We start from the raw sequence: 115,343 nt of genomic DNA on the forward strand, positions 1-115,343 counted from the left end.
ATGTAAAGCAGCAATTAGCACAACTTCAGATGGACTTAGAGAATGCCCAAAAAGGACAACCTGTTACAGACGAATCGAAAGAAGAAGAAAAAGCAAAAGAGGAAGCAACACAGAGCGATACTTCTAGCGGTAGTACTCCATATACTTTAATCGTTCAAGCAGGCATGAATAGTAAAGAAATTAGTACTCTATTAGAGGAAGCTGGAATTGTCCAAAATAAACAAGATTTTGAAGATTATTTGGTCTCTCAAGATTTAGCTGGGCGTATTCAAATTGGTGAGTATGAGCTCGACTCCTCTATGACATTGAAACAGATTGCTGAAAAGTTAACTGGAAAATAGAAAATGAAAGAGGTCGTCCAGAAGATTTAATTTCTAGGCGACCTCTTTTGTTAGTTATTTAGTTCATAATGCTTCCCTTTTAATAAAAACAATAATCGTTCTGCCATATTTGTAGCGTGATCAGCAGATCTTTCAAGATAGCGACATACAAATGATAACTGCGTCACTTGACTTAGTTGTGCAGGTTGTTCTACCCCAACTGAAAGAAGTGTTTTAATTGCATGACCATACAATTCATCTACCTCATCATCAAGTTTTGCGATATTCTTAGCTTCTTCAATGTCTTCATTTCTAAAAGCATCTAAAATTGATTTTAACATTGCGATCGTTTTGTCACGCATCTCTTCTAACAAATGAATTGGAGCGATATGTTCATCTTTTCCTATACGAATCGTTTCTTTAGCAATGTTTACTGCATAATCACCTATACGCTCCATATCGGATGCAGCCTTAACAAGCACCATTAATCTACGTAGATCTGTTGCAACAGGCTGTTGCTTAGCGATCAGTAAAATTACACGGTCATTAATTTCTTCTTCCATACGATTAATATGAATATCATTATTAATGATCGTTAGTGCACCTTCAATGTCATTTGCAAACAAATAATCCATTGCTGAATTCAAGGTATTAATCGCCGTATCACATAATTCATACATTAAATTCTGAACTTGCTGTAATTCCGCATCAAATTTCTCTCTTCCTACCATCCCTAACTGCCCCTTTCCTCATCCGAAACGTCCTGAAATATAATCCTCTGTGCGCTTATCTTCTGGAGTTGAAAAAATTACATCTGTATTATCAAACTCTACCACTTCTCCGTTTAAGAAGAAAGCAGTTTTGTCCGAAATACGAGCTGCTTGTTGCATATTATGTGTAACAATGATGATAGAATAATCGTTTTTCAATTCTTGAATAAGTTCCTCCACTTTTAATGTAGAAATTGGATCTAAAGCTGAAGTAGGCTCATCCATTAAAATAACGTCTGGTTCAATTGCAAGACAGCGAGCTATACAAATACGTTGTTGCTGTCCACCAGAGAGGCTATACGCATTCGTAGATAAGCGATCTTTTACCTCATCCCAAATTGCTGCACCACGTAAACTTTTTTCTACGATTTCATCCAGAATTTTTTTGTTTTTAATTCCATGTATTCTCGGACCATATGCAATATTATCATAGATGGATTTTGGAAATGGGTTTGGTTTTTGGAAAACCATTCCAACTTTCGTACGTAATTCTTCTACTCCATAATCTGCATCAAAAATATTGCGGTCACGATACAAAATTTTACCTGATGTTTTTACTGTTGGAACTAATTCTACCATACGGTTTAAAGTTTTAATGTACGTAGATTTACCGCAACCAGAAGGTCCAATAATTGCTGTTACTTCATTTTCTTTAATTTCAAGGTCAATATTTTTTAAAGCATGATGATTACCATACCATAAGTTTAATTGTTGCGTGTTATACACAATATTTGAAGTTGAATTATTTACTGATGTATCGTTATTTAAAGATTGTACCATCATTACTTCCCCCTAATCACAAATTAGCTTAGTACCTTTTTTGAAATTTATTTCGAATAAATATAGCGATGGAATTCATGATCAATAAGAATACCATTAGAACAAGAATCCCTGCTGAAGCGACATATTGAAATTCTGCCTGTGGTCTTTTAGCCCAATCGTAGATTTGCATTGGTAGTGCAGTAAACTGACTAAGTAAATTTTCAGGTAAAAACTGAATAATTACAGGAACACCAATTACTACTAATGGTGCCGTTTCACCGACTGCACGGGAAAGAGCTAAAATTGCACCAGTAAGAATACCTGGAATAGCCGAAGGTAGGACAACTTTAACAATTGTTTGCCACTTTGTCGCGCCCATTCCATATGAAGCTTCTCGAACATCTTGAGGTACAGCACGAATTGCTTCCTGAGAACCAACGATAATAACAGGTAATATTAACAAACTCATCGTAAATCCTGCAGCCAAAATACTATTTCCTAAAGCTAAAGCCCGAACAAAAATTGTTAATCCCAGCAAACCAAATACTACTGAAGGAACACCTGCTAAGTTGGAAATGTTCATTCGAATAAAATCATTTAATTTATTTTTTTTAGCATATTCTTCTAAATAAATTGCTGTACCTACTCCTAAAATTAATGATATAGGTGCAACTACACACATTAACCAAATTGACCCTATTAACGCAGCCTTTATTCCGGCTTTAGCAGGGAAACGAGATCCATAGTTTTGGAAGAATTCTGGTGTAAGATATCCAACACCTTGAGTAATGATTCGATAAAACAAGATTCCAAGAGCAATTAAAGCAAACAATGTAGCAAAAAGGAATATTACTTTAAAAACACGATTTACATTTAATCGACTATTCATTTTTTTTATGACTGATTCTTGATTAACATATTTCATATTAATATTCCTCCCGGAATTTTTTCGAAATCGCGTGAGCAATAAAATTCATCAATAATGTAAATAGGAAAAGAGTAAATCCTACTGCATAGATGGAATAATAAATCGTTGTTCCATATCCCGCATCACCTGATGAAACTTGTACAATATATGCAGTCATAGTTTGAATAGAGTCCGTTACATTTAAATCGAATTTAGGAGTAGATCCTCCTGCTAAAGAAACTATCATCGTTTCTCCAATTGCACGAGACAATGCTAGTACTACGGACGCAATAATTCCTGATAGAGCAGCGGGTAGTACAACCTTGATCGCTACTTCTAATTTTGTTGAACCCATAGCTAAGGCACCTTCACGTATTGAATTAGGTACAGAGCTCATTGCATCTTCTGATAAGGATGCGATCATTGGTAAAATCATAATACCTACAACAATACCCGGGCTCAATGCATTAAAGATTTTCAAGTCAGGAATAAATTGTTGTAAAAGCGGTGTTACAAAAGTCAATGCAAAGAAACCATAAACAATTGTTGGTATACCTGCTAATACTTCTAATATTGGTTTAATAATTCTCCGAGCGTTATCACTTGCATATTCACTTAAAAATATAGCTGAACCAATACCAAATGGAACTGCTACAATAGCAGCTATTAAAGTTACTTTTAATGTACCCGCTATTAATGGAAGAATTCCATATAACTGTTCCGTATTAGCAAATGGAAACCATTCTTTTCCGAATATAAAATCTAATATCGGTACACGAGTGAAAAATATTCCTGTTTCTATAATAAGAGTAAAGACAATACCCAAAGTAGTTAATACTGAAACACATGCAATTAGTAGGAGAATAATTGGAATTATTTTTTCTACTATTTTTTTCTGTTTCTTGCTACTTGATTTTGCAATTAGCTCTTGTACTGATGGATGACCAGTCGCATTCTTTTGAGCCATAGTGAATCCCCCTTTTACCAAACGCAAGAAAAGAGTAGCAAGCCCTGCTACTCGTCTCTTACTTTTTAGATCAACCTATTATTTTAAAGCTTCTAAATCAGCTAAACCTTTGTCGTAATTTTCTTGTGGAAGACTTACATATCCAACTGCTTCAGCCATTTCTCCTGCATTTTCAAGTGTATATTTCATGAAATCATAAAATGCTGGATTTTCTTTAAGCGCACTATTTTTTGCATATACGAACAATGGACGAGAAAGTGGTGAATATTCACCTGATTCAATTGTTTCATTTGTTGGTTCTACACCGTTAACTTTAACAACTTTTAAAGTATCTTGGTTAGCTAAATAGTATGCATAACCGAAGAATGCTATTGCATTTTTATCACCTTGTACACCTTGAACTAATACGTTATCATCTTCAGATAGAGTTGCAGATTTTACTAAGTCAGCTTCATCAAGAATTACTTCATCAAAGTAGTCATATGTTCCAGAATCAGTACCTGGTGAATAGAATACGATTTCTTCAGCTGGCCATTCTGGATTAATGTCAGACCATTTTTTTGTTGTTCCATCTTCAATCCACATTTTCTTTAGATCTTCAACTGTTAAATCTTCAACCCAATCATTGTCTTTGTTAACTACTACTGATAAACCATCATTAGCTACTTGGAATTCAGTAAAGTCAATTCCAGCTTCTTCAAGTTTTGTTTTTTCTTCGTCTTTAATTGGACGAGATGCATTAGCGAAATCTGTTTCACCTGCGATGAATTTTTCGAATCCGCCACCAGTACCGGACACACCAACTGATACTTGTACTTTATTTTGAACGCCTGCATATTCTTCAACAAGTGCTTCCGTAATTGGAGCAACTGTACTAGATCCATCTCCAGCAACCTTACCTTCTAGAACTGCCTCATCTTGTGTATCACCAGCAGTTTCTGTCTCTGTTTCTTCTGTTGGTTCTGAACTTGTATCGTCTCCACAAGCTCCAAGTACTAATGCTGATCCTACCATTGTTGTCATTAATAAGTACTTCCAGTTCTTCATCAGGTAAATCCCCCTAAAGTTTTGTTTTCTATTTTTCTTACAATGTTTACTATAAAGGCTTCATGTTGAGTCGATATGAATGCATTGTAAAGCTTTTGTAAATAAGAAACTAAAGAATTCCAATGTTATTTACATAAAAAAACAGGTCTCCTAAATGGTTTCTTTAGGTTGACCTGTTTTGAATTAGTTGTTCGTTTCTTCTTCATCTATTTTTTCATTTGTAAAGGCTGGTTTTATAGTTGGAATCGGCATTGCCTCTTCACTATCCTTTAATGCACCATTTTTAAGTTGTATTTCAAAATACTTATCTACTAGCTGACGTGCAATACCAGTAGAAACATTCGTTTTGTAACTGGACTCTAAGGATGCATGAGGAATAACAAGAGCATATGCAATCTCTGGATTATCATATGGCGCAAATCCTATATGAGTTAAATTTACTGTTCTAATATTACGTTCTTTAGGATTTTTTATAGTAACATCATAAAAGAATGATTGAGCTGTACCTGTTTTTCCGGCGCCATTAAACGGTGCTGTACCAAAGGCTGAACGAGCTGTTCCTTTCGCTCCGGAATATACTCTTTGCATACCTTGACGCATACGATTGATTTCCTCTTGCGAATTATCAACTGTATTTAAAACATTTGGTTGAAACTCTTTTACTACTTTCCCCATTTTCACACCATCCGCAGATGGTTCTCTAATTTCTTTTACAACACGTGGTTGTATACGTTTGCCCCCGTTTGCAATAGTGGAGACAAATTGTGCAAGTTGTAATGGTGTATACGTATCGTATTGCCCAATACTTAAGTCAAGTAATTTCCCAGCTTCTACTCCACCAATTACACCAGTCACTTCTCCAGGTAAATCTATTCCTGTCGGGACACCCAATCCTAATTGTGCATAACCATTGCGCATTTTTTGAAATGCCTCTGGACCAAAACTAATAGATTGATTTTCCTTATAAGTCCGTCCTGCTAAACCATATGCAGTCTTAAACATATAAACATTGGATGAACGTTCAATCGCTTCTAGATCATTTAATGGGATTCTACCAGAACGGTTGAAGACAGAACTTTTTGGCGCAGAATCTTTTATGCGAATCGGTTCATCTACTAATACATCCCCAGGTGAAATAACATTTTCACGATATCCTGTAAGCAATGTTCCAGGCTTTACTGTAGACCCTACTTCATACGCTGTTGTAAATGATCCGAAAGCATAATCCTTTATTTCGTACTTTCCTGTTTTAGCGTTTTTTTCTACCCTCTTACCAACCATGGATAGAACTTCTCCCGTGTTAGGGTCCATCATGATAAAGAAAGCCCTATCTAAATACTTTGCAGATGCTCCATTTCCTGTTTTTAATTCAAGTAGTTTTTGCCCTAAAATTTCTTCTTGCGCTAATTGAACTTCACTATCCATGGATAAAACTAAATCTTTTCCTGGTTCCCCATCATAGACAGTTTTAATATCAATTACTCGCCCTTTACCATCTGTGATATTCTTTACTACACTTTTTTGACCTTGTAAAACATCCTCATATTGCTGTTCAATATAGCTTTTTCCTACCCGGTCATTTCTAGAGTAGTCTCTTGATAAGTAATAATCTAATCGGTCTTTTGGTATACCTTCTTTCGGCAATGATGCAGTTCCTAGTATAGCAAGAGAAGATGTTTTTACTCTACGCCAATCAGTTGTTGTATTAACGCCGTTTAGATCCCCTAGCCTTTCGGAAACTCTTGCAAATTCCTCATCTGTCACATCTTCCCCTTTAATAATTTGAGGAGACAGTGCGTATCCTGATGCCATTTCACGATAGATGGCAATAATTTCTAATTCTTCTGGAGAGAATGCCTCTAGTTGCTCCTCAGGTATCCGACTTCGAGTTAGTCGATTAATCTCAGCATTTATTTCTTTCTCTTCAAGCTCTTCATTTTTCTCTATTTTGTTTCGTTCTTCTTCGGAGACTAACTTTAAAGCTTCCTTTGGATATTTACGAAGCCAAAAATCTTGTAAATCGCTTTTTGTAATTCCATCTGCTTTCTTTTCAATTAATAAACTAAGCTCTTTCGCAATTTCGAACATTTCTTCTGACTTGGTCGTCTGCATTTTCGTATAGGTAATCGCAAGTTGAGGCTCATTGTCTACCATGATACGACCTTGACTATCAAAAATACGACCACGAGGAACGCTTGTGTTTACAGGAACTTCCTCCGTTCGTTCTATTGCCCTTGTATAATCTTCTCCTTTGACAATTTGCAAATAGCCTAATCGCAAGATTAATAATGTAAATAGCAGGAAAATAGAAAAGAAAAGAATGTTCATGCGAAATGTAATATTGGCCCTTTGTTTAGCCTTTACACTTTGTGCACGTTTATTAGGAATTTTTCGCATGAGTTTCACCTACTTTTTTGAATTCTAATTGGCTTTAGCTGCCAAGATTTGCATTTAAAAAAATTTGTTTTAATGGCCACAGGCACTAACATCATTTAAATACAGTTAATAATTTAATCTACCTATTAGTGTAACATAAAAAGCACACACTTTTAGACGAAAAAGTGTGTGCCAGGTTTCTTTTTTATTAAGATCTCAAAAAGAATTATTTTGCTGCAGCGTAGCGTTTTGAAACTTCATCCCAATTTACTACATTCCAGAAAGAGCCGATGTAGTCTGGACGACGATTTTGGTAGTTCAAGTAGTAAGCATGCTCCCAAACATCTAAACCTAATAATGGAGTTTTACCTTCCATGATTGGAGAGTCTTGGTTAGCTGTAGAGGAAACTTCTAATTCTCCATTAGCAACTGATAACCAAGCCCAGCCAGACCCAAAACGAGTTGTAGCAGCTTTTGCGAATTCTTCTTTGAATGCATCAAAGCTTCCAAATTTAGAATCGATCGCTTCTGCTAATTCACCTGATGGATTTCCTCCACCGTTAGGAGAAAGAAGTTGCCAGAATAATGAATGGTTAGCATGTCCACCACCATTATTACGTACTGCAGTTTTGATATCTTCTGGTAATGCATCTAAGTTAGCAATTAACTCCTCAACCGATTTGTTCTCTAAGTCGGCTTTGCCTGAAACCGCATTGTTTAAATTAGTAACGTACGTGTTGTGATGTTTAGTGTGATGAATATTCATCGTTTCTTTGTCAATGTGTGGTTCTAGTGCGTCATACGCGTAAGGTAGTTCTGGTAATTCGTAAGCCATTTTTTGTTTCCTCCTAAAGAATATTTTAGAAAATTCTTTCCACGTATTAGCGTATCAAATTAATGAAAAACGTTCAATTAAAAACGACTCGATTACTTTTCATACTTTTGACTGAGACTAAACAAAAATAAGAAAAATGACCAACATCACCGCAAGAATGATAATCTTGACTATGGATGAAGTAAGGAAACCGATAAGAGAGCCTACCCCTGATTTTATAGCTTGTTTTATCCCTTCTCTTGTAACAATTAGTTCCGCTAACACCGCTCCAAGGAAAGGTCCAACTAATATTCCTGCTACAGGAATAACAAATGGACCAACAATTAAACCAATAGTACTTCCCCATAAACCTGCTTTTGTTCCACCAAACTTCTTTACTCCAAAAGCGTTCGCAACCATATCTGCACTAAACAATAGGACAACAAACAATAATTGAATGACCCAAAACAGCCACGTTAGTTCTGAAAAAGAGAAGAATAAACCATAAATAATATATCCTAATATCATAAATACAACCGAAGGTATAATAGGATAAAAAGTTCCGATAAAAGCAACAATGAAACTAGCTATTATTAAAATCCATCCAATAATTTCAATCATACTCGTTTCCCCAATATGGCATCTGCAATATTTACTGCATGATCACCAACTCTTTCTAAATTACTTAACATATCAACAAAAATTACACCAGCATGACCAGTGCATAGTCCTTCATTCAATCGTATAAAATGATTTTTTCTAAATTTACGTTCCATCCGGTCTATTACATTCTCTTGTTCTGCAACCTCTCTAGCTAACTGATCACTATTTAAATCTAAAGCTTCTATCGCTTTTTTAACTGTACTTATCGTTAGTTCAAACATCTCAGATATATCCTCCAATGCATCCTCGGTTAGTTGGAAATGATGTTCGTCTTGGTAATCAATCAGCTCGATGATATTCTCAAAGTGATCTCCTATCCTCTCAACATCACGAACAGTTGCCATTAACATTAGATGCCTATTCGAATCCTGACTGGATAGCGGTTGGCTAGAAATTTTTACTAAATAATTAATAATTTTTGTATCTAAATGATTAATTGCGTCTTCTATTTGATTTGCCTCGTCTGCATCATTCTTATTTCTATCTTTGAGATAAGAGAATGTTTTCTCTAAACCTTGTACACTTAAATCACCCATACGTAGAATTTCCTCTTTCGCTTGCCCAATGGCTATGGATGGGGATTCTTCTATAAAATCTTCCTCTAAATGTTTCGGTTTATACTTCGTATTGAAATCTTCCCCTGGAATTAATTTGGTTAATAGAAAAACCCATGCTCCTATAAGAGGAAACTGAAGGATTACATTTACTACATTAAAAGTTCCATGTGCCACAGCAATTTGCATTTTATTTTCAATTGAAAGAGCTTCTGAAATCCATTCAATATATAAAGTAAATGGGGTTAATAAGATAAGAAAGACAAGTGTCCCTACTACATTAAAAAGAACATGTGAGAAAGCTGCTCTTTTTGCACCTGCAGATGCCCCTAAAGAAGCAAGGATCGCGGTAATGGTTGTCCCAATATTATCACCAAACAAGATGGGTAAAGCACCTTTTAAAGAAATTAAATGTTCTGCGTAAAATCCCTGCAATATTGCTACAGAGGCACTAGAACTTTGTAGAAATAAGGTCATTACAGTTCCAGCTATGACTCCTAAAAGAGGATGATTACTTACACTCAATGTGATATCCGTAAACGATGGAAGCTGTTGCAACGGACTCATACCACTCATCATTAAATCTAGACCTAAAAACAGTCCTCCAAATCCAAAAAGGACTTCTCCTACATTTTGCAATATTTTACGTCTGAAAAAAAAGATTAAAAATGCGCCTGTTGCCATAATTGGCAGAGAATAATCACCTATTTCAAATCCAATAATAAATGCTTTAATCGTAGTACCAATATTAGCCCCCATAATTACACCTATTGATTGGCGTAATGTCATAAAACCTGCACTTACTAAGCCAATGACGATAACGATTGTTCCCGCACTAGATTGGATTAAAACAGTAAATAGTATACCAGCTAACACACCCACAAGTGGATTTGTAGTATAACGATCCAGTAAATCTCTTAATCTATCCCCGGCCGTTTTCTGTAGGGCATCCCCCATATATTTAATGGCAAATAGGAAGATTCCTAATCCGCCAAAAAATTCGAACAGCATTTCTTGCCAATTGAGATTCACCTTGATAGTCAACTCCTATTTCGACATATTTCACATATCTATTATGGTTAATATATAAAGGAATTGTAAAGAGAATAAAATCATTCTTTCATTTTTTTTAATTTAAGCCCCGTATTACTTTGTTTTTCTTTCTGAAGAGGTGATAAAATGTAAATGAAAGGGTGAATTTAATGAATTTGTTACAGCTTTTTAAAGCAAGCTTGCATAGTCCTAAAAAAATTGCAGCATTCCGACTTATTCCAATTGGAAAGGTTATGCAATACATATTTATATACATACTAGTCATCACATCTATATCATTTGTTCAGTTTATAAATGGAATATCGATTCAACAAGCTAATATGGAAGGTCTCTTAGAGTATTTTCAAGAGATACAATGGTTGCTTTATCCTTTTTCCTTTATATTTTTATTTGTCTTAAACACTTTACTTATATTTGTGCGTATTAGTATTTTTGCTTATGTGGGAGTGATTATACTCTCACTTTTAAAAAGAAAAGGAGAATATAGGCATTTGTGGAGAAGTACCCTTTTTGCCAGTACTATTCCAATGTTAATTTCAGTTGTGGTTGCTTTTTTCAATATATCAACTGGGTACATACAATTCTTCATCTATTTCGTTACGTTCGTTTATCTGTTTTTAGCATGTAAACATTATCCTATCAAACGGTAATCATAATTCCTCCTTGCTCACATATAGTGGGACAAGGAGGTTTTTATATGAAAATATTCGTAGCAACGATCACCATTCTAATCACACTTTATATTATCAAAGTAGATATGTTCGAAGGAACGATTCCTCTTGCATTTTATCCACCAGAAGAATGTGTGGAAACAATGGATTATGTAGCAGTAAAAAAACACCCAGGAGATACTTTATATACTCTTTTTTCCATGTACCCTGCTGAAAAGGATATTACCTTTTCTGAAAGAGAAATGGACTTTTATGCTTTAAATCCACATCTGATCAATCAAACCATTACAGACGGCGAACTGATTTTTTTACCGATATACACATCATCTGAATCTTGCAAAAATGAAAGATAGAGGTTTCCTCCTTGTCATTTCAATCCTATCACTGATAAAATGAATGATAGTGATGGCATAAAGCCTCAAGAAGGAGAGAATTTCATGAGTGAAATAATTCATCGTTCCAAAACTCGTCCCGTTCGAGTTGGAAACTTAACAATAGGTGGAAGTAACGAGCTATTCATCCAAAGTATGACAACGACCAAAACGCATGATGTAGAGGCAACAGTAGCCGAGATTCTGCGCCTGGAAGAAGCAGGTTGCCAAATCGTACGTGTTGCATGTCCAGATGAACGAGCGGCTTATTCTATTGGTGAAATAAAAAAACGTATTAATATACCACTTGTAGTGGATATCCATTTTGATTATAAGCTTGCTCTTATAGCAATTGAGCAAGGTGCAGATAAAATTCGTATTAACCCAGGGAACATTGGGCGCAAAGAAAAGGTAGAGGCTGTTGTAAATGCTGCAAAAGCAAAGGGTATTCCAATTCGTATTGGTGTAAACGCAGGTTCACTTGAAAAGAAAATCCTAGAAAAATATGGTTATCCAACTGCTGATGGTATGGTTGAAAGTGCATTACACCATATTAAAATTCTCGAAGATTTAGATTTTCACGACATCATTGTATCTATGAAGGCTTCAGATGTAAATTTAGCTATTGAAGCATATACAAAAGCTTCACAAGCATTTGACTATCCCCTTCATTTAGGAATCACAGAATCCGGAACGTTATTTGCTGGATCGATTAAAAGTGCAGCAGGACTCGGAACTTTACTAAGCATGGGTATTGGAAATACATTGCGTGTATCGCTAAGTGCAGATCCTGTTGAGGAAATTAAAGTTGCTCGCGAATTGTTAAAAGTATTTGGACTTTCATCTAACGCTGCAACGTTAATCTCTTGTCCGACATGTGGACGAATTGAAATTGACTTAATCTCAATCGCAAATGAAGTAGAAGAATATATTTCTCATATTAAAGCGCCAATTAAAGTTGCAGTATTAGGATGTGCTGTTAACGGACCTGGTGAGGCCCGTGAAGCGGATATCGGAATTGCCGGAGCACGAGGAGAAGGTCTGCTATTTAGAAAAGGTAAAACTGTACGAAAAGTTCCAGAAGAAACAATGGTAGAAGAACTTAAAATTGAAATTGATAAAATTGCAGCTGAATACTTTGCTCAACAAGAACTAGAGAAGCAAGAAATAGAAAAACAAGAAGTGTAAGGAGTAATGCAAGATGGTAATTGCTAGATTCGGAATTGATATTGACGGGACAGTAACATGTCCTACTTCTTTACTTCCACATATTAATAGTGCCTTTAATTGTAACTTGCAATTGGAGGACATTAAAGAATATGACTTAACAAAAGCTTTTTCTGTAGATGAGAAAGAATTTTATGAGTGGTTTAAAAAAACAGAATCTACCATTTATGCATCATCCCCTATTCAATCTGATGCACATGCTGTATTGTCTGCTTGGAAGGAAAAATATGAGCTATATTTTATTTCTGCCAGAGGAGAAAATGTGCGGGATGTTACGCTTAACTGGTTCAAAGAACAAGAATTACTGTACGATCATATTGAATTGATTGGAACACATAACAAAATTGAAACGGCTCGAAAACATGGTGTGCATGCTTTTTTTGAGGATAAGCACGACAATGCCGTAGAAATTCATGAAGAGCTAGATATCCCAGTAATTCTATTTAACACACCTTATAACCAACAACCTGCTCCAAAAGGAGTTATTCGTGTTAACAATTGGATTGAAGCAAATGAATGGATTGAAAAAGAATTTGCATTGCAACGAACGTGAAGAGTAATCTTCACGTTTTTTTGTGGTAAATGATAGTTAGAAAATCGAGTTTGGGAAAAGCCACTCTCTTTCAGCGGACTAATTAACGGACCTCACCCTTCGCTACGCTGAGGATCTTCGGCAAACGCTATTCCCACAGGAGTGTCGCTATTTTCAACGATTTTCTATAAATACTGAATTTAAGTGATACAAACTTGCTCTATCTTGCTCTATTAATGGCATGATAGTTTACTAATTGGGAAGCGGCTGAAGCCTTGTCGACGGAACGCGTCCGCCTGGAATGGAAAGATGAAGCACTTATTGGAAGTTCGCTCTTTTGTTTATAATATAACTAAAAAAGAAAATCCTGCCAAAGGTTAATTTGGCAGGAAATATTAATGACATTCTGGACATTTACCGTAGATTTCAAATTTATGGCTATCAATTTGATAAGCTGGAATAGCATTTTGAAGTACTTCCATAGGACAATAATTTATTTCTTTTATGTTACCACATGACATACAAATAAAATGATGATGATGGTGATCCATTTCACATTGCATACGAAAATGTTTCTCTCCACTTAACTCTGTCTCTTCTAAAATTCCAAGGTCCACGAAAGTACTCAAGTTACGATAAATAGTATCGTAGCTCATCCCTGGATGTTCCACCATCATAACATTCAAAATATCTCGAGCTGTAATATACTTCTCTGTTTTCGAAAAAATATCTAATATCTGCTCTCGCTTATCTGTTTTTTTATACCCTTCATTTTTGAGAATATCCCATGCTCTTTCAATGTTCATTGTGAAGTTACTCCCTTCATCGATATCTTTTTCAATGTAATAGTAAGCAGTAAGATAACTATTGACGTAACAACAATTGTTCCACCTGGAGCTATATTTAAATAAAATGCACTTACCAATCCAATGATGACGGCAAGCTCTCCAAATAGTACTGAAAGTATTATTGCTTGCTTAAAACCTTTCGCTATTCTCATAGCAGCAGCCACGGGCAAAGTCATTAGGGATGAGACTAAAAGAATACCAACTATACGCATAGAACCTGCAATAACTAAAGCCGTAACAATCATAAACAAAATATGAATCCATTTTGCAGGTAATCCAGAGGCTTTTGCATATTCCTCATCAAAAGATAGAACAAATAATTCCTTGTAAAATAAAGTTAAAAATACAACAACAACAATGGCTATACTGATTACGATATAAAGATCCTGACGACTAACAGCAGAAACAGAACCAAATAAATAACTAAAAAGGTCGGAGCTAAATCCTTCTGCAAGTGACACAAAAATAGCACTAAAACCAAGCCCAGCAGACATGATTATAGGAATCGCAAGCTCTTCATAATGTTTATAAAGTCTTCTTAATCTCTCAATAAATAGTGAACCCGTCACAGAAGCCACTGTTCCTAAATATAGCGGGTTAAGAAGTGCCAAAGCACCAACCGATTGACTTAAGTAAAGACTACCTGCTATTCCAGCTAAGGTTACATGACTAAGAGCATCTGCTATTAAAGAAAGCCGTCTAACAACGATAAATACTCCTAGCAATGGAGCAATAACCCCAATTATTAAACCGGAAGTAAATGCATTTTGTAAAAATTGATATTGTAATATTGATTCAATCATAATTGACCCTCGTTTCGGTGGTTCACTTTACGAACGGAGTGACCATACCAAGCTTCTAATTGCTCATCACTCATCGAATCCATTTCGTTTTTATAACCATGAAAATGAATTGTTTGATTGAGGCATGCAACATGGCTAATGCTCTTCGATACAGCATCTACATCATGTGTAACTAATACAATCGTAATTTGATGTTCCCGATTTAAATGAGATAACATATGATAAAACGAGCGAACATTTTTACTATCCACTCCTACAGTCGGTTCATCTAAAATAAGGATTTTTGGATCGCTAACTAAAGCCCTAGATATAAATACACGTTGTTGCTGTCCACCTGATAAATCTCCAATATTTTTTTTTGCAAACTTTTCCATACCTACAGAAGTAAGTGCTTCCCTCACCTTATTTTGCACATTTTTAGGGTAAGAACGAAAAAGTCCTGCCTTTTTTACTAACCCACTTTGCACAACTTCTTCGACTGTTGCAGGAAAACCAGTATTAAATGCGTTGGATTTTTGAGAAACATAGCCTATTAATTCTTTTTCCTTAAACAAAGGAACCGGTTTGCCAAAAAGTAATACCTTTCCTTTAGTAGGCTTTAAGAGTCCAAGAATTATCTTAAGAAGTGTAGACTTTCCTGATCCATTAGGTCCAATAATTGCTAAAAAGTCCCCTTCTTCAATTTTTATAGAAATATTTTTTAGTGCTTCAGTTTGTTCATATTGATAATAAACATTTTGTAACTGAATTAAGGGTTTACCCATCATTTTTCCTCTATTCTAATTAATAATCATTACGATTTACAAAGTTAAAGTATAGAGGAAAATATAGAAAGTGTAAATAATTTTAACTTGAGAGGATGTTCAGATGGATATCGCACGGTTTATTAATGAATTACAAACTTGTTCGATAAAAGATTTTAAAAAAATACTTAGAGGGTTTGATATTAAGTTATCAGATAAAGAGATTAAAGAAGTATATCCACTTCTACAAGAAATCTCATTAAGTTGGCTATTACTTGGTGTCCCTATGGCAATACAGCAAAAATTAATTAGTATATTAGGTGAGCAAAGAGCAGTAGACTTATTTTATCAATTAAAAGAAAAAGCCCCCTCATTTTTACGTGAAAACTGAGGGAGCTACTTACTTAGTATAATATTTTATCTTAAAGCATCTATTGCTTCTGGTGTAAAAGTATTTGAACGAAGCATTTCAATTTCTATTTTATATGGGGCTTGTTTTGATTTTGCATCTACCCCTACAAATGGAGTTTCCAGTATTTTAGGTAAATGTATTAATTGAGGATGGTGCACAATATACTGCAGTGCCTCGAAGCCAATTTCTCCAAAGCCAATATTTTCGTGTCTGTCTTTTGCAGCTCCACGAACATTTTTACTATCATTGATATGAAGTACTTTTAGACGGTCTAATCCAATAATTTTATCAAATTCATTCAAAACACCATCAAAATCATTCACAATATCATATCCTGCATCATGAATATGGCAAGTGTCCAAACAGATTGAAATACGGTGATTGTTAACCACCCCATCAATTATTTGTGCTAATTCATCAAAAGTTCGACCGCACTCTGACCCTTTTCCAGCCATCGTTTCGAGTGCAATTTGTACCGATTCTTCTTGAGTCAATACCTCGTTTAAACCCTCTACTATTTTAGCAATGCCTGCATCTGCTCCTGCTCCAACATGAGCACCAGGGTGCAATACGATTTGTGTTGCACCTATTGCAGCTGTTCTCGTCACTTCTTTTTGTAGAAAATCTACACCTAAAGCAAATGTCTCAGGTTTTGTCGTATTACCTAAATTAATAATATATGGAGCATGAACAACAATATTGGATATATCATTTTCTTTCATATGTTCTAATCCAGCTTCAATATTCAATTCTTCAATTGGTTTTCTACGTGTATTTTGAGGTGCGCCTGTGTAAATCATAAATGTATTTGCACCGTATGATGCTGCTTCTTTGCTAGAAGCAAGAAGCATTTCTTTCCCACTCATGGAAACATGTGAACCTAAAAGCAACGAAAAAGCCCCCTTATTTTTTACGATTTTTTATACGTCGTTCTCTCTTTTTAATTTTATCCATTTCCCATTTCATATTGCGCTTATAGCCTGGTTTCACTTTTTTAGGCTTGCGAACCATGGACTTCGCTTTTGCATCAATCTCATTTTCATTTTTTGTACGATTTTTACGAGCATGTCTTTCCTTTAAATCTGACCATTCTCCATTTATAACGTCTTTGTGTACTAACGGTATACCCATTTTTTCAATGCGGACTAAAGCATCTTCATCCGAAGGTTCATATAATGTAATTGCAATACCAGTCAATCCAGCACGTGCTGTTCTTCCTACACGATGAACGAAAAACTCTAGATCGTCGGGTATTTCATAGTTAATCACATGACTAACACCAGGAATATCGATTCCACGAGCAGCAAGATCTGTTGCGACGATGTATTGATATTCAAGGTCGTGAATCTGTTTCATTACTCGCTTACGATCACGTGGTGATATATCACCATGAATAACTCCTACCTTTACACCGTTTCCTTGTAAATAGTTTGCAACCTCGTCTGCATTTTGCTTTGTGTTAGCGAATATAATAGCTAAGTATGGATTAATTCCTTCCAAAACATCCAATAATCGTTTCTTTCTAGATTTACTACGGACCGGTGTAACAATAAAATCAATACCCTCTGCTACTGGTCGCTTGTCACCAATTTTTATATGGATCGGTGAATCCATATACTTTTTCAAAAATGGTTGTAATTTTTCAGGTATCGTAGCTGAGAAAACAAACATCTCTAGTTGTTCTGGCATACGTGAAGCAAATTGATCAATTTCATTGATAAAACCTAAATCAAATGCTAAATCTGCTTCATCTACTACTAAAATGTTAGACGTATGCACTAGCAATGCTTGTTCAACTGTTAAATCACGAATACGACCTGGAGTACCTACAACAATATGTGGTTGTGTTTTTAGCTTTTCAATAGAACGAGCTTTATCTGTTCCACCAATGAATAATTTAGTTTGGATTTCTGTACCCTCAACTAGCTTATTTAACTCATTATAAATTTGAGTTGCTAGCTCTCTAGTTGGAGAGGTAATAATTGCTTGTACATCGTGTTTACTAGCATCTATTTTTTCAACAATTGGGATCAAAAAACTATGTGTTTTTCCTGTTCCTGTATGCGCTTGACCAATCGCACTTTTCCCTTTTAAAACTAAAGGAATCATTTCTTTTTGAATTGGCGTTGGTTCTTGAAAGCCTAGTTTTTCAATTGCATTTTGTAAAAAAGGCTGAAAATTATAATCTGTATATTTGGACATTTGAGTCCCTCCCTCACATTTCTTTATTGTACCACGATTGTACATAAAACGTATAATTTGCATAGAATAGAAGGACTCACTTTGATGAAAGGAGATGATTAAATGCGCTATGAGTCTTTTTATCCGTTCTCACAAACAAGATCAAATTTTAATAGTCCACCACCTGTAAATTCTCCTACCCCAACACAAAATCCATTCGGTTTTGGTATGCCTCCAACTCAACAAGGAGCACAACCAAACAATTTCTTACAAGGAGTTCTCGGAAGCTTCCAGCAAAGAGGATCAGGAGGATTTGGAGGACAGGGTAATTTAGGTGGCCAAGGTGGATTTTCACAAGGACCGCCTGGAGGAAATAGGACGATGTCGTACTTGCAAACAGCAGATAAATTTTTATCCACAGCTCAACAGCTTACACCTATGGTAAGACAATATGCACCGATGCTCCAAAATGTGCCTGCTCTTTGGAAGCTTTACCGAGGTTTCCAATCTGCTCCTAACGCAACTTCAGCTGCAACAAATGCAAGTGCTGCTGGTCCCCCTTCTATTTCTGGAGCAGCCCGAGCTGCAGCTTCTGCAACTACAAACGCAAATCCAACTGGAGCTTCCTTACCTAGAATATTCCAGCCACCAATTTAATGTTTTGAATTAGAGTAAGAGCTCCGTTATAATATGAGTATGCTCGTATTGAAGGGAGTTCTTTCAAAAATGATTGTACAAAAAATTTCGCCAAGAGGATATTGTTATGGGGTTGTTGACGCAATGGTTATTGCACGTAATGCAGCTTTAGATACTTCACTTCCTCGGCCAATATATATTTTAGGAATGATTGTTCATAACAAACATGTAACAGACGCATTTGAACAAGATGGTATTATTACGTTAGATGGTGAAAATCGTTTAGATATTCTCTCCAAAGTGGAAAAAGGAACAGTTATATTTACAGCTCATGGTGTATCTCCAGAAGTTAAAGAGCTAGCACGAAAAAAGGGATTGGTTTCGATTGATGCTACTTGTCCAGATGTGACAGTTACCCATGACTTAATAGAAGAAAAAACGGCTGAAGGCTATGATATTATTTATATAGGAAAAAAAGGTCATCCTGAACCAGAAGGAGCTATTGGCGTAGCACCTACAAAAGTACATCTTGTCCAAACATTGGAGGATATTGAGAACTTACAACTAAAAACAGAGAAACTGCTTGTAACCAATCAAACTACGATGTCTCAATGGGATGTTGTACATTTGATGAAAAAATTAGAAGAAAAATTCCCACATATCGAGGTTCATAAAGAAATTTGCCTTGCTACGCAAGTTAGACAAGAAGCTGTCGCGGAACAAGCTGGAGAAGCAGAGTTATTAATAGTTGTTGGTGATCCAATGAGTAACAACTCTAATAGATTGACTCAAGTTTCGGAGGAGATTGCTGGTACTCCTTCTTACCGTATTGGTGATGTATCAGAACTAAAGCTGGAATGGTTAGAGAATATTAATCACGTAGCAGTGACAGCAGGTGCTTCCACTCCTACTCCAATAGTTAAAGAAGTGATTCAGTTTTTAGAAAAATACGATCCAAATGATCCTTCTACTCATGATACAACCAAGAAGGTATTACCTGAAAAAATTCTACCGAAGATTAAAGTTCCTAAACCAGTAGTTCGTATTGAGCCACACCCAATATCTGAGTAAATATGAAGGGGCTGTCCAATAAGTCCCTAAAATAAAGCAGAAGGAGAAAAACGACTCGTTTTTCTCCTTCTGCTTTTGTGGTTCCATCTAATATTGTTGATTGAGTGAATAATTGATTGGAGTGAAAGGCGGCGACTCCTGCGGGAAAGTGAGACAGTCCAAGACCCCGCACGTAGCGCTAAAGAGGGAGGAAGGCTAAGGCCGCCTCTTCCTGAGGCAACGCCTTCATGACCAACATCGTGTTGGCCTGAGGAGGCTCGGCGCTCGCCCGCGGAAAGCGTCCGCTTGGAACGGAAATCTATCTTAATAGAAGCTAAGAAGAAAGAGCATGCCCTTAAGATTTTCAGGACAGCCCCTTCTATTATACAAGTTGAAATGGTTCAGTAGAAAGCTCCGAAGGAATAAATTCAACCAAAAGGTTTTTATTATCACAAACTGTTTTCATATAATCTGAAACACCTGTTTTCATAATTTGCTCTATGTGATGCCCAGGATCAATCACTGCAAGATTGATTGCTTCAGCATCTTGTGCAACATGAAAGTATAAATCACCTGTAATAAATACATCAGCACCAGCTCTTTTGGCAGCGTGAATATATTTATTCCCATCTCCCCCTAGAACAGCAACCTTATGAACATTACTATCTAAATTTCCTACAACACGTACAAATGGAACTTGAAGTTGGTCTTTTACCGTTTTAGCATAATCTGCAAGGCTAACTTGCTGTGGTAATTCACCAATTCTTCCTAGACCTTTTTCATTCACCTCTGACTCTAGTTGGAACAAGTCATACGCAGGTTCTTCATACGGATGTGAGGAAAGTAAAGCTTTTAATACTCGGTTTTTTATAGAAATCGGAAATACAACTTCTATTTTATCTTCTTCTACAATCGATAGCTTATTGACTTGTCCTATATATGAATCTGCATCTTCAGTCGGTTTAAACCTTCCTTCTCCAGCAGATGTAAAACTACAGTTTGTATAATCTCCAATTTCTCCTGCCCCTGCATTTCCTAAGGCAACTCTAACTTGTTCAGTAGATTCTTTAGGGGTAAATACAGCTAACTTCATTAAATGTTCCGAAGTTGTTTTTTCTAAAATTTGTACATTTTTTAATTGTAATCTATCAGCTAAAAGATCATTTACTCCTCCTGAGGCTATATCTAAATTAGTGTGTGCTGCATAAACAGCTATATTATGCTTAATCAGCTTTTCTATTAGACTTCCTTGGGGTAAGTCAGTTCGAACATTTTTTAAACTACGATATATTGGCGGGTGATGGGCAATTATCAATTCACATTGTTTTTCAATTGCTTCATCCACTACTTTTGAGTTTACATCTAATGTAACAAGCACCTTGGAAACAGGTTTATTGAGCGTTCCTATTTGTAGACCGATTGAATCGCCTTCAACTGCAAGAGATTTAGGAGCCCATTGTTCAAATAGAGATATTATTTGTTGACCGTTTGTAGGTTTCACGCTTTCAAAGCCTCCTCTACTAACGCTATTTTATGTTCTAATTCTTCTTTTTTCTGTTTCACTTCTGAAGTTATATTAATTTTATTAAATTGATTTAATATTCGACGCCATTCCGCAATCTCGTTTACCCATTTTTTCGTAAATACAATAGACTTATGATGGATTAAAATAGGACCAATTAATAACTCTTTATCGGTGAGAGTCATCTGTCCTCTTTTCAGTACTAAAATTTCATAAATCTTTCCGTGCTCTTCCAATATTGTTTCGTCAACAATTTTCCAATCATTGTTAATGGCCCATTCACGTATAGCCTTCGCGTGAATATTCGGCTGTAAAATCAATTTTTCTACAGTATGGAGTTTATCTTTACCCGCTTCTAAAATAGATGCAATGAGTGGCCCCCCCATTCCTGCGATCGTAACGGTTTGGACACCATCTGTCGGTTGAATCACTTCTAATCCATCACCAAATCGTACATCTATGTGTTCCTCTAATCCTTCACTTTTCACTTGTTTTAGAGCTGATTCAAACGGCCCTTTTACTACTTCCCCAGCAATTGCTTGTGTAATTATTCCAGAGTGCACTAAATAACATGGTAAATAAGCATGGTCACTTCCAATATCCGCTACTATAGATTTTTCTTCAACAAATGAAGCTACTGTTTTTAATCGTTCAGATAAATTTTTTGCATTCAATATAAACACCTCTGCCAACCATTATATCAAAAATTGAAAAAGACCTCGATTCTTTTAAAGAATCTGAGGTCTTTTTAAAAATATTATTATTCACCTAAAGATTTAACCCATGCCGCCATAGCGTCAAGATTTTCTTCTGGAACTAGTCCACCAGGCATAGCGCCCTTACCATTAGCTAAAACATCTTTAATCTCATCTTCAGATAATTTTGTAGCTACTAGAGAAGGGAAAGCTCCTTGTCCTTCATAACTGTTACCATGACAACCGATACATTTTCCTTGAGCAAGAGCTTCCGGATCAAAGTTACCAGCTGCTGCTTCCTCGCCACCTTCAGCAGCACCTTCTTCACCGCCTTCAGCATGTTCTGAAGCAATTTCTTCTTTGTTATTTACGCCTTCAATAGATAAGAAGAAAATTAGACCAATACCAAATGCCATTATTAAGATAAATGGAATAATTGGATTCTTTTTCATTAGTTAACCCTCCCTCTTGATACATTCATTCTAATATAGAATTAGTCAACACTAATATTGTACTGCATTCTAAGGAAAACGAAAAGTCTAAAAGAGGAAGTTTTCTTTCTTTGTGACAATTTAGACATAAATTCGACTTAGCAACCAATTTGTCTAGCTATAACCATACGCTGAACTTCTGAAGTACCTTCACCGATTTCTAGAAGTTTTGCATCTCTCATATATCGTTCAACTTCATATTCTTTCATATATCCATAACCACCGTGAATTTGTATTGCTTCGTCTGCTACTTCCATTGCAATTTCCGAAGCATATAATTTACACATAGATGCTTCTTTACTGAATGCTCTACCTTGATCTTTTAACCATGCAGCTTTATGAACCATTGTTCTAGCTAATTCTATTTTCATAGCCATATCTGCTAATTTAAACTGAGTTATTTGAAACTCAGATAATGTTTTACCAAATTGCTTACGTTCTTTTGAATAACGAAGCGCACGATCAAAAGCTGCTTGCGCGATACCTACCGCCATAGCTCCAATTCCAATTCTCCCACCATCAAGTGTAACTAAGAACTGTCTGAAACCATTTCCTCGTTTACCAAGTAAATTCTCTTGTGGAACTCGAACGTTTTCTAAAACTAATTCAGTAGTGTTAGAAGCATTTAATCCCATTTTTTCATAATTATCGATAACGGAGAAGCCCTCAGCATCTGTTGGAACAATAATAGCTGAAATTTCCTTTTTACCATCTTTTACATCAGTAATAGCAGTTAATGCTAAATGCTTCGCATAACTTGCATTTGTGATAAAGGCTTTATTTCCATTAATTACGAAGTCATTACCATCTTCTTTTGCTGTAGTTTGAGTTCCACCAGCATCGGAGCCTGCATTAGGCTCTGTTAAACCAAAAGCACCGAATGATTCGCCAGTACATACTGGAACTAAATATTTTTGCTTTTGCTCATCAGTTCCAAATAGATTTAAAGGAGCCCCACCTAATGAAATATGAGCTGAATAAGTAATACCTGTAGAAGCGCATGCACGACTTAATTCTTCTGTTACGATAGCAAAACTAACTGTATCTGCTCCTGCCCCACCATATTCTTCAGGAAACGGTAAGCCCATCATCCCCATGTCGGCTAACTGTTTGAAGATTTCTTTTGGGAACTCTTTTGTTTTGTCTCGCAGGATAGCACCTGGAGCAACAACTTCGTCCGCAAATTCACGTATCGTTTTGCGAATCATTTGTTGTTCTTGTGTTAAATCAAAATTCATTTCTCCATCCCCTTTGTAAATAAAAACGCTTACATTCTTATTATACTAAAAATAAAATAAATTCACACGGAAAATAAAAAATCTACTATTACTATCCTATTAAAAGGACTGTAACAGTAGATTTCTTAAGGTTTTATACTTTTACATAAATAGACTAAGAATCAATACAACTGCAAGACCGACAATAATAGTATGACATATTTAATATTCATAAAAAAAATGCCAGCTGGTTTAACATACCAGCTGACATTGTAAATACTAAAAATAATATCGAAACATATAAAACAATATAAATGCAATTCCTATTACTCCAGATATACTAAAATAAACTAGTTTAAGCAGCAACCCAGAAAAAAGCCAAATCAAACAATTACCAATGATTAAGCCTATTAATACTGAAGGATATTCAACAAAGTAGACATCCCATACTTTAAAAGAGGCACCTAACAATAAAAGAGCAGAGCAAACCATTAATATCGGTGTCATAATAGATTTGTTTTTCGCTAATTTAAAACCTATGTATAAAAAAGAAACTATAACAATGCCTGCAAGAATAATAGGGATAAATACTAATGTCGTAAACAAAGTTAAAGAAACTATTAAAATAAAAGTAATTATAGCTAAAGTGGAATAAGCCAGTCGTCTCTTACCTTTTTCTTTTGCTAGTACTGCCTTAGTTGATTTCTCCTTCACTTCCGATTCTCCATCTTCCCCTTGTGCATATAAAGCAGTTAGGAAGTCGCAATAATGTTCAGGAAGTAGTTTATTTTGTTTCCAAAATGCTATTTCATTCAAAATTATTTGCTTACGTTGAAGTGACATTATTCGGCCTCATTTCACATGCAATTATTTCTATTATAACATTGTCAAAGCCTAGAAAAAAAGACATCCTTTATATAAGGATGTCTTTAAATTATTCTAAGAAATCTTTTAGACGCTTGCTTCTAGATGGATGGCGAAGTTTTCGTAATGCTTTCGCTTCAATTTGACGAATACGCTCTCTCGTAACGCCAAATACTTTCCCAACTTCCTCCAATGTTCTCGTACGGCCATCGTCTAGCCCAAAACGTAAACGTAGAACATTTTCTTCTCTATCTGTCAGCGTATCTAATACGTCTTCTAATTGCTCTTTTAAAAGTTCATAAGCCGCATGATCCGAAGGAGATTGAGCATCTGCATCCTCAATAAAATCACCTAAATGTGAATCATCCTCTTCCCCAATAGGAGTTTCTAAGGAAACCGGTTCTTGTGCAATTTTTAATATTTCTCGAACTTTTTCTGGAGGTAAATCCATTTCTTCTCCTATTTCTTCTGGAGATGGTTCACGTCCCAAATCTTGCAGTAATTGACGTTGTACTCGAATCAACTTATTGATCGTTTCCACCATATGCACTGGAATACGAATTGTTCTTGCTTGGTCTGCTATTGCACGTGTAATTGCTTGTCTAATCCACCAAGTAGCATACGTACTAAATTTGAATCCTTTTCTATGGTCAAATTTTTCTACTGCTTTAATAAGACCCATATTACCTTCTTGGATTAAATCTAAGAATAGCATTCCTCGTCCAACATAACGTTTAGCAATACTAACAACTAGTCGAAGGTTTGCTTCCGCTAGACGCTTTCTAGCTTCTTCATCTCCTTGCTCGATACGTTCAGCAAGTGCTATTTCCTCTGATGCTTTAAGTAGATCCACACGACCAATTTCTTTTAAGTACATACGTACTGGGTCATTGATTTTAACACCAGGCGGAACACTTAAATCGTTTAAGTCGAAAGTTTCTTCCTCTTTCCCCTTCATCAAACGATCTAAATCTTCTTCATCTCCGTCTTTACGACTAAGCTCAATTTCTTTTCCTTCCAAATCATCAATAAATTCCTCAATTTGATCGGATTCTAATTCGAAGTGAGCGAGCTTCTCAGCGATATCATGATAGGTTAATTCACCATTTTTTTTACCTAATTCAATTAGTTGTTTTTTTGCTTCTTCTAATGAGATTTCAATTTCAGTTTCTTTTGTACGTTCAGACTTGTCCGCCATAAGAATTTCCTCCTTTTGCTACCGGTTTATTTCTCAAAAGCCGCTAATGATTTTTTTAACTGGATAGCTTCCTGAGCAAGTTGTAGAGCCTTAACCATATCAGTCATTTTCTCTGCTTCTTTTGCTTCGTGTAGCTTTTGTTCTATTTGCTGCTCTACCCGGTATTTTCTAATATGGCGCAAACAGTCCATGACTTCCTCTTTTTCATGATCTGGATCACGTTCTGAGAGCGCTGCTTCCATAACTATATTTCTAATATCTGCATCATTTATTACTTCTAAAAATCGTTGAAAATCTCCTTCTGGATAATCTTCATAAAATCCTGTTAACCTTACATAAGCAGCCTCATACACATCTCGAATGAAGCATTGCTCACCATTTATACTTCGAGCAATATCAAGTACTTGTGAATTATGAAGCATATGGGAAAGTAAAATTCTTTCCGCTCGTTCATCCGCTGATAAAGTTTTTTTCTTTTTCTTCATCTCTGGATTCACTTGAAGAGATACAGGATGTTGATCTTTCGATTGCTTTGCTTTATTACCTTGTAGTTTTCTAAGATGTTGATAAATTGCTTCCTCAGAAACGTTCGTTTCCTGAGAAAGTTGTCGAATATATAAATCACGTTCTACAGAAGAATTTCTTTCACTCAGTATTTCCAAAATTTCTTGAATATACTGCAAAGTATCATTTTCATTATTAAAGTTCTTGTCTCTTTTGGAGACAATCATCATAAAAGATAAGTAGGAATGCGGTTTTTCTATAATTTTCGTTCTGAATGCTTCTTCCCCATAGTTTTTAATATAATCGTCTGGATCCATAGCATCAGGAATTATTGCGACTTCCGTTTGAATATTTTGAGCTTGTAAAGCAGATGCTGCTCTTTTAGCTGCCTCCATACCAGCTTTGTCGCCGTCATAACAAAGCGTCACATTGGATGTTAATCTATTTAGCTTTAATATATGTTGTGACGTCAAAGCAGTACCCATTGTTGCAACACCATTAGTTATACCCGCTTTTGATGCAGCTATAACATCTAAAAATCCTTCAAAGACAATAACATTGCGCTGCTTTCTTATATCTAGTCTGGCTTTATCTAAATTATAAAGTACTTGGCTTTTTTGAAATATGGGAGACTCAGGACTATTTAAATATTTTGCTTCATTTTCTGATTTATGAAGAACTCTCCCAGAGAAAGCAATAACATTACCACCTTCATCAAACACTGGAAACATAATTCTCCCTCGAAAACGATCAAAATACTTTAGTTCATTTTCTTTTCGGATAATGAGCCCAGTTTTCTCAATTTCTTGTAAATCCATACCTTTACGTTCTAAAAGCGTAGTAAGAGCATCCCAACTTGTAAGGGACCAGCCAATTTTGTACTTTTCAATGATTTCCTTTGAAAACCCTCTTTCCTCTAGGTAATTTAATGCATCTTCCCCTTCCACAGTATGAAGTAATAAATGATGAAAATAATCACTTGCAAACTCATGTGCTTTTTTCATAATTGTTACTTCTTTTGAGACTGGGGCTTTTACTTCTGAACTATCAGAGGAACTTTCTTCTATCGTTAATCCAATTCGACTTCCGAGTTTACTTACTGCATCCTGGAACGATAGATTTTCGATATCCATTACAAAAGTTATAACATTACCACCTGCACCACATCCAAAACAGTGAAATATTTGTTTTTCCTGTGTTACAGAGAAAGATGGTGTTTGTTCGCCATGAAAAGGACATAACCCAAAATAGTTTCTCCCTCTTTTCGTAAGCTGAACATATTCGCTTACTACATCGACAATATCATTGTTATTCCTAACTTGTTCGATAATCTCTTCTTCTATACGATTTGTCATTATTTCACCATCTTTACTTGCTATTTAACTTAATTCGAGAGAATCAATAAAATTCCTGCAAGAATCGACAAAATAATTCATAAAAAAAGTTTCATAGAGAATAAATTCTTTTTTCCACAAATAACAATTATAAAACAATTATTCATATTTATCTATTACTTTATTCGATAGACAATACAAAAAAACCTTTTCACAAAACGTGAATCGGTTTTATTTCTTATAATTTATTTTTGTTGAGTATGATTAATGACTTCATTTGCTGTTTCTTCTACAGCTCTATTCGTAACATCAATCACTCTGCAGCCTATTTTTTTAACAATCTTCTCAAAATGTTTTATTTCATCATTTATACGTTCTATTTTAGCATAACTAGCATCATCATTTAAACCAATTGCGATTAATCTTTCTTTTCGAATGGTATTTAACTTCTCAGGTGTAATTACCAAACCAAAGCATTTATTTGGATCAACTAAAAATAATTCTTCTGGTGGCTCTACTTCAGGAACTAGCGGAACATTTGCCACTTTGTATCTTTTATGTGCTAGATATTGAGATAAAGGTGTTTTAGAAGTTCTTGAAACGCCTATCAAAACTATATCTGCTTGCAATAAGCCTCTCGGGTCTCTTCCATCGTCGTACTTCACTGCAAACTCAATAGCTTCAATTTTTTTAAAGTAATCCTCATCTAGTTTCCTAACTAAGCCTGGCTCTTCAAAAGGTTTTTCGTTCAGGTTTTTTTCCAGTAATTGAATAACTGGGCCAATTAAATCAACTGAGTCGAGTTGATACTCATCACAATATTGTATCAATGCATCACGCATCTCTTTTTGAACAAGCGTATATAAAATTATCGCATCTTGTTCTTTTGCAAGTTCAGTAATTTCTTTAATATGATCCAATGAATCAATATGAGTAAATCTTTTCAACTTTGTATGTTGAAGACCAGGCCTAAATTGGCTAACTGCAGCTTTCGCAACTAATTCACCAGTTTCTCCAATAGAATCTGAGATAATAAATAGGTTAAGCATTTTCATAGTTTTCCCCCTCACAGATCATGGTCATCGGCTAATGATAGGAAAGCACGCGTGATATTCGTCTTCGTAATTCTTCCAACTACCTCTAAACCATCTTTTCTTTCTCTTATTACAGGTAAAGAATCAATTTGTCTGCTCATCAATTTTTTTGCTACATCTATAATCGTATCTTCTTTTAAGCAGTACGTAATATTTGGCATTCTTGTCATAATCATATGTACCGGAATTTTATTTAAATCCTGATTTCCTATACTCGTCCGTAGAAAATCTTTTCTAGAGAGTACCCCAGATAAAAGTGAATTTTTATCCACTACGAATAGGGAACCTACATCTTCTAAAAACATATGACATATCGCATCATATACCGTCATGCTCTCTTCTACTACGACTGGTATGGATTGAAAATCCTTTACAAGCATTTGTGCAATATTATCGGATATAGCTTGACTTGTTTTCTTACCTGAGTAAAAATAACCAACTCGCGGACGAGCATCTAGAAAGCCTGCCATCGTTAAAATTGCAAGGTCCGGTCTTAATGTAGACCGAGTTAAATGAAGTCTTTCTGCAATTTGTTCACCTGTAATGGGGCCGTTTCCTTTTACAATGTCCAAAATCTCGTTTTGCCGTTTGTTGAGTTCGATTGGACTCACCGCCTCAAAGTGTTATACTTAATACTTATTAATTATATACGATAATGTCTTTTATTGCGAAGAAAACTGGCTCATGTTACAATATCAACAAATAATAAAGCGTTGAAGAGCATTATAAGTACTGTAGAGATAGCGAGTGGTGATGGTGAAAGTCCACAATACAGGAAAAGGCAGCTTGGAGCTTATGCTTTTAAAGAGGATTGTAATTACAATCAATCGGGGTGGAACCGCGGGTATAAAACTCGTCCCCGGGCTATAATGGCCCGGAGACGAGTTTTTTTGCATTTACACCAAAAAAGCATTTAGAAAAATGGAGGTAATGAAATGGCATTTTCAATGGAAGAAGTAGTAAGCTTAGCTAAGCAAAGAGGGTTTGTATTTCCCGGATCAGAAATTTACGGTGGACTTGCAAACACTTGGGATTACGGTCCACTCGGTGTTGAGCTTAAAAACAACATCAAAAAAGCTTGGTGGAAGAAATTTGTCCAAGAATCACCTTACAATGTAGGATTAGATGCAGCTATATTAATGAATCCAAAAACTTGGGTAGCTTCAGGTCATATTGGTAACTTTAATGACCCGATGATTGACTGTAAAAAATGTAAATCACGTCATCGCGTAGATAAAATTATTGAAGATGCACTTGATAATAAAGGAATCGAAATGGTTGTAGACGGCCTATCTTTTGAAAAAATGGGAGAAATCATGAAGGAACACGAGATTGTTTGTCCAACATGTGGCGCTTTCGACTATACTGAAATCCGTCAATTCAACTTAATGTTTAAAACGTTCCAAGGTGTGACGGAATCATCTACAAATGAAATCTATTTACGTCCAGAAACAGCACAAGGTATTTTTGTAAATTACAAAAACGTGCAGCGTTCTATGCGTAAAAAAATGCCTTTCGGTATCGCACAAGTAGGTAAAAGTTTCCGTAACGAAATTACACCTGGTAACTTCACTTTCCGTACGAGAGAATTTGAACAAATGGAATTAGAATTCTTCTGTAAACCTGGTGAAGATATGGAATGGTTTGAGTTTTGGCGTAACTACTGCCGTGATTGGTTATTAAATTTAGGTGTGGCTGAAGACAGCATTCGTTTAAGAGACCACTCTGAAGACGAACTTTCTCACTACTCTAATGCTACTACTGATATCGAATATAAATTCCCATTTGGTTGGGGTGAGCTATGGGGAATCGCTGATAGAACAGATTTCGATTTAAAACAGCATATGGAGCATTCTGGAGAAGATTTTAACTATATTGATCCAATCACGAATGAACGATATGTTCCATATTGTATCGAACCATCTTTAGGAGCAGACCGTGTAACACTTGCGTTCTTATGCGAAGCATTTGATGAGGAGCAATTAGAAGGTGATGATACTCGTACTGTTTTACGATTCCATCCTGCTTTAGCTCCAATTAAAGCAGCGGTTTTACCATTATCTAAAAAATTGTCTGAGGGAGCTACTTCCTTATTCTCAGAATTAAGTAAACACTTCATGGTAGATTATGATGAATCTCAATCAATCGGTAAACGTTACCGCCGCCAAGATGAAATCGGAACACCATTCTGTATCACATATGATTTCGATTCTGAAACAGATGGTCAAGTTACTGTTCGTCACCGCGACTCAATGGAACAAACAAGAATGCCTATTGCAGAAGTTCAATCATATATAGAAAAACAACTACAATTCTAAGTATAGAGGACATTTTTGAAAAGTATAAAATTTTCACATGCAAAGAATATAGTTACTAAAAGCCCTACTCTTTAGTAGGGCTTTTTAGGTTTAATACGAAGAACGACGGATCCAGTCGAAAAATCGGGACAGTCATGAGCTTCTACCAGGATCGAAATCAGCAGTACAAGAGAAAAAATATTCTTTTATTGACAAGTTGATTTTTGAAATTCATTCATCGTAAAAATACGGATCAATAGAAAATCCAAGTGAAGAAGATTTATTCTTCCTCACTTGGATCTTTTTTTGGTGTATAAAATTCAGGTGTCTTTTCCATTTGGTCCAAGAAGGACTGTGACTTTAATCGGATGCCTACCTGCTCACTATATATAGTGCGTACAATTTTTTTTATAAATCCCTTGGTCTCTTTTTTAAGCGAAAGTTTCCCGACTTGATCAATTGGTACTGTATAAAAAGTACGGATTAGCTTCACTTGTGATGGCGTCAGTCTGATAATATAAGGATCGATGGAAAAACAACGATGACATAAAAAACCTATTTGTTGAAATGAAAAGGAAAATTCCCCATCCGTTGCGCCACAATTTGCACATTGATGTAAAACGGGATATATACCAGCTATCGGCAACATCTTCCATTCCACAAATAAACTAATTGCTTCTGGATCATACTCGTCAGAAATGGCTTGTAGTGCCTGCTGTAACATGTCAAAAAGTCTTGGCTTTGGTGACTCATCATCGATTAATTTATCCACTAATTCCATTATAAAGCTAGCATAAGCAGTAGTAAAAATGTCTTCTCTTATGGCTCTCATCGAATCGATAATTTCTCCCTGTTGAAGAGTTCCCATTCCCCTACCCTGCTGTACTAGAAAATAAGCATATGTAAAGGGCTGAGAAACGGACGCTAAACGACTAGTAGGCTTTTTAGCTCCACGAGCAAGTGCTGCTCTTTTTCCAAGCTCTCGAGAAAAAATTGTGACGATTTTGTCAGACTCTCCATAAGAAGAAGATCTTAAGACAATCCCTTCAACTTTTTGGAGCAATTGTCTTCCCTTCCTTCTGTGCTTATAAGATTAATTTGATTAAATCAATACTCATCTTCTCTAAAGCCATAATCTCTTAAATGAGTAGATTTATTACGCCAATCTTTTTGTACCTTTACCCATAGTTCTAAGAATACTTTTGTACCTAGTAGCATTTCAATATCGTGACGTGCTCTAGTTCCAACTTCCTTGAGTAAGGCTCCTTTTTTCCCAATGACAATCCCTTTTTGCGAATCTCTTTCCACGATTATCGTTGCCATTACACGAATCATGTCTTTCTCGGTATCTTCTTCTTTTTTTATTTTATCGATAACTACTGCAATAGAATGTGGAATCTCTTCCCTAGTTAAATGCAGGACCTTTTCTCGAATTAATTCTGAAATAATAAACCGTTCTGGATGATCTGTCACTTGGTCCGCCGGATAATATTGAGGACCTTCAGGTAAATATTTTTGAACAGTTTCAAGTAGTCTTTCTACATTATTTCCTTGTAAGGCAGAGATTGGAATAATCTCAGCAAAGTTGTATTTATCTTTATACGATTCAATAATTGAAATTAAATCGTCTGGATGAACTTGGTCAATCTTATTGATAACTAGAAAAACCGGCGTTTCATTATTTTCAAGCATTTCAATAATAAATTCGTCGCCTTTTCCAATTGGTTCCGTTGCATTTACCATAAACATGATCACATCTACTTCACGTAGTGTATTTTTGGCGACTTTCAACATAAAATCTCCAAGTTTGTGTTTTGGCTTATGAATTCCTGGCGTATCAATAAAAATCATCTGACTTTCATCTAACGTCAATACACCCTGTACCTTGTTTCGAGTAGTTTGAGGCTTATCACTCATAATAGCGATCTTTTGGCCGATTACTCTATTTAAAAATGTTGATTTACCTACATTTGGTCTTCCAATAATTGAGATAAACCCTGATTTGTAGCCTTTATTGTTTTGCTCCATATTCCATGTCCTCCGTTGTAAATGCACCCGGTAATAGTTCTGCAACCGTTGTTTCAAGCACATGTCCATTTAAATTTGTTAAATATACAGGCATATCTCTTTCACAGAATTCCACCAGTACTTGTCTGCATGCACCACATGGTGATACAGGGCCTTCGGTATCCGCTACCACTGCAATAGCGGCAAATTTTTTCTTTCCTTCAGAAACAGCTTTGAATACAGCTGTTCTTTCTGCGCAGTTTGTTAGACCGAACGATGCATTTTCAATATTACAGCCATGAATTACTTCCCCATCTACTGTTAAAAGCGCTGCTCCAACCGGAAACTTCGAATATGGTACATACGCTTTTTCTCTTGCAGCTTTAGAAGCTTCCATTAACATTTCTTTATTCATCTTTTCACCTCTAGAATAGTATTCCCCACCACTTAGGGATAAATATCATCAACCCGACAACTGCGCTACAAATAGCGTAAACTAGGCATGCACCTGCGGCTAAGTCTTTCGCTTGTTTAGCAAATTCATGATAGGCTGGTGATGCTAAATCGACAACTCGTTCGATTGAAGCGTTTAATAATTCTACCATGAACATGCCACAAATTAACATAATTATGATTATCCATTCATTTTTAGATAATCCAGTTGTTATACTTACTATAAATACTACGATTGCAGCAAATAAATGAAATCGAAAATTTTGTTCACTTTTTAAAACATGTAAAATTCCATTGGAAGCATATATAAATGATTTTATAAATTTACGACTGTCCATGGCCTTCACGTTTCAATCCAAAAGCCTGTAGTATCGTTTCCTGTATGCCAAACATTTCTTGTTCTTCCTCTCTTGTACCATGATCGTATCCAAGTATATGTAAAAAACCATGGACCGCTAGAAAACAAAGTTCTCTCTCAAATGTATGACCGTAGGAAGCAGCCTGTTCACTTGCACGTTCTACTGAAATTATTATATCACCTAAAAGAGTAGGAATATCAGCATTTTTTATCTCTATCTCTCCTTCACCCATTTCCTCCATCGCAAATGATATAACGTCAGTAGGAACATCTTTATCTCTGTACGTACGATTAATTTCTTGAATAGCATCATTCGTTACAAACGTTACACTTACTTCGCTTCCATTCTTCACAGCCTGCTGATCAGCCGCAAATTGCAATACCTTTTCAACCAATTCGATTGTTTGTTCTGATAATGTATTTGTCTCATCCATTAAATCGAGTTCTAGCATAGTCGTTCCACCTTAGTTTTTATTTTGGATATTCTATTCGTGAATGGAATATCCCATTCAAAGTTGTACAAAAGCTTTCTTCCATTTTCTTAATTTCACGCAAAGATAAATCACATTCATCAAATTGTCCATCTTGTAACTTATCTTTAACAATAGATTGTATTAATGCCTGTATTTTATCTGAGTTGGGCTCTTTCATAGACCTGACTGCCGCTTCTACACTATCAGCAACGGAAATAATAGCATTTTCCTTTGTTTGTGGTTTTGGGCCTGAATACCTGAAATCTTCTTCGCTTACCTTATCATTTTGTTCTTTTGCTTTATAATAAAAGAATTTTAGAAGACTTGTCCCATGGTGTTGCTCTGCAACATCAATAATTTCTTTCGGCATCTTATGCTTTCGTAAAATATATGCCCCATCTATAGCGTGTGCAGTAATAATATCACGACTTGCCTCAGGGGGTAAATTATCATGCGGATTATAGCCGTTGATTTGATTTTCTATAAAAAAACCTGGTCTTTTTGTCTTACCAATATCATGATAATAACAACTTACTCTTGCTAGTAAACCATTTGCCCCTATAGCTTCACATGCCGCATCTGCTAAATTGGCAACCATTACACTATGATGATAGGTTCCTGGTGTTTCGGTTAAAATTTTCTTTAGTAGTGGATGGTTCGGATTAGATAGTTCAATTAACTTCATAGTTGATAGAATACCAAATAAGGATTCAAAAAAAGGTAATATCCCTATTGTTAATGCCCCAGATAGTATACCCGATAATATAGCAGCTCCGAAATAAAAGAGTAAATCTCCTATCCCATACGTCGTTTTAGTCATGAGCAAGTAAAAGAGAATAAAAATTAAGTTAACCGAGGCAACGATTAGACTTGAACGTAAGATTTGTGAATTGTTGCTCATTTTTTGTAACGCAAAAATGCCTGCTATTCCACCAAATAAAATATACAAGGATACTTCCATTTGAAATACATTTGTATACCCCTCTTGAAATATGAATCCAGCATATGCAGCAATTATGATAGTAGATATAAAAGCCATTCGTTCATTTACAAGTAGGTAAACTAACATAGATACAATTGCTGTCGGAAAAATAAATGCAATGACAACATCAAAATTATAGGCAACAAACTGCAACACTTTCATCATTAATATGGAAATAAGTAAACTAAACAAAACAACTAATAACGATTTTGAATTTTCTTTCGTTTTTTCTTTTCTATTTACAGTTTGAACATACAAAACCCACATAGTCAAAATGACAAATAATGCCACACCAATAATTGGTTTGTATGAGGATTTGTTTGTTAACATTCCTAGTAATTTTATTTGCCTATAAACTTCTCTATCTATTATTTCTCCTTTTTGTACAAGAATTTGACCTTGTAAAATTCTAATCGGTTCGACACTAGCTTTTGCCTGCTCTATGCGAATTTCTGTTTGTTCTTCATTTTCAATCTCAGTTTCTACAATACTTGACCGAGCCATCGATGACAAAACATTCATATAGTTATTTGAATATTTTAATGAGGCCCTTACTTGATCTTCTATGTCTTTTTTCTTATCAGAAACGTTTTCTAATCGAACTGGTTGATCCAACATATCCTTCACAAGGGTGCTAATGGTTTCACTTGATTTTTCAAGAACTGCTGGACTTTGGCCCAATAAAGTCGTTAATGCCTCATCATTTAACTGCACCATACTTGCATTATCAACAATTTTATCTATTTCCTTTTTCAATTTTTCTAGCTGGCTTGTTCTATTTTCTACTTCTCCCTCAGGAATCACTTCTTTTTTGATTTCAATGACACTATCAAATATGGAACTGATGATGGCAGCTTGGTTGTCTGCAGTTTCTTCTTGAAATTGATAATATGGTTGAATCTCTGCTGCTACCCTATCACGTTCCTCTTCTGTTTTAACGGTATCTTCTATCGTTTTAACTGCACGAATAGTTTCTGGAGATAACTGAAACTCTTTAATATCATATGTATTTTCCTTCACATTGCCGATCAATAAAAAAAACATAATTATAGCCGTAATAAAAATAATAACTAATGGGAGATGCTTATAATTACTCCATTCCTTCATTTTTAATAAAATTGAATTCATAACATATTCATCACCCTTCTAAATGGTACATTCATTATACCTTATTTATTGTATGTTTTAAAAATAATTCCAAATTTAAGCATTTAGGAAAGTGAAATGTCCTTTTTGTTTTTATCAAAAAATCGGATTCAACAACTTATAGAGTACAGACGGATGTGCGCTTGCCGCACGCTTCGCATGAGCCTCCGTAGGATGAGTCGCTCCTTCGTCGCTCGTCCATCCTTTACGGGGTCTCATTCTTCGCGCTCCTGCGGCGTGTAAGGCGCACATACTAGAAATAAGCCTATGAAATAGATACAATTCAATGAAAAAGAAAGTTTACATCCTTTTTTAAAAATTGTTATTCAGTAATCTAATATTAGAATAAAGAGACTACACTGGCATTCGCGCCTTGCAAGCCTCATGATGTGGAGGGCACTGAAAAAAAGCATATTATCTCTATGGCACAACGATATTGTAAATCCCCTTGTATGGACTACTTAAATCGAAGGTTTTTTGGGTTGAAATCATGGGGAACACCTGCCTATATTTCCTTTAATTTATTTGTAAGCATACAATAGTTGATTGAAGTGGAAGGCGGCGACTCCAGCCGGAATAGCATGAGCTGAAGACCCTGGACTGAGCGTAGCGAGGGAAGCGGCTGAAGCCATGCCGGCGGAAAGCGTCCGCCTAGAACGGAAATCAACGGGGCCTATATAAAAACTAGAATCCGTAAAGTATATATATAACCCAATAAAAAGGGGATACCTTCGTACCTTGCCATCCGCATTAATAAAAAAAAAGCAGCCCATTATGGCTGCTGTTCTTCGTATGCTTGTATTATTTTTGCAACTAATGGATGACGGACGACATCCCCTTGTTCCAAATACTGAAAATGAATACCTGAAACATTACTTAAAATTTTCTCTGCAATGATCAATCCTGATTCTGCCCCTCTAGGTAAATCAATTTGGGTTTTGTCTCCAGTGATAACCATTTTAGAACCAAATCCAAGGCGAGTTAAAAACATTTTCATTTGTGCTTTAGTTGTATTTTGAGCTTCATCTAGAATCACAAATGCATCATCAAGGGTTCTTCCTCTCATATATGCAAGAGGCGCTATTTCAATCGTTCCACGCTCGATTAAACGCTCAGTTTGTTCCATTCCAAGCACATCATGTAACGCATCGTATAACGGTCTTAAATAAGGGTCTACCTTCTCTTTTAAATCTCCGGGTAGAAATCCTAAACTTTCGCCGGCTTCCACTGCAGGACGTGTTAAAATGATTTTTTTGACGTGTGCATTTTTTAAAGCTTGTGTAGCCATTACAACAGCTAAATAAGTTTTACCAGTACCTGCTGGTCCAATTCCAAATGCCAAATCAAATTTTCGAATACCTTGTATATATTCTCGCTGACCAATAGTTTTTGCCCGAATTGCTTTTCCTTTTGTATTTCTAGCGATTTCTTCATCATACAAGCCAGAAAAATATTCAATAGTTCCATTCATACTCATTTCAATCGCAGAAGATACGTCACGCAAGTTAATATTAATACCTTTATGAATGACCGATAAAAGTTGCTCCATTAACTTTTTTGCTTCATCTACATTTTTTTCTTCACCAACAATACGAATTGTTTCCCCTCGAGTAATCAATTGTACTTTCAGTTCTTCTTCAATAAGCTTTACATTTTTATCTGATATACCTAGAAGCATTACAGCCTCAGTTGGGTCTTTTAAAATAAGATCTAATTGTGTAATTTCGCTCATGCTTCGTCTCCTTGGGGTATTACTTGTGGAATCGCAATATTTTCATTTATCAAAAATAATACTTTCCCTTTTACTTTATCATTTTGAATGGTCACCTGTAAAATTTTATCCTCCAGTATTTGAGTATCGGCAGGTAACTCGTTAATTATCTTTTGATAAAGTAGTGGGCGTATTAATTTTTCCATCGATTGTTCATCCAATAAAAACTTATTTTCTTCCGAAAGTTGCACATAACCTACTTCCAAATATTTTTGTAAAGGTTTAGGTAGAACAACCTCTTTCCAAAACGTCGTTTTTTTCTCACTCTTTTTTTGTATTACTAGCTTTCGCTCACTGGGTTTAACGATACTTACTTGTTTTGGTAATTCAAATTCAAGCTCAATCCAATAACTTGCAAATACCTTACCTTCTGCACTAGTAATAATTCTTTTATCTCCCTGCGTTACAAAACCATTAACTAAAATGTCTCCTTTTTTTACACTAACATTTTTTTCTATTGCCCTTACCCCTTTTATTAACTCAAAATCGGTTACGACTCCACTTCTTTTTGCTATTAAATGGATAGAGGGAGCATCTTTAATAACCCGCTCTGTCTGAGTAGGTGCTAACATGGGCGTTACAGTTAATTTTGATCCTGATTTTGTAAAATGCACCCAAGAGTATTCTTTATGTTTTAGTAATAGTTTTTGCCTAATCTCTTGCTCCGATGGTATTTTAGAAGCAAGCATTCTTTCTTTAATGCTTATTTCCTTTAATTCTTCATAAATCAGTACATTGTTTTCTGGAGATTCAGATTCAATTTGTATCGTCCAAATGAATTGCGCAAGTATAACAGGAATCAATAAAAATATAATCACGCCTACTATAGAGATAGCATATGGTTGAATGATTCCTTTTTTTCTTTCATCTACTAAATAAACAGGAAGCTTTAATGACCTCCTTACTTTACGAAATACTGGTAAGTCCTTTCTACGAATAGAAAAATAAAAGTACTTTTCTGTACTGTAGACTTGATACACGACAATATTAACTGAAAATAATCGTTGAAATAATAGATGCTGATCTACTTTAATCGGCATCCTTACTTGAATTAGCTGCTGCATTACATTTTTTCCTTCCTCGTAATTTTGAAATGACTAAGATCTTCTACTTGCAAACATAGTCGCTCCATTGATATTGACTTTATCTTTAAAGTAGTGGCTTGAATTTCTAAAAGGAAATCATCGTATGCACAGACTAAATTATTTTCTTTTAAACGGAGGATGGTAAATTCATTATCTAACGTAATCTCACTGAAATCTTCCATCATAATACTCGCATGGAGTGGAAATAATTTTTTCAAAAAAACACCCCTTTACATGATTTTATGCATGTAAAGGGGTGTTCATGAGTTATCTTCTCGATTTTGGTGGTGCAAGAATTTCAGAGAACACAATTGCTTTAACTAAATCATCTTTGGAATTAGGAATTATATTAATATCCGGTCGTGATACTTTTTGTTCCTTATTTTCCTGATGAACGGAAAGTCTACCCGTAGATCGAGGTTTGCCCTGATTTCTCATAACTTCTCGTTCTACTTTTTCAACAAGGACAGGTGCCTTCTTTACTTCTGGGGACTTTCTATCCAATTGTTTTTTTTGATCATCCATAAAATCCTTTGCAAAATCGCCAAGATCCTTAAACGGATTATCTTTTACTGGTTTCATTGGTTGTTGAGTTTGTTTGACAGGCTTTTGCTCTGGTTTCTTTTTCTTTCCAACCAAACTACTAATGATCGCCATTATAATGATGACAATAATACTTTCCAAGGAGAAAACCTCCTATCCATTGTTTCTTAGTCTTTCAACTCATCCGTAGAAGTTTTTTCTCCTCCGACTTTACTTATGGAATCTCTCATCGTAGTATCTGCTTGAATATTTTTATAGTTCATATAGTCCATCACACCAATATTACCTTCGCGCAAAGCTTCAGCCATTGCAAGTGGTACTTCTGCTTCTGCTTCAACTACTTTCGAGCGCATTTCAACTACTTTCGCTTTCATCTCTTGTTCAGAAGCTACAGCCATTGCACGACGTTCTTCTGCTTTAGCTTGTGCAATTTTCTTATCTGCTTCCGCTTGCTCTGTTTGAAGTTCAGCACCGATGTTTTTGCCTATATCAACGTCCGCGATATCGATCGATAGAATTTCAAATGCAGTTCCTGAATCTAATCCTTTAGCTAACACCGTTTGCGAAATTAAATCTGGGTTTTCTAGAACACGTTCATGACTAGTGCTGGAACCGATCGTACTAATAATACCTTCCCCTACACGTGCTACGATTGTTTCTTCCCCAGCTCCCCCGACTAAACGGTCAATGTTTGCTCGCACAGTAATTCGAGCTTTTGCTTTTACCTCGATACCATTCATAGCAACCCCTGCAATAAATGGAGTTTCAATAACTTTTGGATTTACCGACATTTGTACTGCTTCTAAAACATCACGGCCAGCTAAGTCAATTGCAGCCGCACGTTCAAATGTTAAAGCAATGTTCGCTCGGTGAGCAGCGATTAATGCGTTAACTACACGGTCAACATTACCACCAGCTAAATAGTGACTTTCTAACTGGTTTATCGCAACATTCAAACCTGCTTTATGTGCTTTAATAAGCGGATTTACGATACGAGAAGGTATAACTCGACGTAACCTCATACCTACTAATGTAAATATGCTAATTTTAACTCCAGCAGCAAGTGCTGAAATCCATAATGCGATTGGAAAAAATGTAAAAAATACAGACAGCACTATGAATGCCAGAACGATTACAATTATTAAAGAAATCATACTTCCACTAATCATTCTATTTCCTCCCCTTCAGATATTTCTCGTACAACTATACGAGAACCCTCTACTTTAATAATAACAACTTGTTTGTTTTTTTCTACAAAACTTCCATCAGAAACTGCATCTATTCGCTCATCACCTATACGTATCGTTCCGGCAGGTCTAAGGGGAGTCATTGTTACTGCTACTTTACCAATTAACTCAAGTCTATTTACATTGGAAACATACCCTTGTTCAGTAGTTGTAGCATCCGAGAGAATTACTTTATTTAATACTTTTAATTGTTTACCAAAAAACTTCATTATAATCACCATTCCCACTATAGCTACTGTTAAAGCAATTAAAACAGATATACTCATTTGTACAATATTGCCTCCTGCTAGTATTATACTAGTAATAATAGCAGCTGCCCCTAATATACCACTAATTCCTCCGGGCAAAAAGAATTCAGCAATTAATAAGATTACTCCAATAACAAAAATGATAATCGTTTCGTACCCAGCAAGTCCTGCAACTAAATGTCCAAAAAAGAAAAGTGTTAATGATACAAGTCCCATCGTTCCAGCAACACCGAAACCAGGAGAATACAACTCTACTATTAGTCCTAAGCTTGCAATAGATAAAAGAATAGGTACTATAATCGGGTGAGTAATGAACCTAGCAATTGTTTCAGTAATCGTTTGCTCCGTTTCAATAATCTGTGCATCCGCTAGTTTTGTCACTTCTAGTAATTCTTCCATTGAACTAACTGTTCCATTCGAGTACTTTACTTTTAATGCATCTGCAGAGGTAAGCGTTAACAATTCACCTTTTGGAGCATTAAACTCTGGTAAGTCAACACTTTCATCTGCCATCGCTTGTGCATATATTGGTTTTTTTCCTGTTCGGTTAGCTGCATTGATCATTTTAGCCTTCCATGCACTTCTCGCTTTTACATCTGCAGCATTTCCACTGCCGTCAATTACAGCTGCCGCACCCATCGTCCCATTTGGAGACATGTATATTTCATCTGTATGTAGTGCTAAATATGCTCCTGCTGAAAGTGCTTGTGAATTAATATAAGCTATTTTTCGAATAGAGGTTGAGTCAAGTAAATTCACAATATCTTCCGCAGAATCTACAAATCCTCCAGGAGTATTAATCTCAAAAATAATAGCATCTGCACCTGCTTCTTCCGCATCATTAATGGATCTTTTTAAAAAAGCATATAAACCTTTTTCAACTTCTTTATATACAGGAATTTTATAAACTTTCGGAGCGTCTGCAGTAATAGAAGGAACAATCATGAAAAATGATAAAAGCAATAAGCAAATTGAAGTAATATATCGGAACAATTTCATCCTTAAACCTCCCTTCTTCTATATGTATATAATACTTTACGGAGTAGAATGAAAAAAGTTTCAAAAAAAAATAAACCGAGAAAATAAATTTTCTCGGTTTACATACTTGTAAATTTTAATCATAATGTACGTGTTTTGAACGTAGGGATGGTTGGGATTAATTTACCACTTACGTTTACGTGCAGCTTCTGATTTCTTTTTACGTTTCACGCTTGGCTTCTCATAAAACTCGCGCTTTCTTACCTCTTGAATTGTACCACTTTTAGATACAGTACGTTTGAAGCGGCGAAGAGCATCTTCAAGCGATTCGTTTTTGCGAACGACAGTTTTTGACATCTCTCTTTCCCTCCCTCCGAACACACGTCAAGTACATAACCAGTTGTTATGTACTAAAAAATTATATCGTATTGTTTACAAATGGTCAATACATACAACTAAATTAATAATCAGAATTACTTGTTAGACCTTGCATAATTTCTACTCCTGAACTTGCTCCAATTCTAGAAGCACCTGCATCCACCATAGCTTGTAAATCTTCTAGGCTACGAACACCGCCAGAAGCCTTGACACCAAGGTCTTGACCAACAGTATCTCTCATAAGTTTAACAGCTTCAACTGTTGCTCCACCAGTTGAAAATCCGGTAGAAGTTTTTACAAAGTCTGCTCCAGCTGCTTTAGATATTTCACTTGCTTTTACAATTTCTTCATTTGTTAATAAGCAAGTTTCTAAAATAACTTTCACAATTGCTTTTCCTTTAGCCGCTTCTACCACTGCAGCGATATCTTTTTGGATAAAGTCATAGTCTGCATCTTTTAATGCACCTACATTTATAACCATATCTATTTCTTCTGCACCATTCTCAATTGCATTTTTTGTTTCAAATGCTTTTACTTCAGTAGTGCTTGCGCCTAATGGAAACCCAATCACTGTACATACTTTAACTGGACTATCCTGTAAAAGTTTTGCGCTTAGCTCAACCCAAGTAGGATTTACACATACTGATGCAAATGTATATGTTTTAGCTTCCTCACATAATTTTTCAATTTGATCTTTTGTAGCATTTTGTTTTAATAATGTATGATCAATTAATGCTGCAATATTTTGTGTCATTTGTATTCCCCTCTCGGCAGTTGTCCGTACCTCTCAATCATAATAGAGATTATGAAAAAAAGCCAGTGAGATAAAATTCACTGACTTTTTTTATTATACTAACTCTTCTATTTGGTCTAGCACACGTACAAATTGTCCTTCGTTATAAGGATAGCCAGCCTTTGTAATTTTTACACGAACTAATTTTCCAATCAAATCTTCAGATCCAGGAATGACAACTTTTAAATAATTATCTGTATAGCCTTCATACAAATTTGAATCTGAATCCAATTTATATTTTTCTTCTGGGATAATCTCTAATACTTCACCTTCAAATCGAGAAGCATATTCTACTGCAAGTTGATCATTTAATGTAATTAAACGATGCACACGCTCATTCTTCACTTCTTCTTCTACTTGATCTTCCATTCTTGCAGCAGGTGTACCTGTCCGCTTAGAATACGGGAAAACATGAAGTTCAGAGAATTTTTGGTCACGAATAAAATTATATGTTTCCATAAATTCTTCTTCTGTTTCACCTGGAAAACCTACAATTACATCAGAAGTAATAGCTAAATCAGGTAAAGCCTCTCTTAATCGGTCTAAACGATTTGCGAAAAACTCCATTGTATATTTTCTACGCATTCTTTTTAAAACAGTATCTGAACCGGATTGTATAGGGATATGCAAATGTCTCACAACAATTTTTGAATCTCTCAACACATCAATTACTTCATCCGATAATTGGCTTGCTTCGATTGAACTAATACGAAGACGTTTTAATCCTTTTACATTATTTTCAATGTCTCTTAAAAGCTGTGCCAAATTATAATCTTTTAAATCTTCTCCATATCCACCTGTATGAATGCCTGTTAATACAATTTCTAAATAACCTGCATCCACTAGCTGTTGAGCTTGGTGAACTACTTCTTCTGGGTTACGTGATCTCATGAGGCCACGAGCCCATGGGATAATGCAAAAAGTACAAAAATTATTACAGCCTTCCTGTATTTTAAGGGAAGCACGTGTGCGATCTGTGAATGAAGGGACGTCCAACTCTTCATATACTCGATTCTTCATTATGTTTCCTACTGCATTAATAGGAGTTCGTTCAGACTTATATTGTTCAATATAATCTAGCATTTTTGTTCGTTCTTGTGTTCCCACTACAATATCTACACCAGGAATTGCCATTATCTCTGCTGGTGAAGTTTGTGCATAACAACCAGTAACACAGATTACAGCATCAGGATTTTGACGAATTGCTCGACGTATTACTTGACGACTTTTTTTATCGCCTGTATTAGTTACTGTACAAGTATTGATGACATATACATCTGATTGTTTTTCAAAATCAGTGCGTTCATAACCATTTTCTTTAAATAATTGCCATATAGCCTCTGTTTCATAATGATTAACTTTACAGCCTAATGTATGGAATGCTACGGATGACATATCCTTACACCTCTTTCATTCATATTCATAGGAAATTGCAGCAAGCGCATATAACGGGGCAGTTTCAGTTCTTAAAATTCTTGGTCCAAGTGAAATTGGTTGAAAATCATTTTCTAGTAAGACTTTTACTTCAGAGCGATCTAATCCACCTTCGGGACCAAATACAATAAGTATCGATTTTTTATCATACACCTTTTTTAATTGCTCAGCAAACTTTTGACGTTGCTCGTGTTTTGCATCTTCTTCATCTGCAACAAACTTCACATCGTATTTTTGGGCAATTTCTAAAAGTTCATTTAAGTTAATAGGGCTATGTATAGTTGGTATTCTAGAACGATGCGATTGTTCAGCTGCTTCTTTCGCAATCTTTTGCAAACGAACGAGCTTCTTTTCGTTTTTTTGTTTGTCCCATTTCACAATTGACCTTTTCGCTTCATATGGATAGAGTGTATGCATTCCAAGTTCTGTTGCTTTTTGAGTAATCAATTCTAACTTATCACCTTTAGGTAAGCCACATACTATGGAAACTTTAATAGGCATTTCGTTTGAACTAGTTAGCTTATCGACTATTTGCAATACGACTGCCTTTGAAGTCCCCTCCATGATTTTCATCGTATAAGTAAAGTTTTCCGCGACTACATATACTTGATCTCCGGGTGACATGCGCATCACTTGTATCATATGATGCGCATCCTCGCCGGTTATTGTAATCAAATTATTATCATTTATTGGTTCATCCGTAAAATAACGTTGCATAACAATCTCCTTATAGAAGCGGTTTTTTTGAAATGATTGTTACCCAATCTTCCATCATCATCACTTCTTCAATTTCAAAGCCAGATTTTTGCAAAGCATTTTTCACATCTTCTTTTTTGGCAGAGATTATACCTGAGGTAATATACAAGCCTCCATCTTTGACAATAGAAAAGGCGTCATCTGTAAACGTCATAATAATTTCAGCTAAAATATTTGCAACTACAATATCTGCCTGCTCATTTACACTATCAAGTAAATTACCATGCGTTACCTTTACCACATGGTCTACATTATTAATTGTGATATTTTCTTTTGCAGAAGCTACAGCCACTTCGTCCAAATCAAGTGCATGTATAGATGTTGCGCCAAGTTTAGCTGCTCCAATTGAGAGTACCCCAGACCCAGTTCCTACATCTATCACTTTTGAATTCGGTTGGACAGTTTTTTCTAAAGCTTGAAGGCACATAACTGTTGTAGGGTGAGTACCTGTTCCAAAAGCCATTCCTGGATCTAATTCAATTATTAACTCATCTGTACTAACTCGTTCATAATCTTCCCAAGTCGGTACGATTGTAAATCGATTGGATATTTTTACAGGATGATAGTATTTTTTCCAAGCATTTGCCCAATCTTCCTCATCCACTTCTTGCACAGTCACAATATTGTGTCCAATATCGATATTGAAATTTTGTAAGTTAATAATCGCAAGCTTGATCTCTTCTACCGTTTCTAATAGAAAGCTAGTCTCTGCTAAATAAGCTTTTACACGAACCCCGTCAACAGGGAAATCTTCTGGATTTAAATTATAGATTTCACCGAATCGATCTTCTCTTTCTCTAACTAATTCCTCTGAGTCTTCAATGACTACCCCACTCGCACCAGCTTCATGCAAAATATTACTCACAGCGTCTACTGCTTCAATTGTCGTATGAATAGATAGTTCAGACCATTTCACCCTGCGCACAACTCCTTTATTCACCTTTTATCGTTCTTTTTATTTTATCAAATAACGAACTACCTTGCTCTTCTGGAATGTCCCCACTAATTTCAGCAAATTCACGAAGTAGTTGTTTTTGTTTTTCTGTCAATTTTTTAGGAGTGATTACTTTAACGATAACGTGTTGATCTCCGACTCCGTAACCATGAACATTTTTCACGCCTTTTCCTTTTAAACGGAATTTCGTTTGTGATTGAGTTCCTGCCGGAATCTTTAATTTCACTTTCCCTTGTACAGTAGGCACTTCAATTTCATCACCTAAAGCTGCTTGGGCATAAGTTAATGGTAATTCATAATAAATATCATCGCCATCTCGTTCGAAACGAGGATCAGCTTTAACACGGAATACAATATATAAGTCTCCAGCAGGACCACCATTTACACCTGGTTCCCCTTGACCACTTACGCGAAGTTGTTGACCATCATCAACTCCGGCTGGAATTGTGACTTTAATTTTTTTGCGTTTATTGACAGTACCTTTTCCATGACATGTTGAACATTTATCTTTAATCATCTTACCAGTTCCATGACAGTGATTACATGTACGTTTAGTTTGTATACGGCCAAATGGTGTATCTTGGGTCACATTCACTTGACCTGCACCATTACAATGCGTACATGTTTCAGGATGTGTTCCTGGTTTTGCCCCAGTACCTGAGCAAGTATCACAATTTTCTTCTTTTGAAATTTCTATTTCTGTTTCTTTACCAAAAACTGCTTCTTCAAACTCGATGGTCATAGAATATTGAAGGTCATTTCCTTTTCTTGGAGCGTTTGGATCACGTCGGCGAGAGCCACCCCCTCCAAAAAATGAACTGAAAATATCTTCAAAGCCAAAACCGTCTGCTCCGCCACCAAAACCACCAAAGCCTTGGTTTGGACCAGCATGACCAAATTGATCATATTGCGCACGTTTTTGATCATCACTTAACACTTCATAAGCTTCCGAAATCTCTTTAAACTTTTCCTCTGCGTTTGCTTCTTTATTAATATCAGGGTGATATTGTTTGGAAAGCTTACGATATGCTTTTTTAATCTCATCTTGTGAAGCACTTTTTGATAAACCAAGTACTTCATAATAATCACGTTTATTCATAGTTCACTCTCCTGCTCTGTTAACCTACACATAAAGATTATTGTAACACGGACAAAATCCGAATAGCAAAAAACTTATTTGTCGTTTCTAAGCTAAACAGTAAGAAAAGCCAAAGCCGAATTCGGTCTTTGACTTTTCCCACCACTCACATTACTTGTCTATCTAGTCTTACTTATCTTTATCGTCTTTTACTTCTTCAAATTCAGCATCTACTACACCATCGTCAGCTTGACCGCTATCTGCTTGACCTGCACTAGCAGCTTCTGCTTGTGCTTGTTCGTAAAGTTTCATTGTAAGTTGTTGAACGATTTCGTTTAATTTATCTTTTTTAGTTTTAATGTCTTCTAAGTTACCAGCTTCTAATGCTGCTTTTAACTCTTCTTTTGCATCTTCGGCAGATTTTTTCTCTTCTTCAGATACTTTATCTTCTAGATCTTTTAATGTTTTTTCTGTCATGAATACTAGTTGATCTGCTTCATTTTTAACTTCTGCTTCTTCTTTACGAGCTTTATCTGCTTCTGCATTTGCTTCTGCTTCTTTTACCATACGTTCAATCTCTTCATCGGAAAGTGAAGAATTAGATTGAATTGTAATGTTTTGTTCTTTTTGTGTTCCTAAATCTTTTGCTTTAACATTTACGATACCGTTTTTATCGATATCAAATGTTACTTCAATTTGTGGAACTCCACGTGGTGCTGGTGGAATATCCGCAAGTTGGAAGCGACCAAGTGTTTTGTTATCTGTTGCCATTGGACGTTCACCTTGTAAAACATGAATATCAACAGCAGGTTGGTTATCAGCAGCTGTAGAGAAAACTTGAGATTTTGATGTTGGGATTGTTGTATTACGTTCAATTAGTTTTGTGAAAACTCCACCCATTGTTTCAATACCTAATGAAAGAGGTGTAACGTCAAGAAGAACAACGTCTTTCACATCTCCAGTTAATACTCCACCTTGAACAGCAGCACCCATTGCTACTACTTCATCTGGGTTAACACCTTTATGTGGTTCTTTACCAGTTTCTTTTTTAATTGCATCTTGTACAGCAGGAATACGAGTAGAACCACCTACAAGAATAACTTTATCAATTTGAGATGAATTTAGACCAGCATCTTTTAGCGCTTGGCGAGTAGGTACCATTGTACGCTCTACTAAATGAGCTGTTAAATCATCAAATTTTGCACGTGTCATTGTTACTTCTAAGTGAAGTGGTCCAGCTTCCCCTGCAGTAATGAAAGGAAGAGAGATTTGTGTAGATGTTACACCAGACAAGTCTTTTTTCGCTTTTTCTGCAGCGTCTTTTAGACGTTGAACAGCCATTTTATCTTGAGATAAGTCAACACCATTATCTTTTTTGAATTCTTGAACTAAATAATCCATTATTACTTGGTCAAAGTCATCCCCACCAAGACGATTATCACCAGCTGTAGCTAATACTTCAAATACTCCATCACCAAGTTCTAGGATAGATACGTCAAATGTACCTCCACCTAAATCGTACACAAGTATTTTTTCATCATGATCCATTTTATCTAGCCCATAAGCTAGCGCTGCAGCAGTTGGTTCGTTAATAATACGTTCAACTTCAAGACCTGCGATACGACCAGCATCTTTTGTAGCTTGACGTTCAGCATCATTAAAATATGCAGGAACTGTAATAACAGCTTTCGTTACTTTTTCACCTAAGTAATCTTCAGCAAAACCTTTTAAGTATTGAAGAATCATTGCAGATACTTCTTGTGGAGTATATTCTTTATCTTCGGCAGTTACTTTTTCATTTGTACCCATTAAACGTTTAACAGATGAAATTGTATTTGGATTTGTAATAGATTGACGTTTAGCTACTTCCCCAACTTGTTTTTCACCATTTTTAAATGCTACAACAGATGGAGTTGTACGATTACCTTCTGGATTCGGAATTACTTTTGGTTCTCCGCCTTCTAGTACAGATACACATGAGTTTGTTGTTCCTAAGTCAATACCAATAATTTTAGACATATATTTTTCCTCCTAATTTATAACTGATATAAGTAAGTATCGATTATTATTCGTTTACCTTAACCATAGTAGGTCGCAGTATTCTATCTTTTAACTTATACCCTTTTTGTAATTCTTGAAGCACGATTCCTGACTCTTTTGAATCGTCCTTTTCTTGCATTACCGCCTGATGGAAGTTTGGATCGAATGGAACACCTTCTGCCTCAATTACTTCAAGGCCTTCTTTCCCAACTGCATCAAGTAAAGTGCGATATACCATTTCTACACCTTTTACTAAAGACACAGCCTCTTCCGATGTTACGTTAACTGCAAGTGCACGTTCAAAATTATCAAGTACCGGTAAAATATCTGTTAGAACAGATTGAGCGCGGTATTTATAATCTGATTCTTTGTCTAATTGAACTCTTCGTTTATAATTTTCGAAGTCTGCTCTTAAACGGATCGCTTTATCTTGTTCTTCCTCTAATTGTTGTTTAACAAGTGTGAGTTCGTCTACTTCAACTACTTCTTCCACACTTTCTTCGTTAGCTACTTCTTCGTTATTTTCATTTGATTCTACTTCTAGACTTTCTTCTACGATTTCATCTTTTTGTTTTGACATGTCCACAACTCTCCTTATCCATGATGACCACGTAATATTCTAGATAGTTCTCTTGATAAATCAGTACTCATTACATCCAGTAAAGAAACTACACGCTTATAATCCATACGTGTAGGACCAATAATTGCGATTGATCCCATCTGTTCATCTCCTATTCCATAGGAAGCTGTTATAACGCTACAGTCCTCCATTGCGAGGTGATTATTTTCAGATCCTATTCTTATCTGAATTCCTTTTTTATCAACAGGAAAAATACTAGGTATTTGGTTTACATGATCCATCAAGTACATTATACTACGAGCTTTTTCTAAATCATTAAATTCTGGTTGATTTAACAGTTGCATTTTTCCACCGTAGTATACTTTATCCTTCTGCTCTATCGTCATCGCTTTGTTCAATGAACTAAGGAGATTGTTAAAATGCCCGACTCTTTGTTTTAATAACGTGCTTGTAACAGCCTCTAATTTCATAGGAACTTCATGTACATGTACTCCTATTAAGCTGTCATTTAACAAATTAACCATTCGTTCAATGTCCGATGTATTATAGCTTTCAGGAATAGAAAATACTCGATTTTCAACGTGTCCGCTATCTGTGACGATAATGGCAACAGCCGAATCTTCTGAAAGTGGCACAATTGAAAAGCGTTTTACTCGATGCTTTCGAACATCCAACCCTAATAATATGGAGGTGTAATTCGTCAGTTCAGACAAGATATTTGCTGACTTCCGAATGATTTGCTCCGTCTCCACCATTCTTTCTTCAAAGACCGAACGAATTTGCTTAATCTCATCTTTCGATATTCGTTGTGGAGTTAACATATTGTCTACATAGTAACGGTACCCTTTTTCTGACGGTACACGACCAGACGAAGTATGTGTTTTTTCTAAATATCCCATATCTTCAAGATCTGCCATATCATTTCGAATAGTAGCAGGACTATATGGAACTTCCTCCTTTTTCGAAATCTGACGAGATCCAACTGGTTGAGCGGTTTCAATAAAATCATCTACCGTTACTTGCAATATTAATAATTGCCGATTAGTTAGCATGATTATCACCTCTGTTAGCACTCGTTCTATGAGAGTGCTAATACTCATATAAAAGGTATCAAATCTAAAGAAAACTGTCAATGAATATGATTTGGTTTATTGAAGAAAATACTGAAATACTTCATTTCCAACAAATCGTCCACGTCGTGTTAATTTCACATGACCATTTTCAATAATGATGAATCCTTTTTGTTTTAGTTCCTCTATTTCTTTTCCATATACCTTTTGAATTGATTGACTATATCGATGATTAAATCTATCTATCGAAACTCCAGCATTTTTTCGTAAACCTAAAAACATTTCCTCTTCCATCTTTTCGATAGAAGTTACTTCTTTTTGCAACATGATAGGTTTTTCATTTTGTTCGATCATATTCATATATTTTTTTAGTGGACCGTGGTTAGAGTACCGAATGCCATTTGCATAACCATGTGCTCCTGCTCCAAGACCAATGTATTCATCATTATCCCAGTAAATCAAATTATGATTAGATTCTTTTCCTTCCTTCGCAAAATTACTAATCTCATATTGGTTATACCCTTGTTTCGTCATTTCATCCAACAAATACCCATACATTTTTGCTTCCAGGTCTTCTCCTGGTAATGAAAGTTTGCCTTTTGACATCAAGTTATAAAAAATCGTTTTAGGCTCTATCAATAAAGAATAGGCCGAAATATGTGGAATGTTAAGGCTGTTTGCCAGTTGCAATGAATTTTGCCATTGCTCCATTGTTTGATTTGGCAATCCATACATCAAATCAATACTAATAGACGGAAAATCAATTTTCTTTGCATTTTCTATTACTTCATAGACATGTTCGTTAGAATGAGTTCTTCCAAGGACCTTCAATAATTCTTGATCAAACGTTTGGACACCCATACTTAATCTATTTACTCCAAACTGTCGCATGAGTTGCATTTTCTCAAAAGTTAATTCATCAGGATTAGCTTCTGAAGTAAATTCAATTACTCCATCCATTGGAATGTATTGATGGATGAAAGTAAATAATCGCTCTAATTGAGATTCAGATAAAGAGGTCGGAGTTCCTCCCCCAATAAAAATAGTTTCAATTTGGGATCCATTTAATTGTTCTTCCCATAAGTGCATTTCTTTACCTATGGATTCGATGTATTCATCTACTGGTTGGTTATGAAAGAAAAATTTATTAAAATCGCAATAATTGCATATCTGATGACAGAAAGGAATGTGGAGATAAACGCCACGTACCATAGGATACACCACTTTCTATAAAAGGAAAAAGGAGGCAAAAGCCTCCTTACCTTTGGTATTTTTATTTGGCTAGTCCATTTAAAAAAGCCATAAATGCTTCATAGACGAGCACTTTCATATTGTATTGTATCGTATTTTATTAAATCTAACAAACCGTAAGAACTAGCGACACGTCATGTTCGTTTAGCGCATGGAATGGTTCATGAACACATATTGAATGAATGTCATCTTAAATAAGATTACTTGGTCGACACTAGGACGATCGTATTTGGAACTAGTTGGTTAATCGTTAGCAATTCTAACTGTTAACGTCATAATCCATCACTACTCAAGTATTGTGTGTTTTTAATTAGATCCTTAGCGGAGGCGGCGACTCCAGCGGGAAAAGCGGGACAGTCGAGACCCTGGACTGAGCTTTGCGAAATTAATTTTGCGACGAGCTTGCGCAGGAGCAAAGGAAGCGGCTCGGCCCCGCCCGCGGAAAGCGTCCGCCCGGAGCGGAAATCCTATTACTATTTATGACATTTTTTATTTTAAAAGAAAAAAGACTATAGATATACTCAAAAACCTTAGAGTTTGTCTACAGTCTGAATGAACCTTATTAAGTCCTTTTTTCAATGCATATGTTTATTTATTCTAAAATGAAAAAAACTTACCACCGAAAAATACAAACGGTGGCAAGTTCATTGAAAAATATTAATTTCAAAAGAATTTTATTCTTATCCCTTTAATCAATTACTTATTAGGTTCATCCATCTTCAGAACAGCCATAAATGCTTCCTGTGGTACTTCTACTGAACCTACTTGTTTCATACGTTTTTTACCTTCTTTTTGTTTCTCAAGAAGTTTTCGTTTACGTGAGATATCTCCACCATAACATTTTGCTAAAACGTTTTTGCCGATTGATTTGATCGTTGAACGTGCAACAATCTTTTGACCAATCGCTGCCTGAACTGGAACCTCAAACTGTTGTCTAGGAATAAGCGCTTTTAACTTTTCAACAATTACTTTTCCACGTTCATAAGCAAAATCTTTATGAACGATAAAACTTAATGCGTCGACTTTCTCGCTATTTAAAAGAATGTCCATTTTAACTAGTTTAGATTCTTTGTATCCAATCAGTTCATAATCAAAAGATGCATAACCCTTTGTACTTGATTTTAAAGCATCAAAGAAATCGTATACAATCTCAGATAGAGGAATTTCATAAATAATATTAACCCGAGCTTTAGATAAGAAATCCATCGTGATAAAATTCCCACGTTTTCGTTGACATAACTCCATTACAGATCCCACATAATCTTCAGGTACCATAATAGAAGCTTTAACGTATGGTTCTTCAATTGTATCTACTTTTTGGACATCTGGCATCATAGATGGGTTGTCTACTTTAATCGTTTCTCCATTGGTCAACTTAACATCGTAAATAACACTAGGTGCTGTCGTGATTAAATCTATTTTAAATTCACGCTCAATACGTTCTTGAATAATTTCCATATGAAGCAGTCCTAAGAATCCACAACGATATCCAAATCCAAGTGCTTGTGAAGTTTCTGGTTCAAACTCTAAAGCTGAGTCATTAAGTTGTAATTTTTCTAAGGCATCCCGTAAATCAACATATTTTGCGTTATCAATTGGGTATAAACCACAGAAAACCATAGGATTCATTTTTCGATATCCAGCAAGTGGTTCAGAAGCAGGGTTCGAAGCTAAAGTGATTGTATCCCCTACACTTGAATCGCCAACATGTTTCATGGACGCTGTTAAGAAACCTACGTCCCCAACAGTCAACTCTGAACGCATAGTAGATTTTGGTGTAAAAACCCCTGTTTCAACTACTTCGAATTCTTTACCAGAAGACATCATTTTTATCGTATCTCCTGGTTTTACAGTACCTTCCATAATACGAATATAAACAATTACACCGCGATAAGGGTCGAATAACGAGTCAAAAATAAGCGCTTTTAATGGGGCTGCAGGATCTCCAGATGGTGCTGGCACTTTTTCTACTATTTGCTCCAGAATATCTTCTATACCTATCCCTGCTTTAGCAGAAGCTAGAACAGCTTCGGATGCATCTAATCCTATAACTTCTTCAACTTCATTTCTAACACGCTCAGGATCAGCAGCAGGTAAATCGATTTTATTGATAACCGGTAGAATCTCTAAATCATTGTCTAATGCTAGATACACATTCGCAAGAGTTTGTGCTTCGATACCTTGAGCTGCGTCCACAACTAAGATGGCTCCTTCACAAGCAGCTAAGCTTCTAGAAACCTCGTATGTGAAATCGACATGTCCTGGTGTATCAATTAGATGAAATATATATTCTTCTCCATCTTTTGCATTGTATGTCAGTTGCACCGCATTCAATTTAATCGTTATACCTCTTTCACGCTCCAAATCCATGGAATCGAGTAACTGGTCTTTCATCTCGCGTGAAGTTAATGTTTGCGTCTTTTCTAAAATACGATCTGCCAAAGTTGATTTTCCGTGGTCAATATGGGCTATAATCGAAAAGTTACGAATCTTTTTTTGTCGATCCATTCTCTGTTCATGATTCATCTTGTTCACTCCTAATTAAACTACTAAGAATTATAACAGACAAAACCTTTTTCGTAACGAATTACAAATATGTCTGTTAAATAATTATGTATTTCTTGTATGTAAACTTTCCAAAGTATAAATTCAATGGATATGTTACCTTTAAAATTATTTTTGCCAGAATATAATCTTATCAAAAAGCTGTTAGTAAAACAATCAAGTAAAAAAGAGATTAAGCTATAAGCTCAATCTCTTGGTACTTTAAGATGCTATCGGTTCGTAAAACATATTAGAAATAGCTTTCGCTAATATAGCGATAGAACGATTAATTTCTTGTTCATTATTATCGACGCCTCCAAGTTCGACTACAAGAAGATTTTTGGCAAGGTCTTGGTTGTAAACGCCATCTACACCCTTCCCTGATTTAACCAAAACCCCTCGTGATATTCCAGGAACTAATTTATTTAATTGATCTGAGAGATTATTAGCTAACTGCTCATTCCATCGGTAGTTGTCATGCTCCGCTCCAATTACAAAAATAAATTTAGCATAGCTTTCTTCGCCGACCTTAAGAGTCGTTACATTCGCTTTCATTGAGTCTCTGTGAATATCAAGAATAATATCATACTTATTATGAGCTAAGGCATTTTGAACAAATGGGCGAATCGTATGATAGTCTTTTATTTCTTGCTTATTATAGTCATCCAAAAACTCTGATTCTACTTGGTGGAATGCAAATTGAGCTGTGAGTTGTTCTTGAAAGGTAGTTATATTACTTTCAGGATGATAAACTGAAACCTTCTCTCCTTTTGCCGCAAGTATAGGCTGGTATGCTTCTTGGTAATGAGTAAAATACACAAATGCTTTTTTAGGATCAGTAATTTCTGAAACAATTGGTGGTGATTCCAGCTGTGCCGCATAGACAATTGGTGTTTCCTCTTTTTTCTTTTCTTCGGGTTGTTGCGTAACAAGAGGTGTTTGGATTGTAGCGATCACAATGGGAGCTAAAAATAATAGTATTAAAATGCTTGTTAAATTCTTAAGGGAATTAGCCATAATTTCCACTCTCCTCAAACAATCGTATGTTGAGGAGAGTATTTTTAGAACTACTATACAACTGTAATTAAGAAGATTCCTTAAGAATAAAAGTCGCGCTAATTATCTGCTTGAAATCCAATTTTCAATTCCATTAGATAATAAATAAGCGTACTGCTCAACCCATGCGTCCGTCTCTTTCGGAGTCACAAATAAAGAAGAATTTTTTCCTACGAACACTTCTTCAAACAATTTTCTTTTTTCATCCGTTGACCATGTCACCCATTCTCCAAATATCGGTTGTAAAACAGTTTTATCAAGAGTCGATTTTTTGCTAGACACCATAGGGGTAACAGCAAGTGCTGAGGAAGGTCTACTTTTTTCCTCTACTTTAGATGCAATATAATGTATAACATTTTCCATCGCATCTGCATATAAGACTGGACCATCGACCACCATTGGTATCCCAATTGCAGTTACAGGAACACCATAAACCTCTTCTGATACTTCTTTTCGTTGATTACCGACTCCCGATCCAGGATGAATACCTGTATTCGTCAGCTGAATCGTTTTGCAAAGTCGTTCGCTATTTCTTGCTGCAAGTGCATCTATCACAATTATCAAATCCGGCTGAAATGCTTTGCTAATAGCTTCTATAAAGTCACTTGTCTCAAAACCTGTCTGACCAGTTACTCCTGGAGCATACATTACTACCTTTACGTTTTCTGATTTTTGGGATAGAGAGGAACCTTGTAAGTATTCAATTGCCTTTGGTCCAATAGCATCTGGAGTTATCGTAGAATTTCCTAGTCCAATTATTAACACTTTAGAAGAATTTGATAAATTTAATCCTTGATGCATCTCGTCAAGCTTCTCTAAAAACATTTTTTCCAAGGCTTCAAAACTTTCCTCAACTTCTGGATTCACCGTCAGATCTGTAAGCGTAATATATTTTCCTTTTTTCTTGCCTATTTTTTTCTCACCTTGTTCATTTACTTCTATTGAAGTTATTAAGACTGCGCCGCTTCGACTTTCGTCAAACTTTATTCCTTCTGAATTACTTAATGTCTCTTTTTGAGTTTTCGTTTTGTGTTGTACCATTTCTTCCGTTTCATCTAAAAGATCTGTTCTTCCCCACATATAAATCACCTCCTAAATAGTTTGTACGATGTGTCAAGTAAATATTCTTTGCATTTATATATTGCAATTTGTTTTTTCGTTTGTTAAAATAATGCTTGTTGTATTAGACAGTTTTCAACACATAAAAGTATCATCTCAGACCTTATTAGGAGGTGAAAGGTATGCCAAATATTAAATCTGCTATTAAACGTGTTAAGAAAAACGAGACGTTAAACGCTCAAAATGCAAAAGCAAAATCAGCTATGCGTACTGCTGTAAAAAAAGCTGACACTGCTGCACTTAATAACGACGAAAACGCAAAAGAACTTATTAAAACTGCAATTCAACAAGTTGAAAAAGCAGCTTCTAAAGGTTTAATTCATAAAAACGCAGCTACTCGCAAGAAAGCTCAATTAATGAAAAAAGCGTAAGTAAAAAGACTGGATCCGATTCATCGGCCAGTCTTTCTTTTTTATTTCATCAAAAACATTTCTAAAATTCTATCTCGATTAATATTTAATGTTTTTAGTTGCAAGTCTACTGTTGCAAGATCATTTAAAGTTGAAAGCAATTTTTTTTCATTTTGGAGATTAGGATTATCAAATAATAACTTCACTCGATAAGGGTGTACTTTTAGTTGATTTGCAATTTGTTGTGCGTGATATCCTCTTTTCTTTAAGTGCCCTACCTGTATCATTAAACGTACCTGAGTCGCTATTAGAGCATTTAGCTTAAGTGGGTCTTCTTTTCGTTTTAATAAGTCATGATATATTTCGATTGCTTCCCCTTTGTTTCCTGTTAAATAGGCATTTCCTAAAGAAAAAACATCTTGTTCTAATGTTCTAACGAGAAGCAACTTCACCGTATTAATATCAATTTCTTCCTGTTCCCCTAAGTAAGTCGTAATTTTCATTAATTCTGTTTGTAAATGAACTAAATTTGTTCCTCCGATTTCTATTAAACCTTCTACTGCCTCATCGGAGATTGTTTTCCCAAGATTAGAAACCTCATGCAAAATCCAACCTTTTAAGTCATGAGCTTGTAAACTAGAAGCTTCAATTACTTCAGCATGTTGTTTCATCGCTTTTGTTATTTTTTTTCTTTCATCAAGTTTTTCATAAGGCGCAATAAAAACCGTAACTGAAGTTGGAGATGGACTTTGAACCCATTTTTCTAATACTACTGTATCATGGACAATTTTCTCTTTCCCTTTTTCAGCAGCTTTCAAAAAGAAGGCATTTTTTGCAATTACTAATTTACGATCAGAGAAAAAAGGAATAGTATCTGCTTCATAAATAACTTCTTCTATATTGTTTTCTTCCAGATCAAAATTTATAACTTCTACTTCTCCACTTTCACTTAATTGTCTCTTAAGTTTTTTTAAAGTTTCTTCGATAAAATAGGCTTCCGTTCCATATAATAAATAAACATCTGCTATTTTATTATTTGCTATTTGCATCCATTTTTCTGAAATCATTTATAAATCCCCTTGTTTAACTTTAATAATCTTATTATACAGTAGAATAAATGAATAATTTGTGACATTATAGTAGTGAATAGAAAATTGACCGTTTCCATGTAGATTTTTTATATATAATACTTTATAATTAGGTGGAAATAGGAGGGGTATCAATGAATCAGTTTGAACAAAATGTACAGTCGAAACGTAACGACGCTATCGACTCAGGCGTAGGTTTCGTAGTCTCCTTTGGATTTTTTACAATAATGTTCGCTATCGCAGTAATTATTGAGTTTATCGCTCGATAAAGCAGAGAAGGGGCTGTCCTGCAAGTCATAAAAAATGACTTCTAAGGGCAGCCTCTTTCTTCGTACTTCTATTAAAAAGTGCGATAGATTTTCTTTCCAGGCGGACGCTTTCCGCCGGCATGGCTTCAGCCGCTTCCCTCGCTACGCTCAGTCCAGGGTCTTCAGTTCATGCACCTGCCGCTTCGCTTTCGGTGCAGAAAACATTTGCTTTTCCGGCTGGAGTCGCCGCCTTCCACTCTAATCAACTATTATCCGCTTTTCAATTAGAAAAACGTCATACCATTAATAGAGCATGTTTTCATCACTTAAATTTTATAAATTAGTATTTATAGAAAATTGTTGAAAAAGGCGACACTCCTGCGGGAATAGCGATAGCCGTAGACCCCGCAGTTGTGGGGAAGGCAATCTAAGTTCGCCGCATCCTGCGGCAACGATTGCATGACCAACATCGTGTTGGCCTAGGAGGCTAAGGCAACGCCCGCGGAAAGGGAGCCGTTTCAACGATTTTCTTATTTATTGGAAGAGCTTATTTAAAAAGTCAAATTCTATAGACTTTTTCAGTGTCCTTGCTAAGCTACGTGCGGGGCTGTGACTGTCTCGTTTTCCTTCAGGAGAGTCGCCGTCTTTCATTTAGGGACTTATTCGACAAAACTCTTTGTCTTTTATGGTGTAGAAATCATTATTTTTCCATTCTTTTTTATTTCTACTTGAATCGTCCCATCATTTCCAGTTTGTATATAAGGTAGATTTAACCTGTTTAATCTCTCTACTACTTCTAGATGGGGATGTCCATAACGATTATTATATCCAGCTGAGATTATGGAGATGTCAGGCTCAGTCAGCTCTAAGAAAGATTCAATGCTAGATGTTTTGCTTCCATGATGTCCTAATTTTAATAAAGTAAGCTGTTTAATTGCGCTTGCATAGCTTGAAATAAGCTCCTCTTCCCCCTCCTTCTCTAAATCACCCATAAACAATCCATGAAAATAGGCATTTTTCATAGACAATACGAGTGAGTCATTATTTCCCTCATACATATTATCAAACGGATAAATATATTGAAGTTGAAAATATTTAGACTCTATGTGATCACCTGCAATCTTTTCAAGCACAGGTATATTTTGTTTCCTTATTTCCTTTATTAAATCATTCATCACTTCTTTTTGAGTGGAATCAGGGGTAATATGAACTTGTTCTATTTTTATTTCTTCTAAGACTTCCTCAGCACCTTCCATGTGATCTGCATCTGCATGCGTTATAACGAGAGTGTCAATCTTTGTTATTCCTCTCCCTTTTAAAAAAGGTACAACAATTTGTCTTCCAACCTCATATTTTTCATTAGTCTCTTTCCAAGAATCCTGTTCGAACCTTAACAGTCCTCCTGTGTCAATCATGATCACTTCTTTTCTGTAGGGCATTTCAATGATAATACAATCCCCTTGTCCAACATTAAGAAAGCTAATCCATGTGGACGAATTCAAATATGGTTTGATATGCATAAAAACTATCGGAATAAGTAGTGTAATTGTTCCAATAATTATTCTCTTTCTCTTTTCCAAGCAAACAAAAAAGAAAAACACAGTTAAATAAGCAAAAAACACGATTGATAGTGAAGGCCTCATTGGATTCCATAATTGAAATGGTAGATGACCAATATATAAGATGAATGTTTCCAACTTAACACGAATAGGCTCGTACATTGAAAACATAAACCCACTAATAGAAGTTGAGAGATAGGTTAAAAATAAGAGGAAGATATTTATTGGTAGAATGAGAAAAGAAAATAAAGGTACAAAAAGTAGATTTGCTAAAAAGGAGGATATCGATACCTCGTAAAAATGATAAAGTAGAATAGGATAAACGATTAATTGACATACAGCTGTAATCATGAATGATTGCGTTAAATAAGAGGAGCTACTATTTAAAAGTACAGATGAATAGATTAGTGAAAAAGCAGCTAAGTATGATAATTGGAAACCAATTTGATATACAATCCAAGGGCTAATGAATACAAATCCGATAATACTTAGCGAAAAAGCATCATCCATAGCAATTTTTTTCCTATATGCCATACTTATTAATACTATCTCAGTAACGGAAACAGATCTCCATACGGATGGTGCTCCTCCAGCTAACAATGCATAAATAGGAAGCACTAAAATTAACAGCCAACTTGCGGATTCTTTTCTAACTCCAATGCGAATGAGTAGTTCGTACAAAATGAGGGTTATTAGTGCAACATGAAGTCCTGAGATAGCAAAAAGATGTGTTATACCCAAGGTTTGATAGGCCACTTGTAAATCTGTTGGCATTTGTTCACGACTTCCGATTAGCAATGCTTCCGCTTCAGATTGTAATGAGTGTGGAAATGTCGACTGAATATGTTGTTTCATATCAAATCTTTTTTCCGCCATAAAACTGACAAAGCTTTTCTCATTTCCTACAAACTGATATTTCTGTACCTCTATTTGTCCGACAGCTCCATTACTTTTTATATATGCTTCCATATCAAAAGCATACATATGAGATAAAGGGGCTTTTAAAATTTCTTGCGACTCAATTAGAAAACTTTTACCAGCAATCGACTCGTTTAAGAAGTCGTTTTTTTGTTGTTCTGATTTAATTTTAAATTGAACATACCACTTTTGTTGATCATCTCCAAAGGCAAATCCTCGTAAATAGCTACCGTTGATCCTGTAGCTATCTGTCCAGGTAATTTTATTCACAGCAACATTTTCAGAAGGTGCTGGAATGCTGTAAGTAAAGTACATGTAGGAAGAACTACCAAAAATGACAACCAGCACAATTAACAATAATTGTTTTCCTTTATATAGTAGCCAAAATACGATCAGTACTAATAAAAACAAAAGCCTTATCGATTCATAAGTTGCTATGGAAGCAACAACTACTGATAAGGCCATATAAATAATATTTCCTTTTATATTTAAAGACCGAATAACTCTGCCACCTTCGTTTCATAAGGTACCAATTCTTCTTTACTCGCTCCTTTCTCACGAAGTTTTGTAAGAAGTTCCATATATAATTCAACTTTTTCGTCACTTAAGAAGTCGATTTTTCGATCATCAAATGGCACATGGATGATTTGTACACCGGATTGCTCTAGAAGCTCTACTGCATATTGGTTATTTTTATAATCCTGTGCATAGTAAAGACGAGAAACTCCAGCCTGAATGATAGATTTCGTACAAGGTAAGCAAGGAAAATGAGTAACATATAAATCTGCCCCATTCACCGAAATACCATACTTAGAACATTGCAAAAGAGCATTCATCTCAGCATGAATAGTCCGAACACAATGATTGTCGACTACATAACAACCGTGATCGATACAATGGTCTCCTCCGGAGATTGACCCATTATAGCCTCCAGCCATAATTCGACGATCTCGAACAATTGTTGCTCCTACTCCTAACCGTGTACATGTACTTCTTAAAGCAAGTAAATGGCTTTGTGCCATGAAAAATTGGTCCCATGTTATACGCTCCATATAACTACCTCCTAAATAATAATACTTCCTTTAGTTTAGTAGTTTGTCCAATCACACGTCAACAACACAAATTTTTACTTTATAGTTATTAAAGACTCTAACTTTTCAAACGTTTTAGTACCAATACCTGTTACTTTCATTAAATCTGCGGTTTCTTTAAAGATTCCTTGTTCATTTCGATAAGCTATAATCGATTCTGCTTTTGCTGGTCCTATACCTGGTAACGTAGTGAGTAAAGCTATATCTGCTGTATTAATGTTTACAAGGTTAGAGGATTCACCAGAAGAACTCAAGAGAGATTCTACTTCTTCGCCTTCTACCGGAACATAGATAACCATCTCGTCTTCTACTTTTTGCGCATGATTAATACCTTTGCTATCACTTGTTGGCAAATAACCTCCTGCAAGCTCAATTGCATTTAATACGCGATCCTCAGGTGCTAGTTCATATACACCAGGCATATTGACTGCTCCTTTTACTTCGACAAATATTCGATTGTCCTCTAAGAATTCAATGGGTGATTCTTGTGGTTGAATTGCTTCATTTATAGGGATAGGTTGAATTGAATCCGCTGTGGAATTAGCGGAGTTAAAGTGGGATTGAATGATAAAAAAAAGGAATGCTAATGCAACTGAAGTTGGGAGCAACAGTTTTTTCTTGTTTTTCTGAAAAATAGAAAGTACCAGAAATATCATCCTCTCATAGGAAGAGGTAAATTATATGGAGTTACCCAAACTATACTAAATTTACCTCTTAAATGAAAGACTTATTTTACAGCGTGGATAAAGAATCTTTCAATCTCATCTTGAGATTGTTCTCCAAATATAGAAGTGGAGTTAGAAATGGAAGAAAAACCAATTTCTTTTAATAGATTTATATATGTTTCAACTGGAAATGTTCGTTGGTAATGTGACTCTTCAAATCGTTCGTAATAACCAGCCTCGTCACGAACAAAAAATGTAATATCATGATAAATAGAATGGCTCTCTTCGCCTATTTCAGTATTCCAAATATATGCCACTTGCTCATCCTCATATGTAAATGGGCCATTCGGATATATTTCATCCATTTTGAATAGTGAATGAACATCGAAAAATAGTTGTCCACCCTCTACCAAGGAGTGGTAAATATGTTGAAAAGTTTGTTTCACTTCATCCAGTTTCTCTAAATAATTTATAGAATCAATAGCGATCACTGCAACATCTATACCTTCGAAACCATCCATTTCAGACATAGACTGACAAATAAACGAGACTTGGACATTATTATCCAAACTACGATTTTGAGCAACTGTAAGCATCGATTCTGACAAATCTACACCTATTACATCATATCCTGCTTTTGCAAATTGGACGCTTAATACTCCTGTACCACATCCAATATCAACCAGTTTTTTCCCTGCAGAATGGGGTGCTTTTGTTTGCACCCATTCCGCATACTTTGCATAAGGTATATCTGACATCAAACGATCATATATAAATGCAAACTGATCGTACATAGCCATTATGCATCAAGCCCTACTTCAATCAATGGTGCATCTCCCCAAAGACGCTCTAAATTGTAATAAGTACGCTCATCTTTATGGAACACATGGGCAACAACGTCTCCCATATCAACTAAAATCCAACGTGCTTCATCAAAACCTTCTAAACGTTTTACATTAAACCCAGCTACAGCTGCTTGTTCTGAAAGTTCTTTTGCAATTGCTTGGACTTGACGATCAGAACTTGCGTGGCAAATCAAAAAATAATCTGCAAGCAAAGATATTCCTTGCATATTCAGTACGACAATATCATCTGCACGTTTGTCGTCTGCTGCTTTATAAGCTATTTCTAGTAATTTTGAAGAATTCATTCCTTCACTTTTCCTTTCTATTTAACAAATCATTGTAACAATGAAATGAATCCGGATAAACCGGTTGTTTTTTTTCAATTAAAAATTTTATACTATGTGTCACACAACTGATCATGGCATGATCTAATTCAATTTCTGCCTTATCACGTAAGACTTCAATGCCTGGGAAACTTCGACTTGGTTCAATCATATCTGCAATATAAATAATTTTTTCCAAATTGGACATACCTGCTCTACCCGTAGTATGAAAGCGTATAGCATGAAGTATGTCTTCGTCTTCAATAAAAAATTCTTTTTTTGCTACGATACTTCCAACAGGACCATGCCATAGTTCATGATGAAAAGTTAGTAGCATCGGGTCCAGATGTTCAGATAAGATATTCTGTTTCAACCAATCTTTATCCGCAAATTTTACTACGTCGTGTAAGATCCCAGCTATTTCTGCTTTTTCTTTATCTTCCCCGTATTTCTCTGCTAAATGTATTGCCGTTTTAGCTACACCTTTTGTATGTTCAAAACGTTTAGGAGGCATACGATCTCTAATCTTTTCTAGTAGATCAACGTGCTTCATATAACTTCTCCTTTTGAATGAAATCTTTAACAGATTCTGGAAGGAGAAACTTCGTTGTTTTTCTATTCTGTAGACGATTCCGTACAATCGTGGAAGATAATTCGATTTGTGGGATATCCAATTTAATAATAGGATATGCAGTTTCAAATGTAGTATTTGGTCTAGGTACTCCTACAATTTGCACTTTTTTTACTAACTCTTCTACACGGTGCCATTTCGGTAAATATTCAACTTGATCTCCACCAATAATGAAAAAGAATGTAGTCGATGGCTCCCTTTCTTGCAAAAGCTCCATTGTATCAAACGTATAGGAAGTACCACCACGTTCTAATTCAATTGTTTCTACATTCATTTTTGGCATATCCTTTATTGCTAGTTTTACCATCTTCAGTCGATTAGCTTCTGAAACGTGTTCATCTTTCTTTTTATGTGGTGGGGTAGCATTTGGCATGAAACGTATTTCATCTAAGTTCAACGCATGTAACACTTCGTTCGCAATGATTAAATGACCCATATGTGGAGGATTAAAGGTACCACCTAAAATTCCTACTTTTTTACTCATGCACGACTCGCTTTTGGAAGCTCGATTCGCTTATTGTTCTTAGAAGGTTTGTATAATACAACTGTTAAGCCGATTAATTGCACTAATTCTGCTTTTGCACCTTTTGCTAGTGCTTCTGCTACTTCATGCTTTTCGTCTTCACAGTTTTGTAAAATACTAATTTTAATCAATTCGCGAACTTCTAGTGCTTCCCCGATTTGTTTTATCATTGCATCATTTACTCCGCCTTTTCCCACTTGGAAAATAGGTGATAAATGGTGTGCTTCACTTCGTAAAAATCTTTTTTGTTTACCTGTTAACATAATTTCCTCCTAAATTTTCTGTTAAACGATCTATCATATCTTCTGACTTTGGATATACACCATTCCAATAAGAGAACGCGATTGCTCCCTGATGTACGAGCATTCCTAACCCATTAATAGTTCTAGCGTTATATTTTGTTGCTTCCTCTAAAAAAGGAGTAACTAAAGGATTATATACAATATCCGCAACAATTGCATGCTGTTTTAATTTATTTAGTTGTATTGGTAATGTATTTGCTTGATTTTTCATCCCTTGCGGAGTTGTTTGTACAACTATATCAAATGAATTCAATTGTGCTTCCGCTTCGTTTAAGGTGATGAAATGACCAATTTGTAAGTCATGGATCATTTTTTCTGCATTCTTAGCTGTTCTGTTCGCTATTGTAATATTAGTAAATCCACCTTGTTTAAATGCATTTACAATACCTCTAGCAGCCCCTCCAGCACCAATAATTAAAATGTTGTCCTCCAAATTAATGGGACCAAGTGATTTAATAAATCCAAAACCATCTGTATTATAACCAATAAATCGATTATCTTTTGTTTTCACTACAGTGTTAACCGCTCCTATACCCTTTGCAGATTCATCAATATCATCTAGAAATGGAATAATCGCTTCCTTATAAGGAACTGTCACATTCCATCCACTACAACCAAGAAGCTTTAGCCCCATTATTGCTTCTTCTAAGTTGTCTTCTTCGACATGAATAGGTATATAAGAAGCGTCTATCTCCAGCTCACTAAGCCATTTTTCATGCATAAATGGGGATAGAGAGTGAGAAATAGGATTCCCTATAACTGCAAACCATTTTTTCATTGTGTTTACACTCCTAAATAAGCGATGGACGGATTGAAACTTCTACACCAGCTGGAGCATGGGCAGCTACAATAGCGTCGCCATGTTGTACCGTTATCCATCCTAAACCAGAAAAAACAATATCTGTTTTCGCATCCTTAATTTTAAATTCATGTCTTACCAATGGAGGTAGCTTGTCCGCAAATTGCTCGGATGGAGGAGACAATAACTTTCCTTTATGCTCTTTATATAAATTATCTGCATTTTCCAATTTTGTGCGATGTATCGGAATATCATTCGCAATATGACATGTAAAAGCAGATCTATCACCCTTAATAAAATCAAAGCGAGATAAGCCACCTAAAAATAATGTTTGTTCACTATTCAGTTGGAATACTTTCGGTTTTATTTCTTTCTTAGGAGTAATAAATTTGAGTTCAGTCGGATCTAAATAATGCGCCATCTGGTGGTGATTAATAATCCCCGGCGTATCAAATAAAGCTTTTGAATCGTCTAAAGGAATCTCAATCATATCCAGTGTAGTCCCAGGAAAATGAGAAGTTGTAATAACTGCATCTTCTCCTGTTGCATGTTTAATGATTCTGTTTATAAAGGTTGACTTCCCAACATTTGTACAACCGACAACATACACATTTTCCCCTTTACGGTAATGTTCAATTGCTTCGATTGCTTCGGTCATTCCAGTCCCTTTATGCGCACTAACAAAAAGAACATCGATTGGAGAAAGTCCCAACTTCTTCGATTCTTGCTTCATCCAATTTATCACTTTATTTTTCTTTACTGATTTAGGTAGCAAATCAGCTTTGTTTGCTATTAATAGAATTGGATTATTTCCTACAAAGCGATGTAATCCTGGAAGCCAGCTACCATTAAAATCAAATATGTCTACTATTTTAACGATTAATCCTTTTTGTTTACCTAGACCATTTAATATTCTTAAAAAATCATCATCCGTCAAAGAAACTGGCTGTAATTCATTGTAGTTTTTTAGACGAAAACAACGCTGACAAATGATAAAATCTTTTTCTAACGAAGATGCAGGTGCATAACCAGGATCCCCAATGTTTTCTGTTTGAATAGTTGTACCACAACCGATACATTTTGGTGTTTCTGTCACTCTTCTTCCTCCCATGTAACTTGTCCTTTTTTATCCAAATAACGAAAAATTCTTCGTTCCACTAAACGGTTAAATTTCGTAAAGAAACCATCCGATTTTGCTACAGGAATAACTAATATAGTATGTAGCTTTTGTTTGTTTCCACCAAACACGTCCGTTAATAGTTGATCGCCTATAACTACTACTTCTTCTTTTTTTACAGACATTATTTTCAATGCTTGCTGAAAAGCTTTCCCAAATGGTTTTCTTGCTTTATATATAAAGGGAATTCCAAGTGGATCCGCGAAAGATTGAACTCGCATCTCATTATTATTAGATACAATTGTCACTTGAATACCAGCAGCCTTCATGCTTGCAAACCATTCAATTAGTTTAGGTGTAGCATCTGGACGATCCCATTCTACTAATGTGTTATCTAAATCTGTAATTATGCCTCTAATACCCTTTTCCTTTAGCAACTCAGGCTTAATATGGAAGACGCTTCTTACAAATTCACTCGGTATAAAATTTTGATACAACTAAGAACACTCCAATTCGATGCATTTTCTTTATCGATTATAGCATATTTGCTACTAACTCACCCATTCGTATAAAATGACCTTCACGAATCGTCGTTGCAAATTCAATACTTTCTTCTGAAAAGAACATTACAACCGTAGAACCAAAAGAAAAATATCCCACTTCTTCTCCCTTTGACCATTCTTTAGTTTTATTTGTCAATTCAATTGAATTCACAAACATAGCCCCTACTTTAATAAAAAAACATTTTTTATTATTTGGCATTTCTAACTCAGTTAGTAAACGATAGTTTCCGCTAATTGTATTTTTGCCATACATAAGTCCCCACTTGTTTACTGGGTATGATTTTTTTCCAAGAACATACTGGCGAAGTACTTTCCCATTTACAGGCGCATGGATACGATGATATTCAGCCGGACTCAAATATAATACAATATATTTTCCATTCACATACTCTTCTGCTATTTTCTCTGTTCCTAACATATTGTGAAGAGAATAAGTTTTTCCTTTAACATGGAATACTCCATCAGCTGTTATATCTCCAATTTTTTCTACTGTAGCGTCAACAGGGCTTATAATCGCATTTTCAGAGCTCATGATAGGTCTAGATTCATCCTTCACATGACGAATAAAAAAATCATGTAATGAAGAAAAATCATCCATCTTACTAGTTATTTCTTGAATTGATATATCAAAATATTTAATATAAGATGGTATGAGCCTTTTACTAAGTTTGGATTGGGCAAACCCTTTAAGGATGACCGAAGACCATTTTCCATTTGTTAACTCAATCAACGATTGGTATATTTTCTCTTTCATTTTTGTCTCCCTTTGAAAAACTCTTACAATTTTTTCTTATCCGAAGTATAATGAACAAATATATTATTTGTAAAGGAGTGATTTGCAATGTATTTACAAGACGTTATGACAAATACAGTAAAAAAATTGAAATCACATGCAGCAAACATGATTACCATTGGTAATCTTGCTTTTGGTGGAGCAGCAATTATGGCAACAATGAATGAACTATACACATATAGTGTTTTATTTATATTTGTAGCCGGTTTATTGGATCGGTTTGATGGTATGGTAGCAAGAAAACTTCAACTTGAATCTGAATTAGGCAGGCAGTTGGATTCAATGAGTGATATTATATCTTTTGGAGTCGCTCCAGCACTTCTCATTTATTCATTGGTTTTACAGGAATTTAGTGTTGTTGGAATGGTTATTACAGTTATTTATATAGCATGTGGTGCTTTTAGATTAGCACGCTTTAATATTTCAGAATCCAACGGATATTTTACAGGGCTTCCAATAACAGTAGCAGGAGTAATTCTAACTTTGTCCTATTTTGCTATTAATTATATCCCTTCCGTCTCTTATATGTTTTTATTTATCATTCTAGCATTATTAATGATTAGCACTTTTACTTTAAGAAAAGTATGAAATTAAGCGCCTGCATTTGCAGTCGTTTTTTTTTATGTTCATACAATGAGCACCTATTGTGTGATAGAGACATGCTATGGCATATCTTTTCATATTTTGGCTTAATTCGACATATACTAAACTTATCAACAGATGGAGGTGAACACTATCTCTGGTCTTTTCACTGCTTTTATAAGCATGGTCGTTGAACTTCCTCTAGTTCTCGGTTATCTAAAAGGTCAGGCATTCCATCAACCATTCACACCTGAAGAAGAAAAAGTGATGATAGAACGATTTTTAGCAGGAGATCTATCTGCTAGAGATGAACTAATAGAACGAAACATGCGATTAGTCGCACACGTCGTAAAAAAATTCCACCCAAAACATGAGCTTTTAGATGATTATATTTCAATTGGAACTATTGGGTTGATGAAGGCAGTAAATAGCTATACACCAACAAAAAAAACAAAGCTAGCCACTTATGCGGCTAGATGCATTGAAAATGAAATTCTTATGTATTTACGTTCCTTAAAAAAAGTTCAGAAAGATGTGTCCTTACATGAACCGATTGGTATGGATAAAGACGGACATTCTCTTGAAATTACCGATTTACTACAAGGAATAGAAAAAAGCACAGATGAACAACTTGTTGATCAGGAAGACATGAGTCGACTTTACAAGCATCTAGGCAATTTGGAGAAAAGAGAGTTAGAAATAATTGTTCGACGTTACGGATTATTAGGTCATCTTCCAATGACACAAAAAGAAATTTCAAAACAATTAAAAATTTCTAGGAGTTACGTTTCTCGAATAGAAAAACGTGCACTAGTCAAACTATATCAGTCCTATATCCATGAAAAAAACTCTCTTGATGCTACTAACACCAAAAGAGCTTAGAGGATTAATCTTCGCTAGTCTCCGAAATCATAATAAAACTTAAAACTGCAGTAATCAAAATAGACATGGCCATCAGAAAAATCATATTATCTCCTCCTAATGCATAATGAAATCGTTTATTATGCTTTCATCATACCATAAGAATAAGTAAATATAACCAATTTTTTCATTTATAAGTTGTCAATTTCATGAAGTTTTAAAGTTTTTCAATAACATTCAAAACTATTTCTGTCGAATGTTTTGCTGCTACCGGTAAAAATTCGTCAAAACTAATAGAAGACTCTTTTCCTGCAATATCAGATAAAGCACGGATAACCACGAATGGAACATTGAATTGGTGACATACTTGAGCAACAGCCGCTGCTTCCATTTCACAGGCCTTCATTTGAGGGAAATTCTGACGAACAATCTCAACCTTTTCAGGGTTGTGCATAAAAATATCACCAGTTGCTATTAATCCAGTCGCTGCTTGATGTTCACCAATCTCTTTTACAGCTTCTTCTGCTAGTTGCATTAGGTGAGTATCAGCCTTAAATGCCGGTGGAAGCTGAGGAACCTGACCAATTTCATAACCAAAAGCAGTAACATCTACATCATGATGACGTACTTCATTAGAAATCACAATAGCTCCAACTTCTAAATCGGGATCATACCCTCCTGCAGAACCAGTATTAATCACATAATCCGGTTTAAATTGGTTTAATAAGATCGTAGTGGTCATTGCTGCATTCACTTTTCCAATTCCACTTTTCAATAAAATTACTTCTCGATCTTTATACGTACCAACCGTAAACTCACTATTTGCAATAATCTCCGTTTGAGCATTTTCTATTTCATTTCTTAATAATTCTACTTCCTGTTCCATTGCACCTATTATAGCTATTTTCATTTTATTTTCCACCTCTCTAAAAAAGCACTTATTTAAAAATAAGTTAAGACGCCTCTTACGTCAAGAGGCGTCTTAAGTCTGTTAACGAACCCTCTACTCAAATGTCAAGCGTTTTCATGTCGGTCTGAAGTGTTTCCTTAGAGTATGTGAACGACAAGTTGTTCACATACTTGACTATTATTTTAGACCCGCTAATTTCCGGTTCAAGCGGACGCGTTCCGCCGGCATGGCTTCAGCCGCTTCCCTTGCTCCTGCGCAAAGCTCGTCGCAAAAAACAATGCTCCTGCGCAAAGCTCGTCGCAAAAAACAATGCTCCTGCGCAAGCTCGTCGCAAAAATATAATTTCGCTACGCTCAGTCCAGGGTCTTCACCTCATGCACCTGACGCTTCGCTTTCGGTGCAGAAAACATTTGCTATTCCGGCTGGAGTCGCCGCCTGAAACGAAAATCAACTATTATACGCTTTTCAATTAGAAAACCATCTTGCCATTAATAGTACAAGTTTTATTGTTTTATCACTTAAATTTTTTCAATTAGTAAGTTAGAAAATCGTTGAAATAGGCGACACTCCTGCGGGAATAGCGTTTGCCGAAGACCCCGCAGTTGAGGGGAAGGCAATCTAAGTTCGCCGCATCCAGCGGCAACGATTGCATGACCAACATCGTGTTGGCCTAGGAGGCTAAGGCAACGCCCGCGGAAAGGAAGCCGTTTCAAACGATTTTCTAATTTATCGGACGACATAAATAGTAAAGTGAAATTCTATAGACTTTCTTAGCGTAGCGACGAAGCGGGCGGTCAGCTTCAGAAAACCTGAATAATCCTATATAAAAACATATTTAAGTTTTTCTACAGTCTCAACGCCTCTTAAGAGGCGTTTTCTAGTGACTTAAGAATTTCTTTTTTAGTTGGTTTCCAGCCTTCCCCATCGATCCATTCCAATGAAATTCGATAGATTTCGTTACCATCCTTTGAAGTTACAGTACCGATAGATTTTTGAGGACTACCGCCATTACCTAAAAACTTCACATACATATTAGAAGGGTCCAAACCCGCTCCATACGATAAAGCTTGAACTTTCTCTGCCCAATCTACTGACTTGGTATCATAGCTTGACGTGTGTGCACCTGTTTGTGAAGTACCAATAGGTTTCCAGCTTGGATCAATTATTACACTTTCGACATTCGGATCGTTAGAAGCCTCTGTTATGACTTCTGTATTTTCTTCTGTATTGGTTTCTTCATTCTCTTCTGATTGTGTCTCTTCATTTGATTTGGATTTATCTTCCGTTTCTTCGGTCTCTGTTGTATTATTTTGGTCAGTTTCTGTTTCGTTCTCGTCTTCTACCGTTGACCCGGTTTCTTCATCATTCATCGTTTCTTCAGATACTTCAGTATTTTTTTCTTCCTTCGTTGTATCCGTGTCATCACTTACTATGTTTACAACGACTACGATGATTAAAAGCAAGACAATACCTATTAATATATTTAAAATTCTATTAGCTTTTTTCTTTCTATTTAATCTAGAGTTCGCTCTTCTATTGTTCTCTGACATCTTATCTCACCTCTATAGATTATTATAGTTGTATTAGACGCTAAAAAACTCGATTAGTTTCGATTAAATTAAATAAGAGGTAAACAAATTTGTTTACCTCCTCTAATCTCAACCAAATGTAAGCGTTTTATAACCTCTTTAGATTGAATAAACTATTTCATATTAAGAAATTGAGATAATTTCTACGTCCATTTCTCCACCTGGAGTTACAATTTTAACTTTATCTCCAGTTGATTTACCAAGTAGTCCTTTTGCAATTGGAGAATCATTTGAAATAAGTCCTTCTAGAGGATCTGCTTCAGCTGAACCTACGATTGTATAAGTTTCCTCATCGCCATCAGGAATTTCAATAAATGTTACTGTTTTCCCTAGCGTTACAACGTCATTATTTTGTTCTTCTTCAATAATTACTGCATTTCTGATCATTGATTCGATTGTTGAAATTCTTCCTTCCACAAACGCTTGATCTTCTTTTGCAGAATCATACTCAGAGTTCTCCGATAAATCACCAAAACTTCTGGCAATTTTAATACGTTCTACTACTTCTTTACGTTTAACCGTTTTTAATAGTTCTAGTTCTTCTTCTAATTTCTTTTTACCAGCAACGGTCATTGGATATTGTTTCTCTGTTGACACTCCCATACACTCCTTTAAATACACACTTAAAACATTTTCATGTACCATTCATATGTTGAGATTTATAATGATATGAATTTCATGAAATAATTGTCAATCCACAATCATCATATTATACAATAACATCTGTTTCAAGAATAGTTTTTATTTTTGTAACCATTAAATCAATTGCAACTTCATTTTGTCCGCCTTCAGGAATAATTACATCCGCGTATCTTTTTGTCGGTTCGATAAACTGATTATGCATAGGACGGACAACGTTAATATATTGCTCTACTACAGAATCAACCGTACGACCTCTTTCGTTTATATCCCGAAGTATTCGACGGATTATTCGTAAATCCGAGTCAGTATCAACGAACAATTTAATATCCATTAAATCTCGAAGACGCTCATCTTCTAATACTAATATTCCTTCTAGAATTATTACATCTTTAGGCTCGATTGTAATTGTTTTTGTAGATCGAGTATGTTGTGCATAATCATACACTGGCTTTTCTATTGCTTTATTATTCAATAAATTACTCACATGTTCAATAAGTAAATCATTATCAAATGCTAAAGGATGATCATAATTGGTGTTCAATCGCTCTTCAAACTTTAAATGACTTTGATCTTTATAATAATAATCTTGCTCGATTACTACTACTGAATGATCTTTAAATACTTCACTAATCGCGTTAGTAACACTTGTTTTACCAGAACCTGATCCACCAGCAATCCCAATAATAAGAGGGGTTCTATTAGACATTATTTCATCCCTTTTCTCATCATATTATTTGGATATAATTTTATAGGACATGTAAATTGAACAACTTCTAAAGGATGTCGTGCAGCATCCAATACTTGTCCTTTACTATTTTTTATCTCACCTATAACAATACGAACATTTTCAATTTCTGGTCCGAAAAACTCTACTTCCTCGCCAGACTTGAAATAATTACGCTGTTGTAGTGTTACCATTTGCGTTTCATCGTTATAATCTAAAACTAGTCCTACAAAATCAAATCCTAATTTTTTATCGTGTACCCCATACATCTGTTGTTTAAAACCAGGCTCTCCTTCAAAGAATGCTGTATCCGTTTCTCGATTAGCACACTTTTCAAGTTCTTCTAACCATTCTTGCTTCATTTGGAAGTTTTCAGGATCAGCACAATAAGCATCAATCACTTTTCTGTACACACTAACGACTGTTGCTATATAGTGTATGGATTTCATGCGTCCTTCAATTTTTAATGAATCAATCCCCATCTCAATCATTCTAGGAATAGATTCAACAAGCTTTAAATCCTTCGGACTCATAGCAAAAGGAACGTCATTATCGTTAAACAAAGCCTGTTCTTCACCATTTTCCTGTGCATATAAATCATAATCCCAACGACAGGATTGACAACAACCCCCTCGGTTAGAATCTCGAGCAGTCATATGATTAGAAAGGGTACATCTTCCGCTATAGGCAATACACATGGCTCCGTGGATAAATGTTTCAATTTCAATATCCACCTTTTCTTTCATCAACTGAATTTCATCACCACTTGTTTCACGGGCAAGCACAACGCGATTTAATCCTTCTTCCTTCCAATATTGGACTGCTTTCCAGTTAGATAAAGATTGTTGAGTACTTAAATGTAGTTCTAATTTTGGAGCATTCTTTCTACAGGTTTCAATTATGAGCGGATCCGCCACAATGATACCAGTTACACCTGCTGCTTCCACTGCTTGTAAATATTCTACTAAGCCATCCATGTTTTCATTATGAGCAAAAATATTGGTTGTCACATAGATTTTAGCCCCATATCGATTAGCAAACTCTACGCCTTCACGCATTTCCTCAATGGAAAAGTTCCCAGCATTGGAACGAAGACCAAACTCTTGACCACCTATGAATACAGCGTCTGCTCCATAATGAACAGCGATTTTCAGTTTTTCTAAGCTACCAGCAGGAGCTAATAATTCAGGTTTTTTTGTAATTACCCGTTTACCATCTATTCGGTCACTAATTTTATCTATTTTCGTAATAGTCATTTGAAACCTTCCCTTTCTTAATAAACTGTTTCCTTAAAGAAAAATCCAGTATCTAATGGTCTTAGTGCAGGTTGTATTTCCTTGATATTGTTAAACAGATCTTTTTTAATATCCTTATAGCTCGATTTTGAATTATAGTAAGCATCAATTGCTTGACGGTAGAAACTCGTAACAAGCGTTACATAAGAGGGATCATGTAATACCCCATCAATTTTTAAGCTATCAATTTCAGCATCCAAAAGTTCGTCTAATTCATCAATCATACACATATCGTTTGGACTGAAAATATGAGTTCCATTTTGATCTTCAAAAATTGGATATTTGTTCGAACGTTCCTTGTCATGTAAAAACATGTTTTTGTTCTTCGAGCGATTTTCTATTTCCATTGCTTTGTCTTGAAACAAGAAATAATTACCAAGTAGCGGCCTTTTGGATTGGAAAATGCAGGTCATACCATGTACTTGCACTTCAACTTGGACGTCAGCATTTTCTCTAATCTCAATGACTTCATCCAAACTAAGTTCTCTAGCAAGTACTGCTCTTGAAGCGCCTCGTTTTCCCCAGTAATTTGCTGTAAAGTAATTAGTTGCTGTTTGCTCTGTATTCCAATGGAGAGGTATAGTTACACCCGCTTCTCTTCTAGCAATAATAACAGCTGGATCACCAAAAACAATTGCATCTACCCCAATTTGTTGGAGTTTTTGCATGTATGGTGCAAGTAGTTCTACTTTATCATTATGAAAAAGTCCATTCATCGCTACATATATTTTTTTATTATGCGCTTTTGCCAGTTTAGTTGCAACTTCAAGATTCTTCAAATTAAATTCTCCTGCTAAACGCAAACCAAATAATTGCTCACCTACTAAAAATGCATCTGCCCCGGCCTCGATAAGATGTTTCATATGTTCGATACTTTCTGGAGTTACTAATAGCTCTGTCTTACTCATAATCTCACCTCTTAATACTTACTAGCATTCCATCTCCAACTGGAAGAAAAGCCGTGTCATAGTCTGGATGATTCAATAACCATTGTGTGAAATGGTGTTGATTGCGTACCATCGTTCTTTTTCTTCGTGGTACTTCACTCATCGGTAATTCGGACAGACCATTTAACAATAAATTATCACAATAAATAACCCCACGATCATTTAACAATGGAGCGTACTTTTCAAAAAATTTCTTATATTGACCTTTAGCTGCATCAATAAAAATAGCATCAAATTTCTGTTCTTTGAAAATTTCATTTGAAATCTCTAATGCATCCCCGATAATTACTTCGATACGATCCTGAAGCTTTCCTCGTTCAATATAATTTTTAGCTAAGTTTGCTTTATCAACGTCTCTTTCGATCGTAACAATATTTGCGGAAGTTAATTTTGTTGCAATACGCATCGAGGAATAGCCTATAGCAGTACCGAGTTCTAATAGAGTTTTTGGTTTTTGTAAAGAAAGCAAATGAATTAATGATTCCATACCTGCTAATTGCATAATAGGAACGTGATTTTCTTTTGCATATTTCTCCATCTCTAAAAAAATTTCTGCACGAGGTTTTATTAGCTCTTTCAAAAATTCTTCACTTACGTCCATAAAGTGCTACCCCTTTAGATTAAAAATTAGTTAATGATTAATTATGTAAAAAACAAAACTAATAATAACATAGCAGGAGAAGGAATGCGATATCGTTCCTTCTCCTGCCTATTATTTATTTTAAATATTTGTCTACATTTTGAAGATGTTCTTCATATGACTTCGAAAAATGATTTTGGCCCGTTTTATCAGCTAAGAAGTATAAGTAATCCGTTTTAGCAGGATCTAATACAGCATCAATCGAGGATTTCCCTGCATTTGCAATAGGTCCCGGTGGCAAGCCTTGATTTTGATATGTATTGTAAGGATTATCCACTTCTAAATCTTCAAATAGGACACGCTCTTTATGACTGCCAAGTGCATATAGAACAGTTGGGTCTGTTTGCAAAGGCATCTCTGCCTCCAAACGATTGTAGAATACACTTGCAATTGTTTCACGATCTGTTTTAGCAGTTGCTTCTTCTTCTAACAAAGAAGCGAATGTTAATAACCAGTGTACTGATTTCCCTTCAACTTCTAGAAGTTCATAGTAGTTTGCTATCGTACTATCCGTTGCAGTAATCATTGTTTCTACAATTTCTTCTAGAGTAGGTTTTTCAACATAAAAAGGGTATGTAGCAGGGAATAAATAACCTTCAAGAGCATATCGAACATTTTCACCCTTAATTTCTTCAGTTAAAAGATTTGGATACTTAACAATCATTCTATCAACAAATTCTTCACTTGTTACTAATTTAACAAAGTCATCTGCAGGTTGTCCTGTTTTCTTTTCTACAACAGCACCTATTTGGTCTAATGTTAATCCTTCAGGAACTGTCAGAGTAAATACTGGTTCACGATAAACTTTACCAGTTTTTAAACTTTGTATTATCTCATCTAATGTCATAGCCTTTGTTAAACTATAATCACCTGCTTGAAAATTAGATTCATTATTAAACTTCGCATAGTATTTAAATATTTTAGCATCCTTAATTATACCGCTCTTCTCTAATATAGAAGAAATTGAATCTAGTCCCGAGCCAATTGGTATTTGAACACTAATGGTCTCTTCTGAATTTGGATCTAAAGGTTCCAACGCATTTTTTACATATTTATACGTTATAAACCCTCCAATCCCACCAATTAATAGAATGATTAGTGCAATTATGAATACAATTTTTCTAACAACTTTTACTTCTTTTTTCTTGTTTTTCATTCTTTCTAACATTACCTCTTTTTTTGATTCATTATCCACGGGTTCCCCCCCTTTATTTCCATTTTATTATACAAGATAACAAGAAAAGCGCAAGGAATACTAAAGGGATTCCTTCTTTCTTTAGGGAATTGTGCTTGTGGTTAGCCCACAGACCGAAAGACATTACTTCTCTTTTTATCTAATATATTGGAAGGGTGGACAGATGGAAAACGAGATTTTAAACGACAAAAAGAAAAAGGTAGAATGAGTAATCTCCTTCCACCTTTTTCTATTAATTATTCCTCTTCTTCTTCTTCTTCTTCGTTATCAAGGAAAGTATTTAACATTTCCTCAATCATATCCCATTCAGCTTCTGATTCAATTGGAAGTAGATCTCCATCTTCTCCATTTTCATTTGGAGTAAAAGATGATGCATGAATTTCAATTTCTTCATTTTCATCTTCTTCTGCACCTATTGGATAATATAGAACATAAGATTTGCCAAACTCTTCTGATTCAAAAGTAAATAATACGTTACAAAGCTGCTCATTTCCATTTTCATCTACAATTGTGATATTTTCTTGACCGTGGTCCATTTGCAGTCACCTCATCTATTTTTTCTATCAAGATAGCCTTGTAAAATCATTACAGCAGCCATCTTGTCAATCACTTGTTTACGTTTTTTACGGCTAACATCTGCATCTATTAACATACGTTCCGCAGCCATTGTTGTCAATCTTTCATCCCACATGGTGACAGGGAGATTGTATTTATCAGTCAATAACTTCGCATAATGTTCCGATGCTTCTGCACGTGGACCAATAGTGTTGTTCATGTTTTTTGGGAAACCTACAACAAATTCTGTTACAGTATGCTCCTTGACTAATTCATCTATCCGTTCTAAACCGAACTCTAGATTTTCTTCGTTAATTTTTATTGTTTCAATACCTTGGGCAGTCCAACCAAGTGCATCACTTATTGCTACTCCTACTGTTCTTGAACCAACGTCTAAACCCATTATCCGCATACTTAAGCCTCATTATTTTTTTTAATATAGAACTTTACTAATTCCTCTAGAATTTCGTCTCGTTCCAATTTACGTATCATATTTCGCGCATCTTGATGGCGAGGAATATAAGCTGGATCACCAGATAGAAGATAACCTACAATTTGATTGATTGAATTATACCCTTTTTCTTCTAATGCTGAGTGTACTTGTAGCATCACATGTTTTACTTCCTGTTCCATAGATTCTTCAGGAAAGTTAAATTTCATCGTTTTGTCAAATGAACTCATGATCAGCACCTCGCTTTCAATTTTAATAGGCAATCTTACATATCTATCCATAGTATAACCGAATTTGGAAATAGTATCAAATACACATGTTGCATGAATACTGTTTTTGTTTCTTTCATGTGATAAATTTTACCCAAAAATATGCATGTTGGGATGTCCAACGAAATGAGAATTAAACCGATTTGATATACTCATATACCGAATTTAAAGCAGTTTCAAGCTTGCTACCATCTTTTGCACCAGCCATTGCAAAGTCAGGTCTTCCTCCTCCTTTACCTCCACACTGTTCCGCTACTAATTTGACAATATTTCCTGCGTGATAGTTTCCGCCAACCAAATCCTTTGTAACGCCAGCAGAGATCATTACTTTATCACCGTCAATTGCACCTAGTACAATAACTGCCTTTTCAAGTTTTTGTTTTAAATCGTCCATCATTTGACGCAATTGATTATTATCTTTTGCATCTACTTTAACCGAAAGAACCGTTATGTCATTTATAGTCTGAGCAGCCGATAATACGGAAGAAGCTTGGCTATTTGCAATTTTTGCAGATAGTGATTCATTTTCTTTTTGTACGTTTTTCAAGTCATTTAATGTTTGGGTTACTTTTGTTACTAAGTCTTTTGGTTGAGCTTTTAACAGATTCGCTGCTTCAACTAATGTTTTTTCCTCTTCTTTTACAACTTCAAAAGCACCTTTTCCTGTCACAGCCTCAATACGTCTAGTACCTGCTCCAATACCGCTTTCGGAAAGGATTTTGAAGAACCCTATTTCGGAAGTTGCATGCACATGAATCCCACCACATAATTCTAATGAGAATTCTCCCATTTGAACTACGCGTACAATCTCACCGTATTTTTCTCCGAATAATGCCATAGCTCCCATATTCTTCGCTTCATCAATATTATGGTAACCTGTAACAACTTGAATATTTTCCCAAATTTTTTCATTTACAATATGTTCTACTTGTTCAAGCTCTTCTTTTGTTACTTGTCCAAAGTGAGAAAAGTCAAATCGAAGTCGATCTGGCCCAACATATGAACCAGCTTGGTTTACATGTGTTCCTAACACATCTTTTAATGCTTGATGAAGTAAATGTGTAGCAGAATGGTTTTTCACCGTATGACCACGTAATGAGCGGTCTACTTTAGCTATAACCTCAGCACCGGTTGTTACCTCTCCTGATTCTACAATGACAGTGTGTAGATTTTGACCATTTGGTGCTTTTTGAACGTCTTTTACAAAGCCTCTAAAAGTATCATTTTCAATAATCCCGTGGTCAGCTATTTGTCCGCCACTCTCTGCATAGAAAGGAGTTTGAGATAGTACTACTTGAATTTCATCCCCTTCACTTGCTGATTTAGCAAGTGCTTCTCCGTGGACGATTGTTGTTATATTTGTTGTAACGGATAACGTATCATAACCAACAAATTCACTATCATCGTGAATATTTCCATAAACTTCAGATTGTACTTGCATAGAATCTACATTTTGTCGTGCTGCACGTGCGCGATTACGCTGTGCTTCCATTTCTTCTTTGAATCCTTCATGGTCAACTGTCATATTAGCTTCTTCTGCATATTCTTCCGTTAACTCGATTGGGAATCCATAAGTATCATATAGTGTGAACGTTGTAGTTCCAGGAATGAAAGATTCTCCTTTTTCTCGTTGCTCCACAATTACCTTCTCTAAAATAGCAAGCCCATCATGAAGGGTCTCATGGAAACGTACTTCTTCGTTTTTAATTACGCGCATAATAAAATCTTGTTTATTTGTTACCTCTGGGTAGAAGTCTTTCATTATTTCACCAACTACTGGCACTAACTCAAATAAAAATGGCTTGTCTATACCTAATTGTTTCGCAAATCGAACAGCTCGACGAAGTAATCTACGTAACACGTATCCTCTGCCCTCATTAGAAGGAAGAGCCCCGTCTCCGATTGCGAATGCTACGGTACGGATATGGTCTGCAATTACCTTGAAAGCTGTATCATATTCGTTATTCGTACGATAAGATTTTCCTGAAATTTCTTCCGTTTGTCGGATGATTGGGATGAATAAATCTGTATCAAAGTTTGTTGGTACATTTTGTACAACACTTGCCATACGTTCTAGTCCCATTCCCGTATCAATATTTTGTTTTGGAAGTGGTGTATACGTATGATCTGGATTATGATTAAATTGTGAAAATACCAAGTTCCAGATTTCTAAGTATCGTTCATTTTCTCCACCTGGATATAATTCAGGATCGTTTAGATCATTACCGTAAGATTCACCGCGATCATAGAAAATTTCAGAGTTTGGACCACTCGGACCTTCTCCTATATCCCAGAAATTCCCTTCCAATCGTATAATACGTTCTTCAGGAATACCTATTTCTTCCTTCCAAATAGTATATGCTTCTTCATCTTCAGGATGAATTGTTATAGATAATTTCTCTGGGTCAAATCCTATCCATTTTTCACCCGTTAAAAACTCCCAAGCAAAATGGATTGCTTCCTTCTTAAAGTAATCGCCGATAGAGAAGTTTCCAAGCATTTCAAAAAATGTATGGTGCCTTGCTGTCTTCCCTACGTTTTCAATATCATTTGTACGTATAGATTTTTGTGCATTCGTAATTCGAGGATTTTCAGGTACTACGCGTCCATCAAAATATTTTTTCAATGTTGCAACACCACTGTTGATCCATAGTAGAGAAGGATCATTGTTCGGTACTAAGGGAGCTGAAGGCTCTTGTGCATGCCCTTTTTCCATAAAAAAATCTAAATACATTTGTCTAATCTGTGCACCAGTTAATTGTTTCATACGTATTTTCCTCCTAAAATAGAAAATTAAAATCGCATTGCCGTATTACAAGCTTTCTCGACAATATAAATCTGGTCAATCGCCGAAGGCTTTCATTTTATTCAACATAATGGATTATCACTATATTTTCCATTTCATACAACTAAAGAAAATGTAAATAATCTACTGAATAAAATAAAAAAAGCCTTCATCCCTAAAAAAGGGACGAAAGCTATAATTTCGCGGTACCACCCTAGTTACACAATACAAAATTATTGTGTCTCTCAGTAACCTTAACGCGGCTATACGGCAGGTTTTGACTGCACTCAAGAGTAGCTTTCCTACTTGTTAGGATCTGAAGATTCTTTCAGCCAAGGAATCTTTCTCTTTACAGTAAACAAGAGTACTTTCTCTATCATCGATTTGCTTATGCATTTGATTATAAAAAACTATCCTACCAATGTCAATTATCGCCTTCCATAAATTGATAAGGAGTAATACCATTCATTCCGATTAATGGATCGATTTGGTGATAATTGTCCGCTGACAAGTAAGTAGAGTCCGTTTGAATTTCCGCAATTGTCTCTTCTATATTTTCTTCACTTATATTATTTTTTTCCTCACTTAAAGTTAAACGGTTCTTTAAAGTTGTCAATCGTTGAAGGTCATCTTTTCGTTGTACACCAAACTTAAAAACTTCTGGGTCTCCACATAATATTAAGAAGTTTTTTGCTCTTGTTATACCTGTGTATAATAGATTTCTTCTTAGCATTTTCATATAACTTCTCGTTATTGGCATAATAACTGTTTGGAATTCACTACCTTGTGATTTATGAACGGAGCAACAGTAAGCTAATGTAATTTGACTTAAATCATTTTTTTCATATGTTACTTCGTTTCCATCAAATGAAATAACAAGCATTTCTTTCTTTTCAACCGTCTCTGCAGCTTTAAAAATACTTACTACCTCACCCATATCACCATTAAATACATTACTTTCCGGTTGGTTAACTAGTTGAAGTACCTTGTCTCCTATACGGTATATCGTTTCCCCAAATACCATTTCTTTTCGCTTGCCATCCGTATTAGGATTCACCATTTCTTGAATCATTTTATTTAAGGCATCTATTCCAGCTGGGCCTCTATACATAGGGGCCAATACTTGAATATCACGTATAGAAAAACCCTTTGTGAGTGCACTTTTTAATACTTGTTCAACTACTTTTGGGATTTGTTCCGTAGATGCTTTAATAAAAGAACGGTCCTTCGTCTTTTCCAATAAAGTTTGAGGGACTTGCCCATTTTTCATTTCATGTGCCAACTCTATAATAGAGGATCCTTCCGATTGGCGATAAATATCTTTTAACTCCACGGTTGGAATTCGTTCAGAAGCCAATAAATCTTTTAAGACTTGCCCTGGGCCAACAGGTGGTAATTGGTCTTGGTCACCTACAAAGATAACCTGGGCATCCTTTGGGATAGCTTTTAATAACTGGTGACCAAGCCAAGTGTCAAGCATCGAAGTTTCATCAATAATAATTAATTTCCCTTCGATTTCTTTCCCTTCTGCTTCCGAATCTTCTTGACCATTAAAGCCTAATAATCGATGAATAGTCATAGCAGGTAATTCTGTAGATTCACTTAAACGCTTTGCAGCTCTACCGGTAGGGGCAGCTAGAACGACAGGAAAAGGCTTTTTGTCTTTTGCCCACTCTTTTGGATCTAGGGAAAGTCCATGAAGCTCACCATACAACTCAACAATTCCTCTTACTACTGTCGTTTTCCCAGTTCCAGGACCACCAGTGAGAAGTGTCATACTTGAATTGAGCGCCGTTTCAATCGCTTGTACTTGCGTCTTAGCATATTGAACCCCAAGTCTTTCTTCTATACCACCGAGATGCTTTTTCATTTCAGATAGCGGAAACTTATGATGTGAATCATTTTCGTTAAGTAATGATTCAATTTTAGAGCTAATTCCTACTTCTGAAAAATAAAGGGAAGGGATGTAGAATCGATTGATTTCTCCTACAATTCGTTTTTCCTCGGAGAGCTCAATACAACACTTTGTGATTGCTTCATAAGAGATTTCCTCTCTTTGTGCACTTTCCAATAAACTTTTGACAGATTCCAATAATTGTTCCGCATATAAAAAAACGTGACCCTCACTAAGAGAAGCAGTCTGTAATAAATGGAAAATGGCCGCTTTTATACGATCCGGATGATTACCTTGAATACCAAGTTTATATCCTAGTTCATCCGCTCGAACAAATCCTACTCCCTCAACTTCTTCAATTAGACGATATGGATTTTTGGTTAATACATCTATTGTTTCTTCTCTGTATGCCTGATATATTTTCATCGCAACCTGAGGACCAAAACCCCATTCATTGAGCTGAATCATTACTTTTTCTAGACCTAAGTTTTGTTCCAAAACAGCTCTTAATGTTTGCTTTTTATCTTCAGCCAGTTTCGGAATTACATCTAGTGCAGTTGGATCATCTAATATTCTATTAATAGCATTTTGACCAAGCATCTTCACTATTTGTTCTGCCGTTTTCCTTCCAATCCCAGGAAACATATCACTAGATAAATAATGAACAATCCCTTGTTCTGTTGCAGGAACTTCCTTCTGAAAAGTTTCTGTTTGAAATTGAACGCCATATTTGGGGTGATTTTTTATAACCCCAGTAAATTTATAGGCTTCTTCCAAAACTAAAGGTGGAAAGTAGCCAGTCACAATTATTTCTTTTTCTTTGTATGTAGTGTTAGTAGATTTAATCTTTAATTTAATGATAGAAAATAGGTTTTGGGGATTATGAAAAATAGAAACGATAGGACGACCAGTAATAAATTGTTTTTCATTATTTATTTCCATGGTCATACTACCGCCTCCGATTGTAGTTAATTGCGTAGAGAAATCATATCGTACACATAACGTGCTTGATCATAACTTGGTTGAATGGTATAAGCTTCTTTTAAATGGTGTAGTGCCGCCTCAGTATTTGTAGTGGACACTGCATAAAGCACACCTAGATTATAGTGGGCATCCGCATTTTCTGTATCTGCTAGTAAAATTTCTTTTAAAATTGGTTCCGCCTCTACAAACATTTCAAAACTTGCTAGAGCGATAGCATAAGATAGCTTTATTTGTAAATCGTGTGAGTCCATCTCATATGCCCTTTGAAAGTATGGAAGCGACAACTTTGTTTGACCTAGTTTTTCAAAGCTTTTTCCTAACATAAAATAAGCATCCGGCCCTTCAATTCCATTAGCTATTGCTTTTTCGTATAACTTCGCCGCTTCCTCAAATCGGTCAGCTTCAAAATATAAATTAGCTAAACTATAATAAGCTGTCGCAGCATGTTCATCTAATACGATCGCCTTTTGAAAGAATCTTTCTGCCCGTTCATTTTCATTCATAGATGCTAGCAAATTTCCAAAATTGATATATCCAATTACTTCATTTGGATTTTCTTCAATCGCCTTCGTGAATAACTCTGCTGCTTTTTCATAGTTTTCTTCTTGAATGGCTTGTATACCCAATTCATTAAAATTCATTGTATATTCCTCCCAATTAGCCGACGTAATCCAATTGCATACCATCTTTGAACACTTTATCAATCGTTGCTCCACCTAAACACTCGTCTCCTTGATAGAAAACAACTGCTTGTCCTGGTGTAATGGCACGTACCGGCATATCAAAAGTAACTAAAACCTCATCATTCGGAAGTAATTCCACGTGAACTCCGACATCCTCTTGACGATATCTAAATTTAGCTGTGCAATCAAAACTTTTTGGTTTTTCTATAGTAGTAGTGAAAGAAAGACCTGTAGCTTTTAGGCTTGTAGAAAATAGTGCATCATTATTAATATTTTGACCAACTAACAATACATTTCTTTCTAAATCCTTACCAATAACAAACCATGGATCACCTGATCCACCGATACCTAAACCATGACGTTGACCAATTGTATAGTACATTAACCCATCATGTTTACCCATTGGTTTACCATCCATCGTTTCCATCACACCTTGTTGAGCAGGCAAATACTGACCTAAAAACTCTTTAAAGTTTCGTTCTCCAATAAAACAAATTCCAGTAGAATCTTTTTTAGTTGCAGTTGCAAGACCTTGTTCAAGAGCAATTTCACGCACTTTTTTCTTTTCTAAGTGACCAATGGGAAACATTACTTTTTCTAATTGGTCTTGGTTTAATTGATTTAGGAAATACGTTTGATCTTTGTTAGCATCTTTTCCGCGGAGCATACGAGTTTGTCCATCTCTTACTTCCACTTGGGCATAATGACCAGTTGCTAAATAATCCGCTCCAAGTGCAAGAGCATGCTCCAAAAATGCTTTGAATTTAATTTCTTTGTTACACATAACATCTGGATTTGGTGTTCTACCTGCTTTATATTCCTCTAGGAAATACGTAAAAACTTTATCCCAATATTGCTTCTCAAAATTTACAGCATAATACGGAATACCGATTTGGTTACATACTTTAATAACATCATCATAGTCCTCCGTTGCTGTACATACTCCAAATTCATCGGTGTCATCCCAATTTTTCATAAATATACCGATTACATCATATCCCTGTTCTTTTAACAAATATGCTGCAACGGATGAATCGACTCCACCGGACATTCCAACTACTACTCGTGTATCCTCTATTTTTTTCACTTTTTAAACACTCATTTCTAATTATTCGTTAAAATCCTAGAATAATTTTACTAATTCTATTTGCTGCTTCAATTACTTGAGATTCCGAATTATTGATTCCAAAGCTAAAGCGTACAGAATTCCTTAGCTCTGGGGATTTCTCACCAAACATTGCTACTAAAACATGTGATGGATCTATAGAACCTGCAGTACAAGCTGAACCGCTAGAGGCATCAATACCTGCTAAATCAAGTTGAACTAAAAACGTTTCTACATCTGTTTTTGGAAAACTAATATTTAATACATGTGGAAGAACATTTACTTTAGATCCATTAATAGAAAAATCAACACCATTGTTTATTAATTGTTGGACAAAAGCATTTTTTAGACTGTTTAATGCCCTACTATTTTCCTCTAAGTGTTGTTGCTTTAACTCCACAGCTTTTGCAAAACTAACTACTGCAGGAACATTTTCTGTTCCTGCACGTTTCTTTCTTTCTTGTTGACCACCATAAAATAATGGTTTTAAGTATATTCCATTTCGTTGATATAAAAAACCAATACCTTTTGGACCATTAATTTTATGACTAGAAACGCTAAGTAAATCAATATGAAGTTCTTGCACATTAATCGAGATACTACCGTATGCTTGAACTGCATCTGTATGAAAGTAAGCAGGATGATCTTTTAAAAGCTGTCCAATTTCACGAATTGGCTGAACAGAGCCCACCTCATTGTTTCCAAACATGATAGAAACTAATATAGTATCGTCTCGAAGTGAATTTTTCAAGTCATCGACCTTAATGATTCCTTCTTCATTTACAGGTAAATAAGTTACTTCAAAACCTTCACGTTCTAATTGTTCACATGCATGTAAAACAGCATGATGTTCGACTTGGGTTGTAATAATATGTTTTCCTTCTTGCACTCGTGCAAAAGCAGTCCCAAAAATAGCATAATTATCTGCTTCCGTCCCACCACTAGTAATGGTTACTTCGTTTACATTTGCCCCTATACTTGAAGCTAGAATGGTTCTTGATTCATCTAGTTTCTTCCGTGCTCTTCGGCCTGTTTGATGAATACTCGAAGCATTGCCATATTCATCGTTCATTTCAGCTGTAAAGGTTCTGATCACTTCTTCTGCCATTGGTGTTGTTGCGGCGTGATCTAAATAAATTCTAGTCATTTCAAACTACTCCTTAAATGTAAAACATATATCCATCATTATTCTTTGGATCATCTTCTGTATGTTTTGCTAAATCTTCGATTGTAGTCGTCTCTAACACATTTTTCACTGCGTCACGAATACGCATCCAAAGCTCTCGTTGTGGTGGCTCTTCCTCTTCAATACCTTCAACTATTTGAATAGGTCCTTCTAATACACGAATAACATCACCTGCAGTAATTTCGTTAGGGACTTTCGATAGCATATATCCACCGTAAGCGCCTCTGACACTTTTAACTAGTCCTGCATTTCGAAGAGGAGATACAATTTGTTCAAGATAAGCCTCCGATAAATTATGATCCGATGCAATTTGACGAAGTGCCAATGGACCCTCTCCGTACTGTTTACCTAGCGCTATCATAATGGTTAATCCATAACGTCCTTTTGTTGAAAACTTCAATATATTCCACCCCATTAAATATCTAATTAGCCTGTGCATACTCGTAGCCCAGGAATTGAAAAATTCTTTCCCTAGTATAGCATAAATACATTATATAACGACTTCAAAATGACTTTTCAGCTCTACTTCGTTATAATTAAAGAACAGATGTTTGAATAAGGAGAGATCATTTTGAATAATGAACCTTTAGCATATAGAATGAGACCCCAAACAATAGATGAAATAGCTGGACAACAACATGTTATCGGAAAAGATACAGCATTATATAAAATGATAAAAAATGGACATGTCCCTTCTATGCTTTTATATGGGGACCCAGGAGTTGGCAAGACTTCTCTTGCATTTGCAATTGCAGGTACAACTAAACTACCTTTTGTAGCATTAAATGCAACAAAGGCTGGCAAAAAAGATGTAGAAGATGTCGTAGCTGATGCGAGATTAACGGGAAAGGTCATTTTATTTTTAGATGAGATCCATCGTTTTAATAAACTTCAACAGGATACATTATTACCTCACGTAGAAAATGGCTCTATTATATTGATAGGTGCAACAACCGAAAATCCATTTCACGATGTAAACCCTGCAATACGATCCCGTTGTGGAGAAATTAAACAACTAAAACGGCTTACATCAGAGGACGTAGATCTTCTGCTAAAAAGAGCACTTGAAGACTCTGAGAAAGGGCTCGGAAACGTAGCTATTGAAATAAGTAATGAACAAAGAAAAAAAATAGCGGATGCGGCAAACGGAGATGCAAGAAAAGCATTAACCTTATTAGAATCAACCATATTTGCTAGCTTTGAAGAAAACGGCGTTACGAAAGTGGAAGATTCTATATTGAACAGTCTTGTGGATAGAGTGGGTGTTTTTGGAGATAAAAAGGGCTCTCACTTTTATAACCTCTTATCAGCTTTACAAAAGTCCGTACGTGGAAGTGACACAGATGCCGCACTTTACTATTTGGCGCATTTACTTGAAAACGGAGACTTAGTTGCTGTTTCAAGAAGATTGCTTGTTATGAGTTATGAGGATATCGGCCTTGCAAATCCTTCTATTGGTCCACAAGTGCTTGCAGCGATTCAGTCTGCGGAAAGACTAGGACTCCCAGAAGCCCGTATCCCTTTAGCGAACGCTGTAGTATTAATGTGTCTTTCTGAGAAATCCAATTCAGCATATTCAGCTTTAGATGCTGCAATAGCAAGTATACATCAAGGCAAAACAGGAGACATTCCTAGCCATTTAAAAGATACACATTACGCGGGAGCTAAGGACCTTGGTCATGGAGGGTATATTTATCCTCATGATCATAAAATCGGTACATTCGGAGGATGGGTCAATCAAACCTACTTACCAGATAATCTTATCGGAAGTAAATTCTATACTCCAATTGAAGCTGGAGAAGAAAAACGACTTTCCGCCATATATAATAGGTTAGAAAAGTTTAAAATAGAAAAATAAAAAGCAAAAATCCAGTCATTCCAAACGTGACTGGATTTTTACTTTTTAGTAGTGCTCCTGCGCAAAGCTCGTCGCAGACCATTTAGTTAACGATTCTATATTGTAATACCTTTAAACACCCATCTTGCGTCTAGTATTACTCACTTTCTTCGTCTGTTGGCTCTTCATTTTTTGGTTGGTTGCTGTACCGTTTCCTACTGATTTTCCACCAGAAGCTTGGTTTTTCTTTTCTTCAAGCTTTTGTTTCACTGCTTCTTGTAATGTCATTTTCTTTTTTGGAGCATCTTGATTATTTAGCTCTGTCATATATGACTTCCTCCTCTTTTGTACACTTTTCTTTTTCTTTAATACTAGTATAGGCTAAAAGGAAAAATTTTCAACAAATTATTGTACTCGATTTATATGAATATCCTTCGTGATATTATTAATGACCCAACTAGCACAAATTAAACCAACAGAAGATGGAACAAAAGCATTGGAAGATGGCGGCATTTTCGCTTTACGAATTGCTGCGTCTGGTTTTCCAACAGTTCCAACTACATCTTCACGAACAATTATTGGGCTTTCATCTGAAAACACGACAGGAATTCCTTTTGTAATATGGTCCTCTTTACGTAATTTAGTTCGAATTATTTTAGCAATAGGATCCGTATGAGTTTTAGAGATATCCGCAATTTTAAAACGAGTTGGATCTGTTTTGTTTGCGGCACCCATACTTGAAATTATTTTAATACCACGTTTTAAGCATTCTTTCATTAGATGGATTTTATAAATAATCGTATCTGATGCATCGATTACATAATCTATTCCCAATTCGAAAAACTGTTCATATGTTTCTTCTGTATAAAACATATGCATGTCAATTACTTCACATTCTGGATTAATATCCGCAATTCTTTCTTTCATCACTTCGGATTTAGAGCGTCCAATCGTAGACATATAAGCTACTAATTGTCGATTGATATTAGTAATATCTACATTGTCTTTATCTACTAATATGATTCGGCCGATACCGCTTCTAGCACATGCTTCAGCTGCAAATGACCCTACTCCACCAACACCTAATATGGCAACAGTTGTATTTTTTAATAATTCGATACCTTCTTGCCCTATTGCTAGTTCATTTCTAGAAAATTGATGTAACATACTAAAACACTCCATTTATAACATATTAGTTGAATATTAAATTCGTCTTATCTCACTTGAGTTCAGCTTATGTACCTCACTTGAAGGTGAAAACTCTAAAATGGAATTCCCAAATTCAAGTTGGGTGAACCATCATTCTAGTTATAGCCATGAAAAACCCCCCAGCAATTCTTGCTAGAGGGGATATAAGTAATTTAGGACGAATCCCAATAGTGCCGACAAATAAAGCGTATCGTTTTGAACCCGCATTTAGCAGGTGGGTGTCCTCTTTATTAATCCTGGCGTCCCTATTAAGGGCATGTCATTTATAATAAAAGTTAGACTCCCGACGATATAGTTGTTCGGTCAAAACTGATTAGCACGTTGCGAACACATCAGGATTCGTATTACTTGTATGATAGCACAACATTTTTTAAACTTCAATTATTTTATCGTGATATTTTCTCACTATTCTGAACAATCACATTTAGGCTTAATTCCTCAAGTTGGGCTGAAGCTACAGAACTAGGAGCCTGAGTTAACAAGCAACTAGCGCTTGCTGTTTTCGGAAATGCGATAGTGTCACGAAGATTTGTTCTCCCTGAAAGCAACATAACTAAACGATCTAAACCGAAAGCTACCCCGCCATGTGGAGGCGTTCCGTATTCAAATGCTTCCATTAAGAAACCAAATTGCTCTTTCGCTTCTTCTTCTGAGAAACCAAGAATTTCAAACATTTTCTCTTGAACGTCTCTAGAATAAATACGTAATGACCCTCCACCAAGCTCATATCCGTTTAACACTAAGTCATAAGCTTGTGCTCGCACTTTACTCGGTTCTGAATCCATTAAAGCAAGATCCTCGTCGAAAGGTCTTGTGAAAGGATGATGCGCAGCATAATAACGCCCTTCTTTTTCATCGTATTCAAATAACGGCCAATCAACTACCCATAAGAATTCAAATCTACTTTCATCGATCAGTTGAAGGTCTTTCCCTAACTTCATACGAAGTGCTCCAAGTGCATCAGCTACAACTGATTTTTTATCCGCAACAAATAATAGTAAGTCTCCTGCAGTAGCTTCTAATGTTTCAATTAAGCTTGTTGCAGCATCTCCTTCAAAGAACTTAGCGATAGGTCCTTTCAAACCTTCTTGGTCCACTTTTAACCAAGCAAGACCTTTTGCACCATAAACAGCCGCAAACTCACCAAGAGCGTCAATATCTTTTCTTGAATAGTTATCTGCTGCACCCTTAACGTTAATTGCTTTAACTTGCCCACCATTCTCAACTGCGGAAGCAAATACTTTAAATGCACTATCTTTCACAATTTCGGATAGGTCTACTAATTCTAAACCAAAACGTACATCTGGTTTATCAGATCCAAAACGATTCATCGCTTCATCATAGTTCATACGATTAAAAGGAATGGTTACGTCGATGCCCTTTACATCTTTCATAATTTTTTTCATCATTCGTTCATTCATTTCCAAAATTTCATCCATCGATAAGAAGCTCATTTCCATGTCGATTTGTGTGAATTCTGGTTGACGGTCCGCACGTAAATCTTCATCACGGAAACATCTAGCTATTTGGTAGTACTTTTCAAAACCGGATACCATTAACATTTGTTTAAATAATTGTGGTGATTGTGGTAATGCATAAAATTCTCCTGGGTGTACACGACTAGGAACTAAATAGTCACGAGCACCTTCAGGTGTTGATTTTGTAAGAATCGGTGTTTCTACTTCTAAAAATCCTTCGTCATCTAAAAAACGTCTTACTGTTTTTGTAATATCAGAACGCATTTTAAATGTGTCATACATTACTGGTCTTCTTAAATCTAAATAGCGGTATTTCAAACGAATATCTTCCCCAGCATCCGTTTGATTTTCTATAGGAAATGGTGGAGTTTTAGCTTCGTTTATTATTGTTACTTCCGTTGCATGAACCTCTATTGAGCCAGAAGGAATATTAGGGTTAATTTGATTTTCAGCACGAGCAATCACTGTACCATGAACTTCAATAATGTATTCATTACGAAGTTTGTCCGCTACATCGATTGCAGATTGTGAAAGTTCAGGATTGAATACTACTTGAACTAACCCGGAGCGATCTCTAACATCAACAAAAATCAATCCACCCAAGTCTCTTCTTTTTTGTACCCATCCGATTAGTTGGACAGATTTGCCAATATGTTGTTCATTTAATTCACCACTAGTATGTGTTCTTTTCATTTTTCTTCCTCCACTCAAGCTAAAATACTATTTTTCAATTGCTCTACTAATTGAACCCAAGGAACAAGTTGTTGCTCTCCGTTTGATAAATTTTTTAGCATAGCACTTTCTTTTTCCATTTCATCGTCACCGATTACAAGCACAAATTTTGCTTTGAGACGATCTGCTGATTTCATTTGTGTTTTCATTTTTCGATCTAAGTAATCCATTTCAGAAGTGATATTATTTTGACGGAGTTCATACGTAAGTTCTACTGCTTTTTTCTTAGCAGTCTCTCCTATACCAATAACATATACATCTAACGAGGAAGGATCAGCCCATTCCTTATTCTCTGCTTCAATAGCAAGTAATAATCTTTCTATACTCATTGCAAATCCAATTCCTGGAGATGCTGGCCCACCTAGTTCTTCTACTAATCCGTTATATCTTCCACCACCAGCAAGTGTCGTAATTGCCCCGAATCCTTCCGCAGCACTCATAATTTCAAATGCCGTGTGATTGTAATAATCTAGACCACGTACTAAATTTGGATCTACTTCAAATTCGATTCTAAGTGCCGTTAAATAATCTTTAACTTTTTCAAAATAAGCTGCTGATTCTTCATTTAAAAAATCTGCTAAAGATGGAGCAGTAGCCATTAATGGGTTGTTACGGTCAACTTTACAATCTAAAATACGAAGTGGATTTTTTTGAAGTCTATTTTGGCAATCTGAACAAAACGCTTCGATATGTGGTTCAAAATGATTTACTAACGCTTCTTTATGAGCTACTCGACTTTCCGTATCTCCTAGTGAATTGATAACGAGCTTTAATTTTTTTAATCCCGCTTTTTGATAGACTGACATCGCTAATGAAATTACCTCTGCGTCTATTGCAGGATCCGCACTTCCAATTGCTTCAATTCCAAATTGAACAAACTGACGATACCTTCCTGCTTGTTGTCTTTCATATCGGAACATCGGACCCATATAATACAACTTTACAGGTTGATCAGGGTATCCAAACATTTTATGCTCAACAAATGCTCTTACTGCCGAAGCAGTTCCCTCAGGTCTTAATGTCAATGAACGGTTCCCTCTATCTTGAAATGTATACATTTCTTTTTGGACAATATCCGTTGTATCACCCACACTTCTAGTGAACAATTCAGTATGTTCAAATACAGGAGTTCTAATTTCTTTATATTGATATAGTCGACATGTCTCTCTGATTAAATCCTCTACTATTTGCCATTTGCCTGTTTCACTTGGCAAAATGTCCTGTGTTCCTCTTGGCACCTTAATATCCATGGCTATTGCCCCTTTCTATGACAAATAAAAAAAGCCCCCATCCCTTGCTTAATAGCAAGGGACGAGAGCTAATATTAGCTTCCGCGGTTCCACCCTAGTTGGTCAAACAATTGACCCTCTCATTTCTGGATAACGACCAGCCCCGTTTTTGCCTACTAAAGAATTCTTTTTCGACAAAAAACCTCTCGAATGTTGTTCACTGTTTTCGTCTGTAGGAAAGATTTCAGCCGCGTCTCTCCCTCTCTAGTCATCCGTTTATCACAGCTACTTTTTCGGTCACAGGTTTGTTAATTGAATATAATTATACTTTATCTTAATAACAGGAATGAAATAAGTCAACCTTTTTAAACAAAAGGTAGAAATTTCATGACAGAATATTTACAATAAGGATAGGGGGGATACAATGATCGACAAACTAATGCAGAAAATGACATTTATCATTATTTCTATTATTTTAGTTATACCTGTTTTTCATGTTTATGCACAAGAAAATGATGTGACAGTAAATGTGGAATCACTTAAAGTTCGTTCTGGTCCTGGTCTTACATATAACGTAATAGGTACAGTGGAGCAAGATGATAAGCTCACAGTTATTGGTAAAGAAAATGATTGGCTACAAATCAATTATGGAGAAACAAATGGTTGGGTCGCTAGTTGGTATACAAAAAGCGAAGCAATTGAAATAACAAATAAACAAATTGTTTCAAAAGTAAATAAACTAAATGTCCGAAAAGAACCTTCATTATCGTCTGCAGTAATTGGCCAACTACAAGAAGGAAATCAATTTATTGCCTTAAAATCAGAAGGTGAATGGATTGAGATAGCTTTCAACGATCAAAAGGGTTGGGTACATAGTGAATACGTTTCAATAGTAGACCAAACAAAAGAAGAACAGCCGAAAACAGAAGTCACCTCCAGCGGAGATATGTTTGTGGTTTCAGTAGATATTCTTAATGTTCGTGCGAAGCCAGATCTATCTTCAAGGAAAATCGGACAAGTCGAAAAAAACCAAGCCTTTGAAATTCTTGAAAAAGATCATAATTGGGTTCAAATAAAATTAAAGAACGGTAAAAAGGGATGGGTTTATAGCTTTTATGGTAATTTCGCAGAGCAACCAAAATCATCCGTTCAATCAGCCACGTCCAATGAATCAATTAAAATTCTATACAATGGAACAAATTTACGTTCCGATAGTGCAACTAGTAGTGAAGTGGTTGCCCGGGTGGATGCTGGTGAAACTTTTACTGTAATTGAAAAAATAAATGATTGGTATAAAATTGAGCTAGCAGATAAAACGACTGCTTTCGTAGCAAGTTGGGTCGTTTCAACAAATGATTCTGCACCAATAACTTCTGAAAAACCAAAAGAAAGTCGTAAAAAAGGAACTTTAAATGGTTTAACTCTAGTAATTGATGCTGGACATGGCGGAAATGACCGTGGAACTACCGGAGCATTAGGAACGGATGAAAAAGATATTACGCTATTAACTGCAGAGTTATTATCTACTAAATTGAAATCTGCAGGGGCAAATGTCATCATGACAAGAGAATCTGATGTTTACGTTGATTTACGTAAACGAGTATCTATAAGTCATCAAAACGCTGCAGATGCTTTTATCAGTCTGCATTACGATGCAATAGAAAATAACTCCGTTCGAGGATTAACTACATACTATATGTATGATTACCAAAAAGAATTAGCTTCCTATGTTCATAAAGAACTGAGCGATATGGTTTCTCTGAAAGACAGAGGAACACAACCTGGAAATTATTTAATTCTTCGAGAAAATAAACAGAAAGCTATTTTAATAGAGTTAGGTTATTTGAGTAACGCAAACGAAGAACGTCAAGTAACAACAGAAAAATATAGAGAACAAGCAACACACGGAATATATAATGGAATCATTAACTATTTTGATGATCAGCTAGAGAAATAGTGAAACCAATCATACAATTATTTATAAGGTGAAATATTGAAGAGCGGTAAGTGACTATGAAACTTATCGCTCCCATTTTTTATTTTCTTATTACATAGTCTTGTGGAAACAACAAAAATACTTAAAAACTCAAAAAATAAAAAGACAGTAATCAACTCATATTTTTGAGTTTGTTTACTGTCTGAATTATATTGACTTTTTTCTACTATCACTTTTTATGCTTCTAACATTATCGTCACAGGTCCATCATTTGTAAAAGTAACGTCCATCATAGCACCAAAAATCCCGGTTTCTACAACAAACCCCTTCTCACGAAGCTTATCATTAAATAATTCCCATAAAGACTTTGCAATTTCTGGACGTGCTGCATCAATAAAACTCGGTCTTCTTCCCTTTCGAGTATCTGCGTATAACGTAAATTGAGAGACAGAAAGGATAGATCCACCAGTTTCTACAATAGAGTGATTCATCTTTCCTTCTGCATCTTCAAATAAACGTAGTCCAGCAATTTTGTCGGTTAAATAGTTTATTTCTTTTTCACTATCTGTTGAAGTAATGCCGACTAATAATAGATATCCATGACCAATGGAGCCAGTAATTTCCCCATCAACTGTTACAGATGCATTTTTGCAACGCTGTAATAATACTTTCATGAGAAAAAAACCCCTTTAATTTATAATTCGTTGAACCGAATATACATCCGGCAATTGCTTAATACGATCAGCCACTTTATGTAAATGGGCAATATCTGTGATTTTTATTGTCATATTAATCGTTGCAATATCATTTTCTATTTTTCCACTTACAGCAGCGATGTTCGTTTTTGACTCATTTACTACTTGCAGTACTTCGTTTAATAGACCAGCTCGATCAAAAGCAGATACTTCTATATCTACTTGATAGTCTTTTTTCATTGGAGTATCCGATTGCTCCCATTCCACTTCGATTATTCTAGAGTGGGATTCATCACTTTGAACGTTAGGGCAATCTGCTCGGTGAACCGAGACTCCTCTTCCTTTAGTTATAAAACCTACTATTTCATCTCCAGGTACAGGGCTACAACATCTAGAAAGTCGTATTAACAAATTTTCTATGCCTTTTACAACAACACCAGATTCAGTAGACTTTTTAGGTGCAGGAGCTTTCATTTCAGTTGTAATTTTTTCGAGTGCTTCTTCTTGGTCGCGAATTTTCCGCATTTTCTCAGCTAATCGATTTACAACTTGCTGTGCTGTAATTCCATTGAAGCCAACAGCAGCATACAAATCCTCTTCCCCGGCAAATGCATATTTCTCGCATACTCGTTTAATGTTATCAGGAGTTAATACTTCTTTTACATCAAATTCCTGTGCTTTAATTTCTTTTTCAATTTGTTCTTTACCTTTAATAACGTTCTCATCACGAAGCTGCTTTTTAAAAAATTGCTTAATCTTATTTTTTGCTTGTGAGGATTGGGCAATTTTTACCCAATCGCGACTTGGCCCAAAGGATTGCTTAGATGTTAAGACCTCGATGATATCCCCTGTTTTTAACTTCGTATCTAACGGAACCATTTTGCCGTTCACTTTCGCACCAATGGTTTTATTACCAACTTCAGAATGGACTCGATATGCAAAATCTATTGGAACTGAGCCTGCAGGAAGTTCAATTACATCACCTTTAGGGGTAAATACGTAAACCATATCAGAGAACAAATCGAATTTTAAAGATTCCATAAACTCTTCCGCATTTGAAGATTCTTGTTGAAACTCTAAAATCTCTCTAAACCATGTTAATTTCGAGTCAATATTTTGTTTATTATTTTCAACCTTTTTACCTTCTTTATATGCCCAGTGAGCTGCAACCCCATATTCCGCAATATTATGCATTTCTTCTGTGCGGATTTGCACCTCTAACGGATCACCATTAGGACCAATTACAGTCGTATGGAGTGATTGATATAAGTTTTGTTTCGGCATCGCTATATAGTCTTTAAATCGACCAGGCATTGGTTTCCACAGTGTATGGATAACCCCTAAAACGGCATAACAATCTTTTATGCTGTTGACGATAATTCGCATAGCTAGCAAATCATAAATCTCATTAAATTGTTTGTTCTGAACAACCATTTTACGATAAATACTGTATATATGTTTTGGTCTACCCGAAATATCCGCATCTACTTCCATATCATCTAACTGTTTACGAATATCATTCATTACATTTTTTAAGTACGCTTCTCGTTCCGTACGCTTCTTTTTCATAAAATTAACAATGCGATAGTATTGTTGGGGATTTAAATAGCGAAGTGCTGTATCCTCAAGTTCCCATTTCACTGCTGATATTCCAAGACGATGGGCAAGTGGAGCAAATATTTCTAATGTTTCGTTCGAAATACGTCGCTGTTTTTCTTCCGGTAAATGTTTTAACGTACGCATATTATGTAAACGGTCTGCAAGCTTTATTAAAATAATACGTATATCTTGTGCCATAGCAATAAACATTTTTCGGTGATTTTCCGCTTGCTGCTCTTCTTTTGACATATATTTTATTTTACCTAGTTTTGTAACACCTTCGACTAGTAGTGCAACTTCTTCATTAAATTCACGAACGATATCTTCTCTCGTATATTCAGTATCCTCTACAACATCATGTAAAAAGCCAGCAGCAACGGTTTCGGGATCCATTTGAAGATCAGCAAGAATTCCGGCTACTTGAATAGGATGTAATATGTATGGTTCACCAGAATTTCGGAATTGTTCTCGATGCGCATGCTCTGCTAAATTATATGCTTTTTTGACAAAGGAAACATGCTCTTCATTCATATAAGTAGAGAGTGTTTGGAAAACATCTTCTGCTGTCTTCACTTGATCTTTTGCCATGCTAAGTCACCTGATTTCGTTATATTTCTAGAATAGTATATAAGTTATATTGTATAAAAAAAAAGATGGACTTGTAAAGTCCACCCCTTTGACTGTTGAGAAAAGCAAAGCTTAAGAAAATAAAAGCACTCAACGCTTTCAAAGAAAGTTTGTTAATGAAGTAATTAGTATTGCATCAATGTGCAAATATCATAGTTATCCAGCTTATTTCTTCCTTCTAAATACGTTAGCTCTATTAAGAAAGCACAACCAACTACAACTCCACCTAGCTCTTCTACTAATTTAATGGTTGCATCAATTGTACCACCAGTAGCAAGTAAATCATCTACGATAAGAACCTTTTGACCAGGTTTCACGGCATCTTTATGCATCGTTAAAACATCTTTTCCATATTCCAAACCATATTCTGCACGAATTACTTCACGAGGAAGCTTGCCCTCTTTACGAACAGGAGCAAATCCAACACCAAGTGCATAAGCAACAGGACAACCTATTATAAATCCACGTGCTTCAGGTCCTACAATAATATCTGCTTGTACTTTTTTAGCATATTCGACAATTTGGTCAGTTGCATATTTATATGCTTCTCCATTATCCATAATTGTTGTAATATCTTTAAAACTAATACCTGGTTTTGGCCAGTCTTCTACTGTCGTCACATATTGCTTTAAATCCATAAATGCTCCTCCTCAGGAACGGTTTGTACTGCTTTCCGCTCTTCAAACCATTGTTTCAGCTCCATATACGGGGCGTATAATAGCTTTTGTTCAAGTTTTATTTGTTTCTCACGTTGTTTATACGCTGGTGCTTCCGATAAATCTGACTTAGTCAGTTGTTCATTTAACACTAACATCCCATTGTCTATTCTAACAAAATTAAGTTCAAAAAACACCTGTGACATAAAATTAATTGTATTTTGACTCCAGCCTGTATGTTTGGATAGTTCATGAATATTCTTTTTCAATGCAAATGTTTTTCTTTTAGACAAAAATGAAAAATACCATTTGAACTGTTCCCGAGAAGGAAGTCCTTCAAAATAAATAGAATCATTGCCATAAAAGTGTGCATAGACTCTTGACCAATTGTGGTATTCTAACAATTTATTAATAGAAGATTCATCATTTGGCAAATCCAATATAGTGACATAATCTGCTTTGATCTGATGATTTATTAGATCAGCAAAAATCCAAATTTTTTCTTTTATAAGAGAGTTAAAATGGGAAACAGTATCTTCGTTAAAAGCAATAAATACATTTTTTTCTACAGGTATCGTCGGCAACCAACGATTTACTTGACGAATACCACGTATATCAAACAGCTGCCAATCGTTTGACTTGGCATCTTCAATCATTAGCTGAGGTTTTTTCCGACCATTCCATTCATTAATTTGTAAATCTCCAATGAATGAGAGTTTAGCTGTTGGTGAAATCTCATCCGCTAATTCTCCTTTACCAAAGCCAATGGCATCCAAAGCTATACCACCATATTTGAGCTCCATTTTCACATGGTTTTGTGCAGAACCAATTTTTCGTACTGTTGCAACCTCCACATTTTCTATACAGTACACAGGCTTAGCAAAATCCATCCCAAAAGGAGAAAGTTTTTGTAAGGATTCTATTGCTTCCGTTGTAATTTCATTCATTTCCAGTGGTACATCAATGGAAACAACTGGTATTAAATGCTCATCCGTCAAACAAGCTTTCGCTTGGTCTATTAATCTATCTCTTAATTCTCCAACATTATCAAGCGGCAAAGTCATACCTGCTGCCATAGGATGTCCACCAAAGTGAGGTATAATATCACTATTTTTAGCGAGCTCCTTGAACATATGGAAGCCTTCTATACTTCTAGCAGAACCTTTAGCAATTTGTTTTTCTTCATCAAACCCCAATACGATTGCGGGGCGGTAATACTTTTCTACGAGTTTGGAAGCGACAATTCCTAAGACGCCAGGATTCCAATCTTTTTTGCCAACAACAATTACACTAGGTCCTTCTATGTTGCCAGCCTGTTCAATTAACTGAATAGCTTCGTCGGATATCTGTTTCACAATGGCTTGTCTTTCTTTGTTTTTCTCATGTAACATGTTTGCGATTGCGTGTGCATCAGCTGTGTCTTCTGTTAAAAATAATTCAACACCTGGAGCTGCTTCACCTAATCTACCTACTGCGTTTATTCGGGGTCCAAACATAAACCCTACTGTTTCCTCGTTAATGGTAGGCACTTCAATTCCGCTAACTTTTGCCAATGCTTCGATAGCTATCAGATTTGACCCATTCATTTGCTTTATTCCTTGCTGCACAAAGTAGCGGTTCTCTCCTGTTAAGGAAACTAAATCCGCAATTGTTCCAATTGCAACTAAGTAATATAACTCCTTAGGAACCTCACCTAATAAGGCATGTGCTACTTTAAATGCGACACCGACTCCAGCTAAATGTGGAAACGGATAAGATGTATTCTTTAAACCGGGATGTATAATGATATCTGCTACTGGAAGTTCCTCACCTGGTTCATGGTGATCCGTTACAATTACATCCATACCAAGATCTTTTGCAAATTGAATTGGTTTAAGTCCAGAAATTCCATTATCTACGGTAATTATTAATCTAACACCTTCATCGTAAGCTTCTTGGAATAAACGCTCGCTAGGGCCATAGCCATCAATAAATCGATTCGGAATTTTAAAAATCACATCTGCACCCATAGAAAGTAAGGTTTTCATCATTACTGTAGTACTAGTAATTCCATCAGCATCATAATCTCCATATACCATAATCCTTTCTTGTTGATCAATTGCTTTGAAAATACGTGCAACTAGCTCGTCCATCCCATTCAGTAAAAAAGGATTATGTATATGGTCTTTCGTCAAATGTAAAAAGTTATAAGCTTCTTCTACCGTTTGAAAACCTCTTGATACCATTACTTTTGCACAAACACTAGGTATAGAAAGTTCCTTCTCAAAAGTAGATACTAATTGTTCATCTGGTCTTGAAATTTTCCATCTTTTTTGCGACTGAATCATATTTTCACTTCCTTAACCTCTATTATACTACAAGATTATATGGAGCTAATAAAAAAACCTTTAACTTTCGTCAAAGGCTTTTGTTTGATTATTCAGCTGTTTCTCTTGTTGTACATGTTGAAAATCGTTTAAAGAAGCATTTTTCTTTTCAAGTTCTTTTTCTAAATTTCTTACTTTACGGGTAAGAACAAATGAGCGATATATTGCAATAGAACCACTTAGGAGAGCACCAAGAAGTGCAGAACCTAAAATAACTAAAATGAGCGGCCACTGCGCTGTACCAATAACGTAATTTACAGGTACTTTTTCTACATTATTAACAGCAAAAAGAGCAATAATAACGGCAAATATTAATCCAAATAAAAGTGACCATTGTAATTTCATCTATATTCCTCTTTTCAATAAAAAAATAGAACAGAATATATAAAATATACCCTGTTCTATCTTTTATTAACCATTATACGACAGGCTCATCTGAACCCCATTTTTTCTCTTCTTTTTGTACATCGATCCCACCAGTTTTCCGCAGCTCTTTCACTTTTAAATCAAACCAAACTTGAACTGCGATAAAAATGGATGAATATGTTCCTGCAAGTAATCCAATTAGCAATGCGATAGAGAAGTTTCGAATTCCTTCTGCACCAAAGATTAATAATGCAACAACTACTAATACAACAGTCAGTACTGTATTAACGGAACGACCAAGTGTTTGTCTTAATGACTTATTAACAATTATCGCAAGTTCCTCTTCTGTCGTAATCTTTTTACTTCGATGCAAGTTCTCTCGAATACGGTCAAATGTAACGATTGTGTCATTAATTGAATAACCTACAATCGTTAACACTGCTGCTATAAACGTTATATCGACTTCTAAACGTAATATACTAAAAACAGTTACCATTAAGAATGCATCATGTACTAAGGATACGATGGAACCTACACCCATTCTCCATTCAAAACGGAATGCAACGTAAATTAAAATACCAAGTGCTGCAATAGAAAGGGCTTTTATTGCATTTTTTGCAAGCTCTTTTCCTACTGTCGGAGATACACTACTTACAGTTGGGTCAATACCAAACTCTTGAGTCATTTCCGTTTTAAGTGTTTTAACTTCTTCTTGCGTAAAGTCTTCTTTGTAACGAACGACTGCGAGATCATTATTTTCACCTGAAATTACTATATCTTCTGATGAAAGACCAATGTGATCCAGTTTTTCTGCTACAACTTCCTGCGTTAACGGTTGAGATGATTTTATATCTACTCGTGTACCACTTGAGAAGTCTATTCCAAGATTTAGTTTTAATGTACTTAACACAATAATCCCTGCAACGGTCAATACAATAGAAATAGTATAGAATATTTTACGGCTGTGAACAAAATCGTAACGATCAAATTTGGTCGTCAAATCAAGTGTTTCCACATTTTCTTCAGGTGCGTGAATTCGTTTCTTAGGAATACCAAACCAACCTGGTTTATTATCCCAATACCCACTATTTACAAGTAAGCCTAATAATAATCTTGAAGCCCAAACTGCAGTTAGGAATACTACTAAAATACTGATGATCAACAATGTAGCGAACCCTTTTACAGAACTTGTACCAAAGTAGAATAAAACGATAGCTGCCAAAAGCGTCGTAAGGTTAGCATCTAGTATTGCTGTAAATGCCTCTTTTGCTCCTGTATTAAACGCTTTTTTAACAGACTTACCAACACGTAATTCTTCCCTTATACGTTCATAGGTCAAGATGTTCGCGTCTACTGCCATACCTACACCAAGAACAATCGCAGCGATACCAGGAAGTGTTAATACACCATTAATCCAATCAAATATTACAAGGATCAAGAAAATGTAAACGACTAAAGAAATAACTGCTATGAAACCTGGAAGACGATAGTAGAAAATCATAAAAATAAATATTAAGGCAACTCCAATAATACTAGCTAATATTGTACTATTTAATGCTGATTCTCCAAATTGAGCACCAACAGAAGTGGAGAAAATTTCCTCTAAGTGAACAGGTAATGCTCCAGCATTTAAAATACCTGACAAGCTTTTAGTTTCCTCAACAGTAAATGTACCGGAAATTTCAACACTATCTGAACTAATTCTTTGTGACACTCGAGGGGCTGATGTGAATTTAGGATCAGGTTTTAAAACCTCTTCTTTATAGGAATCTACGCCCTCTTCAAAATCCAGCCAAATAACTAATACATTATCTGGTGCTGGTTTAGCAGCGATTTCTTCCGTCACTTGCGCAAACTTATTTGCATCTTTTAACTCAAGCGTAACGATTGGTTGTCCATTTTGGTCAAAGGCTGCTTTTGCTCCGCCTTGTTTTAAATCAGTTCCATCCAGCTTGATATTATCATCTGAATCACGGAAAGTTAAATTTGCTTGTGTAGAAAGCAGCTCTCTAGCAGAGTTTTGGTCTTCTACTCCTGCAAGTTGCACACGGATGCGGTTGCCACCTTCGATTTGAATACTAGGTTCACTAACTCCTAATACATCAATACGGCTAGTTAAAGCGGAAGCGGTATCCGCTACTACATCCTCTGTAATTTTTTGTCCCTCTTTTAATTCTTCTACTTGATAAAGAACTTCAAATCCACCTTGTAAATCTAAGCCTAGTTTAATATTGTTTAGTACTCCACTAACTGTAGGACTTATTGTCCCTGCAAAGATTACAAGAAGTAATAAAAACGCAACTATGCGTCCTCTAGTTTTCATATGTATATTTCCTCCTAAAAAGCTACCAACGTTGTCAGCTACGACAAGCAACAGGCGTCTGATGCTAAACAATTACTATAAGATATATGTTCTACTTCAAGAAACGCAACATATTTATTATGAAACACGATAGGCTCTCTGTCAAATAACGGAATGATTATTCATCATCCTTTTTATGATTTAACAGCAGTTGAAGTTCTTCTTGATTGACTTCAGAAAACCAATTGGATGTTTTAAAATTCTCGATCTGTTCAAAGGTCATAAATTCTGCTGGGGATATCGAGAGAATATCATTAATAATTTGATAAAGCGGAATTTCGGGTACTACTTTTTTACGCCATTTCTTCGTGATACAAAAATTCCAAATATCAATTTCTGTTACAGTCTTATATTGATAAACTTCGAACTCTGTTTTCTTACTTTCTAACGCAGGTAGTACATGTGAATATATTTCTTCGTATGTGATTTTCAAAATACCGCACCCCGTTTAAAGAATAATGTACCTACTAGTTTGCATATTGTAATTGTAAACGATGTTCCTGTATTTGAGAAGGAAGTGTTTATGTGTCTACATTTTTAAGAGGATCTCTTTTGTTAATGCTCGCCATCTTTTTATCAAAGTTTTTAGGTTTTATTTACCGCATGCAATTTGTTCGTTTAACCGGAGAAGAAGCATACGGCATATATATGACCGCTTATCCAGCTTTCATTTTTTTTCTATCTCTTATTCAGCTTGGGATCCCTATTGCAATGTCAAAGATTATTGCAGAATTAAGAACGAGAAATGCAGTTTCTAGTTATTTCTCCGTCATGCGTACATCCGTTTTTGTTACTGTTATATCTATTCTAGCATTTACTCCTATTTTCCTTTATGTCACACCATTTATTTCTGAAAATTTATTAAAAAATGATGCTATAACAATGACACTTTATGTTTCTATTGCTATTGTACCTATAGCGGCAGCAGGCGGAATCTTAAAAGGATTCTTTCAAGGAATAGCAAGAATAGAAGAGACAGCCGTTTCCCAGTTGATGGAACAAATAATACGAATTTTACTTATTAGTTTTTTACTCCCTCTTCTACTTACATCAGCTTCCCCTAAAGAAGCAGCAGCTTATGCGATGGGAATGTCCTTACTAGGAGAAGTTGCGGCCTTACTTTACCTAAGATGGAAATATGTAAAATGGAAAGCGAAGCAAACAATAAAAAAAGCTTCCAATGCCTATCCACTTTCACCACTCTTTTCAATAGCTTTGCCATCTTCAGGTAGTAAACTATTTGGTTCTTTCACATGGTTTTTAGAACCCATAATCTTTATCAAAGCTCTCGCAATAACAGGTATTACAAGTGTTGCCGCTACGACACTATACGGTGTTATCTCCGGAGTTTTAGTACCATTGTTACTCTTTCCATCCTTTATTCCTTACGCATTGTCTGTCGTGCTCATTCCAGCCGTAAGTGATGCATTTGCAAGACGTAACAATTCACTTTTAAAAGAAAGAATTCATTTATCTTTAAAATTCTCTACCTTAACAGGATGTTACGCTGCTACACTATTTTATTTACACGGTGGAGAACTCGTTTCTGTACTATTTCATGTAGAAAATGCAACTGTTTATATGAAAATTTTGTCACCTATATTTTTCTTTTATTATATTCAAAGTCCATTGTTTTCAATTTTACAAGCTTTAAACAACTCTAAGGCAGCTTTTTTAAACTCGTTATATGGCGGAGTTGGTAAATTACTTTTACTATTTTTTCTTGCTTCTCAAGCAGCCATCCAAGAAAAAGGAGCAGTCGTTGCGATTGGTTTTGGTGTTTTGATTACTTCCTTTTTACATATTGCTTCTATAAGAGAAAAAAAAGAAGCACAGATCGGCTTCTCGTTTTTCGCACTTCCATATGTCATTTTCTTACTCACAATTGTTTCACGTCCGTTACTTTTTACTATTGGCGAAAGGTCGTTATTAATTGATTGTTTTGTAACTCTTCTATATCTAACGATTGGATTAGTTCTTTTTAGACAAATAAAAAGAAAAGAAGTCAGTGTTATTCTACAAATACTTCGAACTTCTAAAAAGAAGTTTTGAGTTGAATATACAAAGAATCATCTTCATAACTACAATAAAAAATCTTATTTACGTCTATTATTAACTTTTTTTCTAGTTCTTCTCTAAGCCATTTCTCGTCTTTCCCAATTCTATGTAAATGGTCTACTTGAATCTCACCATCTATTATGAGGGGAAAGACATATTGTTGACTTTCTTTCTTAAAGACAGATAAATTACCAGATGGTTCTAAAAAAGCGTAGGAAACGGATTGAATAGAACCTATTTGTTGTTCTCTTAATTGTTGTAATAAATCATCTAGGTTGTAACGTTGTTTTCTCATTTCTTTCTCATTGATGATACCATCTTTCATTATAATGGATGGCTTGCCTTCCATTGCGTCTCGAAAATTCTTACTTTTTAATGAAAAATAAGATACCCCAACTTGAATGATTAATAATATAACCATAGGCACTATAGCATGAATAAACTTACTCTTAGGATCATCTAAGGCTAGAGCTCCTATTTCTGCAATTAGTAAAAAAACTACTAAATCGAAAATGCTTAGCTCACCGACTTCTCGTTTTCCCATTAATCGAAGAATACCTAGAATAATCCAATACAATAAAAAAGTACGTAAAATAATGATGAGAATATCGTTCATCCTATCACCTCATTACTACTCTGCCCCAAAAAAAAGAACTTACTCATAAATAGAGTAAGTTCTTTTTTTTATTGATCTGAAACAACTCGTCCTACTGCAACACGTTCAAATTGCAAACGTGTTCCATCTGCTACGACTACAAAAATAGTTGTATCATCTACTGCATCTATCTTCCCGTGTAAACCACCAACTGTAATAATTTGATCTCCACGTTTTAGATTATTTTGCATTTGTGCTGTACTTTTTTGACGTTTTTGTGCTGGTCGAATGATAAAAAACCACATCACTGCGAACATAGCAATTATCGGCAATAAGCCTGCTAATGAATCCATATTATATATCCCCTCCTTTTTTCTCTCTATCTAGTATACAAGAATCAGAAATTTTTTGCATTTGGTTTGTTATACCCATATTCTTCAAAAAACTCTTCTTTGAAATCTAACAAGCGATCTTCACGAATTGCTTGTCGTACATCTTTCATTAGATTCATTAAAAAATGAAGATTATGATATGACGCTAACCTTAACCCAAATGTTTCATCTGCTTTGAAGAGATGGCGAATGTAAGCGCGTGAGTAGTTCTGACAAGTGTAGCAATCACATTTCTCATCAATTGGTCCAAAATCACGTGCAAATGCAGCTCCTTTGATAACTAATCGACCTTTTGATGTGAAAAATGTCCCGTTACGGGCTATACGAGTTGGAAGTACACAATCAAACATGTCAACACCACGAATAGAGCCATCGATTAATGAGTCTGGAGAGCCCACTCCCATTAAATAACGTGGTTTGTTTTCTGGCATCATTGGTGTAGTGAAGTCTAGTACTCGATTCATAACATCCTTTGGTTCCCCAACTGATAATCCACCAATTGCGTACCCCGGAAAATCGAGCGATACTAGATCTTTTGCTGATTGACGACGTAATTCTTCATATTCTCCACCTTGTATAATACCAAATAATCCTTGCTTATTTGTATTTGTATGTGCAGTCAAGCAACGTTCAGCCCAACGAGATGTACGCTCCACTGACGCTTTCATATACTCAAATGTTGCTGGATATGGCGGACACTCATCAAATGCCATCATAATATCGGAGCCTAATGCATTTTGAATCTCCATTGATTTTTCGGGACTCAAAAATAGTTTGTCTCCATTCAAATGATTGCGGAAATGAACTCCTTCTTCTTCGATTTTACGCATATCGCTTAAACTAAATACTTGGAAACCACCAGAATCCGTCAAAATTGCACGGTCCCAGTTCATAAATTTATGTAGACCTCCTGCTTCACGAATAATATCATGTCCAGGTCGTAGCCATAAGTGGTACGTATTACTTAAAATAATGCCAGCTTCCATCTCTTTAAGCTCTTCTGGTGCCATCGTTTTAACAGTAGCTTGTGTACCTACAGGCATAAATGTTGGTGTTTCAAACGATCCATGGGGTGTGTGAACAATTCCTAGACGAGCACCAGTTTGTTTATCTTTTTTTATTAACTCATATGTTATTGCAGACATTTAATAATTCCTTCCTTTTATAAACATTGCATCACCAAAGCTGAAAAAGCGGTATTGCCGTTCGATCGCTTCTTTATAGCCGCTTAATATAAATTCTCTAGATGTTAGAGCACTAACTAACATCACAAGTGTTGATTTCGGTAAGTGAAAATTGGTAATCATTCCATCAATACATTTAAATGAATACCCAGGGTAAATGAAAATGGATGTCCAACCACTATCTTCTTGTATTGTGCCATCAAACTTTGTAGCAACAGTTTCCAACGTTCTTGTAGAAGTAGTTCCTACAGCAATAATTTTACCTCCAGCTTTTTTTACCTCATTAATGGTTTTAGCAGTATCCTTTGAAACACGGTAAAATTCTGAATGCATTTCATGATCATCAATCGAATCCACACTTACTGGACGGAAAGTTCCAAGTCCAACATGTAGTGTTACAAATGCTATTTTAACACCTTTTGAGCGTATTTCATCTAATAACGTTTCGGTAAAATGGAGACCTGCTGTTGGTGCGGCTGCTGACCCTTGTTCTTTAGCGTACACAGTTTGATAACGATCTTTATCATCTAATTTTTCATGAATATACGGAGGAAGTGGCATTTCCCCAAGCTGATCGAGTACTTCAAAAAACACACCTTCATATTCAAAGTTGAACACTCTGCCACCGTGTTCTTTTAATTCAGTACATACTGCTGTTAACAAGCCATCGCCAAATGATATTTTCGTTCCTACTTTTACTCGCTTGGCAGGTTTTACAAGCGTTTCCCAATGATTACCTTGTATTTGTGTTAATAACAACACTTCAACATGTGCACCTGTTTCTTCTTTTATTCCCATTAAACGAGCAGGCATAACCTTTGTGTCGTTCAGTACGAGACAATCTCCTTCGTTTAATTCTTCCACGATAGAAGAAAAGGTTTCATGTTTAAATGAATTATTAGGATAATCTGCTATCAGAAGCTTGCTACTTGTTCGTTCTAAAAGTGGCGTTTGTGCAATTAATTCCTCTGGTAATTCAAAATCAAAATCTTCTACTCTCATATTCCTTACTTCCTTTATTAGTTATCTCTTTCAATTGGTAATGGTATACCTAGATGTTCATATGCTAGTGGAGTAACAATTCTACCTCTTGGTGAACGTTGTATAAATCCTATTTGCAATAAGTAGGGCTCATATACATCTTCAATAGTAGTCGATTCTTCCCCAATACTTGCAGCTATAGTGTCCAGACCAACAGGACCTCCTCTAAATCGCTCAATCATCGCTGTAATCAGTTTATGATCAATATGATCCAAACCTCTAGGGTCGATTTGTAGTAGTTCTAATGCTTCGCGGGCAAGTTCAATGGAAATGTGACCATTTCCCCTTACTTGAGCATAATCTCGTACTCGTTTTAACAAGCGATTTGCAATACGTGGGGTTCCTCTTGAACGTCTAGCGATTTCTCCAGCAGACTCATGATCAATTGACGCATTAAATAACTCCGCACTTCTGACAACAATAGACGTTAAAGCCTCTTCATCATAAAATTCGAGTCTTAGCAACACACCAAAGCGGTCTCGTAGTGGGGCTGATAATGCCCCTGCCCGTGTGGTAGCACCAATTAAAGTAAATGGCGGTAAATCCAAACGAACACTCCTAGCGGAAGGTCCTTTACCAACCACGATGTCTAAACTGAAGTCTTCCATTGCAGGATATAATACTTCTTCAATCGATCGATTTAAACGGTGGATTTCATCAATAAATAAGACATCTCCCGGTTCTAACGAGCTAACAATAGCAGCTAAATCACCTGGTCGTTCGATTGCTGGACCGCTTGTCATGCGTATTTGTACATCCATTTCATTTGCTATAACTGCCGCAAGAGTAGTCTTCCCAAGACCTGGAGGTCCATACAGAAGACAATGATCTAAACTTTCACTTCTCATCCTAGCTGCTTCAATAAAGATTTCTAAATTATGCTTTATTTTATCTTGTCCAATATATTGTGATAATAATTGTGGGCGAAGGGATTGCTCAAACGGCTCATCATAATTAGAAATCTCACTCGAAATAACACGCTCCGTCATAGCTTGAACCTCCTTTCCCTATTTGCCTGAAAATAATAATTGTAAAGCTTTTTTCATAAAATCATCTGTTTTTTGTAAAGATTCATTTCCTTTTAGAATTGGACGAATTTTTGATAGTTCCCGCTCAGAATAACCTAACGCAGCTAATGCTAGCATCGCTTCTTCTAATTCATGAGTCGCTTGTCCATCCTCAAACAGAGTTGGTTCCTCTTGTGTAAAATCAAAATGCTCTATGTCAATTAAGTCATTTAATTTACCCTTTAAGTCAAGAATCATTTGACGAGCAGTTTTCTTCCCTACTCCAGGAAATTTCACTAAATAGGATTCATCTTCACGTTCTATCGCTTGAATAACATGAGTTGGTTCTCCGCTAGCTAATATAGCAAGTGCTCCTTTTGGACCGATACCAGAAACGAGTATTAGTTTTCTAAATAACTCTCTTTGGGATAAATCTAAAAACCCCATCAAATTCTGAGAGTCTTCCCTTACGTGTAAATACGTGTACACTTGAATAATTTCTTCACTTTTACGAAAAGAAAAAGGATTCGGGGTTAATAATTGATACCCAATCCCTTGTTGTTCTATTACTACATACTCAGGTGTAACTCGTGTTACTTGACCTTTTATATAATCATACATATTTTATCCCTCACTATCGACAAACCTATTATAACATAACTAGAAATGTGCACGTATAAGACAGTACACTTTTAGATGTAGAATACAAGAAAAGGTCGCTCTCTATAAAGAGCAACCTTCTCCAAGTCTATTATAATCTGCCTAAATTATAGCATAGCTTTGGCCATTCTGTTAGTGCTTTGTTGGTATACGGTATCAATTGGTCTATAAATTTTTGTTTTCTCTCTAAAGGCAAAGCATACGCATAGAGCCATTCTCTATATAATTCGTTCGGATACATCAAAGCTTCCTTATGCTTTGTTGCGATCTTTTCCAATAGCGGAAACTCACTTAACAATATAAAAATGTCATAGTTAATCGCAGGCAGAACGCGGTGCATCCATAATATTTCTTCCATTTCTTTTGGACCAATGACAGCAAGATCAAAATCGATAATTTTATAAGCTTTTTCATTGGATAAAAAATTATGATGTACTACATCGCCATGCAGTATAGTAGTATCTTTATTATTAAATAATTGCATATTTTTTAGAGCTATATCACCTAAGTGCAGGAGCATCTTTGTTTTTTTTTCACCTAAATAAAATTCCACAAAATAAGAGATTTCTTTCATTTTTAAGGAACGATTCTGCCATTTTGCAAACAAATCAAACGGCTGAAGCAGTTTCTGATTATCCCATTTAATATATTTGTTCGTATCATGTAACTGTTCTAACAGTGAATAAACTTCCAAGCGATCTGTTTTGCTTCCATAATCAACTGGATGTGTACCTTTGAACCAAGGCTGGATGATAAAGTCTTCCTGAGCTGATTCTAATACTGGCAGTATAAAAGATTTATCGAGCTGATGTAATTTATGGTGAATAATTCGAATCTTTTCTGCATGTTCAACAGTTGGATATTTTTTTACAGAAAATAGCCCATTTTCATTTTCCCATTTCCATACATTCTTTTTTATTTGCCGAATGTAATTACTCACTTTTTAAAAGTGATGATACGGATAAGGTGGACAAGCAAAAACGGGTACATAGCAAATATGAACGTATGGATGACCACCCCATGGTTGCATCTGTTGATGATGCATTTCTGGTTGCATTTGTGGATACATTTGCTGGTCCATACAACCGCAAGGATTCATTGGCTGATAGTGTTCAAATTGTTGCATTTGTGGGTACTCTTCAAATGGTTCCATCTCCTCAAATTCTGAAGAAACTTCTTCCATGATTGGGCTCACATATTGTGGTTCCATTTTTTGGGGTTGTTCAACATGATATACTGGACTTTCTTCTTTTTCATGGTCATCATTATGAATATTTATATGAATCGATGTAGATTCAATTAGTCTCCACCCTTGAGGTGATGGAGTCATATCTAAATCAGGAACTGGCATTATATGAAACGGCATTGCATATGGCTGTGGTTGTTGGACTTGTTGAATTTGTTGGATATTTTGAATAGGCTGCATAGGTTGAGGTGGTGGGGCTGCTGGAACTTGTTGAATAGGTTGCACTGGTGGTGCCATAGGTACCATTGGAATAGGTTGAAACGGCATAGGCATTGGAACAGGTTGTATCTGTTGTGCCTTACTAATTGGTTGCATCTGTTGTGCCTTACTAATTGGTTGGACTTGCTGTGCCTTACTAACAGGTTGGACTTGTTGCATTTTCATGTTGTTACCGGTTTGCGGCTGGATAATGACTTCCTCCTTATTTACCATTTCTTTTTTTACAGGACGATCATCGCTATATGGATGTCTCATAGACTCCATTTTGCTCTTTTCAGGAATAAAAATCTTCATTCCTGGCACAATGTATTCTGGATTTGCAAGATGTGCATTTAATTTCTTTAATTCATCAAATGATACACCGTAGTTTCTTGATATTTTCCAAAGAGTATCCCCTTTTTGGACAATATGAGTTTGCAAAGACTTCCTCCTTCCTTCCCTTTAAAATATGTACATCAATTTCAAATGGTCACATCTTTTTAAAACATTCTAGCTACCCTTCATGTTAAACTTATGAAAAGACAGTAGGTAGTTATGCAAGTTTGGAGGGTTTATAAATGAAAAAGTTAAAAGGATCAGAGAGAAGAAATTGGATTTTTTCTTATTTAAAAGAGCAAAATCATCCTGTAACAGGAGGGGACTTGGCAAAGCTAGCAAATGTGAGTCGGCAAGTAATTGTAAATGATGTCACTTTGTTAAAAGCTACCAATATTCCGATTGTTTCAACTAGCCAAGGATATCTTTTGCTTCCAGATAAAGAATTGAATGCGTGTGTTTCTAAACGAGTTGCATGTAATCACCAATCTAAAGATTCTGAAGATGAATTACTAACATTAGTAGATGCAGGTGTAACAGTTGAAAATGTGACTGTAGAACATCCCGTTTATGGCGAAATCACTTCTCCCATTATGGTTTCCAATCGTCATGATGTCGAAATGTTTTTAAAGAAGGTAAGAGAAACAGATGCCCCTTTCTTGTTGGAACTAACATCGGGAGTTCATTTACATCTTATATCTGCCCCAACGGAAGAAATATTGAATAGAGGAATTGATGGAATTCGAAAAAAAGGCTACCTGATAGAGGAATAAGCCTTCTCACATAAAAAAAGAAGCCCTTCTCATTCGGAAGGAGCTTCTTTTTCTGTTTCATATGTATTGTAGGACCCAAGTGATTTTACATCACAACCTAAAGCTTTTAATTCTTCTATAGCGCCAATCATCATTGGCATTTTTTCATCTTCTAAAACATCTATTACGAAAAAATATTGTCCCAAGCCGGTTTTAAGAGGTCGGGATTCGATTTTACTTAAATTGAGCTGTCTCCATGCAAAAACGGATAATACTTGGTGCAATGCCCCTGAACGATCATCCTTAGGCAAAGTAATCATGACAGTCGTTTTCATTTGTCCAATATGTCCTGACTCTTGAATACAAAGATTTTTTTTGGAAAGTACGAAGAAGCGTGTATGG

General features: G+C 35.7%; 116 protein-coding genes, 1 other RNA gene and 2 other annotated features (2 of these 119 cut by a window edge). Of the genes, 17 read left to right on the forward strand and 100 right to left on the reverse strand.

The features are described 5' to 3' along the window. Window positions 1-341, forward strand: the 3' portion of a protein-coding gene (locus PGC35_RS11805) for a hypothetical protein (RefSeq protein WP_375219317.1). The gene continues 151 nt to the left of window position 1, outside the view; the window shows 341 of its 492 coding nt (coding positions 152-492); its start codon lies beyond the left edge, outside the window; its stop codon occupies window positions 339-341. 50 nt (window positions 342-391) lie between these two features. Here PGC35_RS11805 and phoU read toward each other — a convergent pair whose 3' ends face one another. The 9 genes from phoU to PGC35_RS11850 all read right to left on the reverse strand — a co-directional run bounded on the left by phoU (window position 392) and on the right by PGC35_RS11850 (window position 10,212). Beyond that, the gene (gene phoU, locus PGC35_RS11810; protein ID WP_275785540.1) at window positions 392-1,051 is read right to left on the reverse strand and encodes a phosphate signaling complex protein PhoU; all 660 of its coding nucleotides are present in this window, start codon (window positions 1,049-1,051) and stop codon (window positions 392-394) included. Between the two features lie 18 nt (window positions 1,052-1,069). Continuing rightward, on the reverse strand, window positions 1,070-1,870 hold the full coding sequence (pstB, locus tag PGC35_RS11815) for a phosphate ABC transporter ATP-binding protein PstB (protein ID WP_053588878.1): 801 nt from the start codon (window positions 1,868-1,870) through the stop codon (window positions 1,070-1,072). A 28-nt stretch (window positions 1,871-1,898) separates the two neighbouring features. After that, window positions 1,899-2,777, reverse strand: coding sequence for a phosphate ABC transporter permease PstA (gene pstA / locus PGC35_RS11820; protein ID WP_375219318.1), 879 nt, complete (start codon window positions 2,775-2,777; stop codon window positions 1,899-1,901). Window position 2,778: 1 nt separating this feature from the next. Next, window positions 2,779-3,726 carry a phosphate ABC transporter permease subunit PstC gene (gene pstC, locus PGC35_RS11825; protein WP_375219319.1) on the reverse strand — a complete coding sequence of 316 codons (948 nt, stop codon included), beginning with the start codon at window positions 3,724-3,726 and terminating at the stop codon, window positions 2,779-2,781. 78 nt (window positions 3,727-3,804) lie between these two features. After that, window positions 3,805-4,773, reverse strand: a complete 969-nt coding sequence (locus PGC35_RS11830; RefSeq protein WP_056831690.1) for a PstS family phosphate ABC transporter substrate-binding protein — start codon at window positions 4,771-4,773, stop codon at window positions 3,805-3,807. Window positions 4,774-4,956: 183 nt separating this feature from the next. Continuing rightward, window positions 4,957-7,170 carry a peptidoglycan D,D-transpeptidase FtsI family protein gene (locus PGC35_RS11835; RefSeq protein WP_375219320.1) on the reverse strand — a complete coding sequence of 738 codons (2,214 nt, stop codon included), beginning with the start codon at window positions 7,168-7,170 and terminating at the stop codon, window positions 4,957-4,959. 205 nt (window positions 7,171-7,375) lie between these two features. Then, complete coding sequence (locus tag PGC35_RS11840) at window positions 7,376-7,984, reverse strand: superoxide dismutase (RefSeq protein WP_056831685.1); 609 nt, start codon at window positions 7,982-7,984, stop codon at window positions 7,376-7,378. Window positions 7,985-8,101: 117 nt separating this feature from the next. Further along, a complete protein-coding gene (locus PGC35_RS11845) occupies window positions 8,102-8,581 on the reverse strand; it encodes a DUF456 domain-containing protein (RefSeq protein WP_375219393.1) in 480 nt (159 codons plus the stop codon). Beyond that, window positions 8,581-10,212, reverse strand: a complete 1,632-nt coding sequence (locus PGC35_RS11850; RefSeq protein WP_375219321.1) for a Na/Pi cotransporter family protein — start codon at window positions 10,210-10,212, stop codon at window positions 8,581-8,583. Before PGC35_RS11850 ends, PGC35_RS11845 begins: the two co-directional genes overlap by 1 nt. A gap of 170 nt (window positions 10,213-10,382) precedes the next feature. Here PGC35_RS11850 and PGC35_RS11855 point away from each other — a divergent pair, with 170 nt between their 5' ends. From PGC35_RS11855 to PGC35_RS11870, 4 genes are all read left to right on the forward strand, one after another. Next, window positions 10,383-10,883: a DUF1189 family protein gene (locus PGC35_RS11855; RefSeq protein ID WP_375219322.1), complete on the forward strand. Its 501-nt coding sequence runs from the start codon at window positions 10,383-10,385 to the stop codon at window positions 10,881-10,883. A gap of 47 nt (window positions 10,884-10,930) precedes the next feature. Next, window positions 10,931-11,257, forward strand: coding sequence for a hypothetical protein (locus PGC35_RS11860; RefSeq protein WP_375219323.1), 327 nt, complete (start codon window positions 10,931-10,933; stop codon window positions 11,255-11,257). Between the two features lie 93 nt (window positions 11,258-11,350). Further along, window positions 11,351-12,463: a flavodoxin-dependent (E)-4-hydroxy-3-methylbut-2-enyl-diphosphate synthase gene (gene ispG, locus PGC35_RS11865; RefSeq protein ID WP_172794391.1), complete on the forward strand. Its 1,113-nt coding sequence runs from the start codon at window positions 11,351-11,353 to the stop codon at window positions 12,461-12,463. Window positions 12,464-12,476: 13 nt separating this feature from the next. Then, entirely contained in the window at window positions 12,477-13,055 is a 579-nt protein-coding gene (locus tag PGC35_RS11870) for a hypothetical protein (RefSeq protein ID WP_275785524.1), read from the forward strand. 374 nt (window positions 13,056-13,429) lie between these two features. Here PGC35_RS11870 and PGC35_RS11875 read toward each other — a convergent pair whose 3' ends face one another. From PGC35_RS11875 to PGC35_RS11885, 3 genes are read right to left on the reverse strand one after another with little or no spacing between them, the layout of a single operon-like run. Further along, entirely contained in the window at window positions 13,430-13,840 is a 411-nt protein-coding gene (locus PGC35_RS11875) for a Fur family transcriptional regulator (RefSeq protein WP_053588867.1), read from the reverse strand. After that, on the reverse strand, window positions 13,837-14,685 hold the full coding sequence (locus PGC35_RS11880; protein WP_375219324.1) for a metal ABC transporter permease: 849 nt from the start codon (window positions 14,683-14,685) through the stop codon (window positions 13,837-13,839). The genes PGC35_RS11875 and PGC35_RS11880 overlap by 4 nt, the downstream gene beginning before the upstream one ends. Next, entirely contained in the window at window positions 14,682-15,449 is a 768-nt protein-coding gene (locus PGC35_RS11885) for a metal ABC transporter ATP-binding protein (protein WP_375219325.1), read from the reverse strand. The genes PGC35_RS11880 and PGC35_RS11885 overlap by 4 nt, the downstream gene beginning before the upstream one ends. Before the next feature lie 103 nt (window positions 15,450-15,552). On the opposite strand from PGC35_RS11885, the gene PGC35_RS11890 reads away from it, so the two are divergent. Continuing rightward, entirely contained in the window at window positions 15,553-15,819 is a 267-nt protein-coding gene (locus PGC35_RS11890) for a hypothetical protein (RefSeq protein ID WP_053588864.1), read from the forward strand. 26 nt (window positions 15,820-15,845) lie between these two features. On the opposite strand, the gene PGC35_RS11895 is transcribed toward PGC35_RS11890, so the two are convergent. Together PGC35_RS11895 and PGC35_RS11900 are read right to left on the reverse strand one after the other, a co-directional pair. After that, window positions 15,846-16,730 (reverse strand): deoxyribonuclease IV, encoded by an 885-nt coding sequence (locus PGC35_RS11895; RefSeq protein ID WP_375219326.1) that lies wholly within the window; start codon window positions 16,728-16,730, stop codon window positions 15,846-15,848. A gap of 13 nt (window positions 16,731-16,743) precedes the next feature. Then, window positions 16,744-18,042 (reverse strand): DEAD/DEAH box helicase, encoded by a 1,299-nt coding sequence (locus PGC35_RS11900; RefSeq protein WP_053588862.1) that lies wholly within the window; start codon window positions 18,040-18,042, stop codon window positions 16,744-16,746. A 102-nt stretch (window positions 18,043-18,144) separates the two neighbouring features. Between PGC35_RS11900 and vrrA the strand changes: the two genes are divergently transcribed. Further along, the gene (gene vrrA, locus PGC35_RS11905; RefSeq protein ID WP_375219327.1) at window positions 18,145-18,678 is read left to right on the forward strand and encodes a VrrA/YqfQ family protein; all 534 of its coding nucleotides are present in this window, start codon (window positions 18,145-18,147) and stop codon (window positions 18,676-18,678) included. A 69-nt stretch (window positions 18,679-18,747) separates the two neighbouring features. After that, entirely contained in the window at window positions 18,748-19,728 is a 981-nt protein-coding gene (locus PGC35_RS11910; protein ID WP_053588860.1) for a 4-hydroxy-3-methylbut-2-enyl diphosphate reductase, read from the forward strand. A gap of 361 nt (window positions 19,729-20,089) precedes the next feature. Here the strand turns inward: PGC35_RS11910 and PGC35_RS11915 are convergent, their stop codons facing one another. The 9 genes from PGC35_RS11915 to ccpN all read right to left on the reverse strand — a co-directional run bounded on the left by PGC35_RS11915 (window position 20,090) and on the right by ccpN (window position 29,237). After that, window positions 20,090-21,208 (reverse strand): Nif3-like dinuclear metal center hexameric protein, encoded by a 1,119-nt coding sequence (locus tag PGC35_RS11915; protein WP_375219328.1) that lies wholly within the window; start codon window positions 21,206-21,208, stop codon window positions 20,090-20,092. Then, a complete protein-coding gene (locus tag PGC35_RS11920) occupies window positions 21,205-21,903 on the reverse strand; it encodes a tRNA (adenine(22)-N(1))-methyltransferase (protein WP_375219329.1) in 699 nt (232 codons plus the stop codon). The genes PGC35_RS11915 and PGC35_RS11920 overlap by 4 nt, the downstream gene beginning before the upstream one ends. Before the next feature lie 86 nt (window positions 21,904-21,989). Beyond that, window positions 21,990-22,376: a cytochrome c550 gene (cccA, locus tag PGC35_RS11925; protein WP_053588857.1), complete on the reverse strand. Its 387-nt coding sequence runs from the start codon at window positions 22,374-22,376 to the stop codon at window positions 21,990-21,992. Between the two features lie 137 nt (window positions 22,377-22,513). Further along, complete coding sequence (locus tag PGC35_RS11930; RefSeq protein WP_375219330.1) at window positions 22,514-23,653, reverse strand: acyl-CoA dehydrogenase family protein; 1,140 nt, start codon at window positions 23,651-23,653, stop codon at window positions 22,514-22,516. 258 nt (window positions 23,654-23,911) lie between these two features. After that, window positions 23,912-24,475, reverse strand: a complete 564-nt coding sequence (locus PGC35_RS11935) for a hypothetical protein (RefSeq protein ID WP_375219331.1) — start codon at window positions 24,473-24,475, stop codon at window positions 23,912-23,914. 91 nt (window positions 24,476-24,566) lie between these two features. Further along, window positions 24,567-25,694, reverse strand: coding sequence for an RNA polymerase sigma factor RpoD (gene rpoD / locus PGC35_RS11940; RefSeq protein WP_053588854.1), 1,128 nt, complete (start codon window positions 25,692-25,694; stop codon window positions 24,567-24,569). A gap of 26 nt (window positions 25,695-25,720) precedes the next feature. Continuing rightward, a complete protein-coding gene (gene dnaG / locus PGC35_RS11945) occupies window positions 25,721-27,553 on the reverse strand; it encodes a DNA primase (protein ID WP_053588853.1) in 1,833 nt (610 codons plus the stop codon). A gap of 224 nt (window positions 27,554-27,777) precedes the next feature. Then, a complete protein-coding gene (locus PGC35_RS11950; protein WP_056831660.1) occupies window positions 27,778-28,587 on the reverse strand; it encodes a pyruvate, water dikinase regulatory protein in 810 nt (269 codons plus the stop codon). Between the two features lie 11 nt (window positions 28,588-28,598). Continuing rightward, window positions 28,599-29,237: a transcriptional regulator CcpN gene (gene ccpN / locus PGC35_RS11955; protein ID WP_053588851.1), complete on the reverse strand. Its 639-nt coding sequence runs from the start codon at window positions 29,235-29,237 to the stop codon at window positions 28,599-28,601. A 324-nt stretch (window positions 29,238-29,561) separates the two neighbouring features. Here ccpN and PGC35_RS11960 point away from each other — a divergent pair, with 324 nt between their 5' ends. Next, window positions 29,562-30,944, forward strand: coding sequence for a glycine--tRNA ligase (locus PGC35_RS11960; RefSeq protein ID WP_375219332.1), 1,383 nt, complete (start codon window positions 29,562-29,564; stop codon window positions 30,942-30,944). Window positions 30,945-31,203: 259 nt separating this feature from the next. Here PGC35_RS11960 and recO read toward each other — a convergent pair whose 3' ends face one another. The 26 genes from recO to gpr form a co-directional block, all read right to left on the reverse strand. Beyond that, window positions 31,204-31,986, reverse strand: coding sequence for a DNA repair protein RecO (gene recO, locus PGC35_RS11965; RefSeq protein ID WP_375219333.1), 783 nt, complete (start codon window positions 31,984-31,986; stop codon window positions 31,204-31,206). 44 nt (window positions 31,987-32,030) lie between these two features. After that, the gene (era, locus tag PGC35_RS11970; RefSeq protein WP_056831653.1) at window positions 32,031-32,951 is read right to left on the reverse strand and encodes a GTPase Era; all 921 of its coding nucleotides are present in this window, start codon (window positions 32,949-32,951) and stop codon (window positions 32,031-32,033) included. Then, a complete protein-coding gene (locus PGC35_RS11975) occupies window positions 32,935-33,345 on the reverse strand; it encodes a cytidine deaminase (RefSeq protein WP_053588847.1) in 411 nt (136 codons plus the stop codon). The genes era and PGC35_RS11975 overlap by 17 nt, the downstream gene beginning before the upstream one ends. Window positions 33,346-33,355: 10 nt before the next feature. Further along, on the reverse strand, window positions 33,356-33,721 hold the full coding sequence (locus PGC35_RS11980; RefSeq protein ID WP_375219334.1) for a diacylglycerol kinase family protein: 366 nt from the start codon (window positions 33,719-33,721) through the stop codon (window positions 33,356-33,358). Further along, the gene (ybeY, locus tag PGC35_RS11985) at window positions 33,708-34,193 is read right to left on the reverse strand and encodes an rRNA maturation RNase YbeY (protein ID WP_275785483.1); all 486 of its coding nucleotides are present in this window, start codon (window positions 34,191-34,193) and stop codon (window positions 33,708-33,710) included. Before ybeY ends, PGC35_RS11980 begins: the two co-directional genes overlap by 14 nt. Window positions 34,194-34,212: 19 nt before the next feature. Further along, window positions 34,213-36,324: an HD family phosphohydrolase gene (locus PGC35_RS11990; RefSeq protein ID WP_375219335.1), complete on the reverse strand. Its 2,112-nt coding sequence runs from the start codon at window positions 36,322-36,324 to the stop codon at window positions 34,213-34,215. A 114-nt stretch (window positions 36,325-36,438) separates the two neighbouring features. After that, window positions 36,439-36,561, reverse strand: coding sequence for a hypothetical protein (locus PGC35_RS11995; RefSeq protein ID WP_375219336.1), 123 nt, complete (start codon window positions 36,559-36,561; stop codon window positions 36,439-36,441). Between the two features lie 553 nt (window positions 36,562-37,114). After that, entirely contained in the window at window positions 37,115-38,074 is a 960-nt protein-coding gene (locus PGC35_RS12000) for a PhoH family protein (RefSeq protein ID WP_053588843.1), read from the reverse strand. Continuing rightward, window positions 38,071-39,177 carry a sporulation protein YqfD gene (locus PGC35_RS12005; RefSeq protein ID WP_053588842.1) on the reverse strand — a complete coding sequence of 369 codons (1,107 nt, stop codon included), beginning with the start codon at window positions 39,175-39,177 and terminating at the stop codon, window positions 38,071-38,073. Before PGC35_RS12005 ends, PGC35_RS12000 begins: the two co-directional genes overlap by 4 nt. Further along, entirely contained in the window at window positions 39,177-39,416 is a 240-nt protein-coding gene (locus PGC35_RS12010; RefSeq protein ID WP_053588841.1) for a hypothetical protein, read from the reverse strand. Before PGC35_RS12010 ends, PGC35_RS12005 begins: the two co-directional genes overlap by 1 nt. A gap of 49 nt (window positions 39,417-39,465) precedes the next feature. Then, entirely contained in the window at window positions 39,466-39,882 is a 417-nt protein-coding gene (locus PGC35_RS12015) for a hypothetical protein (RefSeq protein WP_375219337.1), read from the reverse strand. A gap of 26 nt (window positions 39,883-39,908) precedes the next feature. Next, the gene (gene floA, locus PGC35_RS12020) at window positions 39,909-40,895 is read right to left on the reverse strand and encodes a flotillin-like protein FloA (protein ID WP_156316844.1); all 987 of its coding nucleotides are present in this window, start codon (window positions 40,893-40,895) and stop codon (window positions 39,909-39,911) included. Between the two features lie 11 nt (window positions 40,896-40,906). Then, entirely contained in the window at window positions 40,907-42,235 is a 1,329-nt protein-coding gene (locus PGC35_RS12025; protein WP_375219338.1) for an NfeD family protein, read from the reverse strand. Between the two features lie 162 nt (window positions 42,236-42,397). Next, entirely contained in the window at window positions 42,398-42,571 is a 174-nt protein-coding gene (gene rpsU, locus PGC35_RS12030) for a 30S ribosomal protein S21 (RefSeq protein WP_004227078.1), read from the reverse strand. 103 nt (window positions 42,572-42,674) lie between these two features. After that, window positions 42,675-43,346, reverse strand: coding sequence for a deoxyribose-phosphate aldolase (gene deoC, locus PGC35_RS12035; protein WP_375219339.1), 672 nt, complete (start codon window positions 43,344-43,346; stop codon window positions 42,675-42,677). A gap of 93 nt (window positions 43,347-43,439) precedes the next feature. Further along, on the reverse strand, window positions 43,440-44,780 hold the full coding sequence (gene mtaB, locus PGC35_RS12040) for a tRNA (N(6)-L-threonylcarbamoyladenosine(37)-C(2))-methylthiotransferase MtaB (RefSeq protein WP_375219340.1): 1,341 nt from the start codon (window positions 44,778-44,780) through the stop codon (window positions 43,440-43,442). Between the two features lie 15 nt (window positions 44,781-44,795). Then, window positions 44,796-45,536, reverse strand: coding sequence for a 16S rRNA (uracil(1498)-N(3))-methyltransferase (locus PGC35_RS12045; RefSeq protein WP_375219341.1), 741 nt, complete (start codon window positions 45,534-45,536; stop codon window positions 44,796-44,798). 10 nt (window positions 45,537-45,546) lie between these two features. Further along, the gene (gene prmA / locus PGC35_RS12050) at window positions 45,547-46,491 is read right to left on the reverse strand and encodes a 50S ribosomal protein L11 methyltransferase (RefSeq protein WP_375219342.1); all 945 of its coding nucleotides are present in this window, start codon (window positions 46,489-46,491) and stop codon (window positions 45,547-45,549) included. A 16-nt stretch (window positions 46,492-46,507) separates the two neighbouring features. After that, window positions 46,508-47,629: a molecular chaperone DnaJ gene (dnaJ, locus tag PGC35_RS12055; RefSeq protein ID WP_056831637.1), complete on the reverse strand. Its 1,122-nt coding sequence runs from the start codon at window positions 47,627-47,629 to the stop codon at window positions 46,508-46,510. A 168-nt stretch (window positions 47,630-47,797) separates the two neighbouring features. Further along, window positions 47,798-49,627: a molecular chaperone DnaK gene (dnaK, locus tag PGC35_RS12060; RefSeq protein WP_375219343.1), complete on the reverse strand. Its 1,830-nt coding sequence runs from the start codon at window positions 49,625-49,627 to the stop codon at window positions 47,798-47,800. Between the two features lie 46 nt (window positions 49,628-49,673). Then, window positions 49,674-50,228 (reverse strand): nucleotide exchange factor GrpE, encoded by a 555-nt coding sequence (grpE, locus tag PGC35_RS12065; protein ID WP_056831635.1) that lies wholly within the window; start codon window positions 50,226-50,228, stop codon window positions 49,674-49,676. Window positions 50,229-50,242: 14 nt separating this feature from the next. Beyond that, a complete protein-coding gene (gene hrcA, locus PGC35_RS12070; RefSeq protein WP_056831633.1) occupies window positions 50,243-51,280 on the reverse strand; it encodes a heat-inducible transcriptional repressor HrcA in 1,038 nt (345 codons plus the stop codon). Window positions 51,281-51,376: 96 nt separating this feature from the next. After that, on the reverse strand, window positions 51,377-52,510 hold the full coding sequence (gene hemW, locus PGC35_RS12075; protein ID WP_375219344.1) for a radical SAM family heme chaperone HemW: 1,134 nt from the start codon (window positions 52,508-52,510) through the stop codon (window positions 51,377-51,379). 735 nt (window positions 52,511-53,245) lie between these two features. Further along, complete coding sequence (gene lepA, locus PGC35_RS12080) at window positions 53,246-55,075, reverse strand: translation elongation factor 4 (protein WP_053588829.1); 1,830 nt, start codon at window positions 55,073-55,075, stop codon at window positions 53,246-53,248. Window positions 55,076-55,315: 240 nt separating this feature from the next. After that, the gene (gene spoIIP, locus PGC35_RS12085; protein ID WP_053588828.1) at window positions 55,316-56,110 is read right to left on the reverse strand and encodes a stage II sporulation protein P; all 795 of its coding nucleotides are present in this window, start codon (window positions 56,108-56,110) and stop codon (window positions 55,316-55,318) included. Between the two features lie 102 nt (window positions 56,111-56,212). Further along, the gene (gene gpr / locus PGC35_RS12090) at window positions 56,213-57,229 is read right to left on the reverse strand and encodes a GPR endopeptidase (RefSeq protein WP_053588827.1); all 1,017 of its coding nucleotides are present in this window, start codon (window positions 57,227-57,229) and stop codon (window positions 56,213-56,215) included. A gap of 161 nt (window positions 57,230-57,390) precedes the next feature. Here gpr and rpsT point away from each other — a divergent pair, with 161 nt between their 5' ends. Next, window positions 57,391-57,639, forward strand: a complete 249-nt coding sequence (rpsT, locus tag PGC35_RS12095; RefSeq protein ID WP_053588826.1) for a 30S ribosomal protein S20 — start codon at window positions 57,391-57,393, stop codon at window positions 57,637-57,639. Between the two features lie 41 nt (window positions 57,640-57,680). Here rpsT and holA read toward each other — a convergent pair whose 3' ends face one another. Further along, a complete protein-coding gene (holA, locus tag PGC35_RS12100) occupies window positions 57,681-58,685 on the reverse strand; it encodes a DNA polymerase III subunit delta (RefSeq protein WP_056831629.1) in 1,005 nt (334 codons plus the stop codon). A 155-nt stretch (window positions 58,686-58,840) separates the two neighbouring features. Here holA and PGC35_RS12105 point away from each other — a divergent pair, with 155 nt between their 5' ends. After that, a complete protein-coding gene (locus PGC35_RS12105; protein WP_082355158.1) occupies window positions 58,841-58,975 on the forward strand; it encodes a YqzM family protein in 135 nt (44 codons plus the stop codon). Between the two features lie 662 nt (window positions 58,976-59,637). Here the strand turns inward: PGC35_RS12105 and PGC35_RS12110 are convergent. The 12 genes from PGC35_RS12110 to PGC35_RS12165 form a co-directional block, all read right to left on the reverse strand. After that, window positions 59,638-61,896, reverse strand: a complete 2,259-nt coding sequence (locus tag PGC35_RS12110; protein ID WP_375219345.1) for a DNA internalization-related competence protein ComEC/Rec2 — start codon at window positions 61,894-61,896, stop codon at window positions 59,638-59,640. 23 nt (window positions 61,897-61,919) lie between these two features. Further along, window positions 61,920-62,483 carry a ComE operon protein 2 gene (locus PGC35_RS12115; protein ID WP_053588824.1) on the reverse strand — a complete coding sequence of 188 codons (564 nt, stop codon included), beginning with the start codon at window positions 62,481-62,483 and terminating at the stop codon, window positions 61,920-61,922. Between the two features lie 74 nt (window positions 62,484-62,557). Further along, complete coding sequence (locus tag PGC35_RS12120; protein ID WP_375219346.1) at window positions 62,558-63,178, reverse strand: helix-hairpin-helix domain-containing protein; 621 nt, start codon at window positions 63,176-63,178, stop codon at window positions 62,558-62,560. A gap of 71 nt (window positions 63,179-63,249) precedes the next feature. Further along, window positions 63,250-63,987 (reverse strand): class I SAM-dependent DNA methyltransferase, encoded by a 738-nt coding sequence (locus PGC35_RS12125; protein ID WP_375219347.1) that lies wholly within the window; start codon window positions 63,985-63,987, stop codon window positions 63,250-63,252. Next, on the reverse strand, window positions 63,987-64,337 hold the full coding sequence (gene rsfS / locus PGC35_RS12130; RefSeq protein WP_053588821.1) for a ribosome silencing factor: 351 nt from the start codon (window positions 64,335-64,337) through the stop codon (window positions 63,987-63,989). The genes PGC35_RS12125 and rsfS overlap by 1 nt, the downstream gene beginning before the upstream one ends. A 4-nt stretch (window positions 64,338-64,341) precedes the next feature. After that, window positions 64,342-64,908 (reverse strand): bis(5'-nucleosyl)-tetraphosphatase (symmetrical) YqeK, encoded by a 567-nt coding sequence (gene yqeK, locus PGC35_RS12135; RefSeq protein WP_375219348.1) that lies wholly within the window; start codon window positions 64,906-64,908, stop codon window positions 64,342-64,344. Then, window positions 64,895-65,470 (reverse strand): nicotinate-nucleotide adenylyltransferase, encoded by a 576-nt coding sequence (locus tag PGC35_RS12140; RefSeq protein ID WP_375219349.1) that lies wholly within the window; start codon window positions 65,468-65,470, stop codon window positions 64,895-64,897. Before PGC35_RS12140 ends, yqeK begins: the two co-directional genes overlap by 14 nt. Continuing rightward, on the reverse strand, window positions 65,467-65,772 hold the full coding sequence (gene yhbY, locus PGC35_RS12145) for a ribosome assembly RNA-binding protein YhbY (RefSeq protein ID WP_375219350.1): 306 nt from the start codon (window positions 65,770-65,772) through the stop codon (window positions 65,467-65,469). Before yhbY ends, PGC35_RS12140 begins: the two co-directional genes overlap by 4 nt. Continuing rightward, window positions 65,759-66,589: a shikimate dehydrogenase gene (gene aroE, locus PGC35_RS12150; RefSeq protein ID WP_375219351.1), complete on the reverse strand. Its 831-nt coding sequence runs from the start codon at window positions 66,587-66,589 to the stop codon at window positions 65,759-65,761. Before aroE ends, yhbY begins: the two co-directional genes overlap by 14 nt. A gap of 13 nt (window positions 66,590-66,602) precedes the next feature. Continuing rightward, complete coding sequence (gene yqeH, locus PGC35_RS12155) at window positions 66,603-67,706, reverse strand: ribosome biogenesis GTPase YqeH (RefSeq protein WP_053588816.1); 1,104 nt, start codon at window positions 67,704-67,706, stop codon at window positions 66,603-66,605. Further along, the gene (locus PGC35_RS12160) at window positions 67,703-68,224 is read right to left on the reverse strand and encodes a YqeG family HAD IIIA-type phosphatase (RefSeq protein WP_375219352.1); all 522 of its coding nucleotides are present in this window, start codon (window positions 68,222-68,224) and stop codon (window positions 67,703-67,705) included. The genes yqeH and PGC35_RS12160 overlap by 4 nt, the downstream gene beginning before the upstream one ends. Before the next feature lie 37 nt (window positions 68,225-68,261). After that, window positions 68,262-69,044, reverse strand: coding sequence for a phosphatidylserine decarboxylase (locus tag PGC35_RS12165; RefSeq protein ID WP_375219353.1), 783 nt, complete (start codon window positions 69,042-69,044; stop codon window positions 68,262-68,264). A gap of 87 nt (window positions 69,045-69,131) precedes the next feature. Here PGC35_RS12165 and pssA point away from each other — a divergent pair, with 87 nt between their 5' ends. Beyond that, the gene (pssA, locus tag PGC35_RS12170) at window positions 69,132-69,671 is read left to right on the forward strand and encodes a CDP-diacylglycerol--serine O-phosphatidyltransferase (protein ID WP_053588813.1); all 540 of its coding nucleotides are present in this window, start codon (window positions 69,132-69,134) and stop codon (window positions 69,669-69,671) included. A gap of 147 nt (window positions 69,672-69,818) precedes the next feature. Then, entirely contained in the window at window positions 69,819-70,547 is a 729-nt protein-coding gene (gene sigK / locus PGC35_RS12175) for an RNA polymerase sporulation sigma factor SigK (RefSeq protein WP_053592077.1), read from the forward strand. Between the two features lie 196 nt (window positions 70,548-70,743). On the opposite strand, the gene mtnN is transcribed toward sigK, so the two are convergent. From mtnN to cymR, 17 genes are all read right to left on the reverse strand, one after another. Then, complete coding sequence (gene mtnN, locus PGC35_RS12180) at window positions 70,744-71,436, reverse strand: 5'-methylthioadenosine/S-adenosylhomocysteine nucleosidase (RefSeq protein WP_375219354.1); 693 nt, start codon at window positions 71,434-71,436, stop codon at window positions 70,744-70,746. Between the two features lie 863 nt (window positions 71,437-72,299). After that, the gene (locus tag PGC35_RS12185; protein ID WP_375219355.1) at window positions 72,300-72,986 is read right to left on the reverse strand and encodes a YrrS family protein; all 687 of its coding nucleotides are present in this window, start codon (window positions 72,984-72,986) and stop codon (window positions 72,300-72,302) included. Between the two features lie 162 nt (window positions 72,987-73,148). Next, on the reverse strand, window positions 73,149-73,622 hold the full coding sequence (gene greA / locus PGC35_RS12190; RefSeq protein WP_053588810.1) for a transcription elongation factor GreA: 474 nt from the start codon (window positions 73,620-73,622) through the stop codon (window positions 73,149-73,151). Window positions 73,623-73,734: 112 nt separating this feature from the next. Next, on the reverse strand, window positions 73,735-74,373 hold the full coding sequence (gene udk, locus PGC35_RS12195) for a uridine kinase (protein ID WP_053588809.1): 639 nt from the start codon (window positions 74,371-74,373) through the stop codon (window positions 73,735-73,737). Further along, the gene (locus PGC35_RS12200; protein WP_375219356.1) at window positions 74,373-75,647 is read right to left on the reverse strand and encodes a peptidase U32 family protein; all 1,275 of its coding nucleotides are present in this window, start codon (window positions 75,645-75,647) and stop codon (window positions 74,373-74,375) included. The genes udk and PGC35_RS12200 overlap by 1 nt, the downstream gene beginning before the upstream one ends. A 17-nt stretch (window positions 75,648-75,664) precedes the next feature. Then, window positions 75,665-76,594: a peptidase U32 family protein gene (locus tag PGC35_RS12205; protein WP_375219357.1), complete on the reverse strand. Its 930-nt coding sequence runs from the start codon at window positions 76,592-76,594 to the stop codon at window positions 75,665-75,667. Between the two features lie 4 nt (window positions 76,595-76,598). Further along, on the reverse strand, window positions 76,599-77,234 hold the full coding sequence (locus PGC35_RS12210) for an O-methyltransferase (RefSeq protein WP_375219358.1): 636 nt from the start codon (window positions 77,232-77,234) through the stop codon (window positions 76,599-76,601). Window positions 77,235-77,349: 115 nt separating this feature from the next. Next, window positions 77,350-78,468 (reverse strand): endolytic transglycosylase MltG, encoded by a 1,119-nt coding sequence (gene mltG / locus PGC35_RS12215; protein ID WP_375219359.1) that lies wholly within the window; start codon window positions 78,466-78,468, stop codon window positions 77,350-77,352. A gap of 236 nt (window positions 78,469-78,704) precedes the next feature. Beyond that, window positions 78,705-79,004, reverse strand: coding sequence for a DUF1292 domain-containing protein (locus PGC35_RS12220; RefSeq protein WP_056831602.1), 300 nt, complete (start codon window positions 79,002-79,004; stop codon window positions 78,705-78,707). 11 nt (window positions 79,005-79,015) lie between these two features. Then, complete coding sequence (gene ruvX / locus PGC35_RS12225; protein WP_053588803.1) at window positions 79,016-79,435, reverse strand: Holliday junction resolvase RuvX; 420 nt, start codon at window positions 79,433-79,435, stop codon at window positions 79,016-79,018. A gap of 2 nt (window positions 79,436-79,437) precedes the next feature. Next, complete coding sequence (locus PGC35_RS12230) at window positions 79,438-79,704, reverse strand: IreB family regulatory phosphoprotein (RefSeq protein WP_053588802.1); 267 nt, start codon at window positions 79,702-79,704, stop codon at window positions 79,438-79,440. 172 nt (window positions 79,705-79,876) lie between these two features. Beyond that, window positions 79,877-82,510, reverse strand: a complete 2,634-nt coding sequence (gene alaS, locus PGC35_RS12235; RefSeq protein WP_375219360.1) for an alanine--tRNA ligase — start codon at window positions 82,508-82,510, stop codon at window positions 79,877-79,879. Window positions 82,511-82,707: 197 nt separating this feature from the next. Further along, window positions 82,708-82,917 (reverse strand) — a binding site (T-box leader). 35 nt (window positions 82,918-82,952) lie between these two features. Beyond that, window positions 82,953-85,370, reverse strand: a complete 2,418-nt coding sequence (recD2, locus tag PGC35_RS12240; RefSeq protein ID WP_375219361.1) for an SF1B family DNA helicase RecD2 — start codon at window positions 85,368-85,370, stop codon at window positions 82,953-82,955. Between the two features lie 20 nt (window positions 85,371-85,390). Continuing rightward, window positions 85,391-86,047, reverse strand: coding sequence for a tetratricopeptide repeat protein (locus PGC35_RS12245; RefSeq protein ID WP_375219362.1), 657 nt, complete (start codon window positions 86,045-86,047; stop codon window positions 85,391-85,393). Between the two features lie 16 nt (window positions 86,048-86,063). Continuing rightward, window positions 86,064-87,140, reverse strand: a complete 1,077-nt coding sequence (mnmA, locus tag PGC35_RS12250; protein WP_375219394.1) for a tRNA 2-thiouridine(34) synthase MnmA — start codon at window positions 87,138-87,140, stop codon at window positions 86,064-86,066. Window positions 87,141-87,204: 64 nt separating this feature from the next. Beyond that, a complete protein-coding gene (locus tag PGC35_RS12255; protein ID WP_375219363.1) occupies window positions 87,205-88,341 on the reverse strand; it encodes a cysteine desulfurase family protein in 1,137 nt (378 codons plus the stop codon). Between the two features lie 13 nt (window positions 88,342-88,354). Next, on the reverse strand, window positions 88,355-88,780 hold the full coding sequence (gene cymR / locus PGC35_RS12260; RefSeq protein ID WP_053588797.1) for a cysteine metabolism transcriptional regulator CymR: 426 nt from the start codon (window positions 88,778-88,780) through the stop codon (window positions 88,355-88,357). A 171-nt stretch (window positions 88,781-88,951) separates the two neighbouring features. Between cymR and PGC35_RS12265 the strand changes: the two genes are divergently transcribed. Continuing rightward, window positions 88,952-90,238 (forward strand): replication-associated recombination protein A, encoded by a 1,287-nt coding sequence (locus PGC35_RS12265; protein WP_375219364.1) that lies wholly within the window; start codon window positions 88,952-88,954, stop codon window positions 90,236-90,238. Window positions 90,239-90,349: 111 nt separating this feature from the next. Here the strand turns inward: PGC35_RS12265 and PGC35_RS12270 are convergent, their stop codons facing one another. From PGC35_RS12270 to hisS, 5 genes are all read right to left on the reverse strand, one after another. Further along, entirely contained in the window at window positions 90,350-90,544 is a 195-nt protein-coding gene (locus tag PGC35_RS12270) for a hypothetical protein (RefSeq protein WP_056831590.1), read from the reverse strand. 78 nt (window positions 90,545-90,622) lie between these two features. After that, window positions 90,623-91,384, reverse strand: coding sequence for a tRNA threonylcarbamoyladenosine dehydratase (locus PGC35_RS12275; RefSeq protein WP_053588794.1), 762 nt, complete (start codon window positions 91,382-91,384; stop codon window positions 90,623-90,625). A gap of 199 nt (window positions 91,385-91,583) precedes the next feature. Further along, a non-coding RNA gene (ssrS, locus tag PGC35_RS12280) (6S RNA) lies at window positions 91,584-91,768 on the reverse strand. Between the two features lie 44 nt (window positions 91,769-91,812). Continuing rightward, entirely contained in the window at window positions 91,813-93,597 is a 1,785-nt protein-coding gene (gene aspS, locus PGC35_RS12285; RefSeq protein ID WP_375219365.1) for an aspartate--tRNA ligase, read from the reverse strand. Between the two features lie 14 nt (window positions 93,598-93,611). Next, window positions 93,612-94,886, reverse strand: a complete 1,275-nt coding sequence (gene hisS / locus PGC35_RS12290; protein ID WP_375219366.1) for a histidine--tRNA ligase — start codon at window positions 94,884-94,886, stop codon at window positions 93,612-93,614. A gap of 54 nt (window positions 94,887-94,940) precedes the next feature. After that, window positions 94,941-95,175: a binding site (T-box leader), on the reverse strand. A 114-nt stretch (window positions 95,176-95,289) separates the two neighbouring features. On the opposite strand from hisS, the gene PGC35_RS12295 reads away from it, so the two are divergent. Next, window positions 95,290-96,822, forward strand: a complete 1,533-nt coding sequence (locus tag PGC35_RS12295) for an N-acetylmuramoyl-L-alanine amidase family protein (RefSeq protein WP_375219367.1) — start codon at window positions 95,290-95,292, stop codon at window positions 96,820-96,822. A gap of 215 nt (window positions 96,823-97,037) precedes the next feature. Here the strand turns inward: PGC35_RS12295 and dtd are convergent, their stop codons facing one another. The 7 genes from dtd to PGC35_RS12330 form a co-directional block, all read right to left on the reverse strand. Then, complete coding sequence (gene dtd, locus PGC35_RS12300) at window positions 97,038-97,475, reverse strand: D-aminoacyl-tRNA deacylase (protein ID WP_375219368.1); 438 nt, start codon at window positions 97,473-97,475, stop codon at window positions 97,038-97,040. A 15-nt stretch (window positions 97,476-97,490) separates the two neighbouring features. Further along, a complete protein-coding gene (locus PGC35_RS12305) occupies window positions 97,491-99,683 on the reverse strand; it encodes a RelA/SpoT family protein (protein WP_053588790.1) in 2,193 nt (730 codons plus the stop codon). A gap of 164 nt (window positions 99,684-99,847) precedes the next feature. Next, entirely contained in the window at window positions 99,848-100,360 is a 513-nt protein-coding gene (locus PGC35_RS12310; protein ID WP_375219369.1) for an adenine phosphoribosyltransferase, read from the reverse strand. Then, the gene (recJ, locus tag PGC35_RS12315; RefSeq protein ID WP_375219370.1) at window positions 100,351-102,705 is read right to left on the reverse strand and encodes a single-stranded-DNA-specific exonuclease RecJ; all 2,355 of its coding nucleotides are present in this window, start codon (window positions 102,703-102,705) and stop codon (window positions 100,351-100,353) included. Before recJ ends, PGC35_RS12310 begins: the two co-directional genes overlap by 10 nt. Before the next feature lie 60 nt (window positions 102,706-102,765). Continuing rightward, on the reverse strand, window positions 102,766-103,089 hold the full coding sequence (locus tag PGC35_RS12320) for a LapA family protein (protein ID WP_375219371.1): 324 nt from the start codon (window positions 103,087-103,089) through the stop codon (window positions 102,766-102,768). Window positions 103,090-103,162: 73 nt separating this feature from the next. After that, a complete protein-coding gene (gene secDF, locus PGC35_RS12325) occupies window positions 103,163-105,433 on the reverse strand; it encodes a protein translocase subunit SecDF (protein ID WP_375219372.1) in 2,271 nt (756 codons plus the stop codon). Between the two features lie 157 nt (window positions 105,434-105,590). Then, the gene (locus PGC35_RS12330) at window positions 105,591-105,905 is read right to left on the reverse strand and encodes a post-transcriptional regulator (protein ID WP_053588785.1); all 315 of its coding nucleotides are present in this window, start codon (window positions 105,903-105,905) and stop codon (window positions 105,591-105,593) included. A gap of 92 nt (window positions 105,906-105,997) precedes the next feature. Between PGC35_RS12330 and PGC35_RS12335 the strand changes: the two genes are divergently transcribed. Continuing rightward, complete coding sequence (locus PGC35_RS12335) at window positions 105,998-107,524, forward strand: putative polysaccharide biosynthesis protein (protein ID WP_056831569.1); 1,527 nt, start codon at window positions 105,998-106,000, stop codon at window positions 107,522-107,524. Here the strand turns inward: PGC35_RS12335 and PGC35_RS12340 are convergent. From PGC35_RS12340 to PGC35_RS12375, 8 genes are all read right to left on the reverse strand, one after another. Beyond that, on the reverse strand, window positions 107,508-108,146 hold the full coding sequence (locus tag PGC35_RS12340; protein WP_375219373.1) for a DUF421 domain-containing protein: 639 nt from the start codon (window positions 108,144-108,146) through the stop codon (window positions 107,508-107,510). The two genes, PGC35_RS12335 and PGC35_RS12340, sit on opposite strands and share 17 nt — an antisense overlap. A 68-nt stretch (window positions 108,147-108,214) precedes the next feature. Continuing rightward, window positions 108,215-108,478, reverse strand: a complete 264-nt coding sequence (gene yajC, locus PGC35_RS12345; protein WP_375219374.1) for a preprotein translocase subunit YajC — start codon at window positions 108,476-108,478, stop codon at window positions 108,215-108,217. A 44-nt stretch (window positions 108,479-108,522) separates the two neighbouring features. Continuing rightward, window positions 108,523-109,662 carry a tRNA guanosine(34) transglycosylase Tgt gene (gene tgt, locus PGC35_RS12350; protein WP_056831563.1) on the reverse strand — a complete coding sequence of 380 codons (1,140 nt, stop codon included), beginning with the start codon at window positions 109,660-109,662 and terminating at the stop codon, window positions 108,523-108,525. Then, complete coding sequence (gene queA, locus PGC35_RS12355) at window positions 109,663-110,703, reverse strand: tRNA preQ1(34) S-adenosylmethionine ribosyltransferase-isomerase QueA (RefSeq protein ID WP_053588780.1); 1,041 nt, start codon at window positions 110,701-110,703, stop codon at window positions 109,663-109,665. A 17-nt stretch (window positions 110,704-110,720) separates the two neighbouring features. Further along, window positions 110,721-111,731, reverse strand: coding sequence for a Holliday junction branch migration DNA helicase RuvB (gene ruvB, locus PGC35_RS12360; protein WP_053588779.1), 1,011 nt, complete (start codon window positions 111,729-111,731; stop codon window positions 110,721-110,723). Between the two features lie 18 nt (window positions 111,732-111,749). After that, on the reverse strand, window positions 111,750-112,370 hold the full coding sequence (ruvA, locus tag PGC35_RS12365; RefSeq protein WP_375219375.1) for a Holliday junction branch migration protein RuvA: 621 nt from the start codon (window positions 112,368-112,370) through the stop codon (window positions 111,750-111,752). Window positions 112,371-112,500: 130 nt separating this feature from the next. Further along, window positions 112,501-113,349: a phosphotransferase gene (locus PGC35_RS12370; protein WP_375219376.1), complete on the reverse strand. Its 849-nt coding sequence runs from the start codon at window positions 113,347-113,349 to the stop codon at window positions 112,501-112,503. A gap of 3 nt (window positions 113,350-113,352) precedes the next feature. Continuing rightward, window positions 113,353-114,294, reverse strand: coding sequence for a LysM peptidoglycan-binding domain-containing protein (locus PGC35_RS12375; protein WP_375219377.1), 942 nt, complete (start codon window positions 114,292-114,294; stop codon window positions 113,353-113,355). A 137-nt stretch (window positions 114,295-114,431) separates the two neighbouring features. Here PGC35_RS12375 and PGC35_RS12380 point away from each other — a divergent pair, with 137 nt between their 5' ends. After that, window positions 114,432-114,962 carry a transcription repressor NadR gene (locus PGC35_RS12380; protein WP_375219378.1) on the forward strand — a complete coding sequence of 177 codons (531 nt, stop codon included), beginning with the start codon at window positions 114,432-114,434 and terminating at the stop codon, window positions 114,960-114,962. A 29-nt stretch (window positions 114,963-114,991) separates the two neighbouring features. On the opposite strand, the gene pheA is transcribed toward PGC35_RS12380, so the two are convergent. Beyond that, on the reverse strand, window positions 114,992-115,343 hold the 3' portion of the coding sequence (gene pheA / locus PGC35_RS12385) for a prephenate dehydratase (RefSeq protein ID WP_375219379.1). 527 nt of this gene lie beyond the right edge of the window; only the last 352 of its 879 coding nucleotides appear in the window; its start codon lies off the right edge, out of view — the gene reads right to left on this strand; the stop codon is at window positions 114,992-114,994.

This window comes from Psychrobacillus sp. PGGUH221 (genome assembly GCF_042055255.1).
GTDB lineage: Bacteria > Bacillota > Bacilli > Bacillales_A > Planococcaceae > Psychrobacillus.

Bases quoted from the DNA above. Each gene is read 5' to 3' on its own strand.
- phoU (WP_275785540.1), bottom strand. From the start codon at position 1,051: ATGGTAGGAAGAGAGAAATTTGATGCGGAATTACAGCAAGTTCAGAAT.
- pstB (WP_053588878.1), bottom strand. From the start codon at position 1,870: ATGGTACAATCTTTAAATAACGATACATCAGTAAATAATTCAACTTCA.
- pstA (WP_375219318.1), bottom strand. From the start codon at position 2,777: ATGAAATATGTTAATCAAGAATCAGTCATAAAAAAAATGAATAGTCGA.
- pstC (WP_375219319.1), bottom strand. From the start codon at position 3,726: ATGGCTCAAAAGAATGCGACTGGTCATCCATCAGTACAAGAGCTAATT.
- PGC35_RS11830 (WP_056831690.1), bottom strand. From the start codon at position 4,773: ATGAAGAACTGGAAGTACTTATTAATGACAACAATGGTAGGATCAGCA.
- PGC35_RS11835 (WP_375219320.1), bottom strand. From the start codon at position 7,170: ATGCGAAAAATTCCTAATAAACGTGCACAAAGTGTAAAGGCTAAACAA.
- PGC35_RS11840 (WP_056831685.1), bottom strand. From the start codon at position 7,984: ATGGCTTACGAATTACCAGAACTACCTTACGCGTATGACGCACTAGAA.
- PGC35_RS11855 (WP_375219322.1), top strand. From the start codon at position 10,383: ATGAATTTGTTACAGCTTTTTAAAGCAAGCTTGCATAGTCCTAAAAAA.
- PGC35_RS11860 (WP_375219323.1), top strand. From the start codon at position 10,931: ATGAAAATATTCGTAGCAACGATCACCATTCTAATCACACTTTATATT.
- PGC35_RS11870 (WP_275785524.1), top strand. From the start codon at position 12,477: ATGGTAATTGCTAGATTCGGAATTGATATTGACGGGACAGTAACATGT.
- PGC35_RS11875 (WP_053588867.1), bottom strand. From the start codon at position 13,840: ATGAACATTGAAAGAGCATGGGATATTCTCAAAAATGAAGGGTATAAA.
- PGC35_RS11880 (WP_375219324.1), bottom strand. From the start codon at position 14,685: ATGATTGAATCAATATTACAATATCAATTTTTACAAAATGCATTTACT.
- PGC35_RS11885 (WP_375219325.1), bottom strand. From the start codon at position 15,449: ATGGGTAAACCCTTAATTCAGTTACAAAATGTTTATTATCAATATGAA.
- PGC35_RS11890 (WP_053588864.1), top strand. From the start codon at position 15,553: ATGGATATCGCACGGTTTATTAATGAATTACAAACTTGTTCGATAAAA.
- PGC35_RS11900 (WP_053588862.1), bottom strand. From the start codon at position 18,042: ATGTCCAAATATACAGATTATAATTTTCAGCCTTTTTTACAAAATGCA.
- vrrA (WP_375219327.1), top strand. From the start codon at position 18,145: ATGCGCTATGAGTCTTTTTATCCGTTCTCACAAACAAGATCAAATTTT.
- PGC35_RS11910 (WP_053588860.1), top strand. From the start codon at position 18,748: ATGATTGTACAAAAAATTTCGCCAAGAGGATATTGTTATGGGGTTGTT.
- cccA (WP_053588857.1), bottom strand. From the start codon at position 22,376: ATGAAAAAGAATCCAATTATTCCATTTATCTTAATAATGGCATTTGGT.
- PGC35_RS11930 (WP_375219330.1), bottom strand. From the start codon at position 23,653: ATGAATTTTGATTTAACACAAGAACAACAAATGATTCGCAAAACGATA.
- PGC35_RS11935 (WP_375219331.1), bottom strand. From the start codon at position 24,475: ATGTCACTTCAACGTAAGCAAATAATTTTGAATGAAATAGCATTTTGG.
- rpoD (WP_053588854.1), bottom strand. From the start codon at position 25,694: ATGGCGGACAAGTCTGAACGTACAAAAGAAACTGAAATTGAAATCTCA.
- dnaG (WP_053588853.1), bottom strand. From the start codon at position 27,553: ATGACAAATCGTATAGAAGAAGAGATTATCGAACAAGTTAGGAATAAC.
- PGC35_RS11950 (WP_056831660.1), bottom strand. From the start codon at position 28,587: ATGAAAATGCTTAACCTATTTATTATCTCAGATTCTATTGGAGAAACT.
- PGC35_RS11960 (WP_375219332.1), top strand. From the start codon at position 29,562: ATGGCATTTTCAATGGAAGAAGTAGTAAGCTTAGCTAAGCAAAGAGGG.
- era (WP_056831653.1), bottom strand. From the start codon at position 32,951: ATGGAGCAAAACAATAAAGGCTACAAATCAGGGTTTATCTCAATTATT.
- PGC35_RS11975 (WP_053588847.1), bottom strand. From the start codon at position 33,345: ATGAATAAAGAAATGTTAATGGAAGCTTCTAAAGCTGCAAGAGAAAAA.
- PGC35_RS11980 (WP_375219334.1), bottom strand. From the start codon at position 33,721: ATGGACAGTCGTAAATTTATAAAATCATTTATATATGCTTCCAATGGA.
- ybeY (WP_275785483.1), bottom strand. From the start codon at position 34,193: ATGCTAGAACTCGATTTAATGGATGAGACAAATACATTATCAGAACAA.
- PGC35_RS11990 (WP_375219335.1), bottom strand. From the start codon at position 36,324: ATGAATTCAATTTTATTAAAAATGAAGGAATGGAGTAATTATAAGCAT.
- PGC35_RS11995 (WP_375219336.1), bottom strand. From the start codon at position 36,561: ATGAGACCCCGTAAAGGATGGACGAGCGACGAAGGAGCGACTCATCCT.
- PGC35_RS12000 (WP_053588843.1), bottom strand. From the start codon at position 38,074: ATGAGCGAAATTACACAATTAGATCTTATTTTAAAAGACCCAACTGAG.
- PGC35_RS12005 (WP_053588842.1), bottom strand. From the start codon at position 39,177: ATGCAGCAGCTAATTCAAGTAAGGATGCCGATTAAAGTAGATCAGCAT.
- floA (WP_156316844.1), bottom strand. From the start codon at position 40,895: ATGATTTCTTTAATAATTGTAATCGTTCTGGCATTCATAGTGCTGTCT.
- PGC35_RS12025 (WP_375219338.1), bottom strand. From the start codon at position 42,235: ATGAAATTGTTCCGATATATTACTTCAATTTGCTTATTGCTTTTATCA.
- rpsU (WP_004227078.1), bottom strand. From the start codon at position 42,571: ATGTCAAAAACTGTCGTTCGCAAAAACGAATCGCTTGAAGATGCTCTT.
- deoC (WP_375219339.1), bottom strand. From the start codon at position 43,346: ATGACACAAAATATTGCAGCATTAATTGATCATACATTATTAAAACAA.
- mtaB (WP_375219340.1), bottom strand. From the start codon at position 44,780: ATGTCATCCGTAGCATTCCATACATTAGGCTGTAAAGTTAATCATTAT.
- PGC35_RS12045 (WP_375219341.1), bottom strand. From the start codon at position 45,536: ATGCAACGTTATTTTACGGATGAACCAATAAATGATAATAATTTGATT.
- dnaJ (WP_056831637.1), bottom strand. From the start codon at position 47,629: ATGAATAAACGTGATTATTATGAAGTACTTGGTTTATCAAAAAGTGCT.
- dnaK (WP_375219343.1), bottom strand. From the start codon at position 49,627: ATGTCTAAAATTATTGGTATTGACTTAGGAACAACAAACTCATGTGTA.
- grpE (WP_056831635.1), bottom strand. From the start codon at position 50,228: ATGTCAAAACAAAAAGATGAAATCGTAGAAGAAAGTCTAGAAGTAGAA.
- hrcA (WP_056831633.1), bottom strand. From the start codon at position 51,280: ATGCTAACTAATCGGCAATTATTAATATTGCAAGTAACGGTAGATGAT.
- hemW (WP_375219344.1), bottom strand. From the start codon at position 52,510: ATGGTACGTGGCGTTTATCTCCACATTCCTTTCTGTCATCAGATATGC.
- lepA (WP_053588829.1), bottom strand. From the start codon at position 55,075: ATGAATCATGAACAGAGAATGGATCGACAAAAAAAGATTCGTAACTTT.
- spoIIP (WP_053588828.1), bottom strand. From the start codon at position 56,110: ATGGCTAATTCCCTTAAGAATTTAACAAGCATTTTAATACTATTATTT.
- gpr (WP_053588827.1), bottom strand. From the start codon at position 57,229: ATGTGGGGAAGAACAGATCTTTTAGATGAAACGGAAGAAATGGTACAA.
- rpsT (WP_053588826.1), top strand. From the start codon at position 57,391: ATGCCAAATATTAAATCTGCTATTAAACGTGTTAAGAAAAACGAGACG.
- holA (WP_056831629.1), bottom strand. From the start codon at position 58,685: ATGATTTCAGAAAAATGGATGCAAATAGCAAATAATAAAATAGCAGAT.
- PGC35_RS12105 (WP_082355158.1), top strand. From the start codon at position 58,841: ATGAATCAGTTTGAACAAAATGTACAGTCGAAACGTAACGACGCTATC.
- PGC35_RS12110 (WP_375219345.1), bottom strand. From the start codon at position 61,896: ATGGCCTTATCAGTAGTTGTTGCTTCCATAGCAACTTATGAATCGATA.
- PGC35_RS12115 (WP_053588824.1), bottom strand. From the start codon at position 62,483: ATGGAGCGTATAACATGGGACCAATTTTTCATGGCACAAAGCCATTTA.
- PGC35_RS12120 (WP_375219346.1), bottom strand. From the start codon at position 63,178: ATGATATTTCTGGTACTTTCTATTTTTCAGAAAAACAAGAAAAAACTG.
- PGC35_RS12125 (WP_375219347.1), bottom strand. From the start codon at position 63,987: ATGGCTATGTACGATCAGTTTGCATTTATATATGATCGTTTGATGTCA.
- rsfS (WP_053588821.1), bottom strand. From the start codon at position 64,337: ATGAATTCTTCAAAATTACTAGAAATAGCTTATAAAGCAGCAGACGAC.
- yqeK (WP_375219348.1), bottom strand. From the start codon at position 64,908: ATGAAGCACGTTGATCTACTAGAAAAGATTAGAGATCGTATGCCTCCT.
- PGC35_RS12140 (WP_375219349.1), bottom strand. From the start codon at position 65,470: ATGAGTAAAAAAGTAGGAATTTTAGGTGGTACCTTTAATCCTCCACAT.
- yhbY (WP_375219350.1), bottom strand. From the start codon at position 65,772: ATGTTAACAGGTAAACAAAAAAGATTTTTACGAAGTGAAGCACACCAT.
- aroE (WP_375219351.1), bottom strand. From the start codon at position 66,589: ATGAAAAAATGGTTTGCAGTTATAGGGAATCCTATTTCTCACTCTCTA.
- PGC35_RS12165 (WP_375219353.1), bottom strand. From the start codon at position 69,044: ATGAAAGAGAAAATATACCAATCGTTGATTGAGTTAACAAATGGAAAA.
- pssA (WP_053588813.1), top strand. From the start codon at position 69,132: ATGTATTTACAAGACGTTATGACAAATACAGTAAAAAAATTGAAATCA.
- mtnN (WP_375219354.1), bottom strand. From the start codon at position 71,436: ATGAAAATAGCTATAATAGGTGCAATGGAACAGGAAGTAGAATTATTA.
- PGC35_RS12185 (WP_375219355.1), bottom strand. From the start codon at position 72,986: ATGTCAGAGAACAATAGAAGAGCGAACTCTAGATTAAATAGAAAGAAA.
- udk (WP_053588809.1), bottom strand. From the start codon at position 74,373: ATGTCTAATAGAACCCCTCTTATTATTGGGATTGCTGGTGGATCAGGT.
- PGC35_RS12200 (WP_375219356.1), bottom strand. From the start codon at position 75,647: ATGACTATTACGAAAATAGATAAAATTAGTGACCGAATAGATGGTAAA.
- PGC35_RS12205 (WP_375219357.1), bottom strand. From the start codon at position 76,594: ATGAGTAAGACAGAGCTATTAGTAACTCCAGAAAGTATCGAACATATG.
- PGC35_RS12210 (WP_375219358.1), bottom strand. From the start codon at position 77,234: ATGGACGTAAGTGAAGAATTTTTGAAAGAGCTAATAAAACCTCGTGCA.
- PGC35_RS12220 (WP_056831602.1), bottom strand. From the start codon at position 79,004: ATGGACCACGGTCAAGAAAATATCACAATTGTAGATGAAAATGGAAAT.
- ruvX (WP_053588803.1), bottom strand. From the start codon at position 79,435: ATGCGGATAATGGGTTTAGACGTTGGTTCAAGAACAGTAGGAGTAGCA.
- PGC35_RS12230 (WP_053588802.1), bottom strand. From the start codon at position 79,704: ATGAGTTCATTTGACAAAACGATGAAATTTAACTTTCCTGAAGAATCT.
- alaS (WP_375219360.1), bottom strand. From the start codon at position 82,510: ATGAAACAATTAACTGGTGCACAGATTAGACAAATGTATTTAGATTTT.
- recD2 (WP_375219361.1), bottom strand. From the start codon at position 85,370: ATGACCATGGAAATAAATAATGAAAAACAATTTATTACTGGTCGTCCT.
- PGC35_RS12245 (WP_375219362.1), bottom strand. From the start codon at position 86,047: ATGAATTTTAATGAATTGGGTATACAAGCCATTCAAGAAGAAAACTAT.
- mnmA (WP_375219394.1), bottom strand. From the start codon at position 87,140: ATGTCCGGTGGAGTCGATTCATCCGTTGCAGCATATTTGTTAAAAGAA.
- PGC35_RS12255 (WP_375219363.1), bottom strand. From the start codon at position 88,341: ATGACTAGAATTTATTTAGATCACGCCGCAACAACACCAATGGCAGAA.
- PGC35_RS12270 (WP_056831590.1), bottom strand. From the start codon at position 90,544: ATGACAGAGCTAAATAATCAAGATGCTCCAAAAAAGAAAATGACATTA.
- PGC35_RS12275 (WP_053588794.1), bottom strand. From the start codon at position 91,384: ATGTTACATCAATTTTCTAGAAATGAACTAGCAATAGGGCAAGAAGGT.
- aspS (WP_375219365.1), bottom strand. From the start codon at position 93,597: ATGAAAAGAACACATACTAGTGGTGAATTAAATGAACAACATATTGGC.
- hisS (WP_375219366.1), bottom strand. From the start codon at position 94,886: ATGGATATTAAGGTGCCAAGAGGAACACAGGACATTTTGCCAAGTGAA.
- PGC35_RS12295 (WP_375219367.1), top strand. From the start codon at position 95,290: ATGATCGACAAACTAATGCAGAAAATGACATTTATCATTATTTCTATT.
- dtd (WP_375219368.1), bottom strand. From the start codon at position 97,475: ATGAAAGTATTATTACAGCGTTGCAAAAATGCATCTGTAACAGTTGAT.
- PGC35_RS12305 (WP_053588790.1), bottom strand. From the start codon at position 99,683: ATGGCAAAAGATCAAGTGAAGACAGCAGAAGATGTTTTCCAAACACTC.
- PGC35_RS12310 (WP_375219369.1), bottom strand. From the start codon at position 100,360: ATGGATTTAAAGCAATATGTGACGACAGTAGAAGACTGGCCAAAACCA.
- recJ (WP_375219370.1), bottom strand. From the start codon at position 102,705: ATGATTCAGTCGCAAAAAAGATGGAAAATTTCAAGACCAGATGAACAA.
- PGC35_RS12320 (WP_375219371.1), bottom strand. From the start codon at position 103,089: ATGAAATTACAATGGTCACTTTTATTTGGATTAATATTTGCCGTTATT.
- secDF (WP_375219372.1), bottom strand. From the start codon at position 105,433: ATGAAAACTAGAGGACGCATAGTTGCGTTTTTATTACTTCTTGTAATC.
- PGC35_RS12340 (WP_375219373.1), bottom strand. From the start codon at position 108,146: ATGAACGATATTCTCATCATTATTTTACGTACTTTTTTATTGTATTGG.
- yajC (WP_375219374.1), bottom strand. From the start codon at position 108,478: ATGGATTCATTAGCAGGCTTATTGCCGATAATTGCTATGTTCGCAGTG.
- tgt (WP_056831563.1), bottom strand. From the start codon at position 109,662: ATGTCTGCAATAACATATGAGTTAATAAAAAAAGATAAACAAACTGGT.
- queA (WP_053588780.1), bottom strand. From the start codon at position 110,703: ATGAGAGTAGAAGATTTTGATTTTGAATTACCAGAGGAATTAATTGCA.
- ruvB (WP_053588779.1), bottom strand. From the start codon at position 111,731: ATGACGGAGCGTGTTATTTCGAGTGAGATTTCTAATTATGATGAGCCG.
- ruvA (WP_375219375.1), bottom strand. From the start codon at position 112,370: ATGTATGATTATATAAAAGGTCAAGTAACACGAGTTACACCTGAGTAT.
- PGC35_RS12380 (WP_375219378.1), top strand. From the start codon at position 114,432: ATGAAAAAGTTAAAAGGATCAGAGAGAAGAAATTGGATTTTTTCTTAT.